Genomic DNA, 115,343 nt, shown 5'->3' on the forward strand with positions numbered 1-115,343 from the left:
AAGACACTCAAATAGCATGAATTTTGTCCATTAGCGACTACCTTCTAATCTCTAGCATGAATTTTGTCCATTACACCAAAAGACCTCAAACGTATCTAACGTTGAGGTCTTTTTTATTGCTTATTACGTCATCATTTAACGAAAGATAGGATGTTATTACTAAGTTTTTGCTTGTCGTAGCTACTGATGTTGCTCAATTAGTATTTTGGAGGCCGCTATCCAATGAATAGCTAGCCACCACCAACTGCTTGTACCACCTCAATATTCATCCCCTCAGTGATACGTAGCTGACCAAGTTCGCTCTTTGGGATCAGATCTCCATCGACTTCAACCGCATAGCGACCTTCGCTAAGTCCTAGCTCATTGATAACCAATTGCACGGTCTGATGGGTGGTCTGTAGATGTTTACCATTAACGCTAATGGTACTCATAAAATGTACTCCTTAATTGTTAAAATTCCTTTTTTTGCCATATCGTTCAGTCACATCATTACTATCTATCTTTTTCGCAGCTGTTAATCACTTTACTGTAGTCAGTGAAAAGTAATATCGATACATCACGCACTGCTGATATCCATTTTTCTTGCTTGCTGTGCCTGCGTAGACAGAGGCTACAAAAAATTGATATCAGCAGTACCGTCGCGTTTTTAGAATATTTTGACTATATTTAGCTGGCGGCATTGCTCAAGCGGAACGCTGAGACAGCAAGCCACAGCCAACCTGCAATCATCAAAACACCTCCAATAGGTGTGATTGCGCCAAACCAACGTGGTGCGCCCAATGTCATCGCATATAGGCTACCAGCGAATATAATAACGCCAACTTGCAGCAACCATGCACTCGTCTGAGTCGTATAATTTAGGCGGACAAGTATGCCCACCAGCAATAAACCGAGGGCATGGACAAACCAATAGAGTGTTGCCGTATGCCACCACTCAAGCTGCTGAGTGCTGACCATACCTTTGAGGCCATGTGCCCCAAACGCGCCTAAGCCAACAGCAATGGCCATATTGATCGCTGCAATACCTATCCAATTTACCATGCGAAAACTCGTATTATCATTCAAGCCTGTCAATAGCGCGGTGGTAATAGCGCATAGGGGACGATTTACTGAATGTCATTGGGTAAAATGACACTATCGATAGTCATCGCCTCACGGATTTTATCCATAGCATTTTTTTCGATTTGGCGTACGCGCTCAGCCGAGATAGAGTAAACCGCTGCCAATTCGTGCAAGGTTGATTTTTGCTCAGACAGCCAGCGCTGCTCAACGATATCGCGTGAACGATCATCGAGGGTATCCATCGCCGCAATCAATGCCGATGAGTTGTTTTCTTCCCAATCTGATTCTTCCACCATCTCAGCAGGATCGATGCCATCTTCTAAGAACAGCTGCGGCGCATAACGGCCATCGTCATCATCGCTAGATTGTGCTTCAAATGACGCATCATAAGAGGTGAGACGCGATTCCATCTCAAGCACTTGTTTACGCGTGACATTTAAGTCATTGGCGATGGCATCTGCTTCTTCAAGGGTGAGTTGGTTATTGGTCTTTTTAAGACTGCGTAAGTTAAAGAACAGCTTACGATGCGCCTTGGTGGTCGCGACTTTTACAATGCGCCAGTTACGAATCACAAATTCATGAATTTCCGCTTTGATCCAATGCACTGCAAAAGAAACCAAACGCACGCCTTTATTCGGATCAAAACGCTTGACGGCTTTCATTAACCCCAAGTTGCCTTCTTGAATGAGATCCGCTTGTGGTAAACCATAGCCTGAATAACTGCGCGCGATGTGAATCACAAAGCGCAAATGCGACATAACGAGCAAGCGTGCGGCTTCTACGTCGCCTTCATCGTAATAGCGATGGGCAAGCTCTTGCTCTTGCGTCGGGGTTAAAATAGGGATTTGATGCACAGTATTGATATACGCGCCCAGATTGACCCCAGGCGCTGACAGATGCGTCGGCATCGCTGGCACTAAGTCACGAGTGCTCGTATCTTCAAATGCACTAGCATCATAAGGTGGACGCGCAGCAGCAGCTTTTAGGGCTGCATCGCGCGCTTCGTTTTTTTCAGGCGCTGCGCCATCTTTTTTACGTGTTTTCGCAGCATCATTAGCGGTAGTAGCCATATTCTTGACCTTGGTTAAATAGATAAACAAACAGTCAGATAAAAATCTTTATTGTTGTAATTGTAAAGGATAGCGACGCTTAGTTGCTATCAGTTTTGGTAATGATGAAGTGATATATTGTATCGAAACGCTGTGATGTAGCGCCATTAGCTGGCACTTCGTCAGTCATTTCGCTCATCGTTAATCCCAAACTAGGCGTCATTTTAGCTTGCTGGCTTTGCTGACAAAAAGCGGTGATATCCGCTTTTGAGTTAGGGTCGGTTGCCACCACATATAATGACTCGCCAGCTGCTACATCGCGTAGTGCCACTTTGGTTTTTAACAGTGGCATCGGGCAGGCAAGTCCACGCCCGTCTACCCAACTTTTTATGTTAAGAATCGGTTGAGCAGAGCCTGTCGTACCGTCCAACTCAATATTACCCGTATGACCAGTAGGCAATAAGTCTAATAACTCTTTAATAACATGCTGCTGCGTATCAGGCAAACTTGCTGACAAACAAACAGAGTAAGACCTTTGTGCGGTAATTAACTGACTGTCAGCAGACATAAAAAACCTTGAGATATTAAAACTTGAGTTGGTAGCCGTAGAGAATTTAATCGACCATATTTATTAATGTTAACTTATCAATATGTCGGGTCTATTAAGTAAACGGCACTAATGTGGACATTTTGCCACCATTCGTTATTATAGCAAATTGCCGCGATGCAGTTGCAGTTGAATATAGTCATCGTAATGTTTGGCTCACTAGAATGACTACTCAAGGCTGACAGCTAAGAATGCTATCAATGATCAAACCAAAAATTGACCATCAATAATTACATTGTCATGTTGCACAATAGTGACGCACAGCCGAGTTATTGGTAGCTAAATACAGACTAGAATTGACCTTGTACAAACAAGCTCGTATAGTCAAAATTACGTTATTATCAAGTGGGTAAGATGCGCATCTGTATCATTCTAATAGACAGTCACTGCTTGGTATAGTCAATCCTCTATAAATTGGATACGGTGTCAAGCTTGCTTAGTCTACTACTTGTAGTACTTTCACTCGCCTTCCTTGTATCCAAATTATACTGAACCGACTATAGACAATGCAGCAATATATTGAATGAGTGCGCCATCGTTAAGGATGTACAGAAAATGATATTGTTTGTATCCAAACAAAAAACAGGTCGTTTGCTTATGCCTCACGCAATCAAACTAGGGCTATCGGCTGTATTATTGGCTCTGACAACTGGCGCCAATAGTAGCGAAAATTCTGCTGTGCCATTTGCTTACAACTCATGGCAAACACCAGCGTCAGAAGCGCTAGATTTACCCAATTTGCGGGGGCAAGGACTGAGCTTCGCGGAACAGTATCAAAATAAGCTGCTTGGCGAGTGGTCATTACAACGTATCAATGGTCGCGCAAAAATGGAGCATGATCCTTGGGTGCAAGAAACGGTTAAAGAAATGACGTGGCGGCTCAATGCACAAGCGCGTGAGCAAGCGCCCTTGGGCTTGGTGATCATCGACAATCCCAGTATTAATGCTTTTGCAGTGCCAGGCGGCGTCATTGGCATCAATACAGGGACGATACTGGCTGCGAGTAGTATGGATGAATTGGCTAGTGTCGTCGCTCATGAAGTGGCGCACATTAGCCAACGCCATTATGAGAGTGGCGTTGATGAACGTAAGAAAGCCTTGCTGATGCAAATAGGCGGTATGCTGGCCGCGATTGCCGCATCAGCGGTCGATGGTGATGCCACAGCAGCAGTACTGATGGGCAGCCAAACAGCACTAATGAATAGCAGCATGGCTTTTAGTCGCAACAACGAACGCGAGGCCGATCGGGTAGGGATGCAAATTATGACCCAAGCTGGGTATGACCCACGCGCGATGCCGAGATTCTTTGCCACGATGAATCAAAAAAGCCAACTTAATCAGACAGCCAATCTGTTTTTGCCCAGTTTTGTACGTTCGCATCCCTTAAGCAATGAACGTTTGAGCGAATCACAGAGCCGCGCCCAGCAGTATCCCGCCATGTCATTAAGCCAGCAGCAGCGTCATCAAGTGCAGTTTGATTTGCTTTATTGGCGTGTCCAAAGTACAGGTAAGCATGCGTCTGAGACCACACTGACAGCGGCTGCCAAAAACAGCTTAGGTGCCAAATTGGCGTTGATGACTTGGTATAGCGAGCAACAACGCTTTACTGATGCCAATGACATATTGGCGGAACTTGTCGTGTTACCAGCGGCGCAGCGCCAGTCATTAGAGCCATTGTTGTCGATTACGCATAGCCAAATGCTGAATGAACAAGGCAAATGGCAGCAAGCCGCCGAAGTATTAGAGCGTCAGCAGCGTGTTTACCCTGAGCGCCGTGATTTGCGCTTGTATTTAGCCGAAGCGTTGACGAACAGCAATCAGCCGACCAAAGCACAAGCCTTGTTAAAACCTTTGACCCAGCAGCAACCAAGCGATCGTTACGCATGGCAAAGCTTACAACTTGCCAATGAGAAAATTGCCAAAACGACTGACTCCCCGCAGCTAGCCAACATCGCGACAATCAACGCATTGCGCTATCGCAGCCATGATCAGCTATGGAATGGGCGCTATGAAAGTGCGCTTACTTCCTTAACGCAGGCCAAACGATTGGCTGAAAGCATGCAAACGACCGCGCAAGCAAATAGTGCGCGTCCGCTCTTGGCGAGCATAAATGCAGAAATTAAAGACGTAAAAACCGCCAAAGACTTTAAGCCTTAGGCGGTTGTGTTTATCTGTTCATCATTTACAGCTACGGCACATCAGTCTCAAGCAACGATGTTGACCATAAAAAATATTAACCTTGCAAAGCTTCTTTTACCAGCTTAGAGATGAGCGCAGGGTCAGCACGACCAGCGGTTTTGTTCTTTAGCACGCCCATCACACTACCCATATCACGCATAGAAGTAGCACCTTGCGTGGCAATCTCGGCATTTACCAATGCCATGATCTCGTCTTGATTCATTTGCTGTGGCATGAACTCATTGATGATATCGATCTCGAACTGCTCTTTGGTTGCCAAGTCATCACGGTCGTTTTCGGTAAAGATACCGAGCGATTCTTGGCGCTGTTTAAGCTGCTTTTGTAAAACTTCGAGTACGCCTGCATCATCGAGCTCTATTTGACGATCAAGTTCAATTTGCTTGATGACTGATTGTACGTTACGTAATACCTTAACGCGCTCAAGCTCACGAGCTTTCATGGAAACTTTGATATTGTCTGATAAAGTCTGTTTAAGTTGGCTCACTGCTATCATCCTTATTTATCTGTTAAATGCTATTTATCATATGTTATTTGCTAGGTTTTTAGAGCAAAACCTGCTGATCGGGGCTTTAATAAAAAAGTGGCTTTAATAAAAAAAGTGTCTTTGATAAAAAACGTATCAGCAGTAATAACAAAAATTGTAGCATAAAAAACGCCACTGATATCAATGGATAACAGTGGCGTTAGTGTAGCGCTTGTACGTAACTAAATCAGATTACTGATTAGTACATACGAGTGGTACGAATAGTTTCGCGTTGTAATTTCTTTTTATAACGCTTTACGGCAGCTGCTTTTTTGCGCTTGCGTACTTGCGTTGGTTTTTCATAAAACTCACGCTTACGTACGTCTGATAATACGCCAGCTTTTTCACAAGCACGTTTGAAACGACGGATAGCGATATCTACTGGTTCGTTTTCTTTAACCTTAACTGCAGGCATGAAGACTCCTCGATTAGGATGAGATATAAGGGCATTAGTCTGGCTGTGTATTAGTATTTAGCCGTAATATCTCAAGATTACAGGCATCAGCTCAAACTAGGACAATTCTTGCGCATTAGCACAAGGGCAGGTATTTTAATAAAAAATACCAACAAAGTCAACGATTTTAATGGTTTATTGTCTATATGTTATTTGCTTAAATGAGTATTTAGGCGCAACTGTCTTGCTTTAGATTGAGTCAGGGCACAAAATTTACCGTGAATAAAAAGTCCCTACAGTCTATAACGGTTTGGTTGGAGTTTATGCTATGATAATTTCCATATTATAGGGTCTGTTTGATATTCAAATATTAGGGCTGCTGATGGCTAAAGTTAACTCAAACTAGGCGAAAACCGACGATAATGTCGAGACCTTAGCTAGGTTTTCAACAACGGTTGGGGTAATTTTAGCATCAGCCTTGAGAACGGATAGAGCAAAGCACTGCTTTGCCCGTTCGCAAGGCAAGAGCTGTGCTCGAGTGGAGGGCAGTACTCTTTTTTGCCAATATATGGCGAAATGGTTTAACCTAGAATGACTAGGCTTCAACAATTTCACTGCATATTGTCTAAAAAATAGTGACTGCCAGCACCACGTTTGAATATCAAATAGACCCTAGTAAGCATATGAACCGTTTTATGTGTATTTTATTGAGGATGTTGGCATGAAAAAAACAGTATTAAGTACGGTGTTGAGCACAGCGTTTATCGTTGCTTTGGGTGCGAGCGTAAGCGCTTGTGGTGGCGAAAAAGAGCATGAAGTGTATGCAAAAGATCGCGTTGATGAAGCAGCGGCACTTGCGATCAAAAATGGCCCACCTGCTGAAGAAATGGAGTTTCCAGAAACCGCCCCGATGCCAGCTGCGGATATGACTGCAGATGGTACGGCAGTCGATGGTGCTACTACTGCTGAAGCCGGTATGGCTGACACTGATATGGCAGAAGCAACGGCTACCGATAGTGCTGATACAGCAGCTGCTCCGACTACTGACAGCACTGATATGGCTACTGAAGACGCAGCGGCAACCACTGCTGAATAAGTTAGTGCTGAACGAACTCTTAGACACTCATTAGTAGTATAGACAAGTATTTTGAGCTTATATAATGCATTATTAACCGATTACAGACTTATTAAGTAAGGGTAAAACCATGATTGATATACAGTCGTATATGAAGAAACTGAGATTGTCTGTAATCAGTATGAGCGTGATATTTGCAGTGAGTGCTTGTAGTGGCGATAACACGGCCACTGAAGAGACTATAGCAGCCAATGAACCTGCTAATACTGCCGTTGAAGAAACAGTCGTAGCAGAACCTGAAATCACGACGCCTGAGCCTGTGATTGAAGCAGAAACAGAGTCTACCGACATGATGGTTGAAGAAGCGGTAGCACCTGAAACTGTTGCTGAGCCTGAAGTGCTGGCTGCTGATGCTGGTGCTAAACTGTATGAGTCAAACTGTCAGGTTTGTCATGCTGCTGGTTTGCTCAATGCGCCAAAATATGGCGATACGGCGGCTTGGGCGGCTCGTCTGACCAAGGATAAAGAAACGCTGTATAGTCACTCCGCTAAAGGCTTTAATAAGATGCCAGCGCAAGCGGTAAATGGCGTCACTGAAGCGCAAGTGCATGCAGCGGTTGATTATATGCTAGCATCTGTGAGCTGATAAGGCTGAATAGAATATATTAGCCATTGAAATTTGTTAAACTGACCGTCATTGTGACTGACAATGGCGGTTTTTTTATGCCCGTTTTTTATTGATATCAACCTTAACGAATATGACTGACTGTGCGAAAATCATTTGTTGAACTAGAAATAGTATTTGGCTTATTTTATTCGCTATTCAAATTCCTAAAGTGATGTAAGATAAAAAAACGGCAAAAAGCAGCTCGAAAACAAAGGTATAAAGGCAAAAGTATGAAGGTATTGGGTTTAGAGACCTCTTGTGATGAGACGGGACTGGCGATTTTTGATAGTGAGCAAATGAACAGTGACAATCAAGGTCTGGTTGGACAGGTATTGTATTCACAGATAGAGCTGCATGCACTCTACGGCGGCGTTGTACCTGAGCTTGCCAGCCGTGATCATATTCGCAAGCTGGTGCCTTTGCTTAATGAATTGCTTGAGCAGTGCGACGTCAAGAAAAGCGAGATTGACGCGATTGCTTATACCAAAGGCCCCGGGCTTATTGGCGCTTTAATGACGGGTGCATTGTTTGGACGCAGTTTGGCGTATGGCTTAGACATTCCTGCGATTGGTATCCATCATATGGAAGGTCATCTGTTGGCACCGTTCATGGGTGCAAACCCTCCAGCTTTTCCTTTTGTCTCGCTGTTAGTGTCTGGTGGGCATACTTTGCTTATCGCCGCACGTGGTGTGGGTCAGTATGAGATATTGGGCGAATCGATAGATGATGCGGCAGGTGAGTGCTTTGACAAAGCCGCCAAAATGTTGGGCTTACCTTATCCTGGTGGTCCCAATATTGCCAAACTGGCAGAGACTGGCAACCCAAATGCTTACAGTTTACCAAGACCGATGTTACATCGTGGTTTGGATTTTTCCTTTAGCGGTATGAAAACGGCCGTGCATAACCTTATAAAAGACACGCCACTGTCAGGTGGTTCGGGTAATGGTTCGGACAGCGACCCACAAGTTCGCGCGGATATCGCTGCCAGTTTCCAACACGCGATGGTTGATACACTGGTGAAAAAATCCATCAAAGCGCTCAAGCAAGCAGAGATGAGCCGTTTGGTGATTGCGGGTGGTGTCAGTGCCAATACCCATTTGCGCGAGACGTTAGAAGCTGAGCTAGCCAAAATAAACGCAACTGTCCATTATGCACCGCCAGCATTATGTACGGACAATGGTGCGATGATTGCTTATGCCGGTTACGAGCGCCTGCAAGCAGGTCAATCAGATGATTTGGCGGTGAGCTGCGTGCCGCGTTGGCCGATGACAGAGCTACCAGCGGTTTAAAGGTGACTTTCTCAATACGCTATTCGTTAACCTTTATTAAACCTAAGGATGATCTATGCAGTGGATTGCGATTGGTTTAGGCGCCGCACTGGGCGCGTGTTTGCGAGGCTGGCTTGCGCGCTTTAATCCGCTGCATCATTGGATACCACTAGGTACGTTGGGCGCTAATGTGTTGGGCGGCTTGTTAATAGGGCTCGCTCTAGTGTGGTTCGGGCGGATGGGTAGCGGCTTGTCTGACAATGTTAGGCTGTTCGTAATCACTGGTTTTTTGGGTGGGCTGACAACGTTTAGCACTTTTAGCGCGGAGGTCTTCACCTTTATTAATGACGGCCGTTTGCTGGCAGGATTAGCGCTCATCGGTTTACATGTGGGACTGACATTATTGGCAACGGCGCTTGGCTTTTATTTGTTTAAGCTGATTTTGTAACCTTCGATAGATATTACTCACTTAATGGTCTGATTTGAGTAGTTCTTTTATTGCAGTCTATTTTAAGTGATCTATTAATTGGTTTTTGGCACCTTTTAGGTGGTTCCGATAGGGTATAGCTATTTAAAACTAAAAAATTTTATTAATATTTGACGCCTTTCTTCTTTTTATGTATTCATTATAAATAGCAACTTGCTCTGCATGTTTATCAAAATAGAAATCGAAAAAAGCTCTTTGAGCAAAGCATTTTGGAGTTATGTTGTATTCTTCTTCAAAATTTCTCCATATAAAACCTTCTTCATCCTCATGAGTTTCATCACTATCATCAAAGTTAAATTGATATATGTAATCTTTAGGGATACTGGGGTCTAGAATTTTAAAGATACGTTTATCACATAATCCTGGTTCTCCTTCATCGTTTTCGATACGATAAGATGTCCTTTGAATCTCTATAACCTCATATACTTTTTCGTGACTAAGACGAACATTTCCAATAAGTTTTCTATAAAACTCATCACATTCATCAATATCTCTTAACTTAACTTTCATAAAGTCTCCCAATGCCTTAAGGCTTTAAAGTAAAGTGTATTATGCCACTACAAAGGAGTAATCAAAAAACCATCGAGCTAGGCTCAGTAAGTACACCATGAAGTACACTGTGACTATCTCAGCAAGTTAAAACGTTGATACCACTAACCTAAAACCGAAGCTTCAAGTCCTCACTAGGGAACCGTCATTTACCATAATGCTCGTCATAACGTAAGAGAGCGGACGATATTTCTTAACTGGAATAATTTAGTAAATAGCGAAATATTAAACCGGCTTTACTATTCCTTGTAGCAAACTCGCAAACCCTTGCATATAAGCGGTATCTTGGCTTGACGTGCGTGTCGCTGCATACAGCTGGCAATGCACACCATCACCCAGCGGTCGCGAGACGACCCAACCTTTTTTCTCATATTCAGCAACGACCCAATCAGGTAAGGCCGCCACACCGCGTTCACTAGCAACCAGCTGAATCAGCATCGCAGTCAGCTCTGTCGTACGAATACTATCAAAACTGACCTGAGCTGGCGTCATAAAATTGGCAATGATATCGAGACGCTTGGCCTCTACCGGATAGGCAATCAAGGTCTCTTCAGTCAAATCAGTCGGCTCAATAAGCTTCCGCACCGCCAAATCATGCGTTGGTGATAGCACCAAGCGACTCTCATACTCAAACAACGGCTGATAGCTGATGCCCTCTATCGGTAAATCACTGGTGGTAATGAGTAGATCAATATCACCTTCTATTAATAAATGATGCGGCTCAGGCTCAAACCCTGTCGCAAAATCTAGCTCGACATCCGACCATTCGCGGCGATAATGATTAAGTATCGGCATTAGCCAATCAAAGCAGCTGTGACACTCGGATGCTAGGCGTAATCTACCTGCTTGACCGTGTGCCAAGCGTTTCAGATTAGATTTGGTACGGGTAACCTGCGGCATAATGCTGTCTGCCAATGCCAATACCGTCTTGCCAGCTGGCGTAAAAGTCAGCGGACGCGTGCGGCGATTGACCAAGCTAATATCGTAATAATTCTCTAGCTCTTTTAGCTGATGCGAGACCGCAGAAGCTGTCACGTGCAGCTCATCGGCAGCCGCAGCAAGTGAACCATGCGCTCGTAATGCAGTTAACGTATTAAGATGGCGGAGCTCTAGCATAAGACAACCTGCCTGCTAAGTTGAGAAAAATTCATTATAGTACATATGTTGCTGACTTTCATTCATAGCGTATGATTAATAGGCCATGGACAGCTAGCGCTTGCGTAACAGTAGCTGTGAGATAATGACCAATATTAAGGAAGCGACTAATAATAGTGTACCAATAGCATTAACTTCCGGCTTGAGTCCTACCCGTACCATCGAGTAAATTCGTAGTGGTAATATTTCATAGCTAGGGCCCGTGACAAAGGTTGAAACCACGACGTCATCTAGCGATAAGGTAAAGGCGAGCAACCAACCTGCCATTACTGCTGGCAAAATAACGGGAATCAGCACGGTACGTACCATGGTTGATTCATTGGCGCCCAAGTCGCGCGCCGCTTCCATCAAGCGCTCATCCAAGCTACTTAAGCGTGCAAAGACAGTAATGACAACAAAGGGTAGGCAAAAAGTAATGTGCGCCAATAGCAGTGAGACAAAGCCCAACTGCAAACCGATTAGTAGGAACAATGCTAATAATGAGATAGCGAGTACAATCTCAGGTGACATCATCAGCACAAATAACAACCCATTTAATAAGCCCTTACCGCGAAAATTATAGCGATGTAAGGCTAGCGCAGTGAGCGTTCCTATCAAAGTCGAGACAGTCGCGGCAACCAAGCCCAATACAATAGAATGCCAAAAAGCATTGAGCATGGCTTGGTTATTAAATAGCGATTCATACCACTTTAAGCTAAAGCCATCCCAGTTGTAGCCGATTTTTGACTTGTTAAAAGACATCACCACTAGGACGATAATGGGCAGATATAGCAAGGCATAAATCAGCCCGAGATAGCCTTTGGCGGCGATACTGCCAATCTTAAGCGTACGAGTTTTTTTGGTTGGTGAACTAGAAGACATTAGGCCACCTCATTAAAGTCAGTCTTGCCAATGCGGCGACTACTGGCACGATAGGCGAGTAATAATACCGCCATCGCCAGTGTCAATAATACGCTTGCCGCTGCACCAAAGGGCCAGTCACGCGCATCCAAAAACTGGTTTTTGATAATATTACCGACCAGTAAGTTGCGCGAGCCGCCTAAAATATCGGCCACATAGAACATACCCATCGCTGGTAATAACACCAACAGTACCCCAGAGATAATCCCTGGTGTTGTGAGTGGTAGCACCACATGCCAAAAGGTCTGCCTTCTCGATGCACCCAAATCTTGCGACGCGAGTAGCATGTCATTGCGCAAGTCAGTAAAGACCGCATACAACGGCAATACCATAAAAGGAAATAACAAATAGGTCAGTCCCGCTATGACCGCGCCTTGCGTGTATAAAATATCAATAGGAGTATCAATCACACCTATCGCTAGCAAGAATTTATTAATCAAACCATTATTAGCAAACAATAACTTGAGGGCATAAGTGCGTACTAGAGAGTTCGTCCAAAACGGCAATATCAATAGCATCATGAGCAGCGGCTGCCAGCGAGTTTTGGCTTTAGAGACCAGCCACGCAAAAGGATAACCAAGCAGCAAGCAGATAACCGTGGTGATACTTGCCATCCATAATGAATGGACAAATACCTCAAAATACAACGGATCAATTATGCGTACATAGCTGTCGATGCTGACTGGCAAGCTGATAAAAGCGCTGCTATCACGGGTCAAAAAGCTAACAGCGATGACTAGAATATTGGGTAATAAGGCAAAAATAAGCAACCAACCCCAAATCAACCACAGCGTTGCGGTACGAAAAGGACTTTTGCTGCCCAAATTGAAACGGCTAGTACGTGCCATTAGCTGACATCCTTTTGCACAGACATGCCTTGATGTTCGCTTGAGTTGGCGGTTGAATGGTCAATTGAGGGATCAAGTGAATTGTCATCTGGTAGCACCCATTCCCAGCCATCAACCCATGAGACCTTGACCGCTTCATTCAATTTATAATCAAAGCTTGGATCATCTTCATCAAAGAATTCAGAAGCCTTGATAATATGACCGTTTGCCAATTCAATAATAGAGTCTAAAGTGCTGCCTTTATAGTTACTTTCAATCACTCGGCCAAACAGTCCAGTATGGACATCATCATTAGGATCATAAATTCGCAAATCTTCAGGCCGCAGTAGTAAATTGACGATGTCGCCTACTTGCACATCATTGGCAAAATCAGGACGACGTAAATTACGTAACGTCGTTGGGCCGTCTTGCGCTTGTGCCTCACAGACTTCGACTTCGATACGTCCGTTGGTGACTTTGCCATCACGATCTGGCTGGTCAGCGTAGACGCCTTTGACTTCTGCTTTGAATAGATTGGTCTCACCGATAAATTTGGCAGTAAATAAATTCGCGGGCGTTTCATAAATCTCGATAGGTGTGCCGATTTGCTGAAAGGTGCCGTCTTTCATCACCGCAATACGGTCTGACATCGATAGTGCTTCTTCTTGGTCATGGGTGACGAAGACAAAAGTAATGCCCAGCTCACGCTGTAGCCGTTTAAGCTCAGACTGCATTTGCAAACGCAACTTGTGGTCGAGCGCCGATAGTGGCTCATCAAGTAACAATAATTTAGGACGATTAATGACCGCCCGTGCGATGGCAACACGCTGCTGCTGACCACCAGATAAATCCTGCGGTTTGCGATTGGCGAGATGCTCTAATTGCACCATTGCTAGCATCTCGCTCACGCGCGTTTTAATCTCATCTTTAGGCACTTTTTTAATTTTAAGACCATAAGCCACGTTTTGCGCGACGGTCATATGCGGAAACAAGGCATACTGCTGAAACACCGTATTGACCGGACGCTTATCCGCTGGCAAGCCTGACATCTGCACGCCATCTAGATAGATAGCACCAGCATTTGGCTGCTCAAAACCGGCAATCAAGCGTAGCAATGTCGTCTTACCGCAGCCTGACGGGCCAAGCAAGGTCAAAAACTCACCATGCTTGATATCGAGATTGATGTCTTTTAATACTTCGGTTTGGTCATAGGTTTTTTTTATACCCGTCAGTTGCAGTAGTACCGTGTCAAGTGACGGCGCAGCTTGGTGCGTGTTTGAAGGTGATTCGGTCATAAGGGTGGTTCCTAAGCATCCAACATCTCAGTACAGCTATACGTCTAAAGCACTGCCTTCAAGGTGGTTTGGTATGAGGATAAACGATGGGTATCAATAGGGTTTGGTTGCTGCGTATTATAACAAACCTTGGATATAAGTCAGTGCCAGTTCGTTATAAGTTAGCGATGCTACTTTGTCGTAAAATAAAATTTTGCCAAACATCGTCAAATAGCTGGTTAATATCCTGAGATTATCCATGCTATTTTTTTCGCTTGACGGCAATTTATCTCATTTTTATAATCGTTTTTAAAATGAAGACACGCCCTAGCGAGATTAAAAGCGATTTTTTTATTATTTTTCTGCTTTTATTCCTATACAATCATTTTGTGGCTAAGAAATAAAATGAGCCGGCTGTGTATGGCAAAATGCTTAGGGCGTGTCTTCAATTCAATCGATAGTCATCTAAATGGGCTAAAAATGGCTAAATCTTGCCAAACATCGTCAAATAGCTGGTTAATATCCCGATATTATCTGCGCTATTTTTCTTATTTGACGGCAATTTATCTCATTTTTATCACCATTTTTGAAATGAAGACACGCCCTAGCCAGCCATGGTCAAAAAACAGAGATTTATTATTCTAATCATTTGATAATCAAGGACCCTTTATGCCTAATGATACTCGTCCACAAACAGGTCTAGAAGCACTCGAACTACTAAGAGACGGTAATGCGCGCTACGTTGATAGCCTGACGAACACTGATCCAATGATGCAACGACGTCCAGAACTCGTGAGCGATCAAGACCCGCTGGCCATCATTTTGGGTTGCTCGGATGCTCGCGTACCAGTCGAGATTGTATTTGATCAAGGCTTGGGTGATTTGTTTGTCATTCGAGTAGCGGGTAATGTGGTTGCGCCTTCACAAATTGGTTCGGTAGAATTTGCCGCCGAAAAGTTTGGCACAAAATTGGTGGTGGTCTTGGGACATTCGCATTGCGGCGCTGTCACTGCTTGCGTCGAGGCGCTGATTAATCCTGAGCAAAATTATTCGCCAAACTTACAGTCAATCGTCGATCGTATTCGCCCAAGCGTCTACAACCTTCATGAGCTCGCCACTGCCAATGGGCAAGATGTCGATGCTGATGAATTGGTCGATCGCTCGATACGTGCCAACGTGCGCATGTCGGTCAGCCAACTCAAGCATGGTTCGCGAGCGTTAGAGGATTTGACCAGCAGTGGTCAGTTATTGGTCGTTGGTGCAGAGTATGATTTAGAGACAGGAAAGGTGCGATTTTTAGACAGCTAATAGTTATTCTTTTATTAATAAAGTCGCGCCTGCCTTACTCTTATTTGATGTATGGTTTGTGCGGCTACACCGAGTTATTTCATATAAACACCCCTATTGATTGACTGTATAGACTATCAGCTCTTACAAAACCCTATCACTAGTCCCGCGATTTTTTATTATGATGAGAGTTTCAAGCCAATCATGACAACCATGATTTTCTGGTCTTTCAATATTAATAACTCTTCAACTATTAGGATAATTATGTCTACTTCATCTAACAACAATAACGACGCTATCATAAACCAGCCTGCTAGCAGCGTCAGCACGGATGGCGTTCAGCCAATCTCATCACAAACTACTGGCTTCACTTTTAACCATACGATGCTACGCGTGAAAGACCCTGCAAAATCATTAGCGTTTTATACTGGTGTTCTTGGTATGACCTTGCTCGCGGTAAAAAAGTTCCCTGACATGGGTTTTGATTTATACTTTTTAGCCCAGTTAACTGAGAGTGAGCGGGACAATTTGCCCGCTGGTGATGACTTAGAAATATTTGCATTCCGTCAACGTGGAATTTTAGAATTGACCCATAATTACGGTACTGAGACAAAGGCTGACTTCAGCTATCACGATGGCAATGGCGAACCACAAGGCTTTGGTCATATTTGCTTTAGCGTACCTAGCTTAGATGAAGCCGTTGTTTGGTTTGATAAAAATGATGTCGAATTCAAAAAACGTCCAGAAGAGGGTAGTATGAAAAACATCGCCTTTATCAAAGACGTCGACGGCTACTGGATTGAAATCGTACAAGCAGATTTGATGCGCTAAATGTTAGACAGTTAAAAAATATAAGCATTGATGAATAAAAAAGTTTAATAACTTAAGGAGTGATCCCTGCATGCCCAGCCCTGAGGCAAACCCTACTACTGCTGATCCAGCGACGATTAACTCAGCGACAACGACTGATGTTTTTACTTATCAAAGTATTATTGATTCGGCGAATGGAATATTTATCGGCTTTGTTGAGCGTATTCCGTACTTTGTAGCGTCGATTATCGTTGTTCTGATTTTTTGGTTTCTATCAATCGTCTTCAAAAAAATCGTCTACAAATTGCTGGGTAGCCGTAGTCGGCATCAGAACTTGGTCAAAGTGTTTCAACGGGTAGGCGGCGCGCTGATTATTTTTATTGGCTTTATGATTGCCATGGTGATCGCCGTACCAGGATTTACGCCTGCCAAGCTGATTGGCGCACTCGGTATTGGTTCGGTCGCGATTGGTTTTGCTTTCAAAGATATTTTTCAAAACTTACTATCGGGTATTTTGCTACTCATCTCGGAGCCGTTTCGTATTGGCGATCAGATAGTGTCTGGTGAATATGAGGGTACAGTTGAGGATATTAAAATCCGTGCAACCACCATCAAGACTTATGATGGTCGACAAGTCGTTATCCCAAACTCAGACCTATATACCTCAGCATTGACGGTCAATACCGCCTACAAACAGCGTCGTTTACAAGTGGCGGTCGGCATTGGTTATGAAGATGATATCGAAGCGGCTAAAGCTGAGATTATGCAAGCGTTGGATAAAGTGGATAGTGTTTCCATTAAATCTAAGCCAAGCGTGATTGCAACGGGATTTGGTGGATCGTCTATGGATCTGATGGTGCGCTGGTTTATTGAAGATGGTACGCAGGCTAATAAAGTTGCTTCTATTCATCAAGTGATCGTAGAAATTAAGAAGGCCCTTGATGCAGCAGGCGTGAATATTCCTTTCCCGATACGTACCATCGATTTGAGTGACCCCTCCGTGAAAGCGATTGTCAATAAAATCAATGAGCAACAAAATGAGCAACAAGCTATTGATGTTAATAAAGCCGCGACAGAGTAGTTGAACTGATGAGGCAGTTTTGTTGGTTCGATAGACTTGCCAAATCTATTGCGTAAGTAAGCGATTTCTCAAACGACCTTAAAAAAACCGCCATATCAAAGGATACGGCGGTTTTTTTGTTATCAATCAGCGGGTGCGGGTATTTATTCAGTTTTAGCTCTAAAATCTGTATGACATGATTTGCAGCTTGCACCAACTTGACCAAAGGCTGGTTTAACATCATCCATGCTAGTGGCCGTTTGTGCGGTAGCGCTTAGCTCAGCGGTGACTTTTTGGAAGTTGTCGGCTTCTGCACGGAACTCATCCGCATTAGACCAAACCGCTTCAGTAGTATTACCTACCGCTTCTGGATCTTCAAAATGACTCCAAGGCTTGGCGGAATCTTCTGCCAAGAATGCCGCTTGCTCTTTAAATACTTCAGAATCAAAGGTGTCAGGTGCTTTTGCCATATCACCCATGACGCCCATTGCATCGCCCCAGTTTTTCATAGTGTCTTGACGCGCTTGCACGTCAGGGTTAGATTCTGTTGAGGTGCTACAGGCCGTTAGACCCAGTGCAGCTGCCATCAAAGTAATGCTAACCAAAGATTTGAAAGATTTATTGGTATAAACCTGTGCCATATGACTTACTCCTTTAAACTTGGCTAATAGTAAGCGCGATTACAAACGCTCGCTTTGTCGTAAAATATAGTTATACAAAATACTGCCTAAAATTCTTTTGAGCAGAGTTGCTAATAAAGAATGCCTTCTATTGTAACGGTTATCTGGGCGATGGGAATTATATAGTTGTTATATCCTCGTAATATTTTAAATAAGTATAACTTAACTTGGGTATGGCTACTTATGGTTGGCTTTGACGATTGTATGGTAGTTACACAACATATTTTTTACAATAACGACGAGAGAGTGGGTGGTTTAAACAGTACGGACAATAAAAAAGGCCAGCGATAGTAGCTGACCTTCTTAATATTCTCAAAAAGTATGAATACCGTGATATTTACAAGACCTATAGCGCTAACCATTCACGCGGTTTTAAGTAAAAGTCGGTCAACTCAAACTCAGGTGTGCTAGGTTCCGGCTCGAATCGATAATGCCAGCTGGCCAGTGGCGGCATACTGACTAGGATAGACTCAATACGTCCGTTACTTTGTAGCCCAAATAGCGTGCCGCGATCATAAACAAGGTTATATTCGACATAGCGCCCACGACGATAGAGCTGAAACTCGCGCTGTGCTTCGGTATATAGCGTCTCTTTACGTGCCTCAAAAATGGGTAAAATGCCGTCAAGATAACCATTGCCGACTGCCTGCATAAAGTTAAAGCAGGTCTCAAAATCCCAGCCACGACTTTCAGTACTGACGTCATCATAGAATAGACCACCGATACCGCGTTGCTCATCACGATGCCGCAGATGGAAATACTCATCGCACCATTGCTTAAAGTCAGGGTAGACAGTGTCGCCAAAGGGCGCGCATAGGTCGTGACAGACTTGGTGCCAATGGACACAGTCGGCTAATACTGGATAGAACGGGGTTAAATCAAACCCACCACCAAACCACCAGATAGGTGCTTCGCCCTCGGCTTCGGCGATGAACAAGCGTACGTTGGCATGACTGGTAGGGACGTTGGGGTTTTTGGGATGAACAACCAATGACACACCCATGGCTTGTGCTTTGCGACCTGCAATATCGGGGTGACGCGCGGTGGCTGAGGCGGGCAAGTTATGGACATGAATATGGCTAAACATGACGCCCGCTTTTTCAATCACCTCACCGTCTGCCAATACACACGACCTACCACCGCCGCCTTCAGGACGCTCCCAATCGTCGGGAACAAAAGTTGCAGTACCTCCACCGTCGCGCTCTTGTGCTTCTAACGCTTGGCAAATACGCGCTTGCAAATCGACTAAAAACGCACGCACGCGCGTGATATCATCGCTGGTCGGAGTGACTGTTTTCTTCGATTCCGGTTTTTTCGATTCTAGGTTCTTCGATTCCAGGTTTGCAGAGTCTGTAGTTAAGGGGTTTGCATTGTTGTCTAAATTTTGATTGTTCATAAAAATATCTATTTATTCAGGTGTATTGCGGTATTGAATTCTTTATCGAGTAAATGTCCCATACGATCACGCTTGGTGGCTAGATAGTCTGCATTCATGTCGTTAACGCCAACGACCAATGGTACGCGCTCCACGACATCGATACCATGGGCAGTCAAATAAGCAACTTTGTCTGGATTATTAGTGATCAGTCTCACTGCATCAACGCCCACATGGGCGAGCATCGGGCTGCACATATCATAAACGCGCGCGTCAGCAGGCAAGCCTAACATCAGATTGGCATCTAAGGTATCATGCCCTTGATCTTGCAGCGCATAGGCACGGATCTTATTGGTCAGCCCAATGCCGCGACCTTCTTGGCGCAGGTAAAGAATTGCCCCGTAACCGGTTTCTTGTATCGCTTGCATCGCTGTATTAAGCTGGGGGCCACAGTCACACTTCAATGAACTAAATGCATCACCAGTCAAGCATTCAGAGTGAATACGTACCAATGGAATAGGTCGTTCTGCTAGCGTGTCCTGCTTTTGCGTCAAGACATCGACAGCGTCTTTATTTTGCTCCACCACAGACAGACCGACCGTCAGCATCACATGCTCTTGACCGTCTTCATTTTCAAAGATATGGATATCAAACTCGCCGTGACGAGTAGGTAGTGTGGCGCTGGTGATAAATTGATATGACATTAATGTCCTACATGAGCCGATCATCGAGGCGGTAGCGGATTTTGGCATAGCCATATTATTATGGTTAAGAGGTTATCAGTATAACCGGTTCGTGAAGACAACGTGTTTATAGCGCTTATTATAAAAACACACAAAGTTCACAGACGACGCACGATGATTAAAGCGACAATTAAAAAATAATGCTATTATGCCATACTATTTTAACGGATACAGTGACAAGTCTTTGCCCTTACATTACTATGTCGTCACTAACGTCTGATATTGATGCCAGACGATGAGGCATAATAGCAATACTTGGTGTCACAGCGTTAAGACCATCGTCGTCTATTATGGCGGCGTACTTATTGCTATGCGTCATTATATAAGCGATGAGCGCTATCAGTAATTTTATAGTCAATGACATCCATCATGGTGTCGTGATTATTGCTATTATTAACGTCACTATTATTAACGCCACTTAGTTATTGATAACCATAGTAATATTCTAGGGTAATCCCTTGTCAGCAGATTGGTAGGTATCGTACGGTTTATGCAGCAGTCACCTTATTCCCCACAGTCTCAGTCAGTATCTGCGTCAGCCATGGAGTCTGCTGCTAAGCTATCCAGTCTGCAACAGACGTATGCAGTGATTCCACGTGTGCGTCCTCATACACCGCTACTCGATGCGATCAATACGCCCTCTGATCTGAAAAAATTTACTACCGCGCAGCTTATTAATTTGGCTGATGAATTGCGGCTTTTTTTATTGTATTCAGCGGGTCAGAGTGGCGGACATTTCGGTGCAAATCTGGGGGTGGTTGAGCTGACGATTGCGCTGCATTACCTCTTAGATGCGCCGCAAGATCAGATCGTTTGGGATGTGGGTCACCAAGCTTATGCGCATAAAGTACTGACAGGTCGCCGCGATAAGCTCGGAACGATTCGTTCTAAAGACGGTTTGACCGCTTTTCCTGAGCGTGCTGAGTCAGCTTACGATACGTTCGGCGTTGGGCATTCATCGACTTCCATTTCAGCTGGTCTAGGCATGAGTCTGGCGCTGCGTTACCAAGGCCGCGCGCAAACCGTGGCTTGTATTATTGGTGACGGTGCGATGACCGGTGGTATGGCGTTTGAAGCCATGAACGACGCGGTGCAACAAGATGCTGATCTGTTGGTTATTTTAAATGACAACGATATGTCGATATCTTGCTCTATCGGTGGCTTTTCACGGCATTTAGCCATGCTGTGGGAATCAGGCTATCAAGTTGATATCTCTGATGCAGGCGAGCCAGTGCTATGCCAGCGCCCTGATATGCAAGCGTTTGACCGCCGTAAACGCCATAAAGAAATGCGCGATGTGCCGCAGCTAGAAGACAACTTATTCAAAGCGATTGGTTTTACCTATTTTGGTCCCTTTGATGGACATAATGTGCCTGAGCTGCTACGAGTATTGTCGCTTGCCAAGCAAGTAAAGGGTCCGGTGTTAGTCCATATTTATACCACTAAAGGCAAGGGTTTTGCGCCAGCTGAATTAGATCCAGTTGGCTATCATGCTATCGGTAAATTGCCTGTCGAAGATGATAAAGCAAAACCTACAGAAGACAAAGTTTCAGCAACTAATATTCCAGAAATTAGCATTCCAAAAACTGACATTCCAAAAACTAGGCCTGCTTTAAAGTACTCGCAAGTATTCGGCCAGTTCTTATGTGATAAAGCGGCGGCAGACGATAAGTTGCTGGCTATTACGCCTGCTATGGAAGAAGGCTCGGGGATGATCGACTTTGCTCATCATTTCCCAACGCGTTTTTTTGATGTTGCTATCGCTGAACAACATGCGGTGACGTTGGCCGCTGGTATGGCGACCCAAGGCGTTAAACCTATCGTGGCGATTTATTCGACGTTCTTGCAACGTGGTTACGATCAGCTGATTCATGATGTGGCGTTGCAAAACCTTGATGTGACCTTTGCTATCGATCGCGCGGGTCTGGTTGGTGAAGATGGCGCTACTCATGCAGGCGTCTTTGATTTTGCCTTTTTACGCTGCGTGCCCAGCATGGTGATTGCTGCGCCAAAAGACGAGAACGAATGCTACCATTTGCTCAATACCTGTTATGAGTACCAAGGTTGTACAGCCGTACGCTATCCGCGCGGTGTCGGTACTGGGGCTATTATTACTCAGCCAGCACAAACTTATAACATCGGCGAAGCAGTGGTAGAGGCGGTATTAGGTAACGAAAATGCGCCTAATAAACTGGCGCTATTGGCATTTGGCACGATGGTTGCGACGGCTCAGCAAGCAGCACAAGCTATCACCAATGATGATACAGAACTACATTCAGAACCAGACTGTCAGGTGCATGTGGTCAATATGCGCTGGGTGAAGCCGTTAGATACTGAGTTGCTCGAAACCTTAATTGAGCAAGGTATCACGCATATCGCGACCTTAGAAGAGCATATGACGATGGGCGGCGCGGGTAGTGCGGTCAATGAGTATTTGCTTAACGAATCGCTAGCCTTCAAAAATAGTCGTCCGGCTGTCTGTAATATTGGCATCGCTGATCGCTTTATCGCGCATGGTTCACAAGCTGAGCAATGGGCTGATTGTGGTTTAGATGTCCAAGGCGTGGTTGACCAACTACAAAACTTATTATCGTAAAATGTTTTGATAGCTACCTGTTTAAGTAAAAAAACAGATAGCTTGATCAATAGATATAACGCCTACTTAGCCGTGGGTGCTGACTTTTTTACAACTTGCGCAGTTCGTGACGACCACCAAAATAATGGTTGGTTTTGTGAGCGTAATGGTTTTTTCGTTTTTATCGAACAATTTTAGTATAATGCGGTTGTCGTTTATAAGTTTTTATTTATAAAAGACACGTTTTTAAATCGCATAGATGTGGTGTGATGCGGCTAGTCTAATTGGCATGTTGTGGGCACAAAGTTAGTCTTATTTTTATATTCATTCATCAAGCAAATAGGTTATTTATGGAACCCATGGTCGTCATCGCAGCACGTACTGCTGAAAAAGTTGGTAAAGAGATTTTATATGCGCATCAAAACCGCCACAAAATCGAATTGGACATCGAGTCAAAAGGACTTGATGGATTGGTCACACGTATTGATCGTTTCAGTGAAGAGCTGACGATTGAGACGCTAAAGGCCAGCTATCCAAACCATTCGTTTTTGGGTGAAGAGTTTGGTATGCAAGAAGGTCGCGGCGAAGACGCTGACTGGTGCTGGATTATTGATCCGCTAGATGGCACCAAAAACTTCGTCCATGGTGTGCCGCAGTTCTGCGTATCGATTGCTGTACAGCATAAAGGTGTCACCCAACATGGCGTGGTCTATGATCCAGTCCGTGATGAGATGTTCTCTGCTAGCCGCGGTAAAGGCGCGCGCTTGAACAATCGCCGTATGCAAGTGAGCGAACGCAAAACGCTTGACGGTGGCCTATTTACTACGGGTCATCCGCTTGAGCGTAAGCGCAATGGTGAGATTGTCTCTTATGCGAAAGAGCATTTTGAAAGCCTACAGAAAGTCTCTGAAGCGGGCGGTCAAATTCGTCGTTTAGGCTCAGCGGCACTTGATTTATGCTATGTGGCCGCTGGTCGTTTCGATGGTTATTTTGAGATGTCTATCAAGCCGTGGGACATCGCTGCTGGTGAGCTTATCGTCACTGAGGCACGTGGTGTGGTCGTCGATCATACTGGTGCACACGACTCAATGACTTCAGGCTCTATCTTTGCGTGCAACATTAAGCTGCTAAAACCACTGATGCAAGTGGTTGTCCCGATATGGGGTGACGCGGTATAGTAAATCATCGATAAACTTGTGATGGCGTGATATGTGCTCAAATGATGAGTCAGTAATATTGTATTCCTAGCCTTCAAGTTTTCGACATAAAAAAAGCTGGCGCCATAATGGTGCCAGCTTTTTTATTGCGTAATAGCTTAGGTATTTTATTGCTGAAATACTTTATTAATTTGCCGCTACAGTCTTGGCCTCGCTAATACCTTCTAATAAGATTAGCTCTTCTTCAAGTAACCCTAGCATGTCTTGAACGTGCGGTAGCAGCTTACTACAAGCAGTAATACAAAATTCGATTTTATCTTGATAGCTAGAAAGCGTGATATTCAGCGCTTGTCCATCAACGATAATGGAGGCTGGATATAGCGCTTTTAACGGTGCGCCATTCCAATATAATGGTTTTTTAGAACCTGGCACATTTGAGATAATGAGGTTAAACGCCTGCTTTCTAGGGAATAAACCCGTCAGTACGTTGATACCTTCCCACGCATAAGCGATCGCGCTATAGTTGATAATTTGCGCTTTGTTCATACGTCTAAAGCGACGTTTACCACTATTCATACTCTTATAAATCAATTGTAGACGCTTGGCTGGGTCGTCTAAGTGCGTGCCCAGATTTGCCATCAAAAATGAAATCTGATTGCCCGATGCACTTTCATCGCAGCGTAAAGACATCGGTACAAAGCCGATCAATGGCTTAGTCGGCAAGGCATTCATGGAGAGCAAGTAGCGACGCAGCGCGCCTGCACAGACAGCCAACACCACATCATTGACATTAACTTCAAATGCATCAGCGATGACACGAAAGCGCTGCATATCGTAAGACTGAGCGGCAATGCGCCGTGAGGCTGAGATACGTTGGTTGAGAATACTCATGGGTGCATCAAAGGTACCGACATAACCTTCATCATCACCATGCTTAAAGTTGTCGAGCAGTTCGGTAAAGACGGGCTTGATGGTAGATAATTGCTCTTTTAAGATACTGGTTATAGAGCGGTCAGCGGGTAATAACTTATCCACTGACTTACGATGACGCGCTATCAATGACCATATCGGTAAACTGACAGGCTCAGTGGGGGACTGTGATAAGGATTTTTCGACCAGACGCATGGCTGCAACACCATCGACTAATGAATGATGAATCTTGAAATACAAGGCAAAACGTTCAGGTCTACCCTCGGATTCAGGCAAAATACCTTCGATAATATGACATTCCCACAAAGGCATGGCGCGATCTAGCAAACGGCTATGCTCTTTCGAGATATACATAAGCAGTTCACGAACACGACCAGGCTTGGGCAGCGCGACATGGCGGAAATGATGCTCCACATCGAACTCTTCATCTTCTTTCCAAAACACCAGTCTGTCGAGCACTTGGTTAAAGGGAAAGCTTGGCGGTACCGTGGCGGTTTGCATCTGCTGCACGAGCTGATTGACAAAGTCACCATCCTCATTTTGCCCATCCTGTGGTAACTCGAATAAGAACAATCCTCCCACGTGCATGGGTTGTTTACGCGACTCAAGAAGTAAGAATAACTGGTCAACAGCGGTGAGTAGTCGCATAATAAATCCTTTTATGGCGATAAGTTTTCAATAAAAAATATATGGTCTGCCCATTATAAAATCGCTACAGCGACAACCTCGTAAGCCATACTAAGTAAGGTATCGCTTACACTCAGTCTTATTGTATCGATACTATTGTGGACTAACCATCATCAATAAGTGGCTATTTGGATGGCTACTAAAACCATGATTTAATAAGATGTCACGGCACCCATCAGCGTTATGTGGTTTCTATCTTATTAGTTTATCACTGATTTTTCATTAAAAATATGTATTAAAAACGCTATGCCAACCAGCAACCCAGCCGACAGCTACTGGAAAAAATAGCCTGTTTGCGGTGAGCTGGCAGTGGCCATTTTGCGCATCGGCATGCGACCAGCTAAGAAAGCCTGACGTCCTGCCCACACAGCGTGCTTCATCGCATGAGCCATCATCATTGGGTTTTGAGCATTGGCAATCGCTGAGTTCATCAACACGCCATCGCAGCCAAGCTCCATAGCAATCGCTGCATCAGAAGCCGTGCCGACACCGGCATCAACCAACACGGGCACTTTTGCATTTTCGATAATGAGGCTAAGGGTGTGGCGATTGAGCAAACCAAGACCCGAGCCAATCAAGCTACCAAGCGGCATGATTGCCACGCAGCCCATGCTTTCAAGCTCTTGCGCGACAATTGGATCGTCTGAGGTATAAACCATGACCTCAAAGCCATCATCAATCAGCACTTTTGCGGCTTTTAAAGTTTCCATGATATTAGGATAAAGGGTTTTTTCATCACCCAAGACTTCCAGCTTAACCAGATTGTGTCCACCCAATAATTCGCGAGCAAGCTTGCAAGTACGAATCGCGGTTTCAGCGTCAAAACAGCCCGCAGTGTTGGGCAAAATGGTGTATTTATCAGGGGAGATCACATCAAGCAAGTTGGGCTCGTCACTATTCTGACCGATATTGGTGCGGCGAATGGCGACAGTGACAATTTCTGCTTCTGAGGCACCAATGGCAGCCCCTGTCTCAGTCATATCTTTATATTTGCCTGTACCGACCAACAGTCGCGACGAAAATGTACGACTACCGACAGTGAAGGTGTCTTGGGAAAGTGGCATAGGGATGGTAGCAGTGGAAGCCTGTGACATAACTGAGAATCCTAATAGCGAGGGTGCAGGGTTGGACAGAAAAAATAGCGTTAACAATGTAAGCCGTTAAGAAGCGAGTGTTAATCACTAGTTATTAATTAATAGCCGTCAACTCGTAGATGGTGATTACTGACTGACTGGCTAATTACTGACTAACTAATTACTGACTAACTAATAGTAACGCATTGTCAGCAAAATAAGAAATCACATGGTAGTCTTATTGAGTATAAAGCGGTTAGCGAATAAGCCAGCCACATAAAATGCTACTCGCTCAAAACAAAATGCTATTATAACAAACTCATGCGCGCTTACTTGCAGTCTTTTTTGGTTTAGTCAATTAGGTGCACAATGCCTTTGTGAAGCATGAAAAGGCTCTTATTTCTGACGTTATGTCTATTTATCAGGTCGACTATATGATGCAACTGCCGTACAGTTTTGCCAAACGCCATCAACTCTTGGTCATTCTTGCTATTGATCCTGAACTGCCACCGACTTTAGTGCTGACCAAAGCCACGCCGTTGTCAGCGATTAATGAGGCGGTGCGTTTTTTACAGCAGCAGGGCATACGTGGCGTGCCGACTTACGAAAGCGTCAGCGCGGATGACTTTGAAAGACGCATGAATGCCGCTTATGCAGGCAATACGGGCGAATCACAGCATATCGCTGCTGGGCTTGAAGATCATCCTGACCTCGATAGTTTAGCGGATAGCGTGCCTGAAACTGAAGACTTGATGGATCAGCAAGACGATGCGCCTATTATTCGGCTGATCAATGCGTTGCTGTCCGAAGCGATTCGCCTTAACGCCTCAGATATTCATATCGAAACCTTTGAAAAACGTCTGGTTGTGCGCTTTCGCGTCGATGGCGAGTTAAAAGAAATTATCACCCCAAAACGCCAGTTGGCACCGCTATTGGTCTCGCGTATTAAGGTCATGGCAAAGCTTGATATCGCGGAGAAGCGTGTACCGCAAGATGGACGTATCAGCTTGCGCTTAGCAGGACGAGAAGTGGATGTGCGGGTATCGACATTGCCATCGAGCTTTGGTGAGCGGGTCGTGATGCGATTATTGGACAAACAAGCGGGTCGTCTTAACATGACCTATTTGGGGCTCTCTGATAATGATTATAGCGAGCTCAAACGCTTAATTCATCGTCCCCATGGCATTATTTTGGTCACAGGGCCGACAGGTTCGGGTAAAACCACCACGCTCTATTCAGCATTGACTGACCTCAACGATCAAACCCGTAATATCTTGACCGCAGAAGATCCGATTGAATTTCAGCTCGATGGTATTGGGCAGACGCAAGTCAATAATAAAGTTGATATGACCTTTGCCAAGAGTTTGCGTGCGATGTTGCGCCAAGATCCCGATGTGGTGATGGTTGGTGAGATTCGCGATTTAGAGACCGCTGAAATTGCGGTACAAGCGTCGTTAACAGGGCATTTGGTATTATCAACCTTGCACACCAATACTGCCATCGGTGCAGTGACGCGCTTGCAAGATATGGGCGTAGAGCCATTTTTATTATCCTCATCGCTCATCGGTGTGGTCGCCCAGCGTTTGGTACGTACGCTGTGTACGCATTGTCACACGTGGCAGCCTGCTGATAGCGAACAGGCAAAATTATTTACAGAAATTGGCATACCGTTGGGTGTTGAAGGTTTGGCAACTGAGGCCATTAATTTACCCAAACCAGTCGGCTGCGATAAATGTAATCAATCGGGTTTTAAAGGTCGTACCGCGATATATGAGGTCGTTCCCGTTGACGATACCTTGCGACGGATGATTCATAGTAATACGGCTGAGTACGAGCTAGAAGAATACGCACGCCAGCAAACACCATCGATACGTGCTGATGGGTTGCGTAAAGTCATTGCAGGCAGGACAACGTTAGAAGAGGTGTTGCGAGTGACCAAAGAAAGCGCACTCACTGATGATATGATTGTATAAAGCGTGATTGTATAAAGTATGGTTGTCTAAAGCAGAACGATTATTGAGTCAAAAGTTAGGTCAATTGACTCAATAACCGCGTCATGAAAAAAGCCAGTTTGGCTTATTTTTAATAGTGCTACTATTTTGCAGCGATGCACTCAACTTCAACGCTAGCACCAGCGGCCAACTCTGCGACACCGAACGCAGAGCGTACAGGGTAGGGCTTAGCCAATTCAGCTTTATAGACTTTATTAAAATCATCAAAGTCGTCCATATCCGTCAGCATCGCCATACATTTGACGATGTCAGACTTTTGATAGCCGTATTTTAGTAGCGTGGCATGGATGTTGTCTAAAGCTTGTTTTGCTTCCGCTTTGATCCCGCCTTTGACCAATTTGCCATCTTTAAAACCGATTTGTCCAGACATGTATAAAGTGTCGCCGACACGTACCGCTTCTGAAAACGGATAGTTTCCACCATCACCCAAAAATACAGGGCTAGATTTAGTCATGCTTGCGCTATTAGTTGCGGGCGCGGCATTGGCACTAACGGCAAATCCTAACGAGCACGCAGCCACTAAGAGCGCCTTGGATAGGTTGGTAGTAAATTTATAGTTATGTGTGGACATCGCTGTTTCCTTATTATAATACCAAACCCAAAAAGTACGATTAGCTGCGTCAAACTCGTTTAGTCTACAATAAGTAGTACGTTCACTCGTCTTTCTGGCTACGCTTCTTTTTGTGAATGGTATAAGCTTATGGATCAAAAATGCGCTATAAGCAGAGTATTAAGTAGCGCGCTTGTTGTTACGTTATCATTTAATTTTATCATCACTTTTAGCTGACGTGCTGTCTGTGGCTGTATTAGCAGCAGAGTCACTAGATTGCCCAGTCTCAGTTTTGGACTTATTGTTTTGTCCTTGGCGACGTGCTTCTAACTCTGATTTCGGCACCCAAGCCCATAGCATTTCAACCACGATAGGGTCGCGATCACTGTCAGACTCGCGGTCATGGATCACGCAAGGAATAACCATCTCGCCTTTTGGGGTGTTTAAAATGTCCAAGCGTTGCTCATCAGACAAGGTCGCCACTGCGGCCACTTGACCTTTTTTGATCGGGCGATAAAAATTAATCGAGTAAGATTTAATCAGTAATACACGGTCAGAAGGTAGGTTTAAGCCCAAAATAAAGCCCGTTGCGGTCTCAGCCAGTAAAGTGATGGCAACAGCGTGGATAGAGCCAATATGGTTTTGCACGGCTTTGTTATTATTCAAGCTGACCACGACTTGATTGGGGTCGACTGTTTCATAATAGACGCCCGTCGTGCCCACATACGGCACCACTTTGCCAAAAGCTTTGGATAAAATAGTAGAGCGCGCGCCAGCGGGTAAATATTTAGTCACCGATAAGAGTTTGGTGAATTGATTGTTCACTGGCTTAAGGGTGCTATTGGGTTTTTCGACTGGCGATCTTGTGCTGTCAGTGTTGTTGGCTGGCAATTTATTGGTCAGCTTACTAGGGAGTCTTTTTAATAATCCTGACATACAAAATTCCTTATTTAGGTCAGTTAGATGAGATTTTAGCATGATAAATTTTCATGATAGTGGCAAGTGAGGTAGAGGTTATCGTCACCGCTATTGCGACCATATTACCTTAACCCAAGTGTCACTACTATTATTAGCATGAACTACCGCGCTTATAAAATGCCAGTAACGTAGCCATATAATTAAGGGCAATTAGGGGTAATTAGGAGTGATGAGCGTTTGTGAAATACTTTTAGACGAAGCTATCTGTTAGATTAAGCTGCTAGCTGTAAAAATAACCATGCTGTAATAGTGGTATTTTAGCACAATTTTATTATTTTTTTGATACCCATTTTGGATGCTGGACGACGTTATGCCTGAGAGAGAGATTCATGAGCCGACCAATATTATTTATACTGGCGTTGCTGGTACTGGTAAAACCTACCAGTTGCTCCAAGTTGCTCAGCGATACACTGACGATTTGCCGAGAGCAAACGCGGCTGATTTGCTGGCACAGTTATTACAAACGCTAAGCTGGCGTGATGTGGTATGTTTGGTGTTTTTAGATTTTCACTCTGAAAAACAAGACCTTATAAAAGTGCCTGAAATCGTCAATCATGAATTTTTTGTCGCCAAAGCCGCACAGAATGCACGTGAGAAAAATTTAAGTAATACGGCATGGTCAGTGCTGCAAATGCACAGTCCCACCAGCTCAAAAACGGTCACGTACAAGAACCGTGCTAGCCAAGCCTACTTTGATAAAGACAATAGCGGGGCATGGTATTTACTTCCTGAGAGCATGCTGTTACTAAAGGATTTATCGCAGAAATTAGCGGAGTTTCAGCAGGCGCAGCATGATAATACCGCAAGCCAACACCACGCTTTTAGTGATCAGCGTTTTAGTATGGTCAGTTTCCATCAGGCCTATGGTTATGAAGAATTTGTTGAAGGTATTCGCCCCGTTATGTCGGCGTCTGGTCATACGAATCCTCATCAGACGGGCAATAACCAAGCACAAATGAGCTACGCTATTCAAGATGGTGCGTTCCTCAAGCTCTGTCAGCGTGCAGCGCGTGACCCTAAACGGCGCTATGCCATACTGATCGATGAGATTAACCGTGCCAACGTCTCACGGGTATTTGGTGAGCTACTCAGCCTAATTGAAGCGGATAAGCGAGCTGGCACGGCAAACGCTATGAGTGTTAATTTGGCCTACTCTGGGCGTGCTTTTAGTGTGCCAGCCAATGTCGATATCTACGCCACGATGAATACCCAAGACCATTCTTTAGCGCCATTAGACATGGCTTTGCGGCGTCGCTTTCGCTTTATTCACTGTCCGCCAAAGCCAGAGCTGTTATCTATTATCACCGCTTTTGGCAACGCCAATCAAAGTTTAGAAAGCACTCAGTCAGCAGCATCCATAGATTTGACCAAATTGCTGACGGGTCTAAACAATCGCATTAACCAAACGTTGGGGATCGAGGCACAATTGGGTCATGCATTTCTGTTTGGTGTACAGAGTTTGGCGCAGCTACAGACCGCATTGATTGAACAAATCATTCCGCAAGTGGCACAAGCGGCGGGCGGGCAAGTCGCTATCTTGCAGTATGTGTTCAGAGATGAGCAGCAGCCGATGAGGGCGCAGTTTATACAAAATAGTCAAGCGGCGATTAGTCGGCATTTGGATGACGAAATAAATGATCAGACGAATACTATGACACCAAGTCAATTATTTAGCGGCCACAATGCCTTTTTAGGACAGTCGATGCATACTGGTAGCTATAAGATTAATGAAGATTTTCTCGCAAGGACAGGCGAGTTTACCAATTCATCCGTCTACCAGCGTTTATATTAATAAGGTTGCCAAGTGTTCATCAATAGCGTTGCATATGCCCCTATGAATGGTACTGTCAATAACAGTATCGCCAGTAATGTTAATAGCACTACTATGAAGGTGCTTGATACCAATATCATGACGGTATTTGAGCATCAGCGTTTGACGGTTCATGATTTTTTGCAAGCGTCTGATTTTCAGTGGTTGATGGCGCAAGAGTTTGCCGTATTTACTATCAAACGCAAGCAGGGACAATGGCAGCTAAAGGTCGGGCATTATATTGGCATAGTGTTATTGCCCAGCGGTATGACGCTTGAGATTTTGCCCAAGATGATTGCCTCAGCGTCTACCAGTCGCACGCCACAGCAGCAGTCTTTTGAACCTCATAAAAATAGCGTTAGCGATATCAGACAAGCCCGTCAATGGGTACAAAATATGCTGTCCGACTTGATTAATCCTAGTAACCGATACCATAGCAAACTGCCCAATACAAAAAACTTAGGTCAATTTAACGCGCAGATGACGCCCCTGCCGCTAAGCGCGCCATCGTTGTCGGATTGGCTCGCGCACCAGTTTTTACAGCGTTTGGCACATTATCAACCGACCCAGCATTATCAGGCTCAGGTGGATAACCAAGCAACGCTACAAGGTCGGCTATTGATCAAAGAGCAACTGCGCCGCAATAGCGTACAACCGCATAAGTTCGTCTGTGAACGCAGTGTATTGAGCCAAGATATGCTGAGCAATCGCGTGATCAAGAGTGCATTGGTATGGCTGGCACCACTCCTACAAACAGCCATGCCGCCGAAATCCATACAGCTTTGGCAATCAGTACATGCGCTTAATTACCATGAGCGGCAGCAACTAGAGTCGGTATATCAGCAAGCAAAGCGCCAACTAGCGCTGCAACCCTTGAGTCAACTACAAGCAAACGCCGCCCAGCAATTGCTAGATTTGGCTTATTGGCTATTGCAGCAGTCAAATATAGAGACAGGCAGCGGTCTTGATACCAACTTATCCTCTAATCAATCTTCATCACGACCACGTTTGTGTCTGTTGATTGATATGAATCAAGCTTTTGAGCAATGGGCAAGCCTACGTATCGCTTTGATGTTTGAGCAATTAAATTTAAATTATAAAGCACTGCATCAAGCACAAAGCGTGTGGTTGAATGATGCAGAAGGGCAGGCATGCTTATCTATCCGTCCGGATTTACTTATTTATCAGACACCAGATTATGATGATGTTTATCACGATAAAAATTATGGGGAAAATCCCTATAAAAATAGCCATGGCACGGCTAGTGCAAAAAAAACGCGTAACTACAGCCATGTGATCGACATAAAGTGGAAGCATCTGAGCCATTCAGGAGCGATCAGTGCCAGTGATGCCTATCAGTTGACCAGTTATGCGCAAGCGTATCAAGCAGGACAGGTGTGGTTGGTCTATCCGGTGCAAGGCGATATCAGGCAACCGGTAGCACTCAGACAACAAGTTCAGGGAAGCAGCGATAGGGATAGCAATCCCTCAAACGTGGCAAAGCTGTGGCTTATGCCTTTTGATGTCTTGAGTGGCACGTTGAACGGTAAGCTCCTGCAAGAATGATAGACGCTATCATTGCTGTGTTTCACTAACCATAACTCGCAACGAAAAACGGCTATTTAAAACAATTTCAATAAAATTTGGTTAATTTATGAATTAATTGAAAATAGGTGTTGACAGCATCGTCTTTTCCCCTTAATATGTGCACCTCGATAGCGAGGAACATTAAGCAGTTAGCGGCATTGCCGATAACGAATTAATCAACTTAACTATCGTGATAATAGAGAATTTCGGAGTGTGGCGCAGTTTGGTAGCGCATCTGGTTTGGGACCAGAGGGTCGTAGGTTCGAATCCTATCACTCCGACCATCTATTTTAAGAGCCTTACAGGCTTTTTTTTATGTATAATGATATTGTTTTTGATGTTATAAATTTCTAATATTATAAGCAGATCAAAATTTGTAAAAGTCCTTTAAGAGCGCCTGTAGCTCAGCTGGATAGAGCATCTCCCTTCTAAGGAGGTGGCCGCAGGTTCGAATCCTGCCAGGCGCACCATTTAGCCTGCAAATCTTGCCTTCCTTGGCAAATAGTTATGGCGGTTGTAGCTCAGTTGGTAGAGCCCCGGGTTGTGATCTCGGTTGTCGTGGGTTCGAGTCCCATCAGTCGCCCCATTTTATTTAATACTATTTTCTACTTATCTTATTTATACATACTGATTGCCCTCGTTGGCATTTTTTTTCGTCTGCATTTTTTACTTCTTTATTTTTTCAATTCTCTGACCATTTTCTTCTGGTTAGACGATCGCGTATCACCCCTTACTTTTCGCTCATGCCGTGTTGGTTTTTTAAATCACCAACGGATTTATTAGTCGCTAATTTTCTTATCAGTGTTTTGTCACCAATATTTTATGGCTACAGTTGATTTTGACAAAGCTTAATTTTAACAAAGCTTAATTTTGATAGGGCTTGGCTTTTATTTAGTCATATATCCCTACTTCTTTTAGGGTAAACTGCTCATTATTAAGTAAATATAAACTATTCATTAAAAATTTAGAATAATGATTTGATGGTATTGGTGAGGGTGGCTAATTTAGAGTACTGAGCCTTATTAATGTTGCTAATATTAAATATTCCTACAAAGGCAATAGAAGACCGTCTTTCTACAAATTCGGGTTCGATATGTGTTTAGCGTACGTATAATTTTAAGTGCAGTCCACGATAAGTGATTTCTCTTGTGTAATATCTCTTAGGTGGTTTATTTTTCAGGGTTAAGATCAACTGCCATAGATTATTGAGGAAGTTATTGATGGACGCACTGAGTGTATTGCTACAAAATGTGCATTTGTTTGAAACAAAATATTATCGTTTAAATGGTTCTGGTAATTGGTCGTATTCACTGACCAGAAAAGACACCATTCTATTTTATTTGGTGATGTCAGGTAGCTTTTGTATCGATGTGGGCAATGGCTTACGAGAGGCACATGCTGGCGACATCATCATGGTTCCCAATGCTTATCAACATGTCAGTTATGCGCTGAGTCATCATGGAAATGATGCAAAGCCGTTGGATGAGCTGCTCACTAATTGCAAAGACAATACGCTTGATATGATAAGTGATGGCGATGAGCAGTCGTCGTTGATACTAATCGAGTGCAAATACGACAAAGAGATGGTTAATCCTTTATTGTCGGTGTTGCCATCGATATTGCCTGAGATCAATAATGACACCGATGGTCGGTTTGAGGTCATTGATGTAGAGATTAAACTTTTAACCTTAGAGTCTCAGCATGAGCGCATGGGCAAAACGGCAGTGATCAATCATTGGGCAAGTATTATGATGATTGAGTGTTTGCGCGTTTATATCGAAAGCATACCTGAGGCAACAGACAATTGGTTAAAGGCGATGAAAGATCCGTTTTTAACCAAAGCACTAGCCGCGATGCATAATGCACCCAGCCAAAATTGGACGATTCTGACGCTTGCTGAGGTCGCTGGCATGTCACGCTCCAGCTTTGCCCAGCGCTTTAAAGATACTGTCGGTATGCCGCCACTGACCTACTTAATCGATTATCGCTTGCGTTTGGCCGCCCGTTATTTACGTTTGCAGCAAAACAGTATCAGCCGTATCAGTGAGCTGGTCGGTTATGCGTCGGACTCGACCTTTAGCCAAGCCTTTAAGCGCGTCTACGGGGTGTCGCCAAAAGCGTATCGCCAGCAGTATCAAAGACAGTTGCTGGCTTAGTGCCTGACAGCGTCTTTAATCTAATCATAAAAACACCATCGCAAAAATATCCTCGTAAAGCGTTAAGGTTGAATATTCGACCTTAACGCTTTTTTTGTTTTATATATGCTTGAATACTGAATATTCTCACTCGATAAAGAAACCTAAATGGCATCATTTGATTAAGAGTCTTTTGCTGTTGTAAAGCTGACAATGCGCTTAGGTTCAGGTACTATGGAGTGATGAGTCGCCTAGGTGCGACCACTTGCTTCTAGCGCTTTATATCTTACTGTCTGGCAATGATATCTGGTGACTCAAGCGATGTTTATTTTTGAAGCTGATGGTGTGTTATGACTGAACCGACCGCAAAACCAACTGCAAAATCGTATGACCAAAAGGGCGCTTCTACGTTTGCCAAAAATAGCAGCAGTATCGATAAAAATGATATCGGACACAATCAGCCTCTGTCAGAAGATAAGCTAAAAAATAAGGTAGCGATTTTGCCTGATAAAGCGGCGTTGTTGGCATTATTTACCTTGCCCACTTCTGAAAATGTAGGGAGTGAAAGCGCAAGGATTGACAGCACAGGTATCGAAAACGCAGAGACTAACAGAACTGCTGTCAACGAAATCAATATTGCTGAGCAGCGTGTGGCGCTGTATCGTGCCCAGCACGAACGTACGCGGTTACTTTATATGGCGTCTGCTGCCACGCGACCCACTTATTTGGTGCAAACACTAAAAGCACAGTTCACCGAATATCAACAGTATCTACTCGCACAGCAGCTTGATAAACGCGGTCTAATGGATACTGATGCGCTTGAAAGGCTTTGGCAGCAGCTGCATGTGGTCGATGATATTATCGCAGATATCGTGCGCCATATGCCCGCACAGCAGCCAGCGGGCTGGCAGCTAACCATGCAGGATGGTCACAATCCATTGCGTTTCGCGACGATTGGCAAGCTTAAACACGGCAAGCCTATCTTAGAGCAAGCCAGCCTCAATAGTTATGTACTCAGTCACTTTGGCGTCAGTAGTTTTACCTATGACCGTGGTTATTACATCGGTCATGTCGTCGGCTATTTATTCAGTTGTTATTTTTGCGCCCATTTGTCTGTTAGCTATAGCGTGACGTCGCTTGGGCAGCAGGTCGTTGCCGATTATGAGTATGCCAGTCTTGAAACCCCGCATATGGTGCGGTTGCTACAAGGCTTGGACAGTTATTGTAAAAAACGTATCTATCAGCTGGCAGTCATCTGTGCGCGGCTTAGTGTTTTCGCCAGTGACAAACGCATTGAGAGAATGTTGATCGCTGAAGTGAATGATTTTGATAAAAAATTGCAACAGCAGCATCTCGATGTTTTATTATTACAAGGCTTGATGCCTGATAATAACGACTCAACGCCTCTGTTTTAAGTGGTTTTTTATCTAAGCCAGCCGTTATTTAAGCACTGATATTTACGCACTGATATTTACGCACTGATGCAACCTTTTTTTGACTACTTTAGGATATCCGCTGCTATGCCCGCTTATCATTATAAAGCGCTCGACGACCACGGCGGTGTCCAAAAAGGCTTACTTGAAGGGGATTCTGCGCGACAAGTACGCCAGCAGCTGCGCGATAAGCAGTGGACACCCGTTGAGGTCAGTGCGGTCAATGACAGACAAAATCAACATAAAAGCCGTTATAAAAAACCATCGGCTTATGAGTTGGCGCTTCTGACGCGTCAATTATCAGTACTACTCGCGGCTGGTATTCCGCTTGAAGAAACGCTGGCCGCCGTCGCCAAGCAATCGCCAAAAACCCATATCAAATCCTTAATGCTTGCCGTGCGTTCGCATGTTTTAGAGGGCTTGAGCCTCGCCCGTGCGTTGCAGCAAGCGGCCAGTTTTCCACCGTTATATATCGCTACCATTGCTGCTGGGGAAAAGTCCGGTCATTTGGATTTGATCCTGAATCAGCTAGCAGACTACACCGAAAACCGTTTTGCGCTGCAAAAGAAAATCCAAGGTGCGATGGTTTATCCGATTGTGCTCATGGTAATGGCAGTCGGGGTAATCATGGGTTTGATGAGCTTCGTGGTGCCCAAAATCGTCAAGGTTTTTGAGCAATCTGAGCAAGCACTACCTTTGATTACCCAAATCGTGCTTAGCCTATCGAACATCATCACCCAGTGGTGGTGGCTGATGCTGCTAGTATTGTCAGGGACGGCGTTTTTGTTTTATCGCTTTGCCCAGACACAAGCAGGTAAGCTGACGATAGATAGTGTCGTGCTTAAACTGCCGATATTGGCGCGGCTATCAAAAGGTCTGAATGCCGCGCGCTTTGCTAGCACCCTCGCGATACTGGTGCGCTCAGGCGTACCGCTGATTGAGGCACTACACATTGGTGCTGCCGTTGCGACCAACTTACATATTCAAAAAACCATTATCACTGCTGCCGATAGGGTGACAGAAGGCTCAAGCTTATCCAGTCAGTTAGAAAAATCCTCATACTTTCCGCCGATGATGGTACAGATGATCAAAAGTGGCGAGAACTCAGGCGAGCTTGAAAACATGCTCAGCCGCGCGGCCAATATGCAAGAAGCGGAAGCCACCAACTTTATTAGTACTTTGCTGTCATTACTTGAGCCTTTGATGTTAGTGTTGATGGGTGTGGTGGTCATGATTATTGTGATGGCAGTGATGCTACCGATTGTGAATATGAATGATTTGGCAGGCTAGCTAATATCTTTCTAAACCTTGCGCCAGCTTTCTTAAGATTTGCTTACTGTTGTATATTGTTGACTGAGCCACATTTTTGCTATGGCAAACTCAAGCACCACGCTATAGTGAAAGCGGGTCAAAATTACTCTCATCAATGTCAGCCGTTACTGAATACTGGCTGTGATGACAATATGAGCGCAGCGCTGGATAAAAATAAAACCATGGTTTATAGTGATAATCGTCTCAAGACTAATCAATACAACTTGACTACCATTTTACGATTTAAATTACTCTGATCCCAAAAGCGATGATAAAAGCGATGACTATGATTGACAACCTTCAAGGAAAGACGGTGCCGCAACGTGAGATAAACCAAGCTCCTTCGGATACCATGGGTGAGCAAACGCCATTATCGGTGCAGCGCCGTCCAGCAAAAGCGCATTACCAGTCAGGATTTACCCTTATTGAGATTATGGTCGTCATCGTGATCTTGGCGATTCTTGCTGGTTTGGTGGTGCCAAAAGTGGTTGGGCAAAGCGATAAAGCGCGTGTCAAAACCACTGAAACCGCACTAGCGACCGTATCGAATGCCCTTGATATGTATAAGGTGGACAACTCACGCTATCCGACCACTGCGCAAGGTCTTGATGCTCTGACGACACCGCCTGCGGATGCCAAAAACTATCCTGATGGTGGCTATATCAAAGGTGGCTATCCAACCGATGGTTGGGAGAGTGAGATGCAATATGTGGCACCGGGTAACGAAGGTCGCCCTTATGATTTATTCTCGTTAGGGGCAGATGGTCAGCAGGGCGGTGAAGGTCAAGATGCTGATATTTATGCCAAGTTATAAAATAATATAGTGCTACTGATAATAAAAAATAGCTGGTAGCGGTTTTAAAAAACAGGATCTACGACCTCACGGTTAATGATCGATGTATATCAATCAATAAGTCATTATTGGTTGATATTTTTTATGCATTGGTCAAAAAAATCCAACGTTATTTCGATATATGATCAACTTAAAATAAAATCAACACGCCCTAATAGTTATGTGCGACTGGTATAAATTTCGCTTGCTTGCTTGCTGCTATCACAGAGGCTACGAAAAATTCATCCCAGTCGCACTGTGTTTTTTTAAAGTAATTCCACTATAAGTCGATAGGTTCAGCGCTAATCGTAGCGCTGGGTTTTGAGTGCTAACCCAGCCAACTTCTAAACATTGAAAGCAGCAATCAAAGGTAGACAACTATGCCAATTAATACGCCATTCTCAAAAATGCTAACAAGCAAAGCTACTGCCAAAAAACCTTACTTATTGTCTTTCATTTTGTTGGGTAGTACGCTACTGACTGGACTGACAGCGACTTTCATGACGGTACAAGCAGCAGGATTGAGTGATTTGTTTAGTAATAATAATAGTGCCTCGCAGTCGAAGTTTTTGCCAGTCGATCAAGCTTTTCAAGTTATCAGCAGCACCAAAGCCACCTCTAAAGGCACGCGTTTATCGATCGCTTTTGAGATTACTCCGGGTCATTATGTCTATAAAGATAAGCTCACTTTACGTTTTCCTAAGGGAGTAAGCGCCACGCCGTTTACGTTTAATCAGTCACCTGTCTCAATCGATGATCCAACTTTTGGCAAGGTACCTGTATTTACGCAAAGGAGTGTGATCGCAACCACGACTCTGATTACCAGCAATGGCAAAGGCGCCAAGAATGTGCCCGTTATTATTGGTTGGCAAGGGTGTGCAACAGCAGGATTATGCTATCCGCCAGAAAAAGTTAAAACGAAGATAAACATTGCTGCGACACGCAGATAACACGCAGACAAACAGCAAGCAGGTTGATTCAAATATCGGTAATAATAGGTAGCCATTCATGTCCATCAAGACATTACGAAAACCCTCATCATTCAGCGCCACCACTCGTCAAAGAAAATCATATGTCTTAGCGCTTGCTATCGCTAGTGGTTCAATACTTACCGGTCTGACAGCGACCTCGATGACGGTGCAAGCGGCAGGGCTTAGCGACCTCTTTAGTAGCGATAAAAGTGCTGGGCAGTCGAAATTTTTGCCAGTAGATCAGGCGTTTCAAGTCAGTACGGATAGTACACCTACCAAATCTGGTACGCGTTTATCAATTAATTTTGATATCACTCCTGAGCATTACGTCTACAAGAAACAAATTAAGCTCACGCTACCTGCGGGTGTGACTGCCGAGCCTTTCACCTTTAGCCAAACACCCTATTCAATGGATGATCCAACTTTTGGCAAGGTGCTGGTGTTTGATCAAGCAAACATGATCGCTACCACCACATTGACGAATAATAGTGGCAAAAATATAGATAACGCCGCTATTGTCGTCGGCTGGCAGGGCTGTGCGAAAGCTGGACTATGCTACCCACCTGAAAAGATTAATACGACTGTCGATATCGTAGCCACATCGGCACAAATAACGGCAGATAATGCTAGTGCTGCGAACAAAGAGGCTGCATCTAATGGCTCTACCGCAAACAACAGTTCTACGAGTACAACCAATTCAACTATAAACTCTAACACGACATCAGAAGATACTGCTGCAACTAATCTTGACAATGCTTTGCCTGATAAAGAGCAAGCACTGACAGACGATGGTGCTATTGATTATGATCTAATTGATGATAGCGCTGTAGAGTATGACTCTTTGGGTGGTAGTGCCGCGGCAAATACGCTCTCTGGAGCAGATAGCAACGTATCGGGTGAGGCGACCAACAGCGACAACGTATTATCTAATAACTTTAACGACAACGATCCCTTTGGTCTGGCGAGCCATCCTTGGCTAGCATTTGGCTTGCTATTCTTAGCAGGTTTGGGTTTGGCATTGACGCCTTGCGTGCTGCCAATGTTACCCATCGTTGCTAACATCGTTGCCCGTCAGAAAAATCCGACAGTCAAAAAAGGCGTGATTTTAACGACCAGTTATGCGATAGGAGTCTCTATTGCCTACGGTCTTTTGGGCGCAGTGATTGCTGTCTTTGGTGAGTCATTAGGTATCATCGGTTGGCTACAAAACCCCATTATCTTAATCAGCTTTGCTATTGTATTCGTTTTGCTAGCACTCTATATGCTCGGTGTCTTTACGATTCGTTTACCGCGCGCCATTACCAGTAAAATGCAAGGTTTAAGTCAAGCCGGTGATAGCAAGTTGGGCAGTACGGGTGGCAGCTTGGTTGCTGGTTTCTTATCAGCCTTAGTGGTATCTCCTTGTGTGTCTGCACCGTTATTCGGGGCATTACTGGCCGTTTCGACCATCGGTAGTCCGCTATTAGGGTTTGCCGCATTATTTATGCTGGGCTTTGGGTTGTCCGCACCGCTGATCCTAATTGGGGCAACGCAAGGCAAAATCATGCCAAAAGCTGGCGAGTGGATGAATTGGGTCAAGCTGGGCTTTTCTTTATTGTTATTCGCCGTGGCGTTGTTAATGATTGAACGCGTCTTTATCTCACCAGTCATGCTATTGGTCTGGGCGCTATGGTTTATGGTCGTGGCAACATGGGCATGGAGCTGGATAGGCAAGGGCCGTATGCTGACCCAAGCATTGGGGTTGATTGCAGGTATTTGGGCGACGACACTGGTTATCGGTGCAGCGTTGGGTAACGATGATAGTCTGCATCCACTGGCCTCACTAACTTCCCCTATGATGGCGCAAACGACTGGCCAGACGACTGGAGTGAGTAATGCCAGTAGCAATGCTAATGATGTGCGCATTACCACTCTTGCGGAGCTGGATGTGATTACCGCGGCTAATCCTAAAGTGATTGTCGATGTCACTGCCGAATGGTGTATTGAGTGCCGTATTATGGACAAAAACCTATTCCACAATCGTCCTATGCAGATGCAGGATTGGCAATTGGTGCGCTTAGATATCACGGAAACCACGGATGCTTCAAAAGCTATCTTGGCACGTTACCAATTGTTTGGTCCACCAACGCTATTGTATTATCAAGACGGTCAATTGGTGAATAAGCAAGTCGGTGAAATCGGTCGTCAAGAGTTTGAGCAAACATTGACGGAATTGAATAAGACACAATAAATGTGATGCTCTAAAGAATGATCAATTTAACTAAAAAATCCATCCAAAGAATCCATCGATGAGCCAGCGTCTCCCTCAGCCGAATAAGCTGAGGGAGACGCTGGTTTTTTTATACCGATTTCTTAATATATGTTCAGTGTCTTATTTCTTAACAATGACCGCATTTACTATTTAAGAGAAGGATTTGTCATTATGGCTGTTAAGTCATTATTAATTGAGTCTATGCTAGATTAAGTCTTGATAACGCTAGTATAATGGCAGTAATTTTATTACAATAACGCAACAATGTTCAAGCAGCAATGCTATGGCCGATGGCTACCAAAACTGGTTATGAGCGACACGCCCCAATAATTTTCAATCACATATCTATATCACTGACGACCAACTTTAGCTTAGCTATTATTGATGCTACCTGCATTAGACAATCTACTGGCTTCAATGCCAATCATGACAAAGGACACTTATGTTTGCTCCTCTTACACCCCAGCATCAGACTCGAAGCCTTATGGCTTTAGGGTTTGGGTCAAAGACTCAGCTGAGCATCGCTATGGGTATCGCTTTAAGCTGTACGGCTTTGCAAGCACAAGCGGCGAATGACGGTCAGGTTTATAATGAGATACCTGTTGCAGAAGCTATGCTTGAATATGACAATGACAACTCTCCACAAGTGATCTACGAGCGTCTAAAAAACCCTAATACGCCTATTGATCGTAGTAAGCTGCCGAGTAATGACTTTGTCGCCAAGCAGGCGAAGTTGTTTTTTGAATGTACGCAAGTACAGACCAGTTCTGCCCGTCTGGCCTGCTTCGATAAGGTAGCTGAGCAAGGCGAAACGCCAAGCTACACGAGTACCAAACAACCGCTAGATTTGGCAAAAACCTTCAAATCGACCATTTCAGGTAACCCGCAAGTCGTCTTTGCTGAAGAGAATACCACGAGTATTGTGCAGGCCAATAATACCGATACAGGTTTACTGGCCAATCAGTCAGATTCTACTGAGAGCTTAGATACCGTTGGACTGACGCAAAGAGAAGCAGAAGTCTTAGAAAACGTAGGCGTCACGCAAGGCGATATCGAAAAGTATACGCCGCTTAGTTTGTCTTATGACCTTGATAAGAACAGCGAGCGTGGTACTTGGACGGTCAGACCCTATCGACCAACCTACGTGTTACCACTATTTTATACGTCTGATCCCAATTTAAATCCAGGGACACCGTCTCAAGAAACAGAGTCTTTGTCTGCAAATGACATACGTGAGACTGAGCTGAAGTTTCAGTTGTCTTTAAAGACTAAAGTTGCTCAAGATTTATTCGATACCAGTGCAGATTTGTGGTTTGGTTATACCCAAGAGTCGCATTGGCAGGTTTATAACGAAGATAACTCGCGCCCATTCCGTGCGACTGATTATCAGCCTGAAATATTTTTGACCCAACCAGTAGCAGCTGACCTACCTTTTGGTGGCCGTCTACGTATGTTAGGTGTCGGTGCTATTCACCATTCTAATGGACAAGACGATCCGTTATCACGCTCATGGAATCGTGCTTATTTGATGGCCGGAGCGGAGTGGGGTAAGCTTTCAGTCATACCGCGTCTATGGGCTCGCGTGAACAGCGATAATAGCAGCGATGATGACAATCCAGATATCGAAGACTATATGGGTTATGGCGATATCAAGTTCTTGTATGATTTGCCTGATCAACAGAGCCTTAGTGGTACCCTGCGTTATAATCCAAGCACGAACAAGGGCGCTGCACAAATCGATTATATCTATCCGTTGTCAGAAAACGTCAATGGTATGGTGCAGTTATTCCAAGGTTATGGCGAGTCTATCATCGATTATAATCATGAAAACACATCTATTGGCTTTGGTATAGTGCTTAATGATTGGAAGGGTTTTTAGTATCAATACTCATCCTGACCATAAAGCATGTACCGCTTAGCGCCTTACCAAACCGGACTATGGCTGGCAGAGTATCTGAGTATACGCTGCCAGTTATGCCGTGTTCACCAAAGCGTGTCACAGTCTCAGCTGATACAAGACCAGCTCATACAATCTCAGCCAACAAAATCCCAAATAGTAGAGTCACAGTACTCATCAAATACCGCTAATTCTGCATTTGGTTCTTTGCCTAACAATCATTCCTCTATTGCCAATCTGCGCTATTTTTTTGATAAGCGTTTAGATAGCGGTCTGCTCTGTCCGCATTGTCATCACAGCATAAGCTGGTTACCTAAACCCTTTCAGGTAGACATGTCTGCTGGCAGTACATTATCTATCCAAGCAGCGACCTATTACGATTATCCGATACGCCAAGCGATTCGTGCGTTTAAGCATCACGAAGATATGACCAAGCTGCCACTATTGCTACACGCTTTGCGTCAACTCCCACGCCCGCACGGCTGTCATCACGACAACAGCGTAATTGTCGCCATGCCGACCACCGCTCAACGCCTGATCAAACGTGGCTTTGATCCCGTTAGTATTTTATCAGCGCACCTATCCAAGCATTGGAAAATACCGCTATGGCATGGGGTGCAGCGCATAGATGACACTATCAGTCAGCAAGGACTGACGCGTGCTGAACGCTTGAGTAATTTAGACAACGCTTTTGCATTAATTGAAAGTCAACCTGCTAAGCGCTTGATATTATTTGATGATGTCGCCACCACCGGTGCCAGTCTGCAAGCGCTAGGGCGTACAGTACATAGCTTGTCTGGCATGACCTCCCTCAATAACGCTCCAACCTCTCATAAACATCCTCTTATTGCTTATGCTCTAGCGCATGGTAGTCAGTCATAGAAGTATTCTCATTCGATTGATGGCTACTATTATGTTGCTAATGTGTTACCTTATCGCTATATTATGAATATACGCTAGCTAAATTTGTTGTTTCTCTGTGCATTACTTTATAGCTGTTACTACAACGCTATTTATGAATAAAAATGGAATAAAAATTGCAGGAAAACTGTACAAATTATTAAAGATATTAGATGAGCGGCACAGGCTTTACCACCATAAAAACTAGGTGCTCAGCACCATTAAGAAACTAGGGCTACATACAGCCATAAATAGGATTTGATGTGAACGCATCTGCGAAAAATCTACCGCACTCATTACGAATGACCAGCTCAGGATTTACCCTGATTGAGCTGATGGTAACGATAGCTGTGCTTGCCATTATTGTCGGTATTGCAGCGCCAAGTATCAGTACTCAATTGGCCAATCAGCGTGTGAAGTCGACGGCTGCGACTCTAGCTAATGCGCTAAAAGAAGCTAAAGTCGAAAGTATTATTCGTCGTCAGAATATTACAGTTTTATATGATACTTCTAATAATTCTAATAAAATCGTATTGCACACCGGTATTACCAGCATCCCTAGCACTAATATAGCTAGCTATAACGTCGATAAGCAAAGTGTTATTACTCAGAAAATCAGTCCCTCTACTGAAACCAGTATTGCTTTTCAACCAAACAAAAAAATAGTTGGTGGTGCTACAGTAGCATATACCATCTGTGATAGCGGCTCTAACAGTGAGACGCCCAAACAAGTAAAACTTACTAATATTGCTAACGTTAATACTATAAGTGCTGGGAGCTGTTAATGAAGATTGGAGCCACACAGGCAGGTGTAGGATTAATAGAGGTGATGGTGGCATTACTATTGCTAGCTGTGGCTGTTTTAGGGTTCAGCGCCATGCAAATGTCAGCGATAAAAGCAACCGACGAAAGCCTTATGCGTACTCGCTCTTTAGCTATCATGCGAGGTGGAGCAGAGGCTATGCGTAATAATCCTAGCGGTATTGCTGCTTTCAAAGCAGCGATAAATGGCTCTTCAGACGCTATTAGTATTGATGGAGGAAGCATAACAAAAGACAACTGTATAACAAATGCAACTACGGCACCCACCGCCGCGCAGACCTGCACGATCAACCAAATGGCAACGCGTGATGGATTGTTATTAAAATCATATGCAAGCGCCAATGATATTAATATAGGCATGGTTCCCAACGGCTGTCCAGGTACATCAGGCAAGCAAGAGTTACAGTGTTTCGTGGCCAGCTGGGGTGATACGAAAGTTACATTAGATGATACTGCATCTGATGCTTGTGCCAATGCAAATGGCAGTTATAAGAATGGCGCAGAGTGCTTTATTATGGAGGCGTACTGATGTCATATAATCATCAAAAAATAAATCTGAATAATCGTCAGGTAGGTTTCACCTTAATAGAGTTGATGATTTCTTTGGTACTCGGTTTAATAGTGTCCGCAGCCGTCATCCAAGTATATTTAATAAATGTAAAAACAAGCAGTATTCAGTCCAGTGGTAGTGAGTTACAAGATGCGAGCGTATTTGGGTTACAGCAATTAGAAAAAAGCATTCGCTTAGCCAATCTTGGTAACCCAACCACTAGAATTGATGGCACCACGCCTAATGGCGGTATTGTCTTAACGGGTCTCAATATTGGTGTTCCTACTACTCCTACTGCTTATCCTAATACGGGGTATCTAACAAGACGTGCAGGAGATGCTACTGTTGGTACTAATGGTTGGTCAGGTATATCCAATACCAATACCAATAGCGATCAGTTGACTATTCAATATACCAACATCACAGGCTCTCCAATGACAGATTGCGAAGGTGCAGGTGCGGCTGTTAATGACATTGTTATTGAGCGTTATTTCTTACGTAAGGCAACCGGGGATACCAGTACTGGTGCTATCAAAGACTTAGTATTGGCATGTGATGCAGGGCGTGTTAATACTGCTGGTGGGATAGCCGTCGTGACTCCAGCAACTGATTCACGTAATTTTGGTCAAGCAGGGCAAGAGTTTATTGTCAATGTCGATCAGTTTAAAGTGCTATTGGGTATACAGTACACAACTGGCGCTAATGCAGGAAGAATGATTTATTTACCCAGCAGCGCTTATCTGAATATAACGGCTGACAAACCAGTAGTAACTGCTGTTAAGGCTGGTTTAATTGTTCATGGTAGTACACCTGTTATAGGAAGTGCTGAACAGTCTGAATTTGCTTTGTTAGGGCAATTATCGGCAGATAATAAGCTAAAGGCAGATACTAGTAGTACAAAGAAAGTTCGGACCACCTATCAAACCACAACGTTATTGCGTAACGCTCGTGTCGTAAATCTAACTAGCCCATAGCATATTGGTAAGGAGACTCAAAGTGATTCGATACCACGATTTATCAAGTTCGACACGAAAAGATATCAATATGGCATATCGGAGCACCGAGAGAGGTGCGACGTTGATAGTGGTCTTGTTATTTTTAGTGCTTATTATGCTAGCAGGTGCAATAGCAGTTAGACAAAGCACGACAGATCTTAAAGTGGCGACCAGTGACCAAATCAACACTGTATTACTCCAATCAGCAGATAGTGCCAACCAAAAGCTAGAGGTGATGGTGAATGGGAGCGCAGACTCCACTGGGTACAGAGATGTAACGAGTGCTACAGGAGCACTGGGTCATTTTTTATTATTTGAAGAGAATAAAATTAATGAGTTTATTTATTGCTTTAATCCTCGGACACAAAGCTATCTAACAAACAGTGCGACTGTTAGAGCACCTCTTGGCGGATATGTGGATGGATTGAATAATGGTGTTTGTGATTATACCGATGCAGCTGATTATACCAGTGCTAGACAAGCCGTCATGACGCAGATGAGTATTACAGTTACGCCTCCTAGTGCCAATGCAAAGCCGTTTGAATCTGTTGTTCTTGGCAAAGAGATTGAGGATAGAACCAGTAAGAAGTATCAGTTCGATATCAGACCGACTTCTTCGCTCCCCGCTTATAGTGAACCAAAATCAGGTGCTGATAAATGTTTTGAGCAAACCAGTATTGCCTCCAACGTAGCTGCTGGGAAAAAATCATTAAATGGCTGTCTGTTAGCGGCTAACACACCTAGCAAAACGCTGTATGAGCAAGCGGATGTCGAAAACCTTTCTTCTTCTACCAAATGTTATCCGTTCGGCAAAGGGACACTAAATCCGCTATGTGTACTAGCTACAACGCCTTAACTTGCTTATTCATTACACCGATATAATATAAGGACAGATGTCATGAAACGATTTGACGACGTACAGCGAACGACTAACGTGATCACGGTACCCTTAAAGTATCTAGTCGTTGTCATGGCATCGATAATGATAATGCCTGCATCACAGGCAGATGTGGCAGGTAAAAAGATTGGCGATTTAGAGATTTATAAAGCGGCAGAGGGCGGTAAGACCACGATTACCATGATGTTAGATACTTCGGGTAGTATGTCTGCACTTGCGTCTAATGTGGGAGCGAGTGCTTGTGATCTGCCTTCTGGTGTGTCCTCTAGTAGAATCAATAGTGAGACATCTTCGACTACATATCCTAGGACATATTGTGAGACTGCTGGCGAAAAAAAGTATTTTTATAGAAGAAACTTTTCATTTGGTGACGGTTTCACATGGTATCGTTGTGGTGGTACTGATGGTCTAGGTAGCTCAGCAGCTGATATTAGTTCATGTCCAAATAGTCAGACAATATCTCAACCTTCTACTAGTGGTTTTGAAGACGAACTTCTAAGTGGACTCAATAGGTATTATTATAAGACTGAAAGCATTAAATACTACGACCGCTTAACTCGCCTTAAAGATGCGATTTTTACTTTGATGGATAATGCGCTGTTGGATCCCAAAAAAGTATCTATTGGGATAGGACAGTTCTCTACACAAAGTAATGAGGATAATGTGCTCAAAACTGCCGATGGTAGAAGTGGCAAAATTCTAGTGCCAGCAGCTTTGCTGAATAATACTCAACGTTTAGCAATTAAAACAGCAGTAGCCGATTTGGTTGGATTTAATGGTACACCAACAGCAAACGCTTATGCAGAAGCAGGTGCTTATATGTTAGGTACCAAAACGCCTACTAGTAGTATTTATAGTGGTTTTAATAGTTCTATAAAATCTTCAAAAAATAGTAGCAACTATATTAGCCCACTTTCATCGCCTTCAAGCTGTGATGGTCGTGGCATATACTTTCTAACCGATGGTGAGCCAAACACTGCCCCTGATCCCATTCCTTTAATGAAGGCTGCACTAGGAACTAAAGGAAATGCTTTTTCGGTGACAGCATCGAATAGTTTGCCACAAGGTAGTAGTACAACAAATAATGGTAGTTATGATAGTGGTACACCTGCGGTCGGGGCCTTTGCCAGAGCTCTACGTGACCCAACAAAGAATCCATTAGGTACAGATCGAGAAATCTATACCGCAGTCGTTGGTTTTGGTTCAGCATTTGATGTTGATGATTCAGATATCGTCAACCTCCCTTATACCAATCCCAAAACTGGTGTTACCGCAAATCGTGATTTTTATAATTGTGCAAAGATCAGCAATATTGACGCAAGAAATGCTTGTAATTGGGGTGAAAAATCTAATACTGAATTGCCAGGTGTGGGAGGCTTTGGGGAAGGTGGCTTTTATTCAGCGCAGTCTACCGAAGACATTGTTAAAAGTATTACTACCTTCGTCGCTGACTTGAACCAAACCTTACCGTCGGTGCCATCAGGTACAATCGTCGTCCCTGACGATCCTTATCGTGCTGATAGTCAGCTTGCTGTTGCCTATTACCCTACGTTACAACCCAAAGTAGCCGAAAATTCAGTCATTTGGGACGGTAATATGAAAAAATATACCTTAAATGAAGGTACTTTATATGGTAAGGGCGGTGCTAAGTTATTTCAGAGCATAGCAGGCGATCTTAATCCGACGACGCAAGATATGTGGTCAGATAAAAACTACACTAATGCTATGGGAGAAGGTATTAATGACAAGGTGGAGTCTGGTGGTTTTTATGCGCAATTGAACACACCAGCTACGGGCGTCACCTCGCTTAGAAGGCTTTACGTCGAAGACTGGGATAATACGACCAATAAAAAATCAGTATTAAGAAAGGTAGAAGTAAGTGTTGCTGGTAAGGTCGTGGTAGATGGAGCAGCTTTGACTACCGCTACATTTAAAGATACTGCTACCTATAATGAAGCAACGTTAAGAAAATTATTGAATTTCCTAGGATTCGATATTCTTCCGAGTGCGGCTGTAAAAGACATGACACTTAGCACAGCTAATGTATCGAAAGCTATCAAGGTGCTTGGTGCTACTATTCATTCTACCCCAGCGGCAGTCTCTTATTCAGCAAATCTCGATGCGATTACTGGTAGGGTGACCGATACGCGTGATGATTACGTACTGTTTGGCTCATCAGAAGGTGGCTTGCATTTGGTAGATGCAGATAACCAAGGAGCGGGTAATGGTGGAGAAGAAGAGTTCGTCATTATACCAAGAGAGATGTTAAGGGATGCTAGTAAGTCTGACGCCCTCGTTAAAGGTGCAACTAAAACTGATATAGGGTCACCAAACTTTGGTATAGATGCTCCTTGGTTGGTTACCGCCGACTATAATTATGATTTGTCTAACAATAGAGTAAATGTCAATACAACAGGTGGTAAAGGCGTATTCGCTTATGGTGGCCTACGTATGGGTGGCGAGGCTTTTTACGGGCTAAACCTCAATAAGCTTAATAATGTTAGTAATCCGAGTATGATATTTGCTATTACGCCAGCCACGGTAGGGTTTGGGCGTATGGGTCAGATTTGGGCAAAACCTACCAAGGCTAAAATAAAAACCAGTAGTACTGATACTGGTACTGATGTTTTGGTATTCGGTGGTGGCTATGATATGTGTTATGAAAATGAAGGCTTTCAAGTTGGTGTTACAGATACAGCGTTAGGTGCTTGCTCAAACAAAACATCGACTAAGGGCAATGCCGTATATATTATCAACGCCAGAACGGGTGCTCTGATATGGTCCGCTTCAGCTGAGGGTTCACCGTCGAGGACTGTTACGAGTATGACTAACAGTATCGTCGCTGGGGTGACCACGTTAGATCGTAATAACGATGGCTTTATGGATCATATCTATTTTGCAGATTTAGGTGGTCAGATATTCCGTGCTGATTTTACTAATGCTGGCTTTGTGAGACCAGTAACATCAGGAACTGCATCGCCTGAAACTTCTTTTAGTAATACCAGAGTCACTCGTGTACTCCAAAGCGCATATACAGGCAGCGATGCAAAATATAACTATCGCTTTTACGAGCGTCCAGTTGTCAGTTTCTATCGTAATGATACCAGTAATGATTTGTTTGCATTGGTTAATGCTATCTCAGGTGACCGCAGCTCGCCTTTATCAAAAATACGTGATAACACCAAGGCTGACAGGCTGTATGGCATTATAGACAGCGATGTTACCAAGCTAGATAATGTTTTTTATGCCAATAACTTTACGACTGCAGGAACAGCAGGAGGCCAAGCAATCGTAGATTTGACCGCGAACAATACCGCCTCAAGTAGTTTAGCTGAGTTGCCTTCAGCAATTGGGACGCTTACTGCCACAGGATATACCTTAGCTCAAAAAAATGTGACCATTAATATTCTAAAGTCAGGAGCAAAACGAGGTTGGTATTATCCTCTGACTCGTTTTGATGGCTACGGTAATGTGAGATATGGTAAAGGTATCGGTAAATCTGAAGTGGTTGATAGCTTTATATATACGACTGTCTACAATCCAGACATGAGCTATGGTGCTGTAGATTCTTGCTCTGCTAAAGTGACAGGTGGTTCAGAGCGACAGCTCTATTGCCTACCCTATGGTATCTGTACGGATGATGCCTCTAAGAATGGCACTGCTGGATATGTGCAAGCAGGTAAAGGCATTCAAGAGTTGACGCTTGGACCACGCAGCTCAAGCCTAGCTAACCAACGATTGCTTATCGGTACGCGTACACTTGCCGAACGTGCTAATGATCGAGTCAGCTTCGGCAGCGATGGTGATAAATTCTTTTATGACACTCCTGTATTAGGTGGCGGTAAGAAGGAGAAAGGCCTGCAACAGAATTTAAACGCAGCTGATCAACTTCTTGGTAATGGCACAGCGCCCGATTTTATATTTAACGAACGTTATACTCTACAGCCGAAAGTATGGTACGAAGTAGATTGATAGGATAGCTGCATGAATATGAAAGCGTTAAAGCAACAGCTTGGATTTACGCTCATAGAGCTGATGGTGGTTATCATGATAGTAGCTATCTTAGCGGCAATTGCGATTCCGTCTTACCGTCAGTTTGTAGTACGCAATGCCGAATCACAAGCGCAAGCGAGTATGCAGCAACTGGATATAGAGCTAAACCGTTGGCGTGCTAGTGCGCTGACTTACAAAGGCTTCATACCAAAAAAGCAAGCAAGCGATGGTACTTATAGCTATGGATATGACGCGACTGATAATAAAACTATCTACGTCCCTAGAGGAAGCAATAGCACTAACTATAGTTATCTAATTACATTAGTCGATAATAAAGGCGATACTTTGGCTCCTGCAATCACAGGCTATTCTACTTCGGGTAGCTCGTGGCGTATGTTGGCCCAGCCAAATACCTCCCTTAAAAATTCAGATGCGCAAATTTTGATGACCAGTAGTACAGGCGTGAAATGCAAAAGTAAGGATAGGACGGTTACTACCGCTTCTACTGATTGTGGCATTGGACAGGAGAGCTGGTAATGTCAATTTCTAGCAAAATATTAAAACCATCATCTATACAGCAGCGCGGCTTTACATTAATAGAAATGATGATCGTCGTTGCCATCATTGGTATTTTAGCGGCAATTGCTTACCCCAGTTACCAGCAATATGTCATCAAAACTAAACGTACGGACATGATGACTGAGATGCAAAATATCGCCTCAGAGATTGAAAGTCGTAAGTTGGCTCAGGGTAGCTATAGCGATATTAGCGCGGGTATTAAAACAGAATTTGCTACTGCATACCCAAGGCAGGGTACTGAGTTATATGATGTGACCATAACGGATCCACTCGTTACTAAATGGACAATCACAGCCATTCCAAGAACAGGTAGTCAAATCGCTAACGATGGCAATCTAAGTCTTAACTATCAAAACATAAAATGTCGTATTCAGGGTGCAAATAGGAAGTGTGGTACTAGTAACGACTGGAATAAATAACAATTTTTGCCACTATCACAAATTTTGACAAAAATTGTCATCTATATTTACTTTTTACTCCTAGTACATGGGTGCACTGACAATTTTCAGTAAGTTAGTAGCAATATTGTCAGTAGTATGTAAATCTATTTAGCTAGAAAATAGCTATACATCTTAAGTATTCGGTTGAACAGTGTGATTTAATGCTAAAAATAGTAATTTTCTTAAAATTGGTATGCTATGTGCATGCTTTATAGTAAGAAAAAACAAATTATATTACTAAAGATAAAAAGCGCTGATCGCCACTTGTCTTTATATACCCAAAAGGAGTTCATATGAACACTGCTCAAAAAGGTTTTACCCTAATCGAACTAATGATTGTTATCGCTATTATCGGTATTCTAGCTGCGATTGCAATTCCTGCTTATCAAGGTTATACGGCTAAGTCACAAGTAGCAGCTGGTCTAGCAGAAATTACACCTGGTAAAACCAATGCTGAAGCCAAACTAGCAGAAGGTATTTCGGCTACTATCACAGATGTTACTAAACTTGGTTTGAAAGCTAGCACTAGTCGTTGTGCTATTACAACTAGTATTGGAACTGACGGTGCATCTACTATTACATGCGCACTTAAAGGCACATCTTCTATTAATACTAAAACTATCCTATGGACACGTACAGCAGATGTTCCTGCTACTGGAGTAATTGGTACTTGGACATGTACATCAACTGTAGCTAATGTCGACTATAAACCAAAAGAATGTGCATAAGCTTTACTTATAGACGATGAAATAAGTAACAATACTACTCAGTAAAAAAAAGGATAGCTCTGCTATCCTTTTTTTTACTTTATTCTGGGCTAATATGTTTTATATACTTTCATTTGCTTTAAGCATAATTTGTTTCTCCCTAGCTATTCTCAATCCAGCTTTTTATGCACCTTGGTCTAGTTTTATTTCAGAATATTTTGTCTTTTTATCTCTTTTATTTTTGATGCCCTTATTTGTTAAAGGCTCTATTTCTATCCCTAAAATATCACTGTTTTTTATCCTAATTAGTTTGATACCTATAGCACAGTATTCGCTAGGTCAAATTTTTTACTTTGATAAAGCCACTTTATCTTTCATTTACATACTATCATTCTGGTTAGCTATCGTTATAGGCTTTAATAGTGTCAGTAGATATAAGTATAGTCTAGATTATTATTATCTAGTTACTTTAAGCTGTGGATTGATTTGTAGTCTAATAGCTCTAGCTCAATGGTTTAATATAGAGATGAGTGTTGACTGGGTACTGCCTGCTCGGTCTCGTCCATTTGCTAATATGGCACAACCCAACCATCTTGCAACCTTTCTATTATTAAGCTTAATATCTTGTCTATATTTCTATGAAAATAAGCGATTTAATAGCATAGCTCTATTGCTATTTAGCTTATTATTGTTAAGTATTATTGGACTGACACAGTCGCGTACTGCATGGGTTGCTCTATTATATTTATATTTATATTTATCAGTATCTTATAAAAGAGATATCATAAGTCTTAGCTTTAAAAAGCAAAGTTTGTTCTTAGCTTACTTTATTGTTTCTGCTATTTTGCTACCAATCTTTAAACAATCATTCTTAAAGTTAGATACAACGACTGTCGCTGAAAGAGCATCATCAGGTTATGAACGCATTCAGATTTGGCAACAAGCATTGGATGCCATCAAACTGCAGCCTCTATGGGGATATGGATGGAATCAAAGCTCTTTTGCTCAATATGAAACATTACAATTTGGCTATGCAAAGCGTTATATCACCAGCTTTCATAATATATTTTTAGATATCATAGTGTGGTGCGGTATTCCAATTGGAATCACTGTGATAGTAGTTTGTACATTCGTAGTCATCAAAGCGTTATTAAAGTCAGTTAGCGCCATTCAGACTTGCTTGATAACTTCAGTATGTGTCGTTTTAATTCATGCTTTACTCGAGTTCCCGTTATCATATTCATATTTTCTACTACCTTTAGGCTTCATGTTAGGAGCTTTGTTTTTTACGTTTAATGAAGAAACAATAAAAGTAAATGGTATTTATTGTATTTTAGTTTTTGTATTTGGAATAGTTTTAAATTTATATATAGTTAGAGAGTACAGTTATATTCCAGATAATATGGTTGCTGCTGAAATACATGAAATGAATGAGCGGAAGAATGTGCTTAGTTTGTCATATCAACTTAACTTTTTTGATACTTTTGAAAGTCGCGCCAGATGGATTGGTTTATATCCGTGCACAAAATTAAGTAACAGCCAGATTGAAAAGATACGATACATGGTTAAAACATATATGATTCACTATGACTTATACAAGTTTTCAGAAGTTCTGTACTTTAATGGGCATAAACGTGATGCACAAAAGCATTTGAATATATTGAATTATATGTATGAAGAAGATGTTAAGTTGAGCGAATTACAATGTAAGAGTCATTAATAATCTCGATCAATATTGATAATCTATGATGTTAAGTTAAAACCTTATTCCATGAATTCGAATTTATTTTACTAATACGTATCACATGGCATGATGTCTGCATTAATAAATTATTATCAACAGGTTGTATAATCATATGTTATCGACATCAACTGGCTCATACAAATCTCAAGCTGGGTTTACTCTGATTGAGACAATGATTATTGTTGCTATCGTAGGTATTTTGGCATCCATAGCCATAATAAGTTATCAAAACCAGATTAGAAAGACGCAGATAATGGTCATTTATCAGACTCTAAATGACTTTAGGATGCCTTATCAAATACTTCTGAATGATGGTGATGGGGTAATAGATTTTAGTCCGAATGGATTGAATATGCCAAGCAATACCAAATACTGTCAGTTTAGTGTAACAGCTCCTAATACCAATACAGCTACTCCTAACGCAATACATTGCCAAATTAAAAATCTAAGTTATTTACCAAATCAGACAATAAGTCTTGATCGAAGCACTGACGGTGATTGGAGTTGTAAAGCATCTGCTGGCATATCAAAGTCTTATTTGCCTCAAGATTGCCAGTAAAATGGGTTAATAAAAAACCACCTGACAGCCCTTTTTATCTGATGGCTATTAGGTGGTTTTTCTTGTCTCAATACATTGAGCAGTGTTAAAGAGTTATCTACTTCTCTAAATACTGAATCTTACCTTCCACGCCATCCCACTTTTCAGCTTCTGGCATTTGTCCTTTCATCTCAGTGATGTTGGGCCATTTTTGTGCCAGTTCTTCATTTAACTGCGTAAACATTTCTTGATCTTTAGGTACTTCATCTTCTGAGAAGATGGCATTGGCCGGACATTCAGGCTCGCATAGCGCGCAGTCGATGCACTCATCAGGATCGATGACGAGGAAGTTTGGGCCTTCATAAAAGCAGTCCACAGGACAGACTTCCACACAGTCGGTGTATTTGCAAAGAATGCAGTTATCTGTAACGACAAAGGTCATAGTGATGTCTACCTGTTATTGGTTGAGCTAATAAATAGATGAAAATTCTTATATTAGGATAGGACATATTTTAGCGCCTTTACGGCTATTTGACAATTCCCTTTAATGACTAATGAATTTTTTAAGATGATAGAGAAGGTTAAGTGCTTGCTTCGGTGTTAGGTTGTCAGGGTTGATGGCGCTTAGCTCATCCTGTAAGCTAAACAGCTGATTTTGCTGTGGATTATTGAGTGTGTTTGATGTTTGAGTAATATGACTCGCCTCTTGGTCTAGAGGATGACCATTATAAGCCTGCTGGCGTTTATCCTTTACTGACTTAGCTAAGTCATTTTTGTCATCAACTTTATCAACAACAATTTTTTCATTTTCTGTTTTTACGCTATTTATTTTCAAGTTATCTATTTTCAAGTTGTCTACTAAATAACGTTTGGCATCATTCAATACCTGAATAGGAATGCCAGCCATCTTAGCGACGTGCAATCCAAAGCTAGAGCTGGCGGCACCTTCGCGAATTTGATGTAGTAGTAGCAACTGACCATCAACTTCACTGGCAGCGACATGGACATTACGAATGTTAGCATGATTGGCTTCACCATCTTTTGACAATTGCGTCAATTCAAAATAATGAGTGGCAAATAGGGTCAGGCAGCCAATCTCGACCAAGCGATTGACACAGGCATGAGCAATAGCAAGACCGTCAGTGGTCGCCGTACCACGTCCGACTTCATCCATTAATACGAGTGATTTATTCGTTGCTTGATTGAGAATGTTGGCGGTCTCAATCATCTCAACCATAAAGGTTGATTTGCCGCCCGCTAAATCATCAGCTGAGCCAATACGGGTAAAGATACGGTCGATATCACCGATATGAGCACGCGCTGCTGGGACAAAGCTACCGCAATGTGCAAGTAGGACGATAAGAGCCGTTTGGCGCATATAGGTCGATTTTCCGCCCATATTAGGGCCCGTAATCATTAACAGGCGTTCAGGGTTTTCAGCGCTACCAAGCGCACAATCATTGGCAACGAACTGGCTAGTATGTTTCGCATGACTGTTTTGATTGGTACGATTTCCAATATTAGTTGGATTTAGTACGGCTTCGACGACGACATGACGACCTGCTTTTATATCGATACTGGTTTGACTGTTATTATTCAAGCCATTCTTCGAGTGATTGTTGTTTAAGCCACTATCATCTTTTGAATCGTTACTCATCACTGGACGTTGCCAGTTATAAATGGTTGCGAGCTGTGCCCAATTGCTAAGCACATCTATTTGGGCTATCGCAGCGCTCAGCTGTTGTAATTCAGCTAAGTGGCTGCTTAAAATGGTTAACAGTTCATTATATAGCTGTTTTTCACGAGTCAGTGCTAAGCTTTGCGCGCTCAGATACTCGGTCTCGACATCTTTTAGCTCATCTGTGATAAAGCGCTCGCTGCTTTTGAGCGTTTGCCGACGGATAAAGTGCGCCGGTGCATTTTTTGCCTGCATTTTTGGGAGTTCAAAATAAAAACCGCTGACTTTATTAAAACCCACTTTTAGGCTGGGTAATTGGCTCTCTTGACGTGCACGCTCTACCATCTCATCTAAGGTCACTTGGATATTGTCATGGAGATGAGTCAAGCGATCAAACTCTTCATCATAGCCAGCCGCAAGCATACCACCATCACGAATATGCGCGGGCGGTTCTGCGATAATGGCACGCTCAATCAGCTCGGCGACGGACTGTACCGCCGGTAACTGGTCAGGCAATTGCTGCATTAGCATCGGCAACAGTCCTGACTGCTCATGGCTAATGCTTGACTCATTGAGTAGGGTCGTAATCTGCACGCTACTAGCGATACCATCAGCGAGTTTACGTAAGTCGCGTGGCTTGGCGCTCATCAGACCGATTCGGCTACTGATTCGCTCAATATCGCCGATTGCATTTAGAGTCTCGCGTAAGTTGCTGACTAATGAATTATTTTCTAAATTTTGCTTCAGATGTTTATTTTCCTCAGTTTGACTGTCTCTCTGCAAAAGACTGATTATCGCATGTAGGCGCATATTGATGCGTGAATGTTGACGTAGAGGGCGCTTCATCTGCTGTACCAGCAATCGTCTACCCATTGGGGTCTGACAATGGTTCAGCACCGATATCAATGAAGTGCCGCTGTTGCTGACAGGCGTAAATAGCTCAAGGTTTTGCTGACTATTGGCATCGATAATCAGATAATCATCATTATACTCAACGATGAGTTGATTTACTTGTGGTACATGACGCTGCTGGGTTTGCCGCGCGTAATGAATAAGCGCAGCACAGCTAGATTGCGCCAATGGCTTGTCGCTAATGCCCAGTCCATCTAAACGTTGCACGCCAAACTGCTGACAGAGGGTTGTGCTGGCATGTTCAGGATGAAAGTCATTGGCAGCGACTTCTATAATAGGGCAGTCAAGATTTTGACGTAGCCATAGCAGCCATTCTGCATCAGTACCGCTAATACCATCGCTGAGTACTTCGCTAATGATACATTCACTGGGCGCGAAGCGTGCGAGCACCGTGAGCATTTGGGTTTGTAAGCCTTCGATATCATTTTTATCCGCTGTCAGGCTTTGGGTGGTCAACGTGCCAGCGGCTAAATCCATTTGGCTAATGGCAGCTTGTAGTGGCTGATTGCTATTCGATTTAGGCATAGCAATATCAATGGCGACCACAGTAGGGGTATGGTTTGGCGCAATTAATGCATCATCGGTAATCGTACCTGCTGTCAGAGTTTTGACCACTTCACGGCGCATAATACTGCCAGCGGTCGATTTGCTTTTATCTTTTTTCTGCTTATCGCCCATCGTAGGCGTATTGGATTTATTACTCGCATTGCCAGTGGTTGATTCGTCGATTTGCTCACAGACGACGACGGTCTGCCCAGCCGCAATCAGCCTTGCCATATAGCTGTCAGCCGCATGAAACGGTACGCCTGCCATCGCAATTGTGTTGCCTGCTTTGTCCGTACCACGGCGAGTGAGCGTGATATCAAGTATTTGCGCCGCGCGCTTGGCATCATCGAAAAATAACTCATAAAAATCACCCATGCGGTACAGCAGTAGCGCTTGTGGATAATTGGCTTTCATGGTTAGATATTGCACCATCATTGGCGTATGGTCTGCTAAATGATAAACGGCGTCACCTATGACTAACGGTTCAGGTGAATGAGGGCTTTGAGCGATTGGTTTGACAGTCATGCACGGTCTCTTGTGGTTCTTAGATGAGTTTACGATGGGTGAAACAAGTGTTTTTATAACAATAAGTAGCTAATGATGATGAGCAAATCATGCGGTTAAATGAGGTGATTAAAAAGCTAAGTAGCTTAAAGGTATAAGCGCTATTTTAACACGTCCTGCGCCACTTTTACGTCAGCAAATATCTGCTCGCTGCCCTTGTATCCATCAGCGTCATAACCATATATAATGACGGCACACTTAGTTGGGCGATACTTCATTAGGCGACATGTTATCAGGCAGTATCTTATTCATGAGTGCTTTGTTAATCAGTGCTTTGTTAAGCGTTACTTAGTCGGGTGATGACAAGGATGACAAGGCAGCACACTAAACCTTAGCTAATGCGCACTAATTATCGAATATTTCCATAGGTCAAAAAATTATGTTATCAAAGATTATAGGCAGTGTCGTTGGCACCAAAAATGACCGCGAACTAAAGCGCATGCGCAAAGTGGTCAGCAAGATCAACGCACGAGAAGCTGAAATACAAGCCCTGTCTGATGAGCAATTACAGCAAAAAACCGAAGAGTTTAAAGCCCGCCATCAAAAAGGTGAGAGCTTAGATGCATTGTTACCAGAAGCGTTTGCCGTCTGCCGTGAAGCGTCACTACGGGTCAATGGCATGCGCCACTACGATGTGCAGCTGATCGGTGGTATCACTTTGCACGAAGGCAAAATCGCTGAGATGAAAACCGGTGAGGGTAAAACCTTAATGGGTACCTTAGCCATGTATCTAAATGGCATCAGCGGTAAAGGTGTGCATCTGGTCACGGTCAACGATTATTTGGCAGCGCGTGATGCTGAATTGAACCGTCCATTATTTAGCTTTTTGGGCATGACGGTTGGGGTCATTTATTCGCAGCAACCACCACAAGAAAAGATTGATGCTTACCAAGCCGATATCACTTACGGTACCAATAACGAATACGGCTTTGATTATCTACGCGATAATATGGTGTTTAGTTTAGGCGAGAAAAAGCAGCGCTCATTAAACTTCTGTATTATTGATGAAATTGACTCTATCTTAATTGATGAAGCTCGTACGCCGCTGATTATCTCGGGTCAAGCCGAAGATTCTTCACGTATGTACGCGTTGATTAACACCATTATTCCTGTGCTAATCCGTTCAAAGGACGAAGAAGCCAACAAGAACAACGAAGAAGAAGATTTTTGGATTGATGAAAAGAACCGTCAGATTGAGATTAGCGAAAAAGGCTATGAAAAAATTGAGCGCTTCTTAATTGAAGTGGGCGAGCTTGGCGAAAACGAAAGTTTATATAGCCCAAGCCGGTTGCCATTGTTGGCTCACGTACAAGCTGCCATTCGTGCTCATCATGTGTTTGTCAAAAACGTTCATTACATTGTCGATGAAGGCGAAGTGGTCATCGTTGATGAAAACACCGGTCGTACCATGCCCGGTCGTCGCTGGTCAGAAGGTCTGCATCAAGCGGTAGAAGCCAAGGAAAATGCTGAAATTCAAGCAGAAAACCAAACGCTGGCAACAACGACATTCCAGAACTACTTCCGTCTGTATGAAAAATTATCTGGTATGACGGGTACGGCTGATACTGAAGCCGCAGAATTTAAGTCAACCTATGACTTAGATGTCATCGTTATCCCAACGCACGAGCCGATTGCGCGTATCGATATGGATGACCAAATTTTCTTAACCAAGTTAGGCAAATACAAAGGCATCATCCGCGAAATCAAAGAGATTCAAGCCAAAGGTGCGCCAGTCTTGGTGGGTACGGCGACGATTGAAGCCAGTGAAGAATTGTCTTATTTGCTCGATGAAGAAGGCGTCAAGCACAACGTTCTAAACGCCAAGCAGCATGAGCGTGAAGCAGAAATTATCGCGCAAGCGGGTAGCCCAACATCTGTCACGATTGCCACCAACATGGCTGGTCGTGGTACAGATATTATTCTTGGTGGTAACTGGCAATCGTTTATCGAAGACATTGACTCTGTCAGTCCAGAAGAGATGAAGCGCCTCAAAGCGGAATGGCAAGTTAGGCATGACCAAGTCGTTGCCGCGGGTGGTTTGCATATCATTGGTTCTGAGCGTCATGAATCGCGCCGTATTGATAATCAGCTACGTGGTCGTGCTGGTCGTCAAGGTGACCCTGGTATGTCACGTTTCTTTTTATCGCTCGAAGATGACTTGATGCGTATCTTCGCAGGCGATCGTGTCGTGAATATGATGCGTGCCATGGGTCTCAAAGAAGACGAAGCCATTGAGCATAAAATGGTCTCAAAATCGATTGAAAACGCCCAAGGCAAAGTAGAAAGCCGCGATTTTGATGCGCGTAAAAACTTGCTCAAATATGATGATGTTGCCAATGAGCAGCGTAAAGTCATCTACGGTCAGCGCGATGATTTGTTAGCAGATATGGATTTGTTAGAAGCCATTGAAATCATGCATCATGAAGTCTATAACGCCATGATTAGCCAATTTATCCCGCCAGGCTCTATCGATGACCAATGGAATGTTGACAGTCTTGAAGATGAGCTGGAAGATGAGTTTAAGATATCAATGCCGATTAATGATTGGCTAGATGAAGATCGCCGCCTGGATGAAGAAGGGCTACGCGCCAAAATCATTCAGACAGCACTGGATCATTATCATGGTCGCCGTGAGCAGATGGGTGAAAAAGATGCTGCCCAGCTTGAGCGTCACTTTATGCTTCAGAGCCTAGATAAACATTGGAAAGAACATCTGACGCAAATGGATCAGCTACGTAAAGGCATTCATCTGCGTGGTTATGCGCAAAAAAACCCTGAGCAAGAATATAAGCGTGAATCATTTGAGTTGTTCCAAATGATGCTAGGGGCGATTAAATCAGAAACTGTACAAGATTTATCACGTGTGCATATTCCAACCAAAGAAGAGTTAGAAGCATTAGAGATCCAGCAGCGTGAGAATGCTGCGCATATGCGCATGCAATTCGAGCATGATGATGTGGATAATTTGGATAGTAGCTCGAACAGTCCAGCTGGTCAACCGCAACCACAGAACCGCAGCACTGGTGGCGGTGTTGCGGCAGCTGGCATGAGTGCTGCTGTGGCTGGTAATGGTGGTCATGCTAATGAGCCTAACCCTTACGCTGGTATGAACATCAGCCGTAATGCACCTTGTCCTTGTGGTTCAGGACTTAAGTATAAACAGTGCCATGGCAAAATCTAGGGCGTGTCATCATTTAGATTGTGAGACTTAAAATGAGGAAAATTGCAGCCAAACAAGGAAGAAATTGCCGTAAATATGAACATATTGACAAGATTTCTGACGATGTTTGGCTAAATTTAGCCATTTTAAGGCCACTAAATTTATTCATGTGCTAATTGATGACACGCCCTAGTCATTAGTTGCCATAATCTCGTGTTTATAGACTGATAAATCAGTAAGAAAGCCCCTATCTAATTTAGATAGGGGCTTTCTTATATTCGTTAGAGCGTCTTTTTATGGCTAAACTATACTTTTATGATCAGAGCATGCTCTTATGGAATTTCCAAATACCTTGTATTGATTACTTACAAATTCAGCATAGGCGTGAATTTATGGACACGCTATAGTGTTTAGCATATCTATTTGGGAGAGTATTATGAGTTTAGAACGATTAAAACAGTTGCGTACCTCTGTTGCGATGACAGCTTTATTGGCTGGCGCGCTAACCGTTAGTGCCTGTCAACAGAAGCAAGAGCCTGAGCAAAGCCTAGAAGACGATATAAGTGCTGAACAATCTGTGCCTATGTCTGCTGAACCTGCCGAGCCCAATAATGTGATTGTCGCCCCTACAGATGCGTCAGCCAGTCAGGTAGAAGACGATACGGTTGCCTCAGTGAATGGTGGTGTGACACAAATAAATTATTTGTGTGCCCCTGAACTACAAGTTGAAGCGACTTATAAAGATGCTGATAACCAAGTGGTCCTTGCTACCGCTCAAGGAACAGCAACCTTGATGAAAACCAATGATGCTAGCAATCCTGAAGTATTTGAAGCCGCGACTGGTATGGATGGAGAAGCAGGTTTTGTTCAGTGGCGTGTGGCACATGAAGCGCGCGAAACCGGTGTGATGCGAACAGCAGGTGCAGATGCCGCTAATGTGAGCACTTATGAATGTAAGAAGACTTCCTAATACAGCCAATCTTACACAGATAATTTATGGTTTTGGGCTCGCTCAGTTTAGCGGGCTATTATTTAACTATACTTTATCCAAGTGATATTGAATCGACTGTAGTGAAACACGCAATAAAAAAGCAACGTTGTCGTTGCTTTTTTTATATCTGATTTTTGAGTTATTCACAAAGGCCATCTATTTTTTATGAATAGGTGTGCGCTCATGCTCCAAAAATCCTTCTTCTGTTACCTCTAGCTCTTCATGCTTGAGCTCGACTTTAATACGGTCAGTATGCGTATGCGTGCTTTTGTTGACGTCGACTTCTTGAATGACATAGGTATCTTTGGTGATGGTCGCCACTTGACGCGACAAGATGATTTCTACGGGCTCATCACCGATTTCAACCTGCTTATCATTGATAGTGATAACTGCTCTGCTATCAAGTGCTGGCTCAACATGGCGCAGTATGTCCTTATCATCGTAATTACCCGACAGTAAATCCTGACTTTCGGCATCATGATACTCAGTACGGACGGTAATATATTCTTCTATTAACTCAATCGGCACTTGAATCGTCTTGGTTCGAGAGTGCTTAGTGACAGTTACCTTGCCTACATCTAAGCGTTCTTTGTTGATGACAGGGCGTTCTTCTAATAATTCCAAACGTCCGCCATCTCCTCTCTGGTTCAAAGCAGTAAGTGGATCTTTATCATGATTGGGCGCAGTAAGTTCGTTTTCACCACTTTGTTTAGTCTCGACACCATGATCAGCAATAGGCATATTTGTGTCAGTTGCTAGCGTTTTCTCAGTATTCACTGATTTGTTTAAACGGTCATTATCATTATTAGCTGTCATTTTGGTCTTCCTTTTTATTAGTAAATAGATTCCAAAAATATATTGTTGAAGATTTTTTATTATAGAACATCAATTTTACCAATGACGGTTAACGTCATCATATCGTCGACTCACTTGAAAAAACAGTGCTGGTGGGATAATCTTTCGAAGTCTTTGGAATGCAAAGCACACAGCAAGCGAGAAAATTTGTACCAACTTATTAGGTATGCCAAACTATAAAAAATACCCTCCAGCATAAAAAAAGACCAGAGACGGGCTCTGGCCTTTCTAAGCTAAGTTAAATACTCAGCTCCTAATAACAGTCACTTGCTGCTTATTTGCTTATCTAATTTGCAACAATCAGCGACTGTTTTTAGCATATTACATGCCACGAGCGCGGCGTACGTCTTCAGCGGTGATACCGTCGCGGTCGACAATATTGCCTTCACGGTCAACCACATTACCATCACGATCAATGTCTAACTCTTCACGTTGAATGGTATCAACGATGGTTTCAGTATGACGTTCAGTCGTCTTACCAACGTTCACTTCTTCTGAAACGTAGGTTTCTTTGCCGACGCGAGCGCGTTCTGCTGATAGCTCTACTTCAATACTTTCATTACCGTTCACGTCACCGATATGACGATCAGTAGGGCGGTCGACATTGGTACGTTCGATATTAGCGTGTTCTTCTTCTAACTCGACATCGACGTTGCGTTCTTCAGTAACGACATGCTTACCAACTTTTACCAGACCAGCGACGATACGGTCTTTGTTAACAGTCAGACGCTCTTCTAGCAGCTCTAGCGTGTTTGGCGCTTCGTAGTTATGCTCAGCAATTTCCATACGCTCTTCTGTTGGTACGCTGTCAGCAACGAATGATTGACGATCTTTTTCATATTGCTCTTTATAACTATACTGATAGTCGTGATCGTAGACGTCCATTGCTTCTACTTGCGCTTGCGTTAAGCTATCAAAGAATACGTCATCACCAACGATACGTGCTAAACCTGCTGGCACTAATACTTCTTTTGAGCTAAACCAACCACCTGCATCGACGATTAGATAACGAATGCGACCAGTCGTATCTTCTACTAGAGCGCCTTCAATTTTACCGATTTTTTCTTCATTGACGCCATAAGCTACTTTGCCTGTTGGGTCATAATAGTCATCACCAATAAGATCACGGTGGGTAGCTTGAATATCTTTTAAACGAATTAGTTGGCTCATTATTATCTTCCTTTTATATGAGTAAATGATTAACGGTTCTGTCATAAAGCTAAATTTTTTAAAACAATCATTATTTTTATGGAGCTTTTATTGCTTTCCTAAAATCAAGCACTGTAGCTAGCGTTGTTAAATAGCTTCTACATCAACTTGTAATTATCATAACATCATGATTTTAGATGAGATACATGAGCAAGGTAGCAAAGTGTGCGCTTGAAGTAATCGCGTGTAATAGGCTGTAAAAGACAGGATAAATATATATTTTTGAGTTAAGGATTTCTTACTGTAAAGAACATTATTCATCTATAGTCGCTACTAAATAAAATGGATACACGACATTATGATGCGTGACTGGTAAAAATTTTTCTTGCTTGCTGTGCCTACGCAGGCAGAGGCGACAAAAAATTTATATCCGTCACACTGTCTCTTTTTTATATTGACCTGACTATATTGAGAAGTTTTATGCATAAAAAAACCGCAAAGCAATTAGCAGTGCGGTTTTTGAGTAAGACATACATACAAGATCAGATCGTGCGTTCTATTTAAAAAACGACGTTCCAGTACGGTTGATGCTTACGGCAATTCAATAGCAACCGCTACCGCTTCACCGCCACCGATACATAGCGTAGCAACGCCTTTTTTACCGCCAGTACGTTTTAGAGAGTTGATAAGCGTTATTAGGATACGCGCACCTGAACAACCTACTGGGTGACCAAGGGCACAAGCGCCGCCTTCAACGTTTACTTTAGCATGGTCGATTTTTAGCTCGTCCATAGCAGCCATAGTGACCATCGCAAATGCTTCGTTGATTTCCCATAGGTCGACATCTGCCACTGACCAGCCAGCACCCGTCAACACTTTTTCGATTGCACCGATCGGTGCGATGGTGAATTCACTTGGATGGCGTGAGTTCGAAGCAGTCGCCACGATACGCGCTTGATAACCAAGACCTTCGGCCTTCGCTTGTGACTCTTTCATGACTACGACAGCCGCAGCACCATCTGAGATTGAGCTGGCATTAGCGGCAGTAATCGTGCCGTCTTTCGCAAATGCTGGACGCAAGGTCGGGATGCGATCAGCGTTTGCAAGTGCTGGTTGCTCATCAGTATCGACCGTTTGCTCGCCTTTGCGGGTTTCAAAGGTAACAGGCGTGATCTCATCTGAGAAGTGACCATCTTTGATAGCTGTTAGGGCACGATTTAGAGATTCGATAGCAAACGCATCCATCTGCTCACGGGTATAGCCTTTTTCAATGGCCATTTCTTGAGCAAACATACCCATTAGCTTACCAGTTTCGGCGTCTTCTAGACCGTCTAAGAACATGTGATCTTTGACTTCTTTGTGACCCATACGGTAGCCGCCACGTGATCCTGGCATGAGGTAGGGTGCGTTGGTCATTGATTCCATGCCACCAGCAACTGCAACATTGAAGCTACCAGCTTTGATACCATCATGCGCTTGCATGACTGCTTTTAGACCTGAGCCGCAAAGCTTATTGATGGTGACAGCACCTGTGGCATCAGACAGACCTGCTTTACGCATGGCCTGACGGGCAGGGCCTTGACCCAAACCAGCGGTCAAGATACAGCCCATAATTACTTCATCAATATTATCCGGGCTAACACCAGAGCGCTCAACAGCGGCTTTAATCGCTGTTGCACCTAAGTCAGTCGCACTCACGTCTTTTAGAGCGCCTTGGAATCCACCCATTGGGGTACGTGCGCCGTTTAAAATTACAATTGCATCATTTGACATTGTTATTCTTCCTTTCCATTTGTTTTGACAAAAATATTTTAATAAAATTATTGTGATTAATTAATAATATGAGTACTTCTAGATTTTATTCAAGGTTATAGCCCATGCTTAGAAGTATCGTTATTGTTCTCTATATCAATACTTCTAAGGTACTAAGCATTCAGAGGCCTCAATAATTGAAAGATCTAGCATTCAAAATGAGGACATATCCTAGTTATGAAAGCACCCATTATTAACCATTAATCATCGGTTCCAAACTTCTGACCTAAGCAAGCTCATCCAAACGAATACGAACGACTTTATCGGTAATCGTATCTAGCTTTTCGATTTTTTCGATGGCCAGATTCATTTGACTCTCAACCACTGGCAGCGTCAATATAATGACAGGTACTTGACCCAGTTTATGAGCAGGCTTTTGCAAAATCGCGTCAATGTTGATACCAGCATTGCTTAGAATGCGAGTAATATCTGCTAACACGCCCGGACTGTCATAAGCATGGACGCGTAAATAGTAGCCAGTAATCATCTGCTCAGCACGTAATATCGGCGTGTCTGACAGCTGTTCAGGAATAAACGCAAGATGCGGAACATGGTGGCCGTGGTTGTTTTGATTGCTGTTGCCTTGCTCGTCACAGTCAGTATTGCCTAGGACACGGACCAAATCCATGACGTCAGCCATCACCGCAGAAGCGGTTGCACCAGCGCCTGCACCATCACCGCAATACAGCGTCTGTCCAAGTGGGTGTGAGTTGACCAGTACCGCATTCTTTACGCCATTGACGTTAGCAAGTAATGCGTCTTGTGGAATCAGCGTTGGGTGTACGCGCAGCTCGATACCAGCATCATCAGCATTGCCTTGACCATCACGGCGTACGGCAAACCCTAAATGCTTGATACGGTAACCAAGCTCTTCGGCATAGTTGACATCTTGCAGAGTAATACCAGTGATACCTTCACAGTAGACTTTATCAAACTGTAGCGGAATGCCAAAGGCGATCGAGGCAAGTAGCGCCAGTTTATGAGCAGCATCAATACCTTCAACATCAAAAGTAGGGTCAGCCTCTGCATAACCTAACTCTTGCGCTTCGCTCAATACATCAGCAAATGGGCGACCTTTGTCACGCATTTCGGTCATGATAAAGTTACCAGTACCGTTGATGATACCTGCGAGCCAATCAATTTTATTGGCAGCAAGCGCCTCACGCATCACCTTAATAATCGGAATACCGCCTGCCACCGCCGCTTCATAAGCGACGTGGACGTTGTTGGCCTCAGCGAAAGCGAAGATCTCATTGCCATGCTCAGCCAATAATGCTTTGTTTGCGGTCACGACATGCTTGCCATTTTTGATAGCATGCATGATGACGTCTTTGGCTAGGGTAGTGCCACCAATCACTTCGATAACGATATCGACATTGTCGCTTGCCGCAATTGCCATCAAGTCACTGTTTTGCATGATATTTGAATCAATATCATCACGCTGACGACGCGTACCCACTTCGGTGATTATAATGTCGCGTCCGCTACGGCGTTTTAGCTCATCTAAATTGTCGTTGATTAGATTGATCACGCCTGTTCCGACGGTGCCCAGACCAAGTATCGCTAGTTTGATGGAATTACTCACAGTATCCTCAAGAGGTTAAATATAATGACGCGAGTATAACGCTGTGGCAATGTCAAATGAGCCTGCGGTACTAAACGTACAGTCTGTGCGCATTATTTAGTGCTGCCGGTTTAACTGCTTCATTATAGTTGAATAAAAAATGCTCAAATAAAAATGGGATTGCTAATATTGCATCGCGCTTTATCGTATCATACCGACAAGCGCTTGTGACGTCTACTCAATGTCGCTGGGGTCAACAATATGAAAGATATCATATGGCGATCGATTAAATAGCACCGACTGCTTGAGCCAATTCTGCGGCTGGTAGATAACCACCCACTTGCTCTCCTGCTTCAGTAAAGATAGCAGGTGTACCACGTACCCCAAGCCTTGACCCTAAAGCCATATGCGCTTGTACAGGGTTGGCACAGCTAGGCGCTTGTACATTGGCGCCCATTTTTGCCTGATTCATGGCAGCTTTGCGATCCTGACTACACCAAATAGCTTCCATTTTTGGCACTGACTCTTGACCGCGTGGCCATGCCAAATAACGCACTTCGATACCGCGCGCATTGATATCATCCATCTCTGAGTGTAGTTTGCGACAGTAGCCACAGTCTGCATCGGTAAAGGCATAAACAACGGCTTTGGTCGTGCCTTTTGCTGGATAAATCACCATCTCTTTTTTATCGACGGCTTTTAACGCTTCTTGCGCGGTACTAGCGACTAGTGCCGCACTGATATCAACTGGAGCCGCGTCACCCACAGCGATAATCTGACCCTGAATAATGTGTTTACCAGATTTATCAGTAAAGAAAGCAGGCAGTCCTTCAGCAGTCACCCAATAAATACCATCCATATCTGTCGGCACAGCTGAGACGATTTTTTCTTCAATGCCAGAAGCGTTTAAGTTGGCCTGAAGCGCTGTGACTACAGCGGCATCATTGCCAGTAGCGGTTGGGGTATTGCTCGTTTTGGCTTGAGCACTATTGACCACGCTGGCATTACTATTGGTGGCATCCGCGGTATTGTTTGAGCAGCCGGCTGCGACGATGACTAATAAGGCACCCATGATGACCCGAGACAAAGGGTTGCGTGAAAATTTATCAGCAGTTGGCATGGCTTTAGAAAAAGGAGAGAAGGACATAGGGTGTTTCCTTTAGGCAGTCACGCCTAATCAAGGGTTCATAATAAAAGGATTTTTTGTATTCTCTGACCCTTCTTATCATGACGAGTAAGTCGCATGATAAGAAGGGCAACGTTGACTGGTTTTATAGCATGTATTGATAATAAAGGATAAGTAATAATATAGGTTATATTAACATATTTTTTTTAATAATCTCTAAAGGCTGTTTTTTATGCCACTCGTAAATACAATGCATCGATAGCGGCTAAACCTTGCAAAATAAAATACATTTGTACTATTTAATATCGCCTCATGTCTAGGTAATCTATTGCTTATAATCACTTTTATGACAATATTAACGTCATTTTGCAACATTTACTAATTTAAGCGAATTCACGCTAAGGAACGCGTATGGCAGGTGCAAGTTTATTAACTCTACTCGATGATATCAGTGTAATACTCGATGACGTTTCGGTCATGACCAAAGTGGCCGCAAAAAAAACCGCTGGTGTGCTAGGTGATGACTTAGCCCTTAACGCTGAGCAAGTAACAGGTGTCAAAGCCAGTCGCGAGCTCCCCGTGGTTTGGGCGGTCGCCAAAGGCTCATTCATCAATAAGCTCATCCTAGTACCCGCGGCGTTATTAATCAGTACTATCTATCCCCCTTTGGTCACGTTTTTACTCATGTGTGGTGGTCTATTCTTGGCTTATGAAGGTGCTGAAAAAGTCATCCATAAGTTTTGGCCGCATATTTTACCGCACGACGAGGAGCAAAATGCGCGTCGGCAAGCCAATGCAGATGAAACCGTCGATTTAGTCGCTTTTGAGAAAGGAAAAATCAAAGGTGCTATCCGCACGGATTTTATCCTGTCTGCTGAGATTATTGTCATTGCGTTAGGCTCAGCCGCAGGGGCAAGCTTGCTAGAAAAAAGCTTGGTACTCTCCATTATTGCGATAGCGATTACCGTTGGGGTGTATGGCTTGGTGGCTGGGATTGTCAGAATGGATGATGTTGGTCTGCATCTGATGAAGCAATCGGGCAATATTAAGCAGAAGGTGGGCGCATTTTTAGTATCGGCGGCACCTAAGCTGATGAAATTTTTATCTATCGCTGGGACGTTGGCTATGTTCTTGGTCGGTGGCGGTATTTTGGTACACGGTATCGACTTTTTACATCATGGTGTCGAAAACTTGGCGCATTTGACTGGAATGTTTGAAAGTGTGACAACGACGCTATTAAATGGTCTAGTTGGCTTAGTAGTAGGGGTGGTCATGGTCGCGATTATTACGATCATTGGCAAAATACGCGGTAAGGATAAAGACGCATCTTCTGCACATTAAAGGTGTTGCATTAAATATGATTGGTATATGGTATAGCCTGCCCACTATAAAATCACTACAGCGTCAACCTCGCTGATCATACTGATGTATAGCTTGCTCCAAGCAGTATCTAACATAAAAAAGCCCCAAAGTTGCTGACAACTTTGGGGCTTTTACGTTGAAGCTCTACGATTAGCTTTCGCTGTCTGACTCATCAGACTCTAGCTTTTCAGCTTGCGTCGGCTTTTTATGGTCAGTCTTTGGCTTACGACTGCGCGCTTTTGGTACTTTGGGCGTGGTTAAATTAAACATGCCAGTTTGTGGCAGTAGTTGCTCTGCTACATTCTCAATCATGTTCTTATAACTGGCTATCGTCGTTTTTGACTTGGCCGCCTGAATTTCCTCTTTCGTTGATTGCTCTACTATAGGCTGCTCAGTTTGCTCAAGTTCAGCCTCAGCACTTTTCACCTCAGCACCTTTCACCTCAACCTCTTCAACATCATTGCTCTTGGTGTCAGGACTTTCAACGCTTGTTTCCTTTAACGCTTGTTCTGCCTCTAGCAGTTGCTCGCTATCAGCGCTAACATCATCTGCTTGCGTTTGATTGGCTAATGCTGTCGCTTCTACCTTGTGCGCATCAACGTCATTACTGATTTGCTCAGACTCAGTGGCTGGCTCGCTAGCATTAACGGTTGGCTCCGCTGCTTGCTCATCAGGGATAGTGAGTACAGCAGGTTGCTGATAATCAGGATGTTGACCGCGTGGATCGTTGCTGGCACGTTTGCCAATAGCGCGTGGCTCAACGGCTGTTTTGCCTTGTGCCGCTGCAAACTGACTGACCGCTTGCGTCATTGCTTCAAAGCGGGCAAGGTAATCCGCTGCTAAAGGTTGATAGCCGTAGTTGCTAAAGTCAAAGCGACGAGTGGCAAAGTCGTTGTCGTCGCCTTTGTTCTCGCTTGAATCGCCTTCAACGTTAGTGCCATTGCCAGCCGTTTGAGCTTTCTGCGTATGCGCTTCAATAGCAGCAATAAAGCAGCTGATGACACCATCACTTTTTAAACGACTTTCTGCATCCGTTAATGCTTTACGAACAAAATCACCAACCGAACCACGAATGGTCGGTGCGCTTGCTACTGCTTGCTCAGTTGCTTGAGGCTGCTCAGCAGATTGCGCTTGCTGACTACGAACGACACGCGGGTCATTGCTCGCTTGTCCGAACTTCTTAGCTGTCACGTAGCGTTTGGCAAACAATGCGTCATGTGTCAGCTCAAGCGCTGAGTTACTAGGGCTGCTAGTCTCCGTCGCGGCCGTAGTCGCGTTGTCATCGTCAGTTTTTTGCGCGCTTGGTGCTGTTGCTACGCTAGCTGCCTCAGTAGTTACTGGCTTCTGACTATCAGTTTGACTGTCACTATTGCTTTTAGAAGCTGCTTGCTCATCTACCGACGCTGTTTTGTCATCGACTTTACGGTCGTCTGTAGGTGCAGCCTGTTGCGCCGGATCTGCCGCAGTGCTCACTTCTGCATCAGTGCTTTCGGCAGTATTTGCTTGTGTACTGCTTTTTTGCGTATCACTAACAGGCTCATTGTCCTGTTGAGTACTATCTCTTATATCAGAGCTTTTTTCTGCAGTGATTTTTTCTTCAGAGCTTTTTACCTGAGTACTTTTTTGACTAGTACCGTGCTTGTCAGTACTTTCCACTGCACTGTTTTGCTGGTTAGTACTCTCTTTAGCAGCGTTCTGCTGAGTTGCACTGTCTTCTCTACGTTCTTTTATAGTCTCATCTTTCGTAGTGTCACGCGCCGAGTTTGGTTTTTCAGCAGATTGATGAGTGACCTGTGCAGGCTTACTATCATCCAGAGATAAGTGAACCACTTCTGGTTTCTTAAGCTCATTAGTTGCTTCATTAACCTGTAGCACCACTTCGTTAGGATCTTGATTACGGCGTGTGCTCGCTTGGTTTTTGTTAGCACCGGTAGCCGTTTTCTGAGTATTTTGTTTAGCATTATCAGCTGTTAACGTCTCGCCGCGCTCAAGCTTGCCGCGTGAACTACGCTGAGTGTTTGACTTACGCTTAGTGCGGGTTTGCTCATCTGCCGTGTTGCTGTCTTTTTGCTCAGCATCGTCGCGGTTGCTATCGTTATGCCCGTTATTATTACTATTACGGCTGTTATCTTGACGATTATTACGGTTGCGATCACTCGTGCGTCTATTATCCTGCTGACGTTTGTCTTGGGTGTCAGCTGATTTGTCATCAGTGCTACTGGCGGCGCTGCTATCGGCACTACTGTTGGCTACGTTATCACTGCTCGTCTCGTCACGCGGCTCTTTTCTTTGATGCGGCTTAGAAGATCTCGATTTGCGTGGCTTACGTCTTCTTCTATCCTCAGCACTGTTGTCGTCAGTATCACCGTCCGTGTTGCGACGTGCTTGTTGACGGTTAGCATTATTATTCGATGCTTGGTTGTCACTTTTTTGACTATTGTCTTGCTGAGTCGTTTGCGATGGATTCTGAGCATTGCCGGTCAGCGCACTGCTATCCACTTGTCCAAAAGAGCCTAAGCTTTGCGCACCATTATTCACCAGCGCTTCGATGGCTTCAGCCGCATCACGACTACTGATACTATTGGTTGTTTGTGCCTGCGGGGCTTGCGCAAATAGATTGGACAACCAAGCAACAGCTTGTGGTTGGGCAGTCGTTGCGACGCTAGGAGACGGAGTCGTTATAGCAGCGGCAGGTGCTGCAACAGCAACGTTCGCCGCTTTATTATCTTGTGGCGCGTGCGTCGATGAAGCATTATTAGTGCTCGTATTATTACGACGGTCATTGCTATGATTGACGGTGCTGCTCTGCTGCTCAGCAGTATTTTGTGGTGCAGCAGTTACAGGGCTAGTTGCTTGGTTCGTAGCGCTGCTATCTCTTGTTTGACGAGGCTGGCGGGTAGGCTGCTGTTCGGGACGTTCCTTTTCAGCCGTTTGCCAATCAACATTATAGCCAAGATCACTGTGTTCTTGGGCAGTATCAGTGATACGCTCGTAGCTTGAAGGGGCAAAACCGTCACGGTTGAAGTGCAGTTTAAAGTTTGGCGATTCTAAATGTGCGTGTGGCAAGATGGTGATACGCGTACCACTGTCTTGCTCAAGATACACTAAGGCATCACGTTTTTCATTCAATAAAAATGCTGCGATATCTGTCGGTACTTCGGCTTGCACTTCACCTTGACGCTCTTTGAGTGCAATTTGTTCGATCTGACGCATGATGGACAGGGACAACGAGCGCAAGTCACGAATCATGCCATTGCCATGACAGCGTGGGCAGATATAACCGGTCGACTCTTCTAATGACGGACGCAGACGCTGACGGCTCATTTCCATCAAACCAAACTTAGAAATATCGCCAAATTGAACGCGGGCACGGTCATATTTGGTGGCATCAACCAGACGTTTTTCAACTTCTTTTTGGTGCTTATTGTCGTTCATGTCGATGAAGTCAATGACAATCAAGCCGCCCATATCACGCAAGCGCAGTTGACGGGCAATCTCGTCTGCTGCTTCTAAATTGGTATGGTAAGCGGTCTCGGCGACATCTGAGCCTTTAGTAGATTTAGCTGAGTTGATATCAATAGAGACCAATGCTTCAGTTTGGTCAATAACGATCGAACCACCTGATGGCAGACGAACTTCGCGCTGATAAGCGGTTTCGATTTGTTTTTCGATATTAAAGCGCGAAAACATCGGCTCGTAATCGGTGTATTTACGCAGTTTTTCTGCTTGTTTTGGCATGACCGCATCGATAAAACCTGCCGCTTCGATATAAGCATTTTCGTTATCGATCCAAATCTCAGCAATATCATCACGCAGATAATCACGGACGGCGCGTGTGACGACGCCTGCTTCTTGATGGACTAAGCGCGGTGATGGATATTTTTGGTTTTGTTCTTGGATGGCTTGCCAGATATTGAGCAGATGGTTTAAATCATGTTGTAAGTCTTCTTGGGTTTTGCCAATACCAGCAGTACGAATGATGACGCTCATGCCTTTTGGCAAATCTAAACTGCCCAGCATACGCTTCATATCTTCGCGTAATTTACCCGAGATTTGACGAGAGATACCGCCACCACGAGGGTTATTGGGCATCAATACCAGATAGCGTCCAGCCAATGATACGTAAGTCGATAGGGCAGCGCCTTTATTGCCGCGCTCTTCTTTTTCGACTTGGACGATCAGCTCATCGCCTTCTTTGATCAATTTTTTGATGTTTTCGTCACGAGGATTGCCGCTTAGATATTCAGCAGAAATCTCACGAATCGGCAAAAAGCCTTGGCGCTGTGAGCCATATTCGACAAACACGGCTTCAAGCGATGGCTCGACACGGGTGACGTGGCCTTTATAAATGTTAGATTTTTTTTGTTCGCGAGTACGGTTTTCTAAATCGAAATCGTAAAGATGGTTGCCTTTACATAAGGCGACACGAATTTCTTCGTTTTGAGTGGCGTTGATCAGAATACGTTTCATACTATTATCCTATGAGTACACAGGACAACGACAAGAAGGGCTATTATATTGAAAAACTCTGAATGATAAACTTTTACGTTAAATGACTTTTATAGCAAGCCACATTCACGATGTACTCAGACTGCCAATTGGACAGCGATCAATATAAAAATAACCAAAGCAAGAAGGTAGTAGTATCAAGTGACGCTAATATTGATATCAGCTAAAAATACCAGATGTGAGAGGAGCGTCGTGCTCAGATAAAGTTGGATAAATAAAAAGGAGCATTAAGAGGCGCTCATAAAAAACTTACCTGTTAACTCACAATGAATTGACTACGTTTGAGCGTACCAGACAGATGGTTCTAAGTAGCTACTAATACAGGGTGTAAGGCTGTAAGGTTGTCTACTGTTAATGTTTTAGTGGCTCGCAATGATTGCCGCTAAAGTATTAACACCGAATGCCAATCATTTTGTATCGATTTAGAGGCTTGGCTATTAACATCCTTGCCACCATAAATTTTACCAAGATGATTAACATGTAAAGTGGTGAAGGGCATTTAATATACTTTGTAAGAGTCTATCGAAGCGTTTGCCACATGGTTACAATTTATTCGCTGTACTGTTTATACTTCAAACCGTTAAATTCAGCGAACCTCTCAATATTAGCTCAAATCAATTCAATTGTTTTATCTATTATTTTAACTTATAACATCTATATATTTTGGTATCTGATTTTAAGAGTGCCACTGCGCTGTTGCTCAGCGGGGCGTACTTGGCAAACAGAATAGGTAACCGGCTCATTAGCTCGGTTGGGGATATCTCTTTTATAATGCATCTATTTTATCTGTTTGACCGCCAATATTCAGGCAGCTCTAAACTCTTAATATCGGACTACCGTCACTTGCTCAACTGCGCTTGCCTAATATGATTAAAAATCAAGTCGTGGTCGTGCGTTAAATGAGTAGTTGTGTACTGCTATCGCTCGATAAACGGACTTGTTTATCACTATTATCGAAGCAATTATGTTTGGTATAAATACCGCTTATTGGACGCTACGCCGTGTGTTACTTGGCATTTAGTCCTAAAAATTAGATGATGCGTGCAAAATTAGCTTAAGGAACAAGGCATGCCTCGTTACTAGCAAGTAGTAAAGATGACGACCGGTCGTTTGAGACAATAAGGATTATTGCCGCAACCTCTGCTTAATTGGCGCTCAACATGTTAAACTATAACAAATCTTTGTGTAAATACCTAACTAAAAATGACAAACTCCAAAATGACTGACGACGCAACTACCCATGAAGCTCCTGCTATTTTTAATAGCAAAACCCGTCCGCAAAGCGCCGACGATGAGATTAGTAACTTTGGAAAGGTTAATTACCTTGAAGTCACTCGCCATCAGCACGACCAGCGTTTGGATAACTTTTTGCTGAACCGCCTAAAAGGTTTGCCAAAACCGCATATCTATAAAATGATTCGCTCAGATGAGATTCGAGTCAATAACAAGCGTTGTAAAGCCCACGATAGATTACAGCGTGAAGACGTGGTACGTATCGCGCCAGTGGTACTCGCCACCCGCGAAAAGCCCATCATCAGCACCGAGTTTGCCAAAAGCTTATTAGCACGTGTGGTCTACGAAGATGATGGCCTGCTGGTGCTTAATAAACCCTCTGGCATTGCAGTACATGGTGGCAGCGGTCTTGATTTTGGCGTCATCGAAGCCATGCGTGAAGTGACTGGTAAAAAATATCTAGAGTTGATCCATCGTATCGACAAAGATACCTCAGGTCTGCTGATGATTTCTAAGAAACGCTCAGCGCTAAAGACATTGCAGCAGCATTTGGTCGATAAGACTATTCAAAAACATTATCTATGTATTGCCAAAGGACAACCTGCCCTGAATGAGCAACGTATCGATGCGCCATTGCTTCGCTACACACTTGATAGCGGTGAGCGCCGCGTTAAAGTAGAGGCTCAGGACGCACAATCCAAAGAAAGCCAGACAGATATTATTGTCCATGAACGTTTTATGATTGCCGGTCAACCAGTCAGCTTGATAGAAGCTAAACCGCTGACGGGTCGTACCCATCAAATTCGTGTGCATTTGGCTCATATTGGTCATGCTATCCTAGGGGACAGTAAGTATAACGTCCATGATAAGTCTGGCGTGCATCGTCTGTGCTTGCATGCATGGCGCTTAGACATTCCTGGTTATAAAACTATCACGGCACCATTGCCCGATGAGATGGTTGACTGGCTGCCAGAGCAAACCAAATTGCCTGAATAAGCTTGAATCTCTCGTGTTTCAGGTTACATTTTAGCTGATATTAAGTATTGATCCTAAACGTCATGCTCACTTATTTATTTCTACCAATAAGTCGGCGTGACGTTTTAGCATCTGTAATAAATGCGCACCATTTAATAAGGCAAACTCATGAATAAACAGTCTGATCATCGCTTAGCCGACAAGACGCTAGTTATTTTTGATTGGGATGGTACGTTGATGGATTCAATCGGTCTGATTGTTGAGTCCATGCATGTGGCAGGAGAGGCACATGGCTTTCAAACCACCGATCAAGCCGTCAAAGACATCATTGGTCTTAGCCTGATGAATGGTATTGAGATTTTGTATCCGCAGGCCAGTGAGGCGCAAAAGCTTGCCATTCAACAAAGCTACGCTGACTATTATATTCCAAACAGCCATCGCACACCGTTCTTTGCCCCTACAGAAACCATGCTAAAGACTTTGCAACAGCAGGGTCGTAAGCTTGCTGTTGCAACTGGCAAAAAGCGGCGTGGACTGGATCGCGTACTGGATGCTTCGGCAAGTCATGATTATTTTGATATTACCCGCTGTGCCGATGAGTCAGGTTCAAAGCCTGATCCGCAGATGCTGACGGATATCTTGAATTATACGCAGCAGCCAGTATCTGATGCCGTATTTATCGGTGATAGTATTTATGATATTCAAATGGCAAATAAACTTGGCATGACTAGTATTGCTGTTAACTACGGGACAGCATCCAGCGCTGAGTTGGCTGCCCAGCTGCCTACTTATCAAGTTGACACACCGCAAGCGTTAGCTGAGCTGTTGTGTGGCTAGACTCAGAGCAGACAGATAAATGACAATAAAAAAGGGTTTATCACTATTAGCGATAAACCCTTTTTTTATCAATTTTTATAAAATGCTACTAGGGCGTGTCATCATTTAGATTGTGAGGCTTAAAATGAGGAAAATTGCAGCCAAACAAGAAAGAAATTACCGTAAATATGAACATATTGACAAGATTTCTGACGATGTTTGGCAAAATTTAACCATTTTAAGACCACTAAATGTATCAATGTGCTAATTGATGACACGCCCTAACTAATGGTCTGCTATTTATTTATCAGTTGGCAGCTCATTATTAGATTGTTCATTAGCAGGCTGACCACTATCAGACTGTTCGTTATCTTCGAGCAATTCTTCTTCGAGCGGGTCATCATCAAGCAGATTAAAAGAGGATTCAATGATTTTGTTGTCATTAAGCTGGTAATCGTACCAATTGCCCATCACACCAGCCAATTCATCGAGGCCTTCTTTTCTCAAGGCTGAAAATAACTGAATGGTACATTTAAGACCTAACTCTTTCAGTCTTTTACGGGTATTGAGTAAGGCGTTTTTAGAAGCACCATACTTCAATTTATCTGCTTTAGTTAGCAAAATATGGACGGGTAGTTCACCTTCTTTGGCCCAAAATAGCATTTGCTCATCAAAGAATTTGAGCGGATGACGAATATCTGTCATCAGCACTAAGCCTGCTAGGCTTGAGCGTGATACCAAATATTCTTCCAACTCGACCTGCCATTCTTTTTTCATCTCCAGCGGCACAGCAGCATAACCATAGCCTGGTAAATCCACCAGACGTCTGTGCTTGTCGCCAATACTAAAAAAGTTAATCATCTGCGTACGACCAGGGGTCTTGGACGAGCGCGCCAACTGCCGCTGATTGGTCAATGCATTAATGGCCGAGGACTTACCCGCGTTTGAGCGTCCTGCAAAAGCAACCTCTAACCCGACATCAGGCGGACAAAGGCGAAAAGTAGGCGCTGACGTCATAAACTCAGTTTGCTGAATTCGTTGGCGTGATTTGGTATTAAACACCGCATGTTCGGCGGCGACATCTGTAAACGGGGTACTCATAAATGGCTCATTAATCTGCAAAAAATTGGATACGGTAGTGAGAATTGGTGGTTGGCTAATCATCAAAGCGACGCATTAAATAGATAGAATACGAGTGGCTCTTGCTGACAACAATCGCTGTTTTAAACCAGTGACTATTCTATACTATTAACCGTCTTACTTATTGAAATTACGGTGATTAGTCTTATATAAATAACAGCATACCATTAAAGTGTAGTAGCGCTTAGCGAAAGTTTTCCTCGCATAAAAAAGCGTTACTAAAGTCAAACTCGATTCATGTATACTAAATTGACATATATTGTTACAATGTTTAATGAAAAACGTTTATTATAGTATTTAATTAAGTTGGTATTTAATTAAGCGTACGAAAAAATTAAGGAGGTGCCCTATGTCTGCAATCACCACACTTTTTACCAAAACTTGCCGTCTACTAATTGGCAGTGGTGCAGCGCTTATCCTAACGACAGCCATGACAACCAGCGCCAGTGCTGCTGATATTGCCACCACCTATGACAATTCATGTGCGGCTTGTCATGATAGTGGCGCGTTGAATGCTATCAAAAAAGGCGACAGTGCTAAGTGGCAGCAGCTAATACAACAAAAAGGCATGCCAGCCCTGATTAACTCCGTCAAAAGTGGTATGACACAGATGCCAGCTGGTGGACTTTGTGATAACTGTAGCAATGATGATTACCGTAAACTGATTGACTACATGAGCAAATAACAGCTGCTGGATCAAAATTTTAGATAAAAGAAAAAAAGCGCTTGAAGCACTCACTTCATGCGCTTTTTGTTTTTCAAGCAGCATCCTATAGTAGCGCCAATAGAAAAACCAGCGGTTACTACGATTAAGTAGGCAAATACTATAAAGTCTTGCTATAATAATCCAAAATAAACCCTGATGTTAGTAAGTACTTTCAGACTGTTTGTGACCAACCCATAAAATATATGCTGACTTCGCTATATAGTAGCGCGACGTATATCAATGTGCTTGTCGATGCAATCACTCTAAATAATACTTACGCCGAGTTAGTAGGATTTGTATCAATGAAAAAGTTAATCGCTGCTGCCAGCTTATGCGTTGCAAGTTTCAGCGTACAAGCTGCTATTGTTGTTCCCGAATATGACGTTAACGCTGGCAAGCAAATTGCAGAAACAGTCTGTGCTGCTTGTCATGGTGTTGATGGTGTCAGTGTGGTTCCTGCTCAGCCTAATTTGGGCGGCCAAAATGTTAAGTATCTCTATAAACAGTTGGTCAACTTTAAAGCCGGTTACCGTAAGAACGGTATTATGCAGTCGCAAGTGGCGAACTTATCACAGCAAGATTTGGCCAATGTGGCAGGCTATTATGCTAGCCAAGCGCCTTGGGGAGTCGGCTTCGGTAATCCGGCAACCAACCAAGAAGCGACCAAGCTGTTTTTAGGTGGTGATAAATCTCGTGGCATTATTGGCTGTGCAGGTTGTCATGGTCCAGATGCGGCCGGTAATACATGGGCAGCGTTTCCACGTTTAGGTGGACAACACTCTCAATATATCGCCACTCAGCTAAAACTGTTCCGTGCAGCTGGACGTGAAGATGACATCGATAGCGATGATCAAAAACGTGCCAATGATGCGGCAAAAGAAGGCGAAAAAGGTATGATGCAGACGGTAGCCTCTAAGCTATCAGATCGCGATATCCGTATTTTGGCAGATTATGTGAGTGCTGTTCACTAAGTGCAAGCATTCAGCGTTTGCTTCATAGCACACTGCCATTAAGCCGCTGATTACGTGTCAGTCATTATTTAGTTATTGAACCCCGATTTCGGGGTTTTTTTATAACTGCCAGTCCCTTATATTGTACATACCTTTATATTATATAGACGATTATAAGCCTACCTACAGGTGCTTTTGCTTGGTCTGTATAATTATTAATTATCGTTATTCACTTTAGATCGTTTGGATTTAGATTATGATGACCCGCTATGCTTCTTATTTTATCGCAGCGCTGTTACCACTATTATTGTTTCACTGGTTCGCACCTGCAGCCATTGGTGAAATCGACTTTTGGTTGCTTTGGCTCTTGGCGATGGTCCTAGTATCACTGCCCGTGGTGTATGCCGAGATTGCGCTCGCCTATCGTAGTGTCGATGCGCCGTTCGCAGGTATGCAGAAACTCACTCGTGAGGCTGATGCCAGTCCATTATGGCGCAGCTTTGGTTGGTTGGCAGCGCTGGTTTCGATTGTTATTGCTGCGCTAGTTATATCAGGTGCTAGCACTGGTATTGTATCGGCACTTACTGACCTTAATAGTGCACCTGACGTCCCCAGCTTTGCGATCGCTGCGGGATTGATGGTCATTGCTATCTTATTGAGCTTACTCGGTGTTACGCCTTTACCGATTGGTTTAGGTTTAATGCTAGTAGGTTTGGTGCTAGGCGTGGCAAATGGTTTGCCAAATATTAATTTTGCGATGACTGGTATCAGCTTAGGTGAATGGGCGCGCGCGGTTGCTTTAGCGTTGGTCAGTGTGGGGGCAGGTACAGGGCTATATTGGTTCGGTCAACACTTATCAACCAAGCAAGTCGTCACAGCGGTAGATGTGAATAATATCAATGCACAAAAACCAGCACGCACTCGTGCCAATCAAGAATATCGTGCGAGCAAATTGGTATTGCCCATCTGGATAGTGCAATTGTTGGTTGGGATTGTGGCATTATTTATCAGTGGTATGGCATTACCACCGATCGGACAGCTGGTATATTGGCTAGGGGTGTTGTTTGTGGCCAGCTATTTGCTACATTATAGCGTACAGCAGTTAGCGCATAAGTTTGGGCTGTTGGTCAGCTTAGTGGTCACTTTTTCGGTAGCACTGGTACTAGTCATCGCCATACCCACTATATGGCTGGTAGGTCTATTGGTTATTATCAGTAGTATCGCGGTATTGTTGTTGTCCATCTTCGCCGGTTGGCAGATGAAGATCAGTCATTTGCGCAAGTCTCTAAACTTTGGCAATGAAGCGTTCTATAATCTATGGCGGATAGCGATACGTTTGGTTGTACCAGTGGCGCTATTATTGGCGTTGATAGGTTGGGTGATACAGTGGGTAAGCTAATGACGGTCTATCTGGCGTATGCTGAAGAGGCGCAGCGTCAGCATTATTTGACGTTATCAGTCGCTGAAGGGACTACTTTGTACGAGGCACTCGCGCAAGCAGGCTGGTTGATGAAATTTCCAGCATTAGCAAGGTGGTGTGAGGAAGTGGAACAAGTGCCAACGCCAGCAGCTAAGCGTTGGCATGTAGGGATATATGCCCAAAAGCAGCCGCTCAGTTATCCATTGCAGCCGTTCGACCGAATAGAAGTCTATCGCAGCTTAAGCGCTGATCCTATGTCTCAGCGCAAAACTAAGTCTCGAAGTTAACGGTTTAGCCGGACTGTTATTTAGCTTAAGCATTATTAAGTCTGCTATTTTGAAACGAAGACACACCCTAACAATCATTAAGCATAAACTTATAATCAGATTTATTGAGCAGGAAGGGTTTCAATGCCTTCGATGCGACTGACTAAGCCGTTGTCATCAAAGTAAATAACCAAATGCTGGCTGGCATTTTTGACATCAGCGATGCCTTTGCGACTGCCTTCTGTGCCTGCTTTATAATCATAAATATAGTCCCAACGTTTAGGCTCCAACGTGTCTCTAATCGCTGGGCTACCCAAAATATAGAGGACTTGGTTTTGATTCATGCCCACTTGCAATTTTTGAGCTTGCACTTGGGTGATAGCTGTCCCTTGAGGCAAATCAATTTTATAAACACTCAGTAATGAGCAGCCAGACATCACAACCGAGGCACTAAGCATACCGGTCATGACAATCTTGCGTAATGTACTTGCACGGCTTAACGGACGAAAATTTAATGTCTTTATCATGGTAAGATGACTCATAAAAAATGGATTAGGTACGGTCAAGGGGTGTTGGTGCTGGTCTTGCCGACAATCTTGGACAAATGATACGTCATTTACTTGCAATTGCCTACCACTTACGACATTATTTACCAAACACTACCTAAGGTATTGGATTATTTATATTTTAAATTCATAGACTTGCGGTGAGATCTATATACCTTAACCACGCTAAAAATTTATGCAAGACAAGCTGGGCTACGGAGATTTGGATCTTTAGTACTTAATTAATAATAATCACTGGCGATTATTTACCTCATATTTTTTAGTTTTTATTTGCTAAGACTTAACAGTCAGAAGGGATATTATGGCTTCTTTTACCAATCAAGATTTACGTAAAGCAGGATTAAAGGTAACGTTACCGCGTATCAAAATTTTAGAGTTGCTTGAGTGCGCAGAGCTTCATCATATGAGTGCAGAAGAGGTGTACAAAGCACTGATTGAACAAGGTGAAGATGTGGGACTGGCGACCGTCTACCGAGTACTGACGCAGTTTGAACAAGCAGGTATTGTTGAGCGCCATAACTTTGAAAACAATCTATCCGTGTTTGAGATCACTCAGGCAGAGCATCATGATCATCTGGTTTGTGATGTTTGCGGCAAGATTATCGAGTTCCATAACGAGATTATCGAAGAACAACAAATCAAGGTAGCCGCCGAGCATGGCTTTAAGCTATCGGGTCATTCTCTGGTGTTATACGGCATTTGTAACAATCAAGAATGTCGCGACAGCGCAAAATAATAGCCTTAAGAGCAGTTATTTTTGCAGACAGCAGCGGTATCACAATAAAAACAGCCCTCAATCATGAGGGCTGTTTTTATTGTGTGACTTGCTTACTTGCTACAGATTAGCTGACATCCAACGATAAACTATCAGCACCTTCATCTAGATTAGCTGTACCATTTTTACTGCTCAGTTTGATTTTGAGACGTAAGTCATTAGGAGAGTCAGCGTGGAGAATGGCTTCTTTATAAGTGATTTCGCCTTGTTCGTATAGATCAAAAAGCGCTTGGTCAAAGGTTTGCATACCACTATCACGGGAGCGCGTCATGACATCTTTGATTTCGTGGACTTCGCCTTTACGGATATAGTCACTGATCAGCTGTGAGTTTAACAAAATCTCAATGGCTGCCCGCCGACCTTTACCGTCTGGGGTTGGAATCAATTGCTGCGCGATGATGGCCTGTAAGTTAAGCGACAAATCCATAAATAGCTGATTGTGGCGACTGGTTTCAAAAAAATGAATGATACGGTCAATTGCTTGGTTGGCATTGTTGGCGTGCAAGGTGGCGAATACCAAATGGCCAGTCTCTGCATATTGGATCGCATAACTCATGACCTCGCGGTTACGAATTTCACCAATCAAAATAACATCTGGTGCTTGGCGCAAGGTGTTTTTTAAACCCGCCTCAAAAGAGTGGGTGTCGATACCAACTTCACGCTGAGTAATGATACAACCACGGTGTTTATGAACAAATTCAATTGGGTCTTCGATGGTAATAATATGACCATGAGAGTTTTGGTTGCGATGACCGATCATGGAAGCCAGAGTGGTTGATTTACCGGTGCCAGTTGCGCCAACCAATAAAATAATACCGCGTTTTTTCATGGCCAGCTCCTTCAATGCTGGCGGCAATCGTAGCTCTTCAACGGTTGGAATTTTATTCTCAATTTTCCGTAAAATCATGCCCGCCATATCGCGCTGTACAAAGGCACTGACTCGAAAGCGTGCTTGCTGTGCTTCATCAGTAATGGCAAATTGACATTCATTCGTCTCTTTAAACTCTTTTTGTTGACTTGGCGTCATTACCCCTTTGACCAATAGCATGGTTTGCTCAGCGCTCAGGGGCGTCTTACCAACGGGTAGAATTTTCCCATTTATTTTCATGGAAGGCGCTACATCAGCGGTAATAAAAAGGTCGGAGCCGTTTTTATTGATCATTAACTGTAACAGTTTATCAATATCCATATCTTACCTACATTCGGTGTAAATCGATTAAAAATTGTCTAAAGTCCATTTTTAAAGATCAATAATCATGACTATTAAAAATAAATAAGGTGTATAAAAAGGTATATAAAAAAGTCACTGGCTATTAGTAGTAGTTAGTAGCTCTGATCAGATCAGCACTGCTATAAAAATGCGTCAGGCTGCTTGGCATAAGGACGAGCAACGTCTTTGCTAATCGTGCCTTTTGTCACAAGATTTTTAAGCGTTTGATCTAGAGTAATCATGCCATCACCGGCACCTGTCTGGATAGCCGAGTACATCTGGGCGATTTTATTCTCACGAATCAAGTTACGAATCGCTGGCGTACCCAGCATAATCTCATGCGCGGCAATTCGTCCGCCAGTTTGACGACGCAATAGAGTCTGTGAGATGACCGCTTGTAACGACTCCGACAGCATGGCACGAATCATGTCTTTTTCCGCTGCAGGGAATACATCGATCACGCGGTCAATGGTCTTAGCCGCTGAGCTGGTGTGTAGGGTGCCAAAAACTAAGTGACCGGTCTCAGCAGCAGTCAAGGCTAGACGAATGGTCTCAAGGTCACGTAGCTCACCAACAAGGATAATATCAGGATCTTCACGCAGTGCTGAACGTAGCGCTGGCTCGAAACCTAAGGTATCACGGTGTACTTCACGTTGGTTAACCAGACTTTTTTTAGATTCGTGGACAAATTCAATCGGGTCTTCGATGGTTAAAATATGCTCTTTACGGGTTTCATTGATATAATCAATCATAGCAGCGAGCGTGGTTGATTTACCTGAGCCTGTCGGACCTGTTACTAGGACGACGCCACGTTTGAGATCTGACACACGCTTGAACACCTCACCCATACCCAAGTCTTCCATAGTCAGTACTTTGGAAGGAATGGTACGAAAGACAGCACCTGCACCGCGATTTTGGTTGAAAGCGTTGACCCGAAAACGCGCTAAGTTGGGAATCTCGAAAGAAAAATCCGTCTCATAAAACTCTTCAAAGTCAGCACGCTGCTTATCATTCATGATGTCATAAATCAGCTGATGCACGACTTGATGTGTCATCGTGGGCATATTGATGCGTGTCATCTCACCGTCGACCCGAATCATCGCTGGCATACCGGCTGAAATATGTAGATCTGATGCCTTATGTTTGACCGTAAAGCGCAGCAGATCTTCGATGCTTAGATTGTTTTTTTCAGCCATAATCAGGCATTCCTATCAATGAATAAGGGTAAGACAAAAAGAGCATAGCAGCAGGCTGTAAACGATAACCTTATCAATCATCCTCTGCTAGATCAGTTGTTTAGCGATGAGCTAGGCTATGGTTGTTACTATTACTATTATTTTTAGCAGTATATGTTAAACCATGTAACAATATCATAACAAGACTCTTGGCATTTAACCATCTACTAGGCTAAGAAAATGTAAAATTAGACAGTCATTTATTTATTGTGTAAATTTTGCTCATGGCAAAATTTTTATGAAATCTTTAAATAGTGCGATCAATAAAAATCAAAACAAATAATCAAACCATTTATTCTTGTGAGCTGTATATGAAAGATACTGAAAATAATTTTGATAAATTAAGCCTTATTGATAACTGGCAGCAGGTCATACGACAAGTGACGCAGGCAGGTGAACAAGCCAAAGACAGCGCACCAGACGAGGTGATTTTACTTGCGGTTTCTAAGACCAAGCCTGCCGAGATGATTGCTACTTTAGCTGAGCAAGGACAACGCCACTTTGGGGAAAATTATCTGCAAGAAGCCATCGAAAAAATCAGTACCCTAAAATCTCAAGCAATAGGCGAGTCTATTATTTGGCATTATATTGGTAGTATCCAACGTAATAAGACGCGTGATATTGCCGAGCATTTCGATTGGGTACAAACGGTTGAGCGCGACATCATTGCGAAGCGTCTGAATGAGCAACGTCCAAGCGAGTTGCCGCCATTGAACGTTCTGATCCAACTCAATATTGATAATGAAGACAGCAAATCAGGGTGTTTGCCAGCGCAGTTACCGGAATTGATAACCACAATGAAAGGTTATGAGCGTCTGCAATTGCGTGGACTGATGATTATCCCTGCTAAAACCAACACCGATGCTTTTAGCCGCACCAAGCAATTATTTGAAGCCATCAAGCGTGACCATCCAGAATTAACTGGCTGGGATACGCTTAGTATGGGCATGAGTGATGATATGGCAGAGGCGATTGCCAATGGCTCGACCATGGTGCGAGTCGGCACCGCCATATTTGGTAGTAGAGGTTAGTGCATGTTGAGCTGATTAAGCCACTTCTTCGAGCTTAGTCACTAGTAGCTGGTTAATTTTGAGGTTATTAGTCGCAAGAATTTCAAAGCGGTAGTTGGCATATTCAATGCTGTCAGTTTTCTTTGGAATTTTGCGTAGCATATACACCATAAAGCCACTGATCGTTTCGTAGTTCTGGCTATGCGGTAGATTGACAATGCCGAGTGAGCGAATCACATCTTCGATTGGGGTCATGCCATCAATCAGCCAAGAGTTATCAGTACGCTGAACAATGGGCTGATCTTCTAGCGTGACCAGCTCGCCCATGACAATACTCATGACGTCTTTTAGAGTAATCACTCCAACGACCAACGCATACTCGTTAATGATAACGGCAAAGTCAGCACCGGTTGATTTAAACATCTCTAACACTTCAAACAAAGATAAAGTATCAGGCACAAACAGCGCCGGTTTTAATAAGGCTTTGTTTGTTAAGCTGACCTCTTGCTGGTTAAGCACCAAGGCTAAAAAACTGCGTGACTCCACATAGCCAATGATATGCTCTAGATCATCGTCATGGCAGACCAAAAATTTATTATGTGGCTGTTTGATCATGACTTCAACCACTTGTTCCGTACTGACCTTGGTATCAAAATAAACGATGTGTTCGCGTGGATTCATCACTGAGGTCACCGTGCGCTCTTGCATCTCAAAGATATTTTCGATCAAATGATGCTCTTGATGTTTAATCACCCCAGCTTCTGCACCAGCATCCATCACTGCGTAGATATCCTCTGACGTCATCTCATCCTGACGGACAGTCGATATACCCAATAAATTAAAAATCAGGTTCGCTGCACCATCAAAGACCCAAATAATCGGCTTTAATATAAAAATTAAAAAAATCATCGGCCGCACAACTTTGATAGCAATCGGTTCAGAGTTGGACATGGCGAGACGTTTGGGCATAAGATCGGCAAACAGCACAAAAACACTGGTGATGATGATAAATGACACAACAGAGGCGAGCGCTTCATGACCGAATAGGCGCTCTAAATAAGGACTGATGGCTGATTCGCCGATAACACCTGCCAAAATGGCCACCGCATTGAGCGCGATCTGTACCACAGTAATAAAACTGCCAGGATGCTCTTGCATATTGAGAACATCAAGCGCGCGCACTTCGCCTTCTTTGGCCATCACTTGTAGTTTGATTTTTCGGGCGGAGGCTAGTGCTAGCTCGGAGCTGGAGACAAGGGCGCTGAGCGCAATTAATAAAAAGATAAACACACCAGCAGTTAGCAAGCTCATGAGATACTCGGATAGAAATAGGTAGGGTAGTTAGATTAAAAATAAAGGGTTCAATTTGTGGACGCGAAAAGCTTATTTGTGAATGTTCAACACATTCTAGTCAGAAACTAAAAAAGCTGGGCAAGCACCCAGCTAATAATTAAAGATTGATTTTTAAACAAGGAGGTTGTCATTGTCTGACTTTTTTACGGTAGCAGTCAGACAATGGTTGTAACCTAGCCTTTTATCGACCATTTATTCACCAATGGGTAACGACGCTCGCGACCAAAGGCTTTATGGCTGATCTTCGTGCCAATTGGTGCCTGACAGCGTTTAAATTCGTTATTGTCGACCATTTGAATAACCTTGGCGACCAAGTCAGCATCGAACCCTTTATCTACGATATCTTGGTAGCCCATGTCTTCATCGATATAAGACATCAAAATGCCGTCTAAGATGTCATAGTCAGGTAAGCTGTCCTGATCTTTTTGGTCAGGGCGTAGCTCGGCTGATGGGGGACGGGTAATCACGCGCTCAGGAATCACAGGCGTGTCTTCTAGACGGTTACGATAGCTGGCCAGTTTATAAACCTGTGATTTATAAACATCTTTTAGCACATCGAAGCCACCTGCCATATCACCATATAAGGTTGAATAACCAACCGCCAGCTCTGATTTATTGCCAGTCGTGATGACCAAATGACCAAATTTATTGGACAGTGCCATCAATACAACACCGCGCGCACGTGCTTGGATATTTTCTTCAGTGGTGTCCGCAGGTGATTTATTAAATAGCGGGGCAAGGGTATGACGAATGCCTTCGACCGCATCAAAAATTGGACAAACCGTATAAGAAACATTTAGACGACGGGCTTGTGCTTGTGCGTCTTCTAAGCTGATTGGTGACGTATATTCATAGGGCATCATGACCGCATAAACTTTATCCGCACCTAAAGCATCGACCGCGATACAAAGCGTTAATGCCGAATCAATACCACCTGATAAACCGACGATAATGCCAGAGAATCCTGAAAGGTTGACATAATCACGCAAGCCAACCACCAGTGCTTGATACATCTCTGATTCGCGGCTGAGGGTCAAAGGTGCTTTAGACTGCGCATTGAATTTGGCAGTTTTGACATCTAAGGTCGCGAGTAGCAATTGGTTCATAAAGCGTGGCGCTTCGTGGGCAACGCTACCATCAGCTTGCACTGCCATAGAGCCACCGTCAAAGACCAAGTCATCTTGACCGCCAACAGCATTGACATAGATGATGGGGAGGCCATTCTCACGGCTGCGTTTGGTCAGCATGGTTTTACGACTGTCTTGTTTTTCAATTTCGAAAGGTGAGGCATTTAAGCTGATGACCAGATCCGCGCCTTGCTTTTTGAGGTCAGAAATAGGGCCTTTTTCCCACAAGTCTTCACAGATGAGTAGACCAATAGTGATGCCTTTATAATCAAATAGGACTTGATTGCGACCTTTGTCAAAGTAACGGCGCTCATCGAACACGCCATAGTTTGGCAATATTTGTTTATGATAAAAGCCTTTTTGATGCCCATTATGCAGGATGGCTGCTGAGTTGAACGTACCATGGTGATCGACGTGCGGATAGCCAACGATCATGACGATGTCATCGATATCACTTAAGCTAGATAAAGCGCTTTTGATGCGACCTGACAAGCTTGGGCGCAGCAGTAAGTCTTGGGGTGGATAGCCCAATAGTGCGAGCTCTGGAAAGACAATCACATCAGCACCTTGCTCGCGAGCTTCTAGTGCCAGCGTGCGCATTTTTGCTGCATTGGCGGTAATATCACCGACCAAAAAGTGTGACTGGGCTAAAGCAAAAGTAACGCTGTCTTGGGTTTTAGTGGTCTTACTCGCCTCATTTGAGGCAGTAAGGTTAGGGTTATCATTGTCTTTTGACATTGTTATTGTTCCTATGAATATAGTATTTAAAATTTGGTGGATCAGTGTTGGTTTAAAATAAAAATTAATCCGAAATTACATCAAAACATTGCGCGTCAGTCATGGTTTTTTTTACATTGTTTTTAACCGTGAGTTCGTATATCGAACTCGCATGATGCGTACAACGCTTGTATAAGCATCAATGTAATGCTTATATGGCAGACCCAAATTATGCCGCACTACTCTAAAAAACTAGACATTAATAGCGTTTAGAGAGGAAGAATAAAGAAGGGTTATGATAAAGGGTGCGCCCTAATAATGACGAAAATAAATAAGGTCAAATTAAAGTAGCGGCACTTAAAATTTCAAAACAATTATTCTAGTATAACATCAATTGTTGATACTAATAGAACGCGCCAGTGATTTACCTTGCTAGATAGTGACTCATAAAGTGACAGCAAATAGTACTCAATGGTTATTGTTTTTCGGCATTCATTCTATGTATGATGGTTTGGTTAACAACGTAACGGTCAAGTGAAGTTAGCCAAAAAAAATTGTAAGGAAAGATTACAACATAGGGTTATTTATTTGACCTACTTTGTTGCATAATACCTGTCGGTAGGTAGTCTGCTTCTTGTCCTATTTTCTAAGACACTATTGACATCAACTGTGTTACGGTTGACGTGAGGCAAGCTTACTTGTGGCCAATATTGACCTGTATATTTATAGCCAACCACCCTCGCTAATGGATACTCTCTACGGAAATTGCCCGTAGATTGCTGTTCACCTATTTATAAACTTTGCAGTAATGCCGTATGAGGTTTTGCTGTCCGCTTTTGGTTTATACACTATGATAGAAAACTGGACAAAAGAATTTATTATTCAGCGCTTATTGGCCATTACTTTATTGGTTGTGCTGTTTATATTATGTTTTCAAGTGGTACAGTTTTTTATTGTACCGGCACTATGGGCGGCGATTTTAGCGTACGTTACTTTTCCTATTTATAACTTTTTTCACCAACGCGTAAAGTTCAGCTCAAACTTTAGCGCCGCTATTATGACCGTGAACATCTCTCTTATGATCGGCGTGCCGCTCGTGGTTGGTATCTTTATTTTGCAGCAGGAAGCCTTAAGTATCATCAGTAACTTAATTTATCGTATTAAAGTAGGTTATTTGGACGTGCCTGATTCTGTCAAAGATTTACCGATTATCGGTCAACAAGTCAAAGATGTGCTCTGGCGCATCAATAAGAACCCTGAAGGGACGCTAGAGGCGTTTCGTATTTGGGTGCAGTCCCATTTATATTATGGCAAAATCGCCTTTGATGTGGTGTTCAGTAGCCTTGCCAAGCTTGGTATGGCACTGATGACCCTGTTCTTCTTTTATCGTGATGGCACAAGCTTGATTCGCCAAATCCGTCAAGCCTTACGTAACATCATTGGCAATCGTATCGATGGTTATATTGACTCTGTGGGTACGACCACTCGCGCTGTAGTATATGGTATTGGGCTGACCGCATTGGCACAGGCGATACTTGCTGGTATTGGTTATTATTTCTCTGGTGCGCCAAGTCCTATTTTACTGACAATTATCACCTTCATCATTGCCTTAATCCCGTTTGGTACGCCATTTGTGTGGGGCGGGGTGTCGATTTGGTTGTTAAGTCAGGGTCATACGGTAGAAGGTATTGGTTTGGCCTTGTGGGGCGTGTTGGTCATCAGCTGGGTCGACAACCTTATCCGTCCTATCGTCATTAGCGGTGCCACCAAGATTCCTTTCATCATTATTTTTATCGGGGTATTGGGCGGTTTAACAGCTTTTGGTTTCGTTGGTCTGTTCATCGGTCCTGTGGTATTGGCTATCGGTCTTGCGGTATGGCGTGAGTGGATATCGCAACACAAAAATGAGATATTCGCCCCACAAGAAATCATGTTGAGCGATAAAAACACACAATCAGCGGTTGATGAGCAAAGTGAAAGCAGCTGAGTCATAAAGAGTAAAACACTGATCGATAAAGATATTTAATAAGGCTTAACGCGATGACGGATACAGTAACAGGAATCACTATTTTGGCGGATAGTAATATCGCCAGCCTTGATGAGTTTTTTACTGCCACTATGCTTGGTCAGGCGACTGAGCAGACGGTAAATATTATCAAAGTGGCTGGACGTGATATCAATGCGCAATTGCTTGCCGAATTACAGCCAACCATATTGTTGATACGCTCTGTAACGTCAGTAAACGAGGCATTACTGGCTGATAATGAAAGTGTTGAGTTTGTTGGCTCTGCAACGATCGGTACCGATCATGTTGATCAAGATTATTTGGCTGCACGCAATATCACTTTTGCCAATGCTGCTGGCTGTAGCAAACATTCGGTCGCCCAATATGTACTGACGGCTATCTTAACGCTGCGTCCGCAGTATTGGCAGCCATCAACGACGCTATCAATGCCATCATCAATGACATCATCAATGACATCATCAATGACATCATCAATGCCACCATTAACATTGGGCATCATTGGGCTTGGTAATATTGGCAGTACACTCGCTCAGTATGCGACTGCTTTGGGCTGGCAAGTATTAGGCTATGACCCATTATTACACCCTTCAGATACGAATAACGCCAGTTTTGAGCAAGTGCTTAGCCAAAGCGACATTGTCAGTTTACATGTGCCACTCACGGACAAAAAAAGTACGGATAAAAAGGCTGCGGATGGACAAAGTGTTCAAAGTAGTAATGGCAGTGATTATCCAACGCGTCATTTAATCAATGCAGAGGCTCTAGCAATGATGTCGCCGCATACCATGCTCATTAATAGCGCGCGTGGGCCTGTTGTTAATGCGAGTGATTTAGAAGTAGATATTGAGCGTAACGAGCGGCAAGTGGTGCTTGATGTGTTTGAGCACGAGCCAGAGATTTCTGAAGGCTTGTTGGCCAAATTGGCTATCGCCACGCCACACATCGCTGGCTATACCGTAGAAGGGAAGCTGCGCGGCACGCAAATTATTTATGATGCATTATGTGAAAAACTGGCGGTCGCACCTGCTCAATCTATGCAAAATCTGCTGCCACTAAATATGTTTTTGTGGTCTGAGTTGAAGGCGTATCCAGATAGATTGATTAAGTTCTATGACATTATGCAAGATGATGCTTCTCTGCGGAGTCAGGCAGTTGATGGACAAGTTAATGGCGCTGATTTTGATCAACTGCGCCGTGATTATCATTTGCGCCGTGAATGGCAGTTTTAAAGCCAACCCTCAGTTTGCAAACCTATTTTTATTATTCATCAGCCACAGTAAATAGTCATGAATCAATCAATCAATTCTTCTGTTAAGCCAGATGCTAAGCCCAGCTACGCACCCACCATGACGCTAGGTATGGCGCAGCAGCGTGCGCAATTCATGCAGGATATTCGTCAGTTTTTTAATAAGCGGCAAGTACTAGAAGTGCAAACACCGCTACTGTTGCAAGCTGGCAATACAGATACTTTTTTGCAGTCCGTCGCTGCGCAAGTTACCTATCAAGATCGACCTTGTACTTATTACCTGCATACGTCCCCTGAATTTGCCATGAAGCGTTTGCTGGCTAGCTGGCAAGTGCCTATTTATCAGATTTGTCCCGTTTTTCGAGATAATGAGATAGGCGTACGTCACAATATTGAATTCACTATGCTGGAATGGTATCAGCCAAATTATAGCTTAGCCGATATGGCGGCTGAGCTTGGCGAACTACTAGAAGCGCTCTATGGCTATCCGATTGTGATGAACCATTACCGCTATGTTGATGCCTTTATGGACTTTGTCGGCATACATCCGCTGACGGCTAGTCTAGCCACTCTACAAGCAGTGGCAGAGGATAAAGGGTTGACCGGTTTTGATTTTAATAGTGTAGAAAGCAGCGCAACCAATAGTGAAGAAGATATTCGTCAAAGTTGGTTGGACCTATTGTTCAGCCATGCAGTCGAGCCAAACTTGGGTCACGATCTACCGACTTTGATTATAGAATATCCGCCAGCAACGGCAGCATTAGCAAAAACGGCTTTAGATAAAGACGGTAATAAGGTCGCTAAGCGCTTTGAGTTATATATCAATGGCATTGAGATTGCCAATGCTTATGATGAGCTGGCAGATGGGCAGGCGTTAAGGGCACGCTTTGAGCAAGACAATCAATTGCGTCAGCGTCATAACCTGCCAGTCATGCCAATCGATGAGCACCTATTGGCAGCATCCGATGACTTGATACCCTGTAGCGGTATCGCCGTCGGTATCGATAGATTGCTCATGGTGATAACAGGGGCGAATAGCTTAGAGGACGTCATTCCGTTTCCGAGTGGTTTGGCGTAATATAGCCGACACTGTATAGTCAAGGAATGTTGGAATCGCTACAAGGCGACCGACCGCAGATAGTACACTGAGTACATCTAGGACGGGTAACACCGTAGCGGTTTAAAAGTGCTCTTACTATATGTATCAATGAGATAAAGTGTTAGGCGTACCCAGTTTAAATAATCACTTTCCTTACTGATTTTGAATACCGTGCAAGGCAAAAGGGTCACTTATCGATTGGCTGTTTTAACGCTCGCCAATAAATAAGTGACCCTTCTTTTAAGCTTTTTAAAAATCTAATCTCGTTAGATTCCTATAAGCCGTTATCAAATAAGCTTATACACTGGCTACAGCTTCATCGATTGCCGTCTCACCGTTATGCATACCAAAGACTTTTTTGGTCGTATTGCTCGCGTTTAATACAGCCACTAAAGTAGCGGCAACGTCTGCAATCGAGTTTTCACCAGAGTTGTTGTCGTTGACGATAATTTTGCCAGTCGCTTCGCGTTCTTTTAGCGCCGCTGCTTGTACGATAGTGTAATCAAGGCTGCTGTTATTTACCAACCACTGATCGGCATAGTGCTTAGAGATGTAATAGCCTTTTAAGTCGCCAAGTCCTAACTCGTCCCATTTTTTGGTGTCTAATGAGAACACTGTGCTGAGCATGATGTAGCGTTTGATACCTTTATCCTGTACCGCTTGCATGGTTTTGATCGCACCATGTAAATCGACTTCTAAGATATCTTTACCACCAGAGCCAGCCACAAAATAAACCGCATCGATATCTTGATCGATTTGCTTCTGAATCGCATCTTTTTGAGCCGTAATGTCTAAATCCAACTGGCTATAATTGTCATCACTGAATAATTTTTCTTGTTGACGGGTCGTGCCTACCACTTGGTGATTATCAGCCAATAATTGCTTGACCAAATCTGTTCCTACTCGACCGCTTGCACCAATTACTAAAATTTTCATAGTCATTCCTATTCTTATGTACGTTACTGTTGTTGTAAAAACTGAATGTAGCGTAACAAGAATGGTTGGCACACTTCGTTATGAAGCGTGCCGATTGCATAGTGTTTGGTTATGATTGTATACGGTTTGCAAAGAGCACAGGCTATGAGAGATTTAGAGTGGGTGGAAGGGAAATCAACGTACCAAACGATTTAGACCATCGGCAAAGGCTTTTTTATCACGGTCGCCGTATGGTTTTTGTCCGCTCATCTCTTGTAGCTCTAGCACACCAGTACCGCGCATGGTATCCATAAAATCACGCATATTGAGCTTTTGCTTGATATTGTTTTTGTCATAGATCATGCCGCGTGTGGTCAGTACCATGCCGCCTTTGTCCAAAATGTCATTGGCCAAAGGAATATCACTGGTAATCGCAAGATCACCTGGTTGTATTTGTTCTACGATATAGTCATCCGCTTTATCAAACCCTGATGGCACTACCGTCATGATAAGCAACGGAGACTTACGCAGCTTAATTGGCTGATTGGCGACAAAAATAGCCATTGTCTGCGTCCGTTCAGCCGTTTTGATAATCAAATCTTTGGCAATTAATGGCACCGAATCAGCATCCACCCAAATTTGCATTATTTTTTAGCCTTCTCTGTTTTTGATTTAGCCTCTATAACTGGCTTGATTTGGCTGTCTTTAATAGCGTTATTATTTTTAACCGTGTCGTTACTGTCTTTAGACGTTTTATCAGCTGCTATAACCGCCGAATGATCTGTCGCTTTTGGCTGATTATCGATGGCACCAGAGGCTAATTTTTTATCAAGACCAACTTTATTGGGAAGTACCGCGACGAGTTTGGCTAAGGCAGGCTCTAAATCGGCAACATCATTGGGCATCAATGTGATATGCGCAATTTTTCGATCCTCGCGTTCAGCCTTATGATAACTATGATAATGTGCGCCATCGATAGCTAGCACGGCGCTGATATCAGGATATTGCCCTAAGACGTTGAGCATAATCGCTGGATGAACATTGTCTGTATCGCCGAGTGGCAGATTGACGACTGCGCGAATATGGTTTTCAAATTGACTGGTAACAGCGCCTTCAATACTCCAGTGTCCAGAATTGTGTACACGCGGTGCAATCTCATTGGCGAGTACAGCATCATTGCCACGCGCGTCTTTGGTGACGAATAGCTCAAGCGCCATCACGCCTACATAACCCAAATGATTCATGACCGTGGTAATCGCATCGGTCGCTTGCTTAAATAAATGGCTAGTCCCAACGGCAGGTGCTTGGGTCTTGGCCAAAACACCATGATGATGATGGTTTTCAACCAAATCATAACAGCGTACCTGACCGTTCTGTCCTCGTGCCGCGATGATAGAAACCTCACGGCTAAAATGAATAAAACCTTCTGCAATCAACGGCGCGGGCGTTGGCGTCAGCTCACCTTTACCACTGACAGCATCTTTGAGGTCTTGCCAGGCGGCTTTGATATCGCTGTCTTGCTTAATGACAAATTGACCTTTGCCATCATAACCGCCGCGGCTGGTCTTGAGGACGATGGGCAGTCCAAGCTCACTACAAGCTTGCTGTAGCTCGGCTTCAGAGTTGACTGCTTTAAAAGGGACGGTGGCGATATCAAGGGCATTAAACATCTGCTTTTCTTTTAAGCGATCTTGGGCGATATCAAGGGCAATCGGTGGCGGAAACATACCTTGCTTGCTACCAGATGTTGATAAATTGGCCAGCTGTTCAACCGTCGCCGTCGGTGTGTTTTCAAACTCCAATGTAAATACATCGGCTGCGGCAATAAACGCTTCTAATTGCTCGCTATGAAAGACGCGCCCGTAAAGGCTGGCAGGGCATTCAGCGTTGTCTTCTAAAAACACACACTGATAGCCTAATGGCATGGCCGCTTCGGCAAGCATCATGCCAAGCTGACCACCGCCTAAAATACCGATAGTACGAATGGTTTGGGTAACAGGATAAGCGTTCGCTGTGGTCATGGCAGGCTCTTTGAATTGAAAATGAATAAAGGGTATTCGGTTTAGGGTCTGTTGAACATTCAAATATTAGGACTGCTGATCGCTAAAATTGCACCAAACGTTTTATCAAATCAGGCGTAAACCGACGATAATGTCGAGACCTTAGCTAGTTTTACAACAACGTTTGGGGTGATTTTAGCATCAGCCTTTCAGGGTAGGGCTATTTTTTGCCAATACATGGCGAAATTGTCTAACCTAGAATGACTAGGCGTCCAAAATTTCACTGCGTATTGTCTAAAAAATAGCCACTGCCAGTACCACATTTGAATGTTCAACAGACCCTATTTAGATCTGAAATCTAATCTATTAAAATAGGAAAAGGTGCACTGTATGCACCTTGTATTTAGTAGAACTCATCTAAGCATAAATATCAAGTTTAGAACATTTATAATCAGATAATGGGTCTTCGTGTTTTTTTAGAAACTATCATCAACTCAGTTGTATTTTTTAACTGTTGATAATGCCCGGTGTTGGGCTGGCAAGGATGGTTTCGGTTTGTGTTTGGCGTAGAGTATCCAGCTTAGTAGCGATTGCGTCGTCATGCAAGGCCAAGACTTGAATCGCCAGCAATGCTGCATTATAAGCACCTGCCGCCCCAATTGCTAAAGTACCAACCGCAACACCTTTTGGCATTTGTACGATAGATAACAAGCTGTCCCAACCACTGAGCATCGAGGATTTTACAGGGACACCAAATACTGGTAGCGGCGTTTGACTGGCACACATACCCGGCAAGTGAGCAGCACCACCAGCCCCAGCGATAATAACTTGTAAGCCATTACCTTTAGCATTTTTGGCATAGTCAAATAATCGGTCAGGCGTACGGTGTGCTGATACCACTTCACAATCAAAAGCGATATCAAAATCTGCAAGCAGTTGCGCAGCAGCGCTCATGGTTGCCCAATCAGACTGCGAGCCCATGATAATGCCAACTTTTGGCTGACCAGCAGGAGAGGCGATTGGACTTTTTTGCTCAACAGAGTTAACACTAGCTGATTGGGTACTCATGCTTTGATATCCTCAAAACGACCATCATACAAAAGTTTTGCCGCCTTCGTAAAGCCAAGTTTACCGATTAATGCTAAAGCGAGTGAAATGGTATTTCGATTATGACTGTATCACTGGGTCTTCGTCATGGCGATATTGCACAAAATTGCTGGCTTTGAGTGGCAAAGGCTGCTCGGTATCGAGCTGATAGCCTGTTAGATAACCACTATCTACCGCTGCCGAATAATCAGTACAAGCAACTTGTGGACTCAATGGTTCAGGTGTCCCAGTTAGCCAATAATGACCGACGAATACGGGTTTATCGGTTTTGAGTGCAAAATTGATATTTTCTGCCAAAGCATCTGCTGGAATTTGTGCCAATGCGGAGGAGGGGGCACGTGCAACTTCATATAGCGTACGCTCGTTAAGACCTTCAAGCCACCAACGTACCCGCACTCGTGTGCGCTCGGTACCTTCTTTATCAACCATCACCATGCCATCAGGTAGCGGTGTCTCTACACCTTTTAATACTCTCTCTAATGCTTCAAAATTCTCGCTATGCTCTTGGGCAGTTACGATAAGTCCTTTAGGCGTTAAGCAGTTATCAGCAGTCAATAAGGGTGCTAATACCGCCATGCTGTCCACATCCCAACAAGCATGCACAAAGCAAGCATAGTCAGTTTCAAGCCATAAAGGAATTTCATATAACCGCTCCAGCCAATAGTGATGATTTTCTGAGCCAAAAGGCACTTCTGCGAGAAAAGCCTCGTGTTGGCGCGTATGTGTCTCATTGTGTGAGCGTAAGTATTCCTGAGGATTGTTAGGGTCGAGCGTCGCAAAGGCTAAAGCATTGTATTCATGATTGCCCATTACTGCATCGGCAACATCCGCATCCAGCATGGCAAAAACAATTTCTAACGTGGTCAACTGCTGCGACCCACGGTCGATCAAATCACCGATAAATAATGCCCGATGACCTGCTGGCGGCACGAAGTATTGTCCGTTATGGCGATAGCCTAGCTGGGTAAGCAGACCCACTAGCTTGTCTGCATAACCGTGAATATCACCGATAATATCTATAATCATAAGTCACTGTCTAATCTTAAAGTATAAAAATGCTCGACATGCCGAGCAACGCGACGAAATTAAAAAGGAGTTAAATTTTTTTAACTGGTTTAGATTTGAGCGTCACTTACTTAAGCCACTTAAACAAGTGACGCTTCTTTCTTAAAACAGACTTCTAAAAATCATACTTTAAAGGCTTGGCGATAATAACGCGTTTAAAAAATGCGGGAGCACTTGTGGCTCCAGAATAATAGTGGCGATTATGCCAAACGCGCCGCCCCACAGATGCGCCATGTGATTGATGTTCGAGCCACCGCGTTTATCCGCGTAGATGCTATAAGCCACGTAAGCGACAGCAAATAATATCGCTGGGATAGGAACGACTGCAAATAAATAGATTTTTTCCCAAGGTGCCAGCAAGATAAAGGCAAATAATACCGCTGATACACCGCCTGATGCGCCAAGGCTGAGATAGCTGGCATTGTTTTTATTTTTAATATAACTTGGAATCATCGCGATAATGATAGCCAACACATAAAACACCACGAAACCATAACCGAATAAAAATGATTGATATAACCCTTCGATAGCACGACCGAAAAAATACAAAGTAAACATATTAAACAGTAAGTGCATACTGTCAGCATGAATAAAACCATGGGTCACAAAACGATCCCATTGACCATTATTTACCGCGGGTGGATAAAAAATGAGTCGATTGAATAGTGTCTTGTTTTGCCAAGCCAACAAGCTGACAATAACAGTGATAATGATGATAAGGGTCGTATGGTTAAGCAAAGGGTAATCCTTAGGCCGAGCCTAGTGTGTGATTGTGGTATATACAACAGGGTGAACCGCCTAAATGCGATGGCTAAATAAACACTGGGTAAGACAATCAATAATAAGTAGTGATATGACAGTGCCCATAATGATTGCTGATCATCGATTCAGCAACGATCAGGGTAAGTCAAAAACCCATTATGTAGAGAACTGTGCTTTAATAATCATTTATTATTAACAATATAACAGTGTATAAAAGAGAGTAAGTAATGCTTCGTATACTGACCGTAACGTTAATGCTAAATGTATTTGTAGCAAGCAGTCTACAGCGCCTTAAAAATAAACTTAAGTCTATATATATATTTAAGATAAGATAAAGTCGTTCATATGAGCGACGCATAGCGACAACTACCAACAGCACAGCCGTTTCACAGGGCGCAACTTATAAAGTATAGGCATTTAAAGTACAGACATTTAAAGTACAGACATTTAAAGTACAGGCATTAAGCAAAGCGGATAAAAAAACGATTTACTTCTTTTATATATTTAAACATTAAAGCCGGTAGAGGCCGTCAGTTATGAGTATTATTGAGCAACTAGAACAACATGTCACGCCAGCTGTGTTGGGTGATAATAGCAGCGTCGCCCATATCTGCCTCCTTGAGCAGTTTTATGCGATTTTGGTAGCCCGCTTGGCTTTGCCAGAAGTTTATTCGCAGTTGCTAAGGTCGGATCAAGTCGTGGTTGCTGATAGCTTGCCAGAAACTCCTCTCTTTGAGCAGCTATGGCAAGCCCCAAGTATGCGGCAAACTCTAGTGCAGGAACTTGCCGCCACACATCATATCGATGAGCTTGCTACCGTACAGTTACTTATAAATGCTGCGCCACTGGCCTACCGTGAGCTAAAAGTACTGGCGAATGGACAGTTTTTGCCTGCGTTTTTGCAAAGAGAACAATCTGCCTTGCGCCAGTATTTACCCACATGGTCAGCACCTTTTATCACGGCCTCTCAAAGTATCCATCAACCATCCGGTGCACCGAGTGTCAGAGCGGATGCTACTATAGCAGCCGTACCAGATATGCCAAAGGACAAAGTCAGCGCTTCTGATACAACCGCGATAACGCCGTCGACAGCAGCTGCCGTAGAGAATAGCAGTGTTCATCCAAATACTAGTGTGAATTTAAGTAAACATAGCAATAGCAATTTAAACAATCTTACTGATGTTATGCATACCAGTCCTGCTGACCATCATTTGGCAGAAAATGGCAGCATGAAGCGAGAGAAAGTCCGTAGCCGTAATCAACGCAATGATTTATTGGTACGGGTGTTTTTATTGATACTGGCAATGGTAGCGGTAGGCTTTGCAGCATGGGCGCTGTTAATTAAGCCTAACATGACTCCAGTAGAACCTGTGGTAACCGCCCCAGTCGTTGTTCCGCCTACCATTGAACCAGCAGCACAGGTTTTAACGCCAGTTGAGCTAATCGTTGGGGTAGATGACAGTGGTAGTCTATATACTTGTAGCGCAACGGTCGGGGATGAAGCGTTGCAAAGCATACTACAACAGGCACTCAATACAAGTTTCGGTGAGCAGGCAAGTATTTGCGAGTTGACCATACAGGTAGGCGTGGCCAGTAGTATGAATAGTATACCAACAGAGGTGCTGCCCAATATCTTGACTATGTTGAGATCAACACCATTTGCTCGACTGCATTTACAAAATGAGCGAGTGACCTTGGAAGCGCCAGACAATACGCTCCTACAACGCTTGGTCACTGACATACGTACGTTAGCGCCAGCGCTGATGATTGACAGTATAGCACCATTACCATTACCCAATAATAATAACGGAGTAGATGATATGACGGCTATGAATGGTCAGAATCCTCAGTTTGAATCCGATGCCAGCACTGCAAACAATGCTTATAACAGTAACGTTAATGGTAATAATTTTGCCGACAATGCAAACAACAATGGTGCTGGAGAGTATCAAGCAACAGATGACGATACCGGTGATAGTATGATGCCCGCACCAGCCCGCAATACACCAGTGCGTAGCAATAACGGCAATCTTACTAATGTGCCTAGCAATTTACCGAATAATTCCAATAGTCGTGCGCCTACAAATAATACAAACAGTAGACCATCAGGCCCTATCTCCTTGTCTGAAGTAGATAATATGGCCAGCAATGTTATTGTGGCTGAGCCCGCGCAAGTAAGAAACTGATTAGACCGACCATTGAGATGTAATATGAGTCATATTACATCTCAATACTTTTATAAAAAGTGCTGGTTAAAGGTGATGGTTATAAGCAATCAGATGAAGTCGTTTTATTGCTATAGTCAATCCACTATAAAAGCGTTACAGCGTTAACCTCGCTTGAGGTATTAAATATACATCTGCACTCGGTTGCCTTGTACCACTTTCAAATTGAACCGACTATATAGTCAGTTCGGAATAAAATCGATACATTGTTAGTTATGTGCGACTGGTATAAATTTTCCTTGCTTGCTGCTATCACAGAGGCTACGAAAAATTCATTCCAGTCACACTGTATCTGTTTTAAAGTGAATCTACTATATTAATTTCATTGTTCAATAAGCAGTCCTGTTTCTACCGAAAGCACTATTGATATGTTAGGGATTTGTACTTTGTCGTCTCTCTAGTTACGCGTAACAACTGAAACATTACCTAACGTATCATTTGCACAACAACGTGTTGATTGTTAACACTTACTTAATACTTTTATAATAATGAAAATTGAATATTGCCAAGATGGTTTTAACGGTTACGGCTCTTATCTCTTAGCAAAGTTTTTGAGTATTTTAATTATATAGATTGATACTAATAAGTATTAATAGGAGAGTTATATTATGGATGTTATCAGCCATTTGACGCGAACGGTAAGCCCCGCAGTATTGGGAGATGACCGTAGCCCAGCTAAGAAAAACTTGCTTGAGCAATTTTATGCTATTTTTGCTGCTCGCTTGGCAGACAAAGATACTCATGATCGCTTTTCTAACGAGAATATCGCTCGTGATGATCAGGGATTTCATGAGCGCATATGGACGGATAGCACACACCGTGACCAAATAGCTCGTGAGCTTGCTGGTAAACACAATGTCGATGTCACTGCTTCTCGCGGTTTAATCGCGATGGCAGCACCACTTGCGTACCATGAAATAAAGAGCTTGGCAGGGACGACACCTGTGCCACAGTTTTTAAACGATAATTCGGCTAGCTACCAACATCATATTCCTGCTTGGGCGAGCACAGTTTTGCCAGCAGGTATGATTGCCGCTGCGCCTGCAGGTGCACGAATTTCTGATACGGTCAGCACTGCACCGCTTCAGCGCGAAGAAGAAACAGAAGGCAGTTTTATGAAAGCGCTGCTGCCCATCATTGGTCTGATTATTCTAGGCGCTTTGGCTTGGGCATTGCTTAGAGGCTGCCAAGAAAATCCTGAGCCCGTTGCTACGCCTGCTGTCACCCAAGAGCAAGCCGCCGAAGGTAATGCAACAGCGGTTGCCGCTGATGTTGAGCCTGCATCATTGCGTATCGCCACAGGTGAGAACGGTGAATTATATGCTTGCCGTATGAACGTTGGTAACGAGACGCTACAGACCAATGTCATGAATGCTTTGACCAGTGCATTTGGTGATGAAGCCAATAACTGCCGTGCCGATGTCGATGATACTTTTGCGATAGATATGCCTGCCGCCGCCCAGCTGGCTGCTATCTTGCCTATCGTCAAAAACGTACCGAATGCCAGTATGCTCATAAAAGGTGATACCATCACGGTCAATGCACCTGATGCGGCAACTTTAGACAAGCTGGTCGCTGATTTGCAAGCAGCAGCGCCTGCGATGACAGTAAAAGCCGAAGGTGCATTAGACGCACAAAGTGAGATTGACAACAGCTTAACTGCTGCCGACACTGCGATGAGCAACCTTGGTGAAAACCCTGATCCACGTGATGTAGCGCGCGCCTTGAGCTTGCAGGTTATTAACTTCGAAGTAGATGCAAAGTCTATTCCTGATGCCAACAAATCATTCCTTGACCGTGCCTCTAAGATAATCACTGAAGTACCGAATATGAATTTGATGATTATCGGTCATACTGATAGCCAAGCAGATGACGCTTACAACATGAAACTGTCTCGCGATCGTGCCGAATCTGTAAAAGAATACTTAGTATCTCAAGGTATTGATGCAAGTAAACTAAGCACTAAAGGCATGGGTGAAACAGATCCTATCGCTGATAACTCGACGGAACAAGGTCGCTTTCGCAACCGCCGTATTGAGTTCGTGGTCAATGATGAGACCACCAGTGCAAATGATGGTATGATTATGAGCAACGATGCGCTTGATCCTGACTTGAATCCATTAGACAGCAACAATGATGACCTATTGCCAGATAGTGATGATGCAAGTCGTGGTACAGCAGTAGATCCACAAATGAATACTCAGTAGTCTCTAGTCAGTAATCTTTAGAAAATTATTGATAGTAAGAAAATAATTAATATAAAAAACCGCATCTGAAAAGGTGCGGTTTTTTATTTGCCAAAAAATGAGCGACTGTTATTTATAGACAGTAGGATCTTTTGATTCAGCAGTAGCAGTAGATGATTGCTCTGTTGACGTATTAAAAAAGGTCTGAGTCACGTTTTTCTTTGCTTGCTGCCAGTAGTCAAACTGCTGACAAGTAGCGTCAAGGTCACCTTGCCAAACGGGGATAGTGCCACACATGGTTTTGATGCGTTTTTGATTAGGATAGGGTAGGTTTTGCGCTGCTTTAGCTGCTTCATGGGCGGCAATTCTATCATTACATACCAAGGCAATGTCGCAACCAGCTTCAATTGCTGCTTTGACGCGCGCGCTAATATCTCCAGCTGCCTGCGCGCCTGCCATAGATAAATCGTCAGAGAATAAAACCCCATCAAATTTAAGCGCATCACGGATGATGTCTTTGAGCCAAATTTTAGAGAATCCCGCTGGCTTATTATCCACTTGTGAAAAAATCACGTGCGCTGGCATCAGCGCATCAAGCCATGGCAGCGTTTGGGCAAACGGCTGCATATCGCTGTTCATAATCTCATCTAAACTACGGCTATCGATGGCTTCTGATACATGGGAATCAGGAGCGATGGCGCCGTGACCGGGAAAATGCTTCCCAGTGGTTGCCATACCAGCCGCTTTCATGCCGTGCATAAACTGGGATGCCAAAGCGGTAATGGCTTGCGGGTCTTTATGGAAGCTACGATCACCAATGACTTGGCTGATACCACCTCTGTCGAGTACAGGGGCAAAGCTCAGATCAATGCCCACGGCTAGCACTTCTGCTGCCATTAGATAGCCGCAATCGTAGGCACAGCTAAGCGCACCACTGGGATCTTGATTAAATAAGTCACCCAGTCGCCCCATAGCAGGCAGCGGGGTAAACCCGTCACGTAACCTTGCGACGCGTCCACCCTCTTGATCAACACCGATCAATATATCAGCATTGTGATAGCGTATATCGTCACACAGTGCGCGTACTTGTGCGGCATCTTTGACATTTCGCCCAAACAAGATGACCCCGCCAACTTGAGCTTGCTTGATTAAACTCACATCTTCAGCAGTCAGTGCGGTACTATCGATATCAATCATTAAGACGCCGTACATCGCGTAATCCTTATTATGTTATATCAGCAGTTGCATTTATATCAGATTCAAATGCAACCGACTGTTCAGTGTTATATTATGACAGCTATTATGAATTGAGTATAATCTGCTGGTCAAATCGGCCAAAAATAATGGCTATTAACTGTCAAATAGCGATCAGTAGCCACGAGCAATAAATGTGATAGAAAGTTTGGTATGTACCGCGGTAAAGTGTAATATTGCTTATACAGATTGAGACAATGACGCATTTATGGTCATGCTAGTATTGAGTGATTTTTCGCAAGACGCGAGTCGTATTTTTCCAATAATTAATATCGTTAAAAAGCCAAATAGTGAAAAGGCTGCGCCGTAAAAAAATAACTAATACCATTCACAAAAATTAGAGTAGCAAGGAAAACGAGTGTAAGTGCTACGCATTGTAGACTAAACGAGTTTGACACCGCCAATCGTACTTTTTGGGTTTGGTGTAAATTTGATGGATAGGGACTCACCAAGCAAATACTTTCGATGACAATTGATAATACTTTCAACTTAAAATAACTAGGTATATATGATGAAAAAACAACCAGCACAGTGGTTACTCAGTGCAGCGTCAGTGGGCATCGCCGGTCTTATTCTCACCCAAAGCTACGGCACTGCAGTGGCAGATACCAACACCGAAGGTTTCGTCCAAACACCTGAACAGAAAGTCACTACTCGTCAAGTAGCCGCCTTGCTGGATCGCAGCCATTATCTCAATCAGCCGCTCGATAGCAAAACAGGCAGCGAGATTCTGTCTATGTATATTGATAGCCTTGATCCAAACCATACCTTGTTTTTGCAGTCTGATGTCGATGAGCTAAAGAAAAAGTATGCCGCCGAATTCGGTGATCGTCTCAAGCGTGGTGATTTGTCTGCAGGGGTAGAGGTGTTTGAGCGCTATCGTAAACGCTCAAACGAATATTTTGCCATGGCAAGCAAAATGCTAAAGACGGATCTGGATTTGACCAGCAATGAGACTATCGTACTTGACCGTGAAAAGCTCGGTCACTTCAAGTCCAAAAAAGAGCAGCGTGATTACTGGGCGCGTCAGTTGAAGTTTCAGTTGATGAGTATCACGTTAGGTCAAGAAGACGAAAAAGCTAAAGAGCAAGTATTCTTGAATAATCCAGACATCACTCGTGGACAGGATTTAGTACGTAATGACGAGCGTACGCCCAGTGAGATTTTACTCAATCGTTTGTCACGTCAACAAGAGCAGTTCAAGCGTCTCAAAGATGATGAAATCATGGAGACAATCTTGAACACTGCCATGCTGACCTATGATCCGCATAGTAACTATTATGCACCGGTTCAAGCAAACGAATTACAAATCCAATCGAGCCTACAGTTAGAAGGTATTGGCGTCTCTATCCGTCCTGATCGTAAAAACCCAGACTACACGCGTATTGTGACTCTGGTGGATGGTGGCCCAGCAGCCAAATCTGGTCAGATTAAACCCAATGATTTGATTGTCGGGATCGCCAAAGACGGTAAAAACATGATCGACGTGGTTGGTTGGTCGACACGTGAGATTGTCAGTCTTATTCGCGGTAAGCGCGGCACTTCAGTCACGCTCAAGTTACGTCAGGCTAGTGCCCCAGAAGCCAGCGCTCGTACCGTCACTGTGGTTCGGGATATCATTCAGCAAGAAGAGTCAGGCGTGACCCAGCGCGTTGTAGAAGTACAGCGCCCTAATATCGATAAAACGCCAAAACGTATTGGTGTCCTTGAGATACCAAGCTTTTATTTGAACTATCGAGCACGCCGTAACGGGGAAGATTATCGTAGCGTCAGTATCGATACCGAAAAAGCCCTTAAAGAATTAAATAAAGAAAATATCGATGGTCTCGTGGTCGATCTGCGTAATAATCCTGGTGGGTCATTAGACGAAGTGGCAAAAATGCTTGGCTTCTTTATCAAGAGCGGACCACTGGTGCAAATTCGTGACAATCGCGGCAACATTCAGGTGTACCGTGATGATGATGGTGGCGAACAACTCTATGATGGCAAGGTGGTCGTTATTACTAACCTAGCATCTGCCTCTGCTAGTGAAATTTTTGCAGCTGCTATCCAAGATTATGGTCGTGGCTTGGTGGTCGGTAGTACCACTACGGGTAAAGGCTCTGCTCAGATTCAACTGGACAATTTAGCGCTAGGTTCTGCAACTTTAACTCAGCGCAAGTTCTATCGCATCACCGGTGGTAGTACGCAAAATAAAGGCGTTGTTCCCGATGTCGAATTGGTCAATATCTATGATGATGCGACCTTTGGTGAGCGCGCACAGAAAAAAGCACTGCCTTGGGATACCATCAAAACCGCACCTTATAAGCCTGAAGGCAAATTTACCAACGATACGTTAGCGACGCTGAATCAGCAGTCTACAATCCGTCAGCAAAAAGACCCACAGTTTACTTACTTATCAACGTTGAACGATATTCGTAATATGGATGATGAGAAAAAACCTGTCAAGCTCGATATCAATAGCCGACGCGCCAAGATGCAGCTGATCGAAAAGCGTTCATTAGAGGCGGAGAATAAACGGCTCATCGCCACAGGTGAGCGTCCGTATGCCAATTGGAATACCTATCAAGCCGCGATGGATGCGAAGTTTGAAGAGCGTAGTCAAATGAAAGCCAATGAACGCCCAGAGCTACCTGAAGATGAAACTTTCATCAATGAAGCGGCTTATATTATGCTCAGCGCTGACTCAAAAAAAATGATCAGCCCTGAAGACAGTCTCTAGCAAGCGTATCACTGTGAGCTAGAAAAGCGGTCAAATAAAAATCCGTGTAAGCATAGGCTTACACGGATTGACGCTTAGACCTCTTACTAACTTATCATCAATCTGCGATTATAACTGTACGGCACGATTGAACGAAACGGTTCATTGATACTAGGGATTGGTATCTTAAAATCGCGTCAGGGATAGATGGTTTGCTGATTAAGGACAATAAGGCTGGATGCCTGCTAGTTATAAGATACTCCGGGATTAAGTATCATATAGCGTTAACATGGATGGTTGGTAATAAAAGCCGCATAGCGCTCGTCGTTACGCGGCTTTGTTACGTTTGGAAGAACGTGCTTTTCTATCAATAAGCCATAAAAATCCATAAGCCATAAAACACAAAAAAAGGTCAGTAGACGTATCTACTGACCTTTTAGAATAAACGACAAGCTTCATCTTACTTACTTGTCGTTTAAGCGTTTTACTAATGCTCTAATAGAGATTAGTGTTCAACGCCACCTGCGCCATGTACATGGCCGTGGCTTAGTTCGTCTTCAGTCGCTGCACGTACTTCTTGGATTTCAACATCAAAAGTCAAACGCTTACCAGCTAATGGATGGTTAGCATCAACAACTACTTCGTCATCATTTACTTCAGTAACCGTAACCAACATTACTTGGCCACCGGCTTCTGACTGAAACTGCATGCCAGGCTGGATGTCATCAACGCCTTGGAAGTTATCGCGTGGTACATGTTGTACGGCTTGTTCTTGATATTCGCCATAACCATCAGCAGGCTCAACGACAGCGTTAACTTTTTCGCCAGCAGATTTGCCTTCTAGTTGTTGTTCTAGGCCTGGGATGATGTTGCTGTGACCATGTAGATAAGCAAGTGGCTGACCTTCTGGTGATTGGTCGAGCACGTTGCCTTCGTCGTCTTTTAGCGTGTAATTGAATTTGACGGCAGTGTCTTTTGCGATAGTAGTCATAAATTATCCTAAATATATCTGTGTAAAAAATTAAATACGGTTGCAATAAACCTAAAAAAGCCAATCGGCAAGCCAGATAGCCACGTCATTAGTCAGTTATCATCAGTTTATTAAAGTAACTTTAGCAGTTAGCATCTTTAATTGCGATGGCCCACATAACTTTCAAGGGAAAAACCATAAAAAATGCCAATTAATGTCATAATTTATGAAAATAAGCGCTATTTTCTATGCTTTACCGTACAGCGGGTTGCTTGTAAAGGGTCTGCCAGTTGCATTTTCGGCTAAGGACTTCTACCATAACAATAAAAATAAGGATGAGAAAGACGATGAATTCATTGACCAATAACGCTAACGTGCCTACTTCTAACGCCAATACTGCTAATAATGAGTCAACAGAAACTGCCTCAATCAGTAAGGCTGCTCGACCTGTGCCTGATATTAGCTATCGATTCGATTTTGAGCGTTTTTTTGAGCATTTGGTTGATGTGTCGCTCACCTTTACTACAAACGTAGACGCTCCAAATCTTTGGTTGCCAGCATGGATACCAGGTAGCTATTTGATGCGTGAGTTTGCCCGAAATATTACTGCGGTACATTATCAAATTATGGACGACGATAATAAAAGCGCTGAGATGTACCGCGCGATAAAGACAGACAAACACACTTGGCAGTTGCCACAAGTCAAGGCGGCTCAGACAGTAAATGTTCATTATGAAGTTTACTGCTATGATTTATCCGTGCGCACCGCTTATGTCGATCAGCAGCGTCTATACGGGAATTTTACCTCTTTAGCATTAGCAGTCGATGGGCAGGAGCAGACACCTGTACAAGTCAGCTTGATAGTGCCAGCCGCATTTTGGGCGGATAAACAAGAAAGCCATGTGCTTTTAGCCTGTGGTTTAGACGCTACGCAACTGCGCCTTGATGGACAGCAAAAGGATGGACAGCAAAAGGATGGACAGCAAGAGGATGGACAATACAGTTACGAGCTACAAGCAAACAGCTATCACGAGCTGATTGATTATCCTTTTGAAATCGCTGAGCAGGATACATTTGATTTTATCGTCCAAGACCACGCGCATCAGACCTTACCTCACCGTTTTTATCTGTCGGGTAAGCATAATGCCAATATGGGCAGGCTACAGCAAGACGTCACTCAAATTTGTCAGACGTATCTAGATTGGCTGGGTGATGCACCCTTTAATGATTATACTTTTATGACCTTTGCCAGTGGACAAGATTATGGTGGTCTCGAGCACATTAATTCGACCAGCCTGATTACGCCGCGTCGCGACTTGCCGAGTATTGACGAACCAAAAATACCTAGCAGTGATTATCAGCGTTTTTTAGGCTTATGTAGTCATGAGTATTTTCATGCGTGGTGGGTAAAAACCGTACGCCCAGATGTTATGTTGGATGTAGATTTGCGCCGTGAAGCCTTTACACCACTGCTTTGGGTATTTGAAGGTTTTACGTCTTATATCGATGACTTTATGTTGCAAGCATCAGGCGTGATCGATAAGCCAAGCTATCTCAAGCTACTGGCTGAGCAAGTCAATCGCTATTATCAAACGCCTGGACGCGCCTATCAAAGTGTCGCTGAGTCGAGTTTTGATGCGTGGATTAAGTTATATCGCAATGATGAAAACACAGGTAATGCTGGGATCAGTTACTACAATAAAGGCGCATTGGTGGCGCTTTGTTTGGATTTAACCTTGCTCGAAAAGAGCAACGGTCGTTATCGTTTATTTGATGTGGTTAAGGCTTTTTATAGCCAAGCAACGCAGAATGACAACCGACGGATTGGTATCAGCAGTGCCGATATGGGTAAGGTTGTTGGGCAGTTTATGTCGCTTGCCGATTGGCAAGAGTTTGAGCGCCGCTATGTTAATGGCGTTGATGAGTTACCGATTGAAGCACTATTGACTGCAAATGGTATAAAAATGCGTACCAATACCAAGGAAACTGCTGACAAGTATGTGCCTTGGGGCATGCGCTGTCATGAGACACCAGCTGGACTCAAGGTAAATCGCGTGACACGTGACAGTGTGGCTGCCAAAGCTGGTATTTCGGCGCATGATGTTATTGTCGCCATTGATGGTATCAAGGCAGACACTAAGCAGTTAGCGTCGCTTAGTACGGCAGAGCATGATGTGGAATGTTACCTGTTTCGTCGGGACGAGCTGATGTGCGTCAGCGTATTACCTAAAGCAGCGCTTAGTAGTGGACAGCAGCAAGGCATGACTGAGAAAACCTTTCCGCATAAAGTAAGTTTACACTTGGCAAAGACAGATCCAGTGCTCGATGATAATGGTGACCGTTTACCACTACCGGCGGGCTGGCAGACATGGCTTAATGTCATGGAGCGTCAGCAAGTATAGATATATCAAAAGTATATCGGTATCAATTCGATAAAAACCCCTGCTAACTATTTATGATTAGCAGGGGTTTGACGTTATGGGTTTTACATTTATTGATATTGATTGACCGTATCTAGGTAGTGGGCTACTACTCAGCAGGTTCTTTAGCATCTACTTCGTTTTCGACAGTTGCGTCATTACTAATAGTGTCATTGTTGAGCTTATCGATTTTGTTAGCGGCAATCCAATTTTTCATAACTTGAATCTCAGGCTGCTGGGCGTCGATGATATCTTGAGCCAACTTGCGCATCTCTTCATCCGTACCATATTTGAGCTGTATCTTTGCCATGTCTACAGCGCCAATATGATGTGGCAACATACCGCGTGCAAAAGCCATATCAGGTAGAGGATCGGTAATAGCGAGCATCATATCACCATGCATCCCGTCCATACTCTTGGCATAGGCTTGTTGCATGGCTTGGGTATTAGGCTTAGGTTTGGCAGCATCAGGATGGCCGGCAAGCCATTTATTCAGAATGTCTATCTCAGCTTGCTGCGCTACCATAATTTTTTGCGCAAGTTCTCGCATGGCTGCGTCAGTACCATACTTCAGCTCGATTTTTGCCATGTCGATGGCGCCGCGATGATGCCCCAGCATGCCTTTCGCAAAGGCAGTATCGGGATCGTTATATGCCATACCGATCATCATCTCATCATGCATTCCTGTCATCGACTTAGTGTAGTCTTTGAGAATGTCTGTCATTTGCTGCTCATCTGCCATTGCATCGCCACCTGCCATATTATGACCATCCATATTCTCTTGATCAGCCGTCATCTCAGTTTCTGGTGCCGCTACTTCTTCTGCGGGCATTACCTCACTACTCTCTGTTGCTGGCTGACAGGCGCTCAGAATAAAAGCAGCAGAAATGCTGGTGGCGAACAAGGCAAAACGACGAGAAGCAATCATGACATATCCTTATAGAGACAAGCTAAACAGTAAATAAACGCAAAATACGGCACTAATATGACAGTAAAGCAGTAAAGTGCTGAATCTTAACAGATAAACCTTACCAGTTCGAGACGCTATGTTTAACAGGTCGTAATATATTTGCTAGATTTTATTACTAATCTATATAAAACTCCTAATCTACATAAAACAGGCATAGTCAGGTCAATATAAAAGAGATACAGCGTGACTGGTATAATTTTTTTGTAGCAACTGCCAGTACCACATTTGAATGTTCAACAGACCCTAGACGTTGTTCGATGTGTCTATGGTCTTATGTAAATTATCATCAGTCAATACGCCTGATGACAGAGCAAGTTAATTATT

The 115,343-nt window shown here is 43.7% G+C and carries 91 protein-coding genes and 3 tRNA genes (1 of these 94 running past the window's edge); 52 read left to right on the plus strand and 42 right to left on the minus strand.

Going from position 1 to position 115,343, the window contains the following annotated elements:
* Positions 1-230: 230 nt before the first annotated feature.
* The 4 genes from thiS to JMY08_RS07175 form a co-directional block, all read right to left on the minus strand.
* Entirely contained in the window at positions 231-431 is a 201-nt protein-coding gene (gene thiS, locus JMY08_RS07160; protein ID WP_010195929.1) for a sulfur carrier protein ThiS, read from the minus strand.
* 235 nt (positions 432-666) lie between these two features.
* The gene (locus JMY08_RS07165) at positions 667-1,041 is read right to left on the minus strand and encodes a DUF423 domain-containing protein (RefSeq protein ID WP_201592584.1); all 375 of its coding nucleotides are present in this window, start codon (positions 1,039-1,041) and stop codon (positions 667-669) included.
* Positions 1,042-1,106: 65 nt separating this feature from the next.
* Positions 1,107-1,970 (minus strand): RNA polymerase sigma factor RpoH, encoded by an 864-nt coding sequence (gene rpoH / locus JMY08_RS07170; protein ID WP_201574459.1) that lies wholly within the window; start codon positions 1,968-1,970, stop codon positions 1,107-1,109.
* Positions 1,971-2,211: 241 nt separating this feature from the next.
* Positions 2,212-2,679 carry a sulfurtransferase TusA family protein gene (locus tag JMY08_RS07175; RefSeq protein WP_201592585.1) on the minus strand — a complete coding sequence of 156 codons (468 nt, stop codon included), beginning with the start codon at positions 2,677-2,679 and terminating at the stop codon, positions 2,212-2,214.
* A gap of 636 nt (positions 2,680-3,315) precedes the next feature.
* Here JMY08_RS07175 and JMY08_RS07180 point away from each other — a divergent pair.
* The gene (locus JMY08_RS07180) at positions 3,316-4,875 is read left to right on the plus strand and encodes a M48 family metalloprotease (RefSeq protein ID WP_227679620.1); all 1,560 of its coding nucleotides are present in this window, start codon (positions 3,316-3,318) and stop codon (positions 4,873-4,875) included.
* A gap of 76 nt (positions 4,876-4,951) precedes the next feature.
* On the opposite strand, the gene JMY08_RS07185 is transcribed toward JMY08_RS07180, so the two are convergent.
* Positions 4,952-5,401 carry a GatB/YqeY domain-containing protein gene (locus JMY08_RS07185; RefSeq protein ID WP_194620723.1) on the minus strand — a complete coding sequence of 150 codons (450 nt, stop codon included), beginning with the start codon at positions 5,399-5,401 and terminating at the stop codon, positions 4,952-4,954.
* Between the two features lie 238 nt (positions 5,402-5,639).
* The gene (rpsU, locus tag JMY08_RS07190) at positions 5,640-5,855 is read right to left on the minus strand and encodes a 30S ribosomal protein S21 (RefSeq protein ID WP_010195908.1); all 216 of its coding nucleotides are present in this window, start codon (positions 5,853-5,855) and stop codon (positions 5,640-5,642) included.
* 700 nt (positions 5,856-6,555) lie between these two features.
* On the opposite strand from rpsU, the gene JMY08_RS07195 reads away from it, so the two are divergent.
* The 4 genes from JMY08_RS07195 to crcB all read left to right on the plus strand — a co-directional run bounded on the left by JMY08_RS07195 (position 6,556) and on the right by crcB (position 9,292).
* Positions 6,556-6,930, plus strand: coding sequence for a hypothetical protein (locus JMY08_RS07195; protein WP_201592588.1), 375 nt, complete (start codon positions 6,556-6,558; stop codon positions 6,928-6,930).
* Between the two features lie 109 nt (positions 6,931-7,039).
* Positions 7,040-7,555 (plus strand): c-type cytochrome, encoded by a 516-nt coding sequence (locus tag JMY08_RS07200; RefSeq protein WP_201592589.1) that lies wholly within the window; start codon positions 7,040-7,042, stop codon positions 7,553-7,555.
* 251 nt (positions 7,556-7,806) lie between these two features.
* Complete coding sequence (tsaD, locus tag JMY08_RS07205) at positions 7,807-8,865, plus strand: tRNA (adenosine(37)-N6)-threonylcarbamoyltransferase complex transferase subunit TsaD (protein WP_201592591.1); 1,059 nt, start codon at positions 7,807-7,809, stop codon at positions 8,863-8,865.
* A gap of 55 nt (positions 8,866-8,920) precedes the next feature.
* Positions 8,921-9,292 (plus strand): fluoride efflux transporter CrcB, encoded by a 372-nt coding sequence (gene crcB / locus JMY08_RS07210; RefSeq protein ID WP_010195891.1) that lies wholly within the window; start codon positions 8,921-8,923, stop codon positions 9,290-9,292.
* A 129-nt stretch (positions 9,293-9,421) separates the two neighbouring features.
* Here crcB and JMY08_RS07215 read toward each other — a convergent pair whose 3' ends face one another.
* From JMY08_RS07215 to potA, 5 genes are all read right to left on the minus strand, one after another.
* Positions 9,422-9,841 (minus strand): hypothetical protein, encoded by a 420-nt coding sequence (locus tag JMY08_RS07215; protein ID WP_010195888.1) that lies wholly within the window; start codon positions 9,839-9,841, stop codon positions 9,422-9,424.
* A 264-nt stretch (positions 9,842-10,105) separates the two neighbouring features.
* A complete protein-coding gene (locus JMY08_RS07220) occupies positions 10,106-10,996 on the minus strand; it encodes a LysR family transcriptional regulator (RefSeq protein WP_010195886.1) in 891 nt (296 codons plus the stop codon).
* Between the two features lie 93 nt (positions 10,997-11,089).
* Positions 11,090-11,896, minus strand: coding sequence for a spermidine/putrescine ABC transporter permease PotC (gene potC, locus JMY08_RS07225; protein WP_201592592.1), 807 nt, complete (start codon positions 11,894-11,896; stop codon positions 11,090-11,092).
* Positions 11,896-12,783: a spermidine/putrescine ABC transporter permease PotB gene (potB, locus tag JMY08_RS07230; protein WP_010195883.1), complete on the minus strand. Its 888-nt coding sequence runs from the start codon at positions 12,781-12,783 to the stop codon at positions 11,896-11,898. Before potB ends, potC begins: the two co-directional genes overlap by 1 nt.
* Complete coding sequence (gene potA / locus JMY08_RS07235) at positions 12,783-14,057, minus strand: spermidine/putrescine ABC transporter ATP-binding protein PotA (protein WP_201592593.1); 1,275 nt, start codon at positions 14,055-14,057, stop codon at positions 12,783-12,785. Before potA ends, potB begins: the two co-directional genes overlap by 1 nt.
* Before the next feature lie 648 nt (positions 14,058-14,705).
* Here potA and JMY08_RS07240 point away from each other — a divergent pair.
* The 3 genes from JMY08_RS07240 to JMY08_RS07250 all read left to right on the plus strand — a co-directional run bounded on the left by JMY08_RS07240 (position 14,706) and on the right by JMY08_RS07250 (position 17,214).
* Positions 14,706-15,344 carry a carbonic anhydrase gene (locus JMY08_RS07240; protein WP_189583081.1) on the plus strand — a complete coding sequence of 213 codons (639 nt, stop codon included), beginning with the start codon at positions 14,706-14,708 and terminating at the stop codon, positions 15,342-15,344.
* A gap of 243 nt (positions 15,345-15,587) precedes the next feature.
* Positions 15,588-16,154, plus strand: a complete 567-nt coding sequence (gene gloA, locus JMY08_RS07245) for a lactoylglutathione lyase (RefSeq protein ID WP_201592594.1) — start codon at positions 15,588-15,590, stop codon at positions 16,152-16,154.
* Positions 16,155-16,224: 70 nt separating this feature from the next.
* Positions 16,225-17,214 (plus strand): mechanosensitive ion channel family protein, encoded by a 990-nt coding sequence (locus JMY08_RS07250; RefSeq protein ID WP_201592596.1) that lies wholly within the window; start codon positions 16,225-16,227, stop codon positions 17,212-17,214.
* 143 nt (positions 17,215-17,357) lie between these two features.
* Here the strand turns inward: JMY08_RS07250 and JMY08_RS07255 are convergent, their stop codons facing one another.
* The 3 genes from JMY08_RS07255 to ribA form a co-directional block, all read right to left on the minus strand.
* Positions 17,358-17,834 (minus strand): c-type cytochrome, encoded by a 477-nt coding sequence (locus JMY08_RS07255; RefSeq protein WP_201592598.1) that lies wholly within the window; start codon positions 17,832-17,834, stop codon positions 17,358-17,360.
* Positions 17,835-18,219: 385 nt separating this feature from the next.
* Complete coding sequence (hemF, locus tag JMY08_RS07260) at positions 18,220-19,269, minus strand: oxygen-dependent coproporphyrinogen oxidase (protein ID WP_227679621.1); 1,050 nt, start codon at positions 19,267-19,269, stop codon at positions 18,220-18,222.
* Between the two features lie 8 nt (positions 19,270-19,277).
* Entirely contained in the window at positions 19,278-19,952 is a 675-nt protein-coding gene (gene ribA, locus JMY08_RS07265) for a GTP cyclohydrolase II (protein ID WP_201592600.1), read from the minus strand.
* A gap of 529 nt (positions 19,953-20,481) precedes the next feature.
* Between ribA and dxs the strand changes: the two genes are divergently transcribed.
* Together dxs and JMY08_RS07275 are read left to right on the plus strand one after the other, a co-directional pair.
* Positions 20,482-22,587, plus strand: a complete 2,106-nt coding sequence (dxs, locus tag JMY08_RS07270) for a 1-deoxy-D-xylulose-5-phosphate synthase (protein ID WP_265089745.1) — start codon at positions 20,482-20,484, stop codon at positions 22,585-22,587.
* Between the two features lie 329 nt (positions 22,588-22,916).
* A complete protein-coding gene (locus JMY08_RS07275; protein WP_010195855.1) occupies positions 22,917-23,744 on the plus strand; it encodes an inositol monophosphatase family protein in 828 nt (275 codons plus the stop codon).
* A gap of 165 nt (positions 23,745-23,909) precedes the next feature.
* Here JMY08_RS07275 and JMY08_RS07280 read toward each other — a convergent pair whose 3' ends face one another.
* Both JMY08_RS07280 and JMY08_RS07285 read right to left on the minus strand, forming a co-directional pair.
* Entirely contained in the window at positions 23,910-25,301 is a 1,392-nt protein-coding gene (locus JMY08_RS07280) for a WS/DGAT/MGAT family O-acyltransferase (protein WP_201592602.1), read from the minus strand.
* A 311-nt stretch (positions 25,302-25,612) separates the two neighbouring features.
* Positions 25,613-26,434: a thiazole synthase gene (locus JMY08_RS07285; RefSeq protein ID WP_201592604.1), complete on the minus strand. Its 822-nt coding sequence runs from the start codon at positions 26,432-26,434 to the stop codon at positions 25,613-25,615.
* A 413-nt stretch (positions 26,435-26,847) separates the two neighbouring features.
* On the opposite strand from JMY08_RS07285, the gene gspE reads away from it, so the two are divergent.
* Complete coding sequence (gspE, locus tag JMY08_RS07290) at positions 26,848-28,386, plus strand: type II secretion system ATPase GspE (protein ID WP_320157783.1); 1,539 nt, start codon at positions 26,848-26,850, stop codon at positions 28,384-28,386.
* Positions 28,387-28,507: 121 nt separating this feature from the next.
* Here gspE and JMY08_RS07295 read toward each other — a convergent pair whose 3' ends face one another.
* Positions 28,508-28,996 carry a RidA family protein gene (locus JMY08_RS07295; RefSeq protein WP_194620738.1) on the minus strand — a complete coding sequence of 163 codons (489 nt, stop codon included), beginning with the start codon at positions 28,994-28,996 and terminating at the stop codon, positions 28,508-28,510.
* A 186-nt stretch (positions 28,997-29,182) separates the two neighbouring features.
* A complete protein-coding gene (locus tag JMY08_RS07300) occupies positions 29,183-29,911 on the minus strand; it encodes a DUF4442 domain-containing protein (protein ID WP_201592605.1) in 729 nt (242 codons plus the stop codon).
* A 352-nt stretch (positions 29,912-30,263) separates the two neighbouring features.
* On the opposite strand from JMY08_RS07300, the gene JMY08_RS07305 reads away from it, so the two are divergent.
* The 23 genes from JMY08_RS07305 to JMY08_RS14205 all read left to right on the plus strand — a co-directional run bounded on the left by JMY08_RS07305 (position 30,264) and on the right by JMY08_RS14205 (position 56,367).
* A complete protein-coding gene (locus JMY08_RS07305; protein ID WP_201592606.1) occupies positions 30,264-31,745 on the plus strand; it encodes an McrB family protein in 1,482 nt (493 codons plus the stop codon).
* Positions 31,746-31,757: 12 nt separating this feature from the next.
* Positions 31,758-33,329, plus strand: coding sequence for an McrC family protein (locus JMY08_RS07310; protein ID WP_201592607.1), 1,572 nt, complete (start codon positions 31,758-31,760; stop codon positions 33,327-33,329).
* A gap of 228 nt (positions 33,330-33,557) precedes the next feature.
* A tRNA-Pro gene (locus tag JMY08_RS07315) sits at positions 33,558-33,634 on the plus strand.
* A 109-nt stretch (positions 33,635-33,743) separates the two neighbouring features.
* Positions 33,744-33,820 (plus strand) — tRNA-Arg (locus JMY08_RS07320).
* Between the two features lie 40 nt (positions 33,821-33,860).
* Positions 33,861-33,936, plus strand: a tRNA-His gene (locus JMY08_RS07325).
* Between the two features lie 634 nt (positions 33,937-34,570).
* Complete coding sequence (locus JMY08_RS07330; protein WP_194620741.1) at positions 34,571-35,506, plus strand: helix-turn-helix domain-containing protein; 936 nt, start codon at positions 34,571-34,573, stop codon at positions 35,504-35,506.
* Between the two features lie 329 nt (positions 35,507-35,835).
* Positions 35,836-36,900 (plus strand): hypothetical protein, encoded by a 1,065-nt coding sequence (locus JMY08_RS07335; RefSeq protein ID WP_201592608.1) that lies wholly within the window; start codon positions 35,836-35,838, stop codon positions 36,898-36,900.
* A gap of 105 nt (positions 36,901-37,005) precedes the next feature.
* Positions 37,006-38,208 (plus strand): type II secretion system inner membrane protein GspF, encoded by a 1,203-nt coding sequence (gspF, locus tag JMY08_RS07340; protein ID WP_189583041.1) that lies wholly within the window; start codon positions 37,006-37,008, stop codon positions 38,206-38,208.
* 373 nt (positions 38,209-38,581) lie between these two features.
* Positions 38,582-39,043, plus strand: coding sequence for a type II secretion system major pseudopilin GspG (gspG, locus tag JMY08_RS07345; RefSeq protein ID WP_189584089.1), 462 nt, complete (start codon positions 38,582-38,584; stop codon positions 39,041-39,043).
* Between the two features lie 398 nt (positions 39,044-39,441).
* Positions 39,442-40,011 carry a protein-disulfide reductase DsbD N-terminal domain-containing protein gene (locus tag JMY08_RS07350; RefSeq protein ID WP_201592609.1) on the plus strand — a complete coding sequence of 190 codons (570 nt, stop codon included), beginning with the start codon at positions 39,442-39,444 and terminating at the stop codon, positions 40,009-40,011.
* A gap of 58 nt (positions 40,012-40,069) precedes the next feature.
* Positions 40,070-42,262 (plus strand): protein-disulfide reductase DsbD domain-containing protein, encoded by a 2,193-nt coding sequence (locus JMY08_RS07355; RefSeq protein ID WP_201592610.1) that lies wholly within the window; start codon positions 40,070-40,072, stop codon positions 42,260-42,262.
* Between the two features lie 463 nt (positions 42,263-42,725).
* The gene (locus JMY08_RS07360; protein ID WP_201592611.1) at positions 42,726-44,162 is read left to right on the plus strand and encodes a phospholipase A; all 1,437 of its coding nucleotides are present in this window, start codon (positions 42,726-42,728) and stop codon (positions 44,160-44,162) included.
* Positions 44,163-44,189: 27 nt separating this feature from the next.
* Positions 44,190-45,062, plus strand: a complete 873-nt coding sequence (locus JMY08_RS13975) for a ComF family protein (protein ID WP_227679622.1) — start codon at positions 44,190-44,192, stop codon at positions 45,060-45,062.
* 281 nt (positions 45,063-45,343) lie between these two features.
* Positions 45,344-45,865, plus strand: coding sequence for a Tfp pilus assembly protein FimT/FimU (locus tag JMY08_RS07370; protein WP_227679623.1), 522 nt, complete (start codon positions 45,344-45,346; stop codon positions 45,863-45,865).
* A complete protein-coding gene (pilV, locus tag JMY08_RS07375) occupies positions 45,865-46,431 on the plus strand; it encodes a type IV pilus modification protein PilV (protein WP_201592612.1) in 567 nt (188 codons plus the stop codon). Before JMY08_RS07370 ends, pilV begins: the two co-directional genes overlap by 1 nt.
* Positions 46,431-47,426 carry a PilW family protein gene (locus JMY08_RS07380; RefSeq protein ID WP_201592613.1) on the plus strand — a complete coding sequence of 332 codons (996 nt, stop codon included), beginning with the start codon at positions 46,431-46,433 and terminating at the stop codon, positions 47,424-47,426. Before pilV ends, JMY08_RS07380 begins: the two co-directional genes overlap by 1 nt.
* A 70-nt stretch (positions 47,427-47,496) precedes the next feature.
* The gene (locus JMY08_RS07385; RefSeq protein ID WP_227679624.1) at positions 47,497-48,303 is read left to right on the plus strand and encodes a PilX N-terminal domain-containing pilus assembly protein; all 807 of its coding nucleotides are present in this window, start codon (positions 47,497-47,499) and stop codon (positions 48,301-48,303) included.
* Between the two features lie 42 nt (positions 48,304-48,345).
* Positions 48,346-52,317, plus strand: coding sequence for a pilus assembly protein PilY (locus tag JMY08_RS07390; RefSeq protein WP_201592617.1), 3,972 nt, complete (start codon positions 48,346-48,348; stop codon positions 52,315-52,317).
* Positions 52,318-52,329: 12 nt separating this feature from the next.
* Entirely contained in the window at positions 52,330-52,875 is a 546-nt protein-coding gene (locus JMY08_RS07395; protein WP_201592619.1) for a type IV pilin protein, read from the plus strand.
* Positions 52,875-53,336 carry a type IV pilin protein gene (locus JMY08_RS07400; RefSeq protein WP_201592621.1) on the plus strand — a complete coding sequence of 154 codons (462 nt, stop codon included), beginning with the start codon at positions 52,875-52,877 and terminating at the stop codon, positions 53,334-53,336. Before JMY08_RS07395 ends, JMY08_RS07400 begins: the two co-directional genes overlap by 1 nt.
* Before the next feature lie 314 nt (positions 53,337-53,650).
* Entirely contained in the window at positions 53,651-54,085 is a 435-nt protein-coding gene (locus tag JMY08_RS07405) for a pilin (RefSeq protein WP_201592623.1), read from the plus strand.
* 94 nt (positions 54,086-54,179) lie between these two features.
* Entirely contained in the window at positions 54,180-55,784 is a 1,605-nt protein-coding gene (locus tag JMY08_RS07410) for a PglL family O-oligosaccharyltransferase (protein WP_201592625.1), read from the plus strand.
* A gap of 196 nt (positions 55,785-55,980) precedes the next feature.
* The gene (locus JMY08_RS14205) at positions 55,981-56,367 is read left to right on the plus strand and encodes a pilin (RefSeq protein ID WP_413786693.1); all 387 of its coding nucleotides are present in this window, start codon (positions 55,981-55,983) and stop codon (positions 56,365-56,367) included.
* A gap of 97 nt (positions 56,368-56,464) precedes the next feature.
* On the opposite strand, the gene fdxA is transcribed toward JMY08_RS14205, so the two are convergent.
* Positions 56,465-56,788, minus strand: a complete 324-nt coding sequence (gene fdxA, locus JMY08_RS07420; RefSeq protein WP_010195798.1) for a ferredoxin FdxA — start codon at positions 56,786-56,788, stop codon at positions 56,465-56,467.
* 102 nt (positions 56,789-56,890) lie between these two features.
* Positions 56,891-60,007 (minus strand): DNA mismatch repair protein MutS, encoded by a 3,117-nt coding sequence (gene mutS, locus JMY08_RS07425; RefSeq protein ID WP_201592629.1) that lies wholly within the window; start codon positions 60,005-60,007, stop codon positions 56,891-56,893.
* A 418-nt stretch (positions 60,008-60,425) separates the two neighbouring features.
* Between mutS and secA the strand changes: the two genes are divergently transcribed.
* Both secA and JMY08_RS07435 read left to right on the plus strand, forming a co-directional pair.
* On the plus strand, positions 60,426-63,227 hold the full coding sequence (gene secA, locus JMY08_RS07430) for a preprotein translocase subunit SecA (protein ID WP_201592630.1): 2,802 nt from the start codon (positions 60,426-60,428) through the stop codon (positions 63,225-63,227).
* Positions 63,228-63,642: 415 nt separating this feature from the next.
* Entirely contained in the window at positions 63,643-64,176 is a 534-nt protein-coding gene (locus JMY08_RS07435) for a hypothetical protein (RefSeq protein ID WP_201592632.1), read from the plus strand.
* A 177-nt stretch (positions 64,177-64,353) separates the two neighbouring features.
* Here JMY08_RS07435 and JMY08_RS07440 read toward each other — a convergent pair whose 3' ends face one another.
* The 5 genes from JMY08_RS07440 to JMY08_RS07460 form a co-directional block, all read right to left on the minus strand.
* Positions 64,354-65,013: a YsnF/AvaK domain-containing protein gene (locus JMY08_RS07440; protein WP_201592634.1), complete on the minus strand. Its 660-nt coding sequence runs from the start codon at positions 65,011-65,013 to the stop codon at positions 64,354-64,356.
* A gap of 360 nt (positions 65,014-65,373) precedes the next feature.
* Positions 65,374-66,222, minus strand: a complete 849-nt coding sequence (locus JMY08_RS07445) for a DUF2382 domain-containing protein (RefSeq protein WP_189582981.1) — start codon at positions 66,220-66,222, stop codon at positions 65,374-65,376.
* Between the two features lie 570 nt (positions 66,223-66,792).
* Positions 66,793-67,974, minus strand: coding sequence for a thiolase family protein (locus JMY08_RS07450; RefSeq protein ID WP_201592636.1), 1,182 nt, complete (start codon positions 67,972-67,974; stop codon positions 66,793-66,795).
* A 265-nt stretch (positions 67,975-68,239) separates the two neighbouring features.
* Positions 68,240-69,598, minus strand: a complete 1,359-nt coding sequence (locus tag JMY08_RS07455) for a homoserine dehydrogenase (RefSeq protein ID WP_201592638.1) — start codon at positions 69,596-69,598, stop codon at positions 68,240-68,242.
* Between the two features lie 265 nt (positions 69,599-69,863).
* Positions 69,864-70,724 (minus strand): DsbC family protein, encoded by an 861-nt coding sequence (locus tag JMY08_RS07460; RefSeq protein ID WP_201592640.1) that lies wholly within the window; start codon positions 70,722-70,724, stop codon positions 69,864-69,866.
* A gap of 390 nt (positions 70,725-71,114) precedes the next feature.
* Between JMY08_RS07460 and JMY08_RS07465 the strand changes: the two genes are divergently transcribed.
* The gene (locus tag JMY08_RS07465; protein ID WP_201592642.1) at positions 71,115-72,044 is read left to right on the plus strand and encodes a DUF808 domain-containing protein; all 930 of its coding nucleotides are present in this window, start codon (positions 71,115-71,117) and stop codon (positions 72,042-72,044) included.
* A 171-nt stretch (positions 72,045-72,215) separates the two neighbouring features.
* Here JMY08_RS07465 and JMY08_RS07470 read toward each other — a convergent pair whose 3' ends face one another.
* Positions 72,216-76,535, minus strand: a complete 4,320-nt coding sequence (locus tag JMY08_RS07470; protein ID WP_201592644.1) for an Rne/Rng family ribonuclease — start codon at positions 76,533-76,535, stop codon at positions 72,216-72,218.
* A gap of 1,257 nt (positions 76,536-77,792) precedes the next feature.
* On the opposite strand from JMY08_RS07470, the gene JMY08_RS07475 reads away from it, so the two are divergent.
* Both JMY08_RS07475 and JMY08_RS07480 read left to right on the plus strand, forming a co-directional pair.
* Positions 77,793-78,803 carry an RluA family pseudouridine synthase gene (locus tag JMY08_RS07475; protein WP_201592646.1) on the plus strand — a complete coding sequence of 337 codons (1,011 nt, stop codon included), beginning with the start codon at positions 77,793-77,795 and terminating at the stop codon, positions 78,801-78,803.
* 147 nt (positions 78,804-78,950) lie between these two features.
* Entirely contained in the window at positions 78,951-79,619 is a 669-nt protein-coding gene (locus JMY08_RS07480; RefSeq protein ID WP_201592648.1) for an HAD-IA family hydrolase, read from the plus strand.
* A 279-nt stretch (positions 79,620-79,898) separates the two neighbouring features.
* On the opposite strand, the gene yihA is transcribed toward JMY08_RS07480, so the two are convergent.
* Positions 79,899-80,699: a ribosome biogenesis GTP-binding protein YihA/YsxC gene (yihA, locus tag JMY08_RS07485; protein ID WP_201574455.1), complete on the minus strand. Its 801-nt coding sequence runs from the start codon at positions 80,697-80,699 to the stop codon at positions 79,899-79,901.
* A 388-nt stretch (positions 80,700-81,087) separates the two neighbouring features.
* On the opposite strand from yihA, the gene JMY08_RS07490 reads away from it, so the two are divergent.
* The 4 genes from JMY08_RS07490 (at position 81,088) to JMY08_RS07505 (ending at position 84,101) form a co-directional block, all read left to right on the plus strand.
* Positions 81,088-81,423 carry a c-type cytochrome gene (locus JMY08_RS07490; protein WP_201592650.1) on the plus strand — a complete coding sequence of 112 codons (336 nt, stop codon included), beginning with the start codon at positions 81,088-81,090 and terminating at the stop codon, positions 81,421-81,423.
* Between the two features lie 323 nt (positions 81,424-81,746).
* A complete protein-coding gene (locus tag JMY08_RS07495) occupies positions 81,747-82,415 on the plus strand; it encodes a c-type cytochrome (RefSeq protein WP_010195758.1) in 669 nt (222 codons plus the stop codon).
* A gap of 235 nt (positions 82,416-82,650) precedes the next feature.
* Complete coding sequence (locus JMY08_RS07500; RefSeq protein WP_201592652.1) at positions 82,651-83,793, plus strand: hypothetical protein; 1,143 nt, start codon at positions 82,651-82,653, stop codon at positions 83,791-83,793.
* Positions 83,781-84,101, plus strand: a complete 321-nt coding sequence (locus JMY08_RS07505; protein WP_227676144.1) for an RnfH family protein — start codon at positions 83,781-83,783, stop codon at positions 84,099-84,101. Before JMY08_RS07500 ends, JMY08_RS07505 begins: the two co-directional genes overlap by 13 nt.
* 101 nt (positions 84,102-84,202) lie before the next feature.
* Here the strand turns inward: JMY08_RS07505 and JMY08_RS07510 are convergent, their stop codons facing one another.
* Positions 84,203-84,622 carry an outer membrane protein assembly factor BamE gene (locus tag JMY08_RS07510; RefSeq protein WP_201592654.1) on the minus strand — a complete coding sequence of 140 codons (420 nt, stop codon included), beginning with the start codon at positions 84,620-84,622 and terminating at the stop codon, positions 84,203-84,205.
* A gap of 325 nt (positions 84,623-84,947) precedes the next feature.
* Here JMY08_RS07510 and fur point away from each other — a divergent pair, with 325 nt between their 5' ends.
* Entirely contained in the window at positions 84,948-85,382 is a 435-nt protein-coding gene (gene fur / locus JMY08_RS07515; RefSeq protein WP_201592656.1) for a ferric iron uptake transcriptional regulator, read from the plus strand.
* Between the two features lie 106 nt (positions 85,383-85,488).
* Here the strand turns inward: fur and JMY08_RS07520 are convergent, their stop codons facing one another.
* Together JMY08_RS07520 and JMY08_RS07525 are read right to left on the minus strand one after the other, a co-directional pair.
* Positions 85,489-86,610 carry a PilT/PilU family type 4a pilus ATPase gene (locus JMY08_RS07520; RefSeq protein WP_189582949.1) on the minus strand — a complete coding sequence of 374 codons (1,122 nt, stop codon included), beginning with the start codon at positions 86,608-86,610 and terminating at the stop codon, positions 85,489-85,491.
* A gap of 161 nt (positions 86,611-86,771) precedes the next feature.
* Positions 86,772-87,827 (minus strand): type IV pilus twitching motility protein PilT, encoded by a 1,056-nt coding sequence (locus tag JMY08_RS07525; protein WP_010195743.1) that lies wholly within the window; start codon positions 87,825-87,827, stop codon positions 86,772-86,774.
* Between the two features lie 350 nt (positions 87,828-88,177).
* Here JMY08_RS07525 and JMY08_RS07530 point away from each other — a divergent pair, with 350 nt between their 5' ends.
* The gene (locus JMY08_RS07530) at positions 88,178-88,897 is read left to right on the plus strand and encodes a YggS family pyridoxal phosphate-dependent enzyme (protein ID WP_201592658.1); all 720 of its coding nucleotides are present in this window, start codon (positions 88,178-88,180) and stop codon (positions 88,895-88,897) included.
* A gap of 15 nt (positions 88,898-88,912) precedes the next feature.
* Here the strand turns inward: JMY08_RS07530 and JMY08_RS07535 are convergent, their stop codons facing one another.
* Both JMY08_RS07535 and JMY08_RS07540 read right to left on the minus strand, forming a co-directional pair.
* Complete coding sequence (locus tag JMY08_RS07535; protein ID WP_010195738.1) at positions 88,913-90,187, minus strand: hemolysin family protein; 1,275 nt, start codon at positions 90,185-90,187, stop codon at positions 88,913-88,915.
* A 215-nt stretch (positions 90,188-90,402) separates the two neighbouring features.
* A complete protein-coding gene (locus JMY08_RS07540) occupies positions 90,403-92,094 on the minus strand; it encodes an NAD+ synthase (RefSeq protein WP_201592660.1) in 1,692 nt (563 codons plus the stop codon).
* A gap of 829 nt (positions 92,095-92,923) precedes the next feature.
* Here JMY08_RS07540 and JMY08_RS07545 point away from each other — a divergent pair.
* The 3 genes from JMY08_RS07545 to epmA are packed head-to-tail and all read left to right on the plus strand — an operon-like array spanning position 92,924 to position 96,423.
* Positions 92,924-94,060 carry an AI-2E family transporter gene (locus JMY08_RS07545; RefSeq protein ID WP_201592662.1) on the plus strand — a complete coding sequence of 379 codons (1,137 nt, stop codon included), beginning with the start codon at positions 92,924-92,926 and terminating at the stop codon, positions 94,058-94,060.
* Between the two features lie 53 nt (positions 94,061-94,113).
* The gene (locus JMY08_RS07550; protein ID WP_201592664.1) at positions 94,114-95,328 is read left to right on the plus strand and encodes a 4-phosphoerythronate dehydrogenase; all 1,215 of its coding nucleotides are present in this window, start codon (positions 94,114-94,116) and stop codon (positions 95,326-95,328) included.
* A gap of 57 nt (positions 95,329-95,385) precedes the next feature.
* The gene (gene epmA / locus JMY08_RS07555) at positions 95,386-96,423 is read left to right on the plus strand and encodes an EF-P lysine aminoacylase EpmA (RefSeq protein WP_201592666.1); all 1,038 of its coding nucleotides are present in this window, start codon (positions 95,386-95,388) and stop codon (positions 96,421-96,423) included.
* A 318-nt stretch (positions 96,424-96,741) separates the two neighbouring features.
* On the opposite strand, the gene JMY08_RS07560 is transcribed toward epmA, so the two are convergent.
* The 6 genes from JMY08_RS07560 to JMY08_RS07585 all read right to left on the minus strand — a co-directional run bounded on the left by JMY08_RS07560 (position 96,742) and on the right by JMY08_RS07585 (position 102,269).
* Positions 96,742-97,380 (minus strand): NAD(P)H-binding protein, encoded by a 639-nt coding sequence (locus tag JMY08_RS07560; RefSeq protein WP_189582931.1) that lies wholly within the window; start codon positions 97,378-97,380, stop codon positions 96,742-96,744.
* 174 nt (positions 97,381-97,554) lie between these two features.
* Positions 97,555-98,004 carry a YaiI/YqxD family protein gene (locus JMY08_RS07565; protein ID WP_201592668.1) on the minus strand — a complete coding sequence of 150 codons (450 nt, stop codon included), beginning with the start codon at positions 98,002-98,004 and terminating at the stop codon, positions 97,555-97,557.
* Positions 98,004-99,380 (minus strand): 5-(carboxyamino)imidazole ribonucleotide synthase, encoded by a 1,377-nt coding sequence (locus tag JMY08_RS07570; RefSeq protein ID WP_201592670.1) that lies wholly within the window; start codon positions 99,378-99,380, stop codon positions 98,004-98,006. The genes JMY08_RS07565 and JMY08_RS07570 overlap by 1 nt, the downstream gene beginning before the upstream one ends.
* 486 nt (positions 99,381-99,866) lie before the next feature.
* A complete protein-coding gene (purE, locus tag JMY08_RS07575) occupies positions 99,867-100,427 on the minus strand; it encodes a 5-(carboxyamino)imidazole ribonucleotide mutase (protein WP_194620776.1) in 561 nt (186 codons plus the stop codon).
* Between the two features lie 99 nt (positions 100,428-100,526).
* Positions 100,527-101,492, minus strand: coding sequence for a metallophosphoesterase (locus JMY08_RS07580; RefSeq protein ID WP_201592672.1), 966 nt, complete (start codon positions 101,490-101,492; stop codon positions 100,527-100,529).
* Positions 101,493-101,660: 168 nt separating this feature from the next.
* A complete protein-coding gene (locus JMY08_RS07585; protein ID WP_010201910.1) occupies positions 101,661-102,269 on the minus strand; it encodes a rhomboid family intramembrane serine protease in 609 nt (202 codons plus the stop codon).
* 560 nt (positions 102,270-102,829) lie between these two features.
* On the opposite strand from JMY08_RS07585, the gene JMY08_RS07590 reads away from it, so the two are divergent.
* Together JMY08_RS07590 and JMY08_RS07595 are read left to right on the plus strand one after the other, a co-directional pair.
* On the plus strand, positions 102,830-104,479 hold the full coding sequence (locus JMY08_RS07590; RefSeq protein WP_201592674.1) for a hypothetical protein: 1,650 nt from the start codon (positions 102,830-102,832) through the stop codon (positions 104,477-104,479).
* Between the two features lie 647 nt (positions 104,480-105,126).
* On the plus strand, positions 105,127-106,725 hold the full coding sequence (locus tag JMY08_RS07595) for an OmpA family protein (RefSeq protein ID WP_201592675.1): 1,599 nt from the start codon (positions 105,127-105,129) through the stop codon (positions 106,723-106,725).
* Between the two features lie 108 nt (positions 106,726-106,833).
* Here JMY08_RS07595 and nagZ read toward each other — a convergent pair whose 3' ends face one another.
* The gene (gene nagZ / locus JMY08_RS07600; RefSeq protein WP_201592676.1) at positions 106,834-107,916 is read right to left on the minus strand and encodes a beta-N-acetylhexosaminidase; all 1,083 of its coding nucleotides are present in this window, start codon (positions 107,914-107,916) and stop codon (positions 106,834-106,836) included.
* Positions 107,917-108,469: 553 nt separating this feature from the next.
* On the opposite strand from nagZ, the gene JMY08_RS07605 reads away from it, so the two are divergent.
* Positions 108,470-110,680, plus strand: coding sequence for a carboxy terminal-processing peptidase (locus JMY08_RS07605; RefSeq protein ID WP_201592677.1), 2,211 nt, complete (start codon positions 108,470-108,472; stop codon positions 110,678-110,680).
* Positions 110,681-111,164: 484 nt separating this feature from the next.
* Here JMY08_RS07605 and JMY08_RS07610 read toward each other — a convergent pair whose 3' ends face one another.
* On the minus strand, positions 111,165-111,650 hold the full coding sequence (locus tag JMY08_RS07610; protein WP_010201899.1) for an FKBP-type peptidyl-prolyl cis-trans isomerase: 486 nt from the start codon (positions 111,648-111,650) through the stop codon (positions 111,165-111,167).
* A gap of 326 nt (positions 111,651-111,976) precedes the next feature.
* Between JMY08_RS07610 and JMY08_RS14120 the strand changes: the two genes are divergently transcribed.
* A complete protein-coding gene (locus JMY08_RS14120; protein WP_265089746.1) occupies positions 111,977-114,031 on the plus strand; it encodes a M61 family metallopeptidase in 2,055 nt (684 codons plus the stop codon).
* A 127-nt stretch (positions 114,032-114,158) separates the two neighbouring features.
* Here JMY08_RS14120 and JMY08_RS07620 read toward each other — a convergent pair whose 3' ends face one another.
* Together JMY08_RS07620 and JMY08_RS07625 are read right to left on the minus strand one after the other, a co-directional pair.
* Entirely contained in the window at positions 114,159-114,977 is an 819-nt protein-coding gene (locus tag JMY08_RS07620) for a DUF305 domain-containing protein (protein ID WP_201592678.1), read from the minus strand.
* A 357-nt stretch (positions 114,978-115,334) separates the two neighbouring features.
* Positions 115,335-115,343 carry the final stretch of an rRNA large subunit pseudouridine synthase E gene (locus tag JMY08_RS07625; protein ID WP_201592679.1) on the minus strand. It continues 606 nt past the right edge of the window, so only the last 9 of its 615 coding nucleotides appear in the window; its start codon lies beyond the right edge, outside the window; the stop codon is at positions 115,335-115,337.

Source organism: Psychrobacter sp. Pi2-51, from assembly GCF_904846665.1.
Lineage (GTDB): Bacteria > Pseudomonadota > Gammaproteobacteria > Pseudomonadales > Moraxellaceae > Psychrobacter > Psychrobacter glaciei.

Excerpts from the sequence above, each read along its gene's own strand:
- thiS (WP_010195929.1), bottom strand. The coding sequence starts at position 431 with ATGAGTACCATTAGCGTTAATGGTAAACATCTACAGACCACCCATCAG.
- secA (WP_201592630.1), top strand. The coding sequence starts at position 60,426 with ATGTTATCAAAGATTATAGGCAGTGTCGTTGGCACCAAAAATGACCGC.
- gloA (WP_201592594.1), top strand. The coding sequence starts at position 15,588 with ATGTCTACTTCATCTAACAACAATAACGACGCTATCATAAACCAGCCT.
- JMY08_RS07390 (WP_201592617.1), top strand. The coding sequence starts at position 48,346 with ATGAAACGATTTGACGACGTACAGCGAACGACTAACGTGATCACGGTA.
- JMY08_RS07175 (WP_201592585.1), bottom strand. The coding sequence starts at position 2,679 with ATGTCTGCTGACAGTCAGTTAATTACCGCACAAAGGTCTTACTCTGTT.
- JMY08_RS07400 (WP_201592621.1), top strand. The coding sequence starts at position 52,875 with ATGTCAATTTCTAGCAAAATATTAAAACCATCATCTATACAGCAGCGC.
- JMY08_RS07480 (WP_201592648.1), top strand. The coding sequence starts at position 78,951 with ATGAATAAACAGTCTGATCATCGCTTAGCCGACAAGACGCTAGTTATT.
- JMY08_RS07300 (WP_201592605.1), bottom strand. The coding sequence starts at position 29,911 with ATGTCAGGATTATTAAAAAGACTCCCTAGTAAGCTGACCAATAAATTG.
- JMY08_RS07180 (WP_227679620.1), top strand. The coding sequence starts at position 3,316 with ATGCCTCACGCAATCAAACTAGGGCTATCGGCTGTATTATTGGCTCTG.
- JMY08_RS07530 (WP_201592658.1), top strand. The coding sequence starts at position 88,178 with ATGAAAGATACTGAAAATAATTTTGATAAATTAAGCCTTATTGATAAC.
- JMY08_RS07250 (WP_201592596.1), top strand. The coding sequence starts at position 16,225 with ATGCCCAGCCCTGAGGCAAACCCTACTACTGCTGATCCAGCGACGATT.
- JMY08_RS07490 (WP_201592650.1), top strand. The coding sequence starts at position 81,088 with ATGTCTGCAATCACCACACTTTTTACCAAAACTTGCCGTCTACTAATT.
- JMY08_RS07395 (WP_201592619.1), top strand. The coding sequence starts at position 52,330 with ATGAATATGAAAGCGTTAAAGCAACAGCTTGGATTTACGCTCATAGAG.
- JMY08_RS07440 (WP_201592634.1), bottom strand. The coding sequence starts at position 65,013 with ATGACAGCTAATAATGATAATGACCGTTTAAACAAATCAGTGAATACT.
- JMY08_RS07280 (WP_201592602.1), bottom strand. The coding sequence starts at position 25,301 with ATGCGACTACTCACCGCTGTTGACCAGTTATTCTTACTTCTTGAGTCG.
- JMY08_RS07475 (WP_201592646.1), top strand. The coding sequence starts at position 77,793 with ATGACTGACGACGCAACTACCCATGAAGCTCCTGCTATTTTTAATAGC.
- JMY08_RS07275 (WP_010195855.1), top strand. The coding sequence starts at position 22,917 with ATGGAACCCATGGTCGTCATCGCAGCACGTACTGCTGAAAAAGTTGGT.
- JMY08_RS07350 (WP_201592609.1), top strand. The coding sequence starts at position 39,442 with ATGCCAATTAATACGCCATTCTCAAAAATGCTAACAAGCAAAGCTACT.
- JMY08_RS07525 (WP_010195743.1), bottom strand. The coding sequence starts at position 87,827 with ATGGCTGAAAAAAACAATCTAAGCATCGAAGATCTGCTGCGCTTTACG.
- JMY08_RS07360 (WP_201592611.1), top strand. The coding sequence starts at position 42,726 with ATGTTTGCTCCTCTTACACCCCAGCATCAGACTCGAAGCCTTATGGCT.
- JMY08_RS13975 (WP_227679622.1), top strand. The coding sequence starts at position 44,190 with ATGTACCGCTTAGCGCCTTACCAAACCGGACTATGGCTGGCAGAGTAT.
- JMY08_RS07500 (WP_201592652.1), top strand. The coding sequence starts at position 82,651 with ATGATGACCCGCTATGCTTCTTATTTTATCGCAGCGCTGTTACCACTA.
- rpoH (WP_201574459.1), bottom strand. The coding sequence starts at position 1,970 with ATGCCGACGCATCTGTCAGCGCCTGGGGTCAATCTGGGCGCGTATATC.
- JMY08_RS07410 (WP_201592625.1), top strand. The coding sequence starts at position 54,180 with ATGTTTTATATACTTTCATTTGCTTTAAGCATAATTTGTTTCTCCCTA.
- rpsU (WP_010195908.1), bottom strand. The coding sequence starts at position 5,855 with ATGCCTGCAGTTAAGGTTAAAGAAAACGAACCAGTAGATATCGCTATC.
- JMY08_RS07595 (WP_201592675.1), top strand. The coding sequence starts at position 105,127 with ATGGATGTTATCAGCCATTTGACGCGAACGGTAAGCCCCGCAGTATTG.
- JMY08_RS07195 (WP_201592588.1), top strand. The coding sequence starts at position 6,556 with ATGAAAAAAACAGTATTAAGTACGGTGTTGAGCACAGCGTTTATCGTT.
- pilV (WP_201592612.1), top strand. The coding sequence starts at position 45,865 with ATGAAGATTGGAGCCACACAGGCAGGTGTAGGATTAATAGAGGTGATG.
- JMY08_RS07355 (WP_201592610.1), top strand. The coding sequence starts at position 40,070 with ATGTCCATCAAGACATTACGAAAACCCTCATCATTCAGCGCCACCACT.
- JMY08_RS07570 (WP_201592670.1), bottom strand. The coding sequence starts at position 99,380 with ATGACCACAGCGAACGCTTATCCTGTTACCCAAACCATTCGTACTATC.
- JMY08_RS07445 (WP_189582981.1), bottom strand. The coding sequence starts at position 66,222 with ATGAGCCAACTAATTCGTTTAAAAGATATTCAAGCTACCCACCGTGAT.
- fdxA (WP_010195798.1), bottom strand. The coding sequence starts at position 56,788 with ATGACCTTTGTCGTTACAGATAACTGCATTCTTTGCAAATACACCGAC.
- JMY08_RS07590 (WP_201592674.1), top strand. The coding sequence starts at position 102,830 with ATGAGTATTATTGAGCAACTAGAACAACATGTCACGCCAGCTGTGTTG.
- JMY08_RS07560 (WP_189582931.1), bottom strand. The coding sequence starts at position 97,380 with ATGAAAATTTTAGTAATTGGTGCAAGCGGTCGAGTAGGAACAGATTTG.
- JMY08_RS07295 (WP_194620738.1), bottom strand. The coding sequence starts at position 28,996 with ATGTCCACACATAACTATAAATTTACTACCAACCTATCCAAGGCGCTC.
- fur (WP_201592656.1), top strand. The coding sequence starts at position 84,948 with ATGGCTTCTTTTACCAATCAAGATTTACGTAAAGCAGGATTAAAGGTA.
- JMY08_RS07165 (WP_201592584.1), bottom strand. The coding sequence starts at position 1,041 with ATGGTAAATTGGATAGGTATTGCAGCGATCAATATGGCCATTGCTGTT.
- JMY08_RS07335 (WP_201592608.1), top strand. The coding sequence starts at position 35,836 with ATGACTGAACCGACCGCAAAACCAACTGCAAAATCGTATGACCAAAAG.
- gspE (WP_320157783.1), top strand. The coding sequence starts at position 26,848 with ATGATGCAACTGCCGTACAGTTTTGCCAAACGCCATCAACTCTTGGTC.
- JMY08_RS07200 (WP_201592589.1), top strand. The coding sequence starts at position 7,040 with ATGATTGATATACAGTCGTATATGAAGAAACTGAGATTGTCTGTAATC.
- JMY08_RS07385 (WP_227679624.1), top strand. The coding sequence starts at position 47,497 with ATGGCATATCGGAGCACCGAGAGAGGTGCGACGTTGATAGTGGTCTTG.
- JMY08_RS07610 (WP_010201899.1), bottom strand. The coding sequence starts at position 111,650 with ATGACTACTATCGCAAAAGACACTGCCGTCAAATTCAATTACACGCTA.
- hemF (WP_227679621.1), bottom strand. The coding sequence starts at position 19,269 with ATGAACAATCAAAATTTAGACAACAATGCAAACCCCTTAACTACAGAC.
- JMY08_RS07460 (WP_201592640.1), bottom strand. The coding sequence starts at position 70,724 with ATGTCCTTCTCTCCTTTTTCTAAAGCCATGCCAACTGCTGATAAATTT.
- JMY08_RS07255 (WP_201592598.1), bottom strand. The coding sequence starts at position 17,834 with ATGGCACAGGTTTATACCAATAAATCTTTCAAATCTTTGGTTAGCATT.
- crcB (WP_010195891.1), top strand. The coding sequence starts at position 8,921 with ATGCAGTGGATTGCGATTGGTTTAGGCGCCGCACTGGGCGCGTGTTTG.
- nagZ (WP_201592676.1), bottom strand. The coding sequence starts at position 107,916 with ATGTACGGCGTCTTAATGATTGATATCGATAGTACCGCACTGACTGCT.
- JMY08_RS07535 (WP_010195738.1), bottom strand. The coding sequence starts at position 90,187 with ATGAGCTTGCTAACTGCTGGTGTGTTTATCTTTTTATTAATTGCGCTC.
- JMY08_RS07465 (WP_201592642.1), top strand. The coding sequence starts at position 71,115 with ATGGCAGGTGCAAGTTTATTAACTCTACTCGATGATATCAGTGTAATA.
- dxs (WP_265089745.1), top strand. The coding sequence starts at position 20,482 with ATGCAGCAGTCACCTTATTCCCCACAGTCTCAGTCAGTATCTGCGTCA.
- potC (WP_201592592.1), bottom strand. The coding sequence starts at position 11,896 with ATGTCTTCTAGTTCACCAACCAAAAAAACTCGTACGCTTAAGATTGGC.
- gspF (WP_189583041.1), top strand. The coding sequence starts at position 37,006 with ATGCCCGCTTATCATTATAAAGCGCTCGACGACCACGGCGGTGTCCAA.
- potB (WP_010195883.1), bottom strand. The coding sequence starts at position 12,783 with ATGGCACGTACTAGCCGTTTCAATTTGGGCAGCAAAAGTCCTTTTCGT.
- JMY08_RS07220 (WP_010195886.1), bottom strand. The coding sequence starts at position 10,996 with ATGCTAGAGCTCCGCCATCTTAATACGTTAACTGCATTACGAGCGCAT.
- JMY08_RS14120 (WP_265089746.1), top strand. The coding sequence starts at position 111,977 with ATGAATTCATTGACCAATAACGCTAACGTGCCTACTTCTAACGCCAAT.
- JMY08_RS07620 (WP_201592678.1), bottom strand. The coding sequence starts at position 114,977 with ATGATTGCTTCTCGTCGTTTTGCCTTGTTCGCCACCAGCATTTCTGCT.
- JMY08_RS07330 (WP_194620741.1), top strand. The coding sequence starts at position 34,571 with ATGGACGCACTGAGTGTATTGCTACAAAATGTGCATTTGTTTGAAACA.
- JMY08_RS07240 (WP_189583081.1), top strand. The coding sequence starts at position 14,706 with ATGCCTAATGATACTCGTCCACAAACAGGTCTAGAAGCACTCGAACTA.
- JMY08_RS07550 (WP_201592664.1), top strand. The coding sequence starts at position 94,114 with ATGACGGATACAGTAACAGGAATCACTATTTTGGCGGATAGTAATATC.
- JMY08_RS07495 (WP_010195758.1), top strand. The coding sequence starts at position 81,747 with ATGAAAAAGTTAATCGCTGCTGCCAGCTTATGCGTTGCAAGTTTCAGC.
- JMY08_RS07285 (WP_201592604.1), bottom strand. The coding sequence starts at position 26,434 with ATGTCACAGGCTTCCACTGCTACCATCCCTATGCCACTTTCCCAAGAC.
- mutS (WP_201592629.1), bottom strand. The coding sequence starts at position 60,007 with ATGACTGTCAAACCAATCGCTCAAAGCCCTCATTCACCTGAACCGTTA.
- yihA (WP_201574455.1), bottom strand. The coding sequence starts at position 80,699 with ATGAGTACCCCGTTTACAGATGTCGCCGCCGAACATGCGGTGTTTAAT.
- JMY08_RS07405 (WP_201592623.1), top strand. The coding sequence starts at position 53,651 with ATGAACACTGCTCAAAAAGGTTTTACCCTAATCGAACTAATGATTGTT.
- JMY08_RS07215 (WP_010195888.1), bottom strand. The coding sequence starts at position 9,841 with ATGAAAGTTAAGTTAAGAGATATTGATGAATGTGATGAGTTTTATAGA.
- JMY08_RS07605 (WP_201592677.1), top strand. The coding sequence starts at position 108,470 with ATGAAAAAACAACCAGCACAGTGGTTACTCAGTGCAGCGTCAGTGGGC.
- JMY08_RS07580 (WP_201592672.1), bottom strand. The coding sequence starts at position 101,492 with ATGATTATAGATATTATCGGTGATATTCACGGTTATGCAGACAAGCTA.
- purE (WP_194620776.1), bottom strand. The coding sequence starts at position 100,427 with ATGAGTACCCAATCAGCTAGTGTTAACTCTGTTGAGCAAAAAAGTCCA.
- JMY08_RS07510 (WP_201592654.1), bottom strand. The coding sequence starts at position 84,622 with ATGAGTCATCTTACCATGATAAAGACATTAAATTTTCGTCCGTTAAGC.
- JMY08_RS07305 (WP_201592606.1), top strand. The coding sequence starts at position 30,264 with ATGCCTGAGAGAGAGATTCATGAGCCGACCAATATTATTTATACTGGC.
- JMY08_RS14205 (WP_413786693.1), top strand. The coding sequence starts at position 55,981 with ATGATTATTGTTGCTATCGTAGGTATTTTGGCATCCATAGCCATAATA.
- JMY08_RS07380 (WP_201592613.1), top strand. The coding sequence starts at position 46,431 with ATGTCATATAATCATCAAAAAATAAATCTGAATAATCGTCAGGTAGGT.
- JMY08_RS07565 (WP_201592668.1), bottom strand. The coding sequence starts at position 98,004 with ATGCAAATTTGGGTGGATGCTGATTCGGTGCCATTAATTGCCAAAGAT.
- ribA (WP_201592600.1), bottom strand. The coding sequence starts at position 19,952 with ATGTCATATCAATTTATCACCAGCGCCACACTACCTACTCGTCACGGC.
- JMY08_RS07435 (WP_201592632.1), top strand. The coding sequence starts at position 63,643 with ATGAGTTTAGAACGATTAAAACAGTTGCGTACCTCTGTTGCGATGACA.
- tsaD (WP_201592591.1), top strand. The coding sequence starts at position 7,807 with ATGAAGGTATTGGGTTTAGAGACCTCTTGTGATGAGACGGGACTGGCG.
- JMY08_RS07545 (WP_201592662.1), top strand. The coding sequence starts at position 92,924 with ATGATAGAAAACTGGACAAAAGAATTTATTATTCAGCGCTTATTGGCC.
- JMY08_RS07450 (WP_201592636.1), bottom strand. The coding sequence starts at position 67,974 with ATGTCAAATGATGCAATTGTAATTTTAAACGGCGCACGTACCCCAATG.
- potA (WP_201592593.1), bottom strand. The coding sequence starts at position 14,057 with ATGACCGAATCACCTTCAAACACGCACCAAGCTGCGCCGTCACTTGAC.
- JMY08_RS07540 (WP_201592660.1), bottom strand. The coding sequence starts at position 92,094 with ATGTCAAAAGACAATGATAACCCTAACCTTACTGCCTCAAATGAGGCG.
- epmA (WP_201592666.1), top strand. The coding sequence starts at position 95,386 with ATGAATCAATCAATCAATTCTTCTGTTAAGCCAGATGCTAAGCCCAGC.
- JMY08_RS07520 (WP_189582949.1), bottom strand. The coding sequence starts at position 86,610 with ATGGATATTGATAAACTGTTACAGTTAATGATCAATAAAAACGGCTCC.
- JMY08_RS07470 (WP_201592644.1), bottom strand. The coding sequence starts at position 76,535 with ATGAAACGTATTCTGATCAACGCCACTCAAAACGAAGAAATTCGTGTC.
- gspG (WP_189584089.1), top strand. The coding sequence starts at position 38,582 with ATGGGTGAGCAAACGCCATTATCGGTGCAGCGCCGTCCAGCAAAAGCG.